This is a genomic window from Stenotrophomonas indicatrix, from assembly GCF_002750975.1.
In the GTDB taxonomy this organism is placed as follows: Bacteria; Pseudomonadota; Gammaproteobacteria; order Xanthomonadales; family Xanthomonadaceae; genus Stenotrophomonas; species Stenotrophomonas indicatrix.
Genome location: NZ_PEJS01000001.1, coordinates 3,583,723 through 3,696,106, shown reverse-complemented (window position 1 = coordinate 3,696,106; position 112,384 = coordinate 3,583,723). Strand labels below are relative to the sequence as shown.

Below are 112,384 nucleotides of genomic sequence, written 5' to 3'. Positions count from 1 at the left end.
GCCCTGCGCGCGATGGAAGCCCCGCTGCGCGAAATCGTTGCCAATGCCGGCGAAGAGCCGTCGGTCATCGTCAACAAGGTCAAGGAAGGCACCGGCAGCTTCGGCTACAACGCCGCTACCGGCGAGTTCGGCGACATGCTGCAGTTCGGCATCCTGGACCCGACCAAGGTGACCCGCTCGGCGCTGCAGAACGCAGCCTCGATCGCTGGCCTGATGATCACCACCGAAGCCATGGTTGCCGACGCTCCGAAGAAGGACGAGCCGGCCATGGGTGGCGCTGGTGGCATGGGCGGCATGGGTGGCATGGGCGGCATGGACTTCTAAGTCCCGCTGCACCGGTAGCTGCCGATCCAGGTCGGCACGCTTCCCTGCTGCAATGAAAAACCCCGCCGCAAGGCGGGGTTTTTTTGTGGGTGGCGTGTTGCCGCCAATGGGCACACGCCAATGGCTCCATACCCATGTGTCCATGCCAATGAATCCATGCCCATGGGTCCACGCCAGTAGATCCACGCCATGCGTGGATGGCGTCAGCGCACGAACACCTTCTCCGCGCCGTACTCCCAGTCCCACGGCACTCCGGTATCGCCCAGCACGAACGCCACCAGTGCCGGAAACGCCGCCTCGGCGCGGACATCGTTGCCCAGCATCACCACGCAGCGCTGGCCCTGCTCGATGCACACCAGGGTGTTGCCCACCGCGTCATCGTGGCCGCCCTTGTAGAAGCCGGGCCCCTGCGGCCCGCGGAAGGTGACCACGCCCAGGCCGGCTGCCAGGTCCCTGCGCCGCTCCGCTACCGGCAGTTCCGCCTGCAGGGTCGGAAACTGGCTGGCCGTGGTGATCGGCAGCTGCGGACGTACCAGCTCCTGCCGCATCGCCGCTGAAAGGCCTTCGCCGCGCACATAGCCCGCTGCGAAGTTGGCCATGTCGGCGATGGTGGTATCCATCGAGCCGGCGGCCCGCACCCGGCTGCGCTCGTCATGCGGCTCGGGCGTGCCATCGGCGGTCCAGCCGTCGGCCAGGTTGGTGGCGAAATCCTCGCGCCACATCATGCTGGTGCGGGGCATGCCGAAGCGGTCGAACACGCGGCGCTGCATCAGCGCGCCGATGTCCTGGCCAAGGCGCCCCCGTTCGAGCACGAACTGCAGCAGGATCAAGCCTTCGCCGGAATAGCCGTAGCGGCTGCCCGGATCGAAATGGAATTGCAGCCTGCCATCCGGTTCCAGAAACGCGAAGTTGGCAAAGCCGCTGCCATGATTGAGCAGCAGGCGCGGGGTGAGCCGGCGCCAGCGTTCGTCGCCGGCCAATACGCTGTAATCGGCGTAGTGCTTCGTATCGACGGGGTAGTCCGGCAATGGCTTGTCCAGATACGTGGCAATGCCGGCGTCCAGCGCGATCACCTGGTCCTGTGCCAGCTGCGCGACCAGGTGGCCAAAGGCCATCTTGGTCAGCGAAGCGGCGTACATCACGGTGTCGGTACGCAGCGGTTCGCCGGCGGCGTTGCGCTCGCCATAGGCGGCCACGTGCACCACCTTGCCAGCGTCGATCACCGCCAGCGCCATGCCACGTGCGTGTGCGGCCTGCATCAGCCGTTGCGCCTGGGCATCAATGCGGGCTGGCGATGGCAGCGGTGGTGGCGCAGCGACTACGGCCATCGGCAACAGCGTCAGCAACAACAGGACGACACGGCACATGCGTGGAACTCCTGGCGGGACGTGGCGCGATGCTACCGCAGCTTTGGCTGCCGGCGCCTGTCGACCCCATCCAGGCCCCGGGGCGGCGCCGCGTCATGCCCTGCGGCAGCCCGGTCCGGACTTGCGCCCTGCGGGATCGACAATATAATAAGGCGCCTAATCATCACGGATATGATGGATGCTTGAAGCAAAACACACGGCTCTCATCCAGGAGGCTGGCCGTCGCGGCGATCCCCACCTGGCCCAGCTGCGCCTGTGCTTCCAGCTGCTTTCGCTGTCCAACGCGATCGACCGTGACTGCGCTTCACGCCTGGCGCCGCACGGCCTCAGCGAAAGCCGCTTCGTGGTGCTGTTCCTGCTGCACGGCGCTGGCGGCACCTTGCCTCCGCACGCGTTGGCCGAGCGCGCTGGCGTCACCCGCGCCACCATCAGCGGGTTGCTCGATGGCCTGCAGCGTGACGGCCTGCTGCAGCGGCGCAACGATGCCGAGGATGGCCGCCGGCTGCAGATCGTGCTGACCGCGCGCGGCAAGCGCCTGGCCGCCGATCTGTTCGACCAGCACACACAATGGATCGGCGGACTGTTCAACGGTCTTGATTCCAGCGAACAGGTGCAGTTGTCGCTGCTGTTGGAAAAAGTCTGGCGACACACCGACGCAGGCCAGGAAACAGGCACATGAGCGGCACCATTGGCACGGCACGCCTGCAGGCACTCAATGCGGGCAGCGTATCCAGCACGCATCTGGCCGAGTGCCTGGCTGTGGACTTCGCTGCGTTGCTGCAGGCGGTGGCACCGACCTTGCCACCGGCCTCGATACAGCGCATGCAGGCCGCCGCAGGCAGGGGAATCACCCAGCGCATGGCATTGGCCGCAGCGGTGCTGCGCGAGGCAGGGCAGGGTGACGTGCACTGCTGGCAGGCGCATCCCTCGGACACCGTGCGCGGATGGGCCTGCTATCTGATCGGTGCCGACGCGCAGGCGACATTGGCCGGCAAGCTGCAGGCGATGCGTCCACTGGCAGATGATCCGCACTTCGGTGTGCGCGAATGGGCATGGTTGGCCTTGCGCAGCGATATCGTCGCCGAGCCGCTGGAAGCGCTTGCCCTGCTGCAACCCTGGACGCTGCAGCGCTCGCCGCATCAGCGCCGCTTCGCCTGTGAGGCGCTTCGCCCCCGCGGTGTATGGGCCACGCACATTGCGCTGTTCAAGCAGCAACCCGAGCACGCGTTGCCCCTGCTGGAGGCCCTCGCTGACGATCCCGAGCGCTATGTGCAGGACTCGGTCGGCAACTGGCTGAACGACGCAGGCAAGAGCCAGCCCGGATGGGTGCGCGATGTATGCGCACGGTGGCAGTCAACGCACGACAGCGCAGCCAATACATACATCCGCAAGCGCGCGCTGCGCTCGCTGTAGCGCCGTACCGTTCACCCGCGTTTCCCGGTAGTGCCGGCCGCTGGCCGGCAACCCCATGACCTTCAAGGGAGACCCCATGCGCCCCCGCCCCATCGGACTGCATTCCGGCACCCTCGTGGCACATGCGCGTGTCATCCATTCCGGGTAAAGATGGCGCTCGGCCGCATCCACCCGCAGGGAAGTCGAGCATGCAGAGCAAGATCCAGGTGACGTTGTACGGAGCGCTGGGCAGCAGTCCAGCGCTGCAGGTGCCCGGCCTGGAAGGGCCGGTGGTGGCCATCCAGGAAGCCACCCTGCGGCAGCTGGTGTCCGATCTGTATACGGCCAGGTCCATGCTCAACCCCGAACAGCTTGATGAGGCCAGGCAGGAACTGGACCGCGTGGTGGAGCGTTGGGTCGACATCCACGAGACGCTGCTGCTGGATGTGGAAGTGCATGGCGGCCGATAGTCCGCTGAACCGCGCCCGCAGTTGCGGATGAAACAGTTGGCACCCGCCAAAACCCTGTGCTATCAATAGATCCCATGAACGCAGCCCACGCCAGCTTTTATTGGTATTACTTTCCGAAGCCCCCGGCGGAGGAAGGATTGCGCTCACCCTGAAGAAAGCTTCAGACGCATTCCCGAAAGCCGCCAGCGAACCTGGCGGCTTTTTTCATGTCGCCACGCTGCGGACCCCCAACGTTCCGTAGAGACCCCTCACCATGCCCCCGCACACCGACGACCTGCGTATCCGCACCATCGAACCGCTGACACCGCCTGCCCAGCTGCTGGCGATGCTGCCCTGTGATGACGAAGCCTCCGACACCGTCAGCGCTTCGCGCGCCGCCCTGCACCAGATCCTGCATGGCCGCGACGACCGCCTGGCGGTGGTGGTCGGGCCGTGCTCAATCCACGATCCGAAAGCCGCCATCGAGTACGCACAGCGCCTGAAGCCGCTGCGCGATGCGCTGGCCGGCGAGCTGGAAATCGTCATGCGCGTGTACTTCGAAAAGCCGCGCACCACGGTGGGCTGGAAGGGCCTGATCAACGATCCGGACCTGGACGGCAGCTTCAAGATCGACAAGGGCCTGCGCATCGCCCGTGGCCTGCTGCGCGACATCAACAAGCTGGGCCTGCCGGCCGGCGTCGAGTTCCTCGACGTGATCTCGCCGCAGTACATCGCCGACCTGGTGGCATGGGGCGCGATCGGCGCACGCACCACCGAAAGCCAGGTGCATCGTGAACTTGCGTCGGGGCTGTCGTGCCCGGTCGGCTTCAAGAACGGCACCGACGGCAACGTCAAGATCGCCGCCGATGCCGTGGGCGCGGCCTCCAATCCGCATCACTTCCTGTCGGTCACCAAGCAGGGCGGCACCGCCATCGTCTCCACCACCGGCAACCCGGACTGCCATGTGATCCTGCGTGGTGGCAAGCAGCCGAACTACGATGCGGCCAGCGTGGCCGATGCCTGCCAGGCGCTGGCCAAGGCCAAGCTGCCGACGCGCCTGATGATCGATGCCAGCCACGCCAACAGCCTGAAGAACCACGAAAACCAGCCGAAGGTGATCGAAGACATCGCCATCCAGCTGGAAGATGGCGAGCAGCGCATCGTCGGCGTGATGGTCGAAAGCCATCTGGTCGGCGGTCGCCAGGAACTGGTGGAAGGCCAGCCGCTGGTCTACGGCCAGAGCATCACCGATGGCTGCATTGATTGGGACACCACCGTGCAGGTGCTGGAGCGGCTTGCCGCTGCCGTGCGCGCCCGCCGTGAGGTAAAGGTGTCCGAAGCCGCTTGAGTGCGGCACGTGTGTGGATGGCGGCCAGCGCCTGCGGGGGTGCGGCCGCGATCAGGGCCGGTCGGAGTTGGAGACCGGCCCGTCTGCACCGGCGATGCGCCTGGCGCTGCGTATGTGCGACAGCGCCAGGTACATCGCCGGGGTGGTGTGAAACCCGCTCCGGCGATGGCCGCAGTAGACCCACGCCATGCGTGGATGAAGCCACCTCGCTCACCGCCCCGCCCGTACTCGCGCCAACGCCAGATACATCGCCGGCGTGGTGTACAGCGTCAACCACTGGCTGACCAGCAACCCGCCGACGATCGCGATGCCCAGCGGCTGCCGCAGCTCCCAACCTTCACCGTTGGCCAGCATCAGCGGCAACGTACCCAGCAGTGCCGCCAGCGAGGTCATCAGGATCGGCCGCAGGCGCAATCGTGCCGCTTCCATCACTGCATCCTGCGCACTCAGCCCGCGGCGTTCGCCGGCCAGGGCGAAGTCGACCAGCAGGATCGTGTTCTTCATCACCACCCCCACCAGCAGGAACAGGCCGAGCAGGGCGATCAGGTTCAGTTCGTTGCCGAACAGCCACAGCGCCAGCAACGCCCCGATGCCGGCCGACGGCAGCGTGGACAGGATCACCAAGGGCTGCAGGAAACTCTCGTAGAGGATGCCCAGCACCAGGTACACCGCCAGCGTCGCACCCAGTACCAGCCACAACTGGCGCGAACGCAGCTGCTCCAGGCCACCGGCCTCGCCGGAAAGCTTGGCCTGCACCGAGCGCGGCAGCATCAGTTTGGCCATCGCCGCATCAATGGCCCGGGTGGCCTGTTCCAGGCCCACGCCCGGCGCCAGCGCGAACTCGATCCAGATCGAGGCGAACTGCTCGCTGTGATACACGCGGTCCGGCGCCATGCCATAGCGCCAGCTGGCGATGCTCGATAGTGGAATGCGCTGGCCGCTGCCATCGATCACCTGCAGCCGTGCCAGCGTGCCCGGGTCCTGGGTGTGCTTCGGGTCCAGCTCCATCACCACCCGGTACTGGTTGAGGCTGTCGTACAACGTGGCGACCTGGCGCTGGCTGAAGGCGTTGTTGAGCATGTTGGCCACAATGCGCAGGTCCACGCCGTGGCGCGCCGCTGCCTCGCGGTCGATGTCCAGCATCACCTGGCGCATGCCGGCCTCGCCCTGCGCTTCCACGTCCACCAGTTCCGGCAGGCCACGCAGCGCAGCAGCGACCTTCGGTGCCCATTGGCGCAAGGGTGCGGTGTCCGCTGACAGCAGCTGGAATTCGTATTTGCCGCTGCTGCCGGCGCCTTCCAAGCGGATGTCCTGGTCCACCCACAGGTACAGATTACCGCCGGGCAGCTTGGGCAGGCGCGCGCGCAGGCGATCGATCACCTGCTGGCTGGAGACACCGCGCTCGGCCAGCGGCTTCATCTTGATCATGATGAAGGCGTTGTTGACCCCGTTGCTGCCACCGATATACCCGATGATGTCCTCGATGGCCGGGTCGGACAGCAGCAGTCTGCGGTAGGCATCGATCTTCGGCTGCATCGCCTTGAAGGACAGGCCGTCATCGCCACGCGCGAAGCCGCGCAGCTGTGCGGTGTCCTGCTGCGGAACGATGCCCTTGGGTACCTGCTGGAACAGCCAGGCATTGAGTGCGATCACTGCCACGAAGGCCAGCAAGGGCCAGCGCAGGTGACGCAGGCTGGCCTGCAGGGTGCGCAGATAGGTGCCGCGCACGTGCTCGAACAGCGCATTGCTGCCGCGCTGCCAGCGTGAGGGTTGTTGCGCGTTATCGACGAACAGGCGCGCACACAGCATCGGCACCAGGCTGAGTGCCACCAGCACCGATACCGTCATCGCCGCTACCAGGGTCAGCGAGAATTCGCGGAACAGGCGCTCGACGAAATCGTCCAGGAACAGGATCGAGACGAACACCACCGCCAGCGCCAGGTTCATCGATAGCAACGTAGCGCCCACTTCCGATGCACCACGCACCGCCGCCTGCCAGCGGTCGGCGCCCAGCTCGCGATGGCGCGCGATGTTCTCCAGCACCACGATGGCGTCGTCCACCACCAGTACCGCCGCCACGATCAGGGCCATCAGCGAGAGCGTATTGAGCGAGAAGCCCATCAGCGCGATCAACGCCAGCGTGCCGAACAGCACCACCGGAATCGCCACGCTTGGCACCAGTGCTGCGCGCCATTGGCCGAGGAAGCCGAGCACCACCAGTACCACCAGCGCGATCGCCAGCAGCAGGGTCACTTCTGCTTCGTGCAGGGTGGCGCGGATCACCGGCGAGCGGTCCATCACCAGGCGCATGTCCACCGTGCTGGGCAGCAGGGCGTGCAGCTGCGGCAACTGCGCCTGGATGGCATCGACGGTGGCGATGATGTTGGCGCCGGGCTGGCGGCTGACGATCAGCAGCACGGCGGGGCGTTCGTTGTGGAAGCCACTGGCATAGCGGTCCTCCACGCCATCGGCGACGGCAGCGACATCGCCCAGCCGCAGCAGGCGGTCATCGCTGGCCTTCAGCGCCAGCTGGCGATACTGCGCGGCCTGGCGCAGCTGCAGCGGCGCTTCCAGTTGCCAGTGCTGCTGCGCGCCTGCGACCGCACCCAGTGGGCGCACTGCATTGGCGCGGCTGATCGCCTGTGCCACGTCTTCCAGTGCCAGGCCTGCGTGATTGAGGGCATTGGGGTCCAGCGACACGCGAACCGCCGGCAGCGCGCTGCCGCCCACCTGCACTTCGCCCACGCCCGGCACCTGCGACAGCTTCTGCGCCAGCACAGTCGAACCCAGGTCGTACAGCTGGCCCGGCGAGAGCGTATCGGAGGTCAGCGCCAGCGCCAGGATCGGCGCCTGCGACGGATTGACCTTGCGGTACTGCGGCATGCCCGGCATGCCGCTGGGCAGCTGGCCGCGGGCGAGGTTGATCGCGGCCTGCACTTCGCGCGCGGCCTCGTCGATGTCGCGGCCGAGCACGAACTTCAGTTCGATCTCGGTCTGCCCCTGGGTGCTGGCCGAATCGATGCGCGAGATGCCGGGCAGGCTGCCCAGCGCACGCTCCAGCGGCGTGGCGACGGTGGCCGCCATCGATTCGGGCGAGGCGCCGGGCAGGCTGGCACTGACTTCAATGGCGGGATAGTCGACCTGGGGCAGCGGTGCCACCGGCAGCAGGCGCAGCGCCAGCAGGCCGGCCAGTACCAGCGCCACCGCCAGCAGGAGGGTCGCCACCGGACGCTGCACGCAGGCCTGTGCCAGGCGTGCCACAGGGGTCATGCGCCGGCCTCGCCAGCGGTTGCCGGTGCTGTCGCGCGGCGACGCTGCAGACGGTCGAAGGCCAGGTAGATCACCGGCGTGGTGAACAGGGTCAATACCTGGCTGACCATCAGGCCACCCACCATCACCCAGCCCAGCGGCTGCCGCAGCTCGGCGCCCGAGCCACTGGCCAGCATCAGCGGTACCGCGCCGAACAGCGCGGCCAGGGTGGTCATCAGGATCGGCCGGAAGCGCAGCAGCGCCGCCTGGTGGATCGCCTCACGCGGGCTCATGCCACGCGTGCGCTGCGCGTCCAGCGCGAAGTCGATCATCATGATCGCGTTCTTCTTCACCAGGCCGATCAGCAGCACGATGCCGATCACTGCGATCAGGTCCAGGCCGCGTCCGCTCACCCACAACGCGGCCAGGGCGCCCACGGTCGCCGAGGGCAGGGTGGAGAGAATGGTGATGGGGTGGATGAAGCTCTCGTAGAGCACGCCCAGCACGATGTACATCACCACCACGGCGGCAAGGATCAGCCACAGCGTGCTCGACAGCGAGCTGCTGAAGGCCGCCGCCGCGCCCTGCAGGCGCAGCTCGATGCTCTGCGGCAATGCCACCTGTGCCTGCGCGGCATGCACGGCATCCACCGCTTCGCCCAGCGATGCGCCGGGCGCAAGGTTGAACGACAGCGTGGCCGCCGGGAACTGACCGACATGGTTGCGCAGCAGCGCCGTTGGCCCCTGCTCGACGCGCGCCACCGCGCCCAGCGGCACGGTCTGGCCGTTGCTGCTGCGCACGCGCAGGCCGCTGATCGCCTCCGGCCCCGGTTGCCGCGCCGGATCGGCCTCCAGCACCACCCGGTACTGGCTGGCCTGGGTGAAGATGGTCGAGATCTGCCGTTGCCCGTAGGCGTCGTACAGTGCGTCGGCCACCGCTTCCACACTCACGCCAAGGCGTGTGGCGGCATCGCGGTCGATGCTCACCCTGGCCTGCCGGCCCTGCATCTGCAGGTCACTGGCCACATCACGCAGCGCCGGCGATTGGCGAAGCGCTTGCAACAGTTTCGGCGTCCAGGTTTCCAGCGTCTGCAGGTCCGGCGTGGTCAGGGTGAACTGGTACTGGTTGCGGCTGATGCGGTCTTCGATGCCCAGCTCCTGCACCGGTTGCAGGTACAGGGTGATACCGGGAATCCTCGCCACGCGCTGCTGCAGCCGCGCCATCACCACGTCGGCGCCCTCGCGCTCGCCGTGTGGCTTCAGTTCGATCAGCAGGCGGCCGGTGTTGAGGGCGGCATTGTTGCCGTCCACGCCGATGTAGGAAGACAGGCTGGCCACGGCTGGGTCCTGTTCAATGGCCGTGGCCAAGGCAAGCTGGCGCTCGCGCATGGCCTGGAACGAGATCGCCTGCGGGGCTTCGCTGATGCCCTGGACCAGGCCGGCATCCTGCACCGGGAAGAAGCCCTTCGGTACGGCGAAATACAGCGCCACCGTCAGCGCAAGCGTGGCCACGGTTGCCAACAGCATCAGTGGCTGGCGCTGCAGTACCCAGCGCAGCTGGCGGTCGTAGAGGGCGATGATGCGATCGAACACGTCGCGCTTCGGGGTCGGAGCCCTGACCGGATCCGACCCGGCCAGGGTCAGATCCCCGTGGGGCGCTGACTCCTTGGCATGTGGTTTCAGGAACCGCGCACACAGCATCGGCGTCAAGGTCAGCGACACCAGCAGCGAAATGCCGATGGCCACCGCCAGCGTCACTGCGAACTCATGGAACAGCGCGCCCACCAGGTCGGCCATGAACAGCAGTGGGATCAGCACGGCGATCAACGAGACCGTCAGCGACACCAGGGTGAAGCCAATCTCGCTGGCACCTTTCAGCGCTGCCTCGCGCGGGCTTTCACCGTCTTCCAAGTGGCGGGCGATGTTCTCCAGCATCACGATCGCATCGTCCACCACGAAGCCGGTGGCGATGGTCAACGCCATCAGCGTGAGGTTGTTGAGCGAATAGCCGGCCAGCAGCATCACCGCGAACGTACCGATCAGCGACAGCGGCACCGCCACGCTGGGAATCAGCGTAGCCGGCAGGTTGCGCAGGAATACCCAGGTGACCAGCACCACCAGCGCGATGGCCAGCACCAGTTCCTTCTGTACGCCGCGCACGGACGCGCGGATCGACTCGGTGCGGTCGCTGAGCACGGTCATCTGCACGCCGGCCGGCAGCGTGGCCTGCAGCTGCGGCAGCAACGCACGCACCTGTCCGACCACGGCGATGACGTTCGCGCCGGGTTGGCGCTGGATGTTCACCAGCACCGCCGGGGTGGTGCCGCTCCATGCCGCCAGCTGGCGGTTCTCGGCGCCGTCGGTGATGGTGGCCACATCGCCCAGCCGCAGCGGTGCGCCCTCACGCCAGGCCAGCACCAGTGCGCGGTATTCGGCAACGCTGCGCATCTGGTCGTTGGCATCGAGCATCACCGCGCGGATCGGGCCATCGAAGCTGCCCTTGGGCAGGTTGACGTTGGCTGCGGCAATCGCTGTGCGGATGTGGTCCATGCCCAGGTTGTTGGCGGCCAGTGCGGCCGGATTGACCTGGATGCGCACGGCGGGACGCTGGCCACCGGCCAAGCTGACCAGGCCCACACCCGGCAACTGCGCCAAGCGCTGGGCGATGCGGGTATCGACCAGGTCATGCACCTGGGGCAGCGACAGGCCCTGCGAGGTCACCGCCAGGGTCAGGATCGGCGTGTCGGCCGGATTGACCTTGCGGTACACCGGCGGCACCGGCAGGTCGCCGGGCAGGAAGCTGCCGGCGGCGTTGATCGCCGCCTGCACGTCCTGTTCGGCCACGCCCAGCGACACCTCCAGGCCGAACTGCAGGGTGATCACCGACGCTCCCCCGGAACTGGTGGACGACAGCTGCTTCAGGCCGGGGATCTGCCCGAGCTGGCGCTCCAGCGGCGCGGTGATGGTGCGCGTGGTCAGCTCGGGGCTGGCGCCGGGGTACAGCGTGGTGATCTGGATGATCGGATAGTCGACCTGCGGCAGCGCCGCCACCGGCAGTAGGCGATAGGCCAGCACGCCGGACAGCAGCAGCGCCACCATCAGCAGGGTGGTGGCGACCGGGCGCAGGATGAAGGCGCGCGAGAGGTTCATGCGCCGGCCCTGGTCGATGCCTCCTCGGTGATGATCTCCACCGCGGTGCCGTCTTCCAGCCCGTCGATGCCTTCGATCACCACCTTGTCACCAGCCACCAGACCGGAACGCACCGCCACGCGTCCGTCGTCGGCCGGACCGAGCACCACCGAGCGACGTTGTGCCTTGTTGTCCTTGTCGACGATGTGCACGTAGTTGCCCTGGCTGCCGAACTGCACGGCGGCATCGGGAATCAGCAGCGCGGGATGCTCACCCAGCTGCAGGCGCACATTGACGAACTGGTTGGGGAACAGCGCCTGGTCGGCGTTGTCGAACTGCGCGCGCAGCTTCAGCGTGCCGGTGGCGGTATCGATGCGGTTGTCGACGCTGGACAGGGTGCCACTGGCGAGCTGCCGTCGTTCTTCGCGGTCCCAGCTTTCCACCGCCAGCGCCGGCTGCGCCTGCACCGCATCGAGCAGGGCGGGAAGCTCCGGCTCGGGCACGGTGAACAGCACGCTGATCGGCGCCGTCTGCGCCAGCGTGGCCAGGCCTTCGGTATCGCTGGCGTGCACCAGGTTGCCTACGTCCAGCCGGCGCAGGCCGACACGGCCGCTGACCGGGGCGATGATGCGCGTGTACTGCAACTGCAGGCGTGCTTCGTCCACCGATGCCTGGTCGCTGAGGCGGCGCCCCTGCAGCTGCCGCACCTTGCTCTGCTGGTCGCTCAGTTCCTGTGCCGACACGTAGTTCTGTCGCTGCAGTTCGCGGTAGCGCTGCAGCTGGCGCTCGGCATTCTCCAGCTCGGCCAGGTTCTGCTGCTGCGTACCCTGCGCGTGCGCGAGCTTCACTTGGTAGGGGCGGGGATCGATCTGTGCGAGCAGGTCGCCGGCGTTGACCTGCTGACCTTCCTGGAAATGCAGGCGCATCAGTTCGCCGTCCACGCGGCTGCGCACCACCACGCTGTGCAGCGGAGTGACCGTACCGACCGCCTTCATCCGCAGCACCAGCGGCTCGGCGCTGGCAAGGGCGATGCGTACAGGCACCGTCTTGCCGCTGCCGGCTTCGCCACTGCCCGCCTCGGCCCGCGGCCACAGCCACCACGCCAGGCCAGCGACAAGGGCAAGACCGGCAACGACCAGCAACAGGCGGGCACGACGTGAGCGGGAATTTTCGGCGACAGACATGGGCATCCTGCGCCCTGCGCGCACGCAGGGTCATGCGGGCCCGTCGGCACCACGAAGGGCCACGGGCAGCGGGGGAGGGGGATTGTCTGGCGGGGCCGCAGGCGCGGCGTGGCTGGATGCCGTCGCGCGTGCGACGGGGCGCCAATGGTAGCGGTTTACGCAGGCCGTCGCCGCGTGACCTTGGTCATGCCACCCCGCCGGTGGTGCCGGCCCGCGCCGCTCAATGCACTTCGTCGTGGTACACGAACTTGGGCATTTCCCAGCGGTAGTGGATGGCCAGCAGACGCACAGCGAAACCACCACCCAGGCAGCACAGGATCGCCGTAGCATCGGCCACGCCCCAGTGCAGCAACAGCAGATACACCGCACCGGTCAGCAGCGAGATGATGGCGTACAGCTCTTTCTGGAAGATCAACGGCACCTCGTTGCAGAGGATGTCGCGCAGCACGCCGCCGAAGGCGCCGGTGAGCATGCCGGCGATCAGCACGATCGGCAGTGCATGGCCGGCCTCGCGCGCGATCGAGCAGCCGATCAGGGTGAAGGCGATCAGGCCCAGGCCATCGAGCACCAGGAAGGTGCGGCGGAAGTGGTGCATCCAGCGCGCCACCCAGGTGGCGATCAGTGCCGCGCACACGGTGAAGCCCAGGTACTCCGGATGTTTCACCCAGCCCAGCGGATAGTGGCCAAGCAGGATGTCGCGCAGCGAGCCGCCACCGAGGGCGGTGACACAGGCGATCATCACCACGCCGAACAGGTCCATGCGGCGGCGGCCGGCAGACAGGGCACCGGTCATGGCTTCGGCGGAAATGGCGATCAGGTAGATGATGGACAGCAGCATGGGACAGGCTCCGGGCGCGGTGGGGCCGGCCATGCGCACATACCGCCACTGCCTGCGCAATGACGGGATGACGATGACCGGTGCCGCTCCCGCTGTCCTTTTGCCTGAGAGTTCAGCGGCGTGAGCCGCGTGCCCCTTCGGCGGATCGTCCCGGGCGTGCCCGGTGACCTCTCTCCAGCTCGGCGAGTCGAATGCATGGTTGGTGGGATTCCAGCCCACCGGCCTGAGCGATCATGGGAGCCTGCGCCTTCGGCGGGCGCCAGCGCGGCGCCTCTCTCCTGCATTCGGTCGCCAGTATATCCGCTGCAGTGCAGCACGGCATAATCCGGCAATGGTTTCGCCCTCCCGCCCGTGGTTCCTGTACCTGCTCGAATGCCGCGACGGCAGCTATTACGCCGGCATCAGCACCGACGTGCAGGCCCGTTTTGCTGCCCACCAGGCCGGCAAGGGGGCCCGCTACACCCGGTCGCGGCCGCCACTGCGGGTCCTGGCGGTGCGTGAGTACCCGGACCGTGCAGCGGCCTCGCGTGCCGAATGGGAGCTCAAGCGGCAGCCGCGCGAACGCAAACTGGCGTGGCTGTTGCAGTAGATCCACGCCATGCGTGGATGGGGCGCATCCGGCCATGCCATGATCGCCCAGCCCTCAGCGCTGGAGACCCGGATGTCCACCGTTGCCCTGTTGTTCGCACTTTCCGCAGCAGCAAGCCCCGCCGCCGACGCCGCCACGATCGCAGCCATCGAAGCCACCTGCCACGACTACGTCGACGGTCAACTGGAAGCCGACCCGCAGCGCGTCGCCCGTTCCCTGCATCCGGATCTGGCCAAACGTGCGGTGCTCGGTGATACACCGGACGAACGCCTGGGCCTGCGCCGGATGTCGAAGGAAGAGCTGGTTGCGTTGACGAAGCAGGGCGCGTTGAAGACCCCGAAAGATCAATGGGATCGCCGCTGCACGGTGCTGGACGTGACCGGCAACGCCGCATCGGTGCGGCTGGAAACCCCGTGGTTCGTCGACTACTTCCATATGGGCCGCTTCGAGCAGCGCTGGGTCATCGTCAACGCGCTGTGGTACCCGAAGCCGAAGGCGAAATGAGCAATGCGCGCCGCCGGTAAAGCGTGGCTCTCGGTCGGCCTGCTGGCAGCCGGTATCGCGCTGCTGCCCGGCCTACTGTACCTGCTGGGGCTGGCGATGGTGGAAGGCTGGCCGCAGCCGGCTGATCGCGCGCCCAGTGGTGTGGCCGCATGCAGCGGTGAGCCGCGCATGGGATTCCAGCCGATGAATCCATGGAGCTTCACGACGCGGTTCTTCGATCCTGGAGCGCTGAAGAAAGCGACTGATATCGAGCGCGAAGCGTTCTGGGTTGCACGTCGCCACCTGATGCGGCAGCCGCAGCACGACATGCTGCGCTGGCACCTGAGCAGCAGCGCACTGACGATCTGGATCACCCGGCATTGGAGTGCGGCGCAGATTGCCGACACCGCGAGGAAGGAGGATTTCTGCCGAGCATGGTCGAAACGGCGTGTGCCCGGCGGCCCGATGAAACGGTGAATCCACGGCATGCGTGGCTACGCTCCCTGCGGCCTGCACAGAAATTCATCCACGCATGGCGTGGATCTACTGTGTCGGTCGAGGGCGCTCGCCGCGCTACCTACCGCGAAGATTTCTGCCGGACATGATCCAGGCCCGATGAAGCAGTAGAGCCACGCCATGCGTGGCTGCGCTCCATGCAGCCTGCGCAGAACTTCATCCACGCATGGCGTGGATCTACTGTGTCGGTCGAGGGCGTTCGCCGCGCTACCTACCGCGAAGAGTTCTGCCGGACATGATCCAGGCCCGATGAAGCAGTAGAGCCACACCATGCGTGGCTGCGCTCCATGCAGCCTGCGCAGAACTTCATCCACGCATGGCGTGGATCTACTGTGCCGGTCGAGGACGTGCCCGCGGCACTACCTACCGCGAAGATTTCTGCCGGACATGATCCAGGTCCGATGAAGCAGTAGAGCCACGCCATGCGTGGCTGCGCTCCATGCAACCTGCACAGAAATTCATCCACGCATGGCGTGGATCTACTGTGTCGGTCGAGAGGTCACCCACGGCAGTACCTACCGCTTCGGTCGCCGGTCTTCGCGGTCATCGCCGAAGATGATCCGCGCGCTGCGCTGGTAGCTCCAGTACGCCACCGCCCAGTTCAACAGCACCACGACGCGGTTGCGGAACCCGATCAGGAAGAACACGTGCGCGGCCAGCCAGAACCACCAGGCCAGCACGCCGGACAACTGCAGCTTGCCCAGGTGCACGATCGCGGCCATGCGGCCGATGGTGGCCAGGTTGCCGAAGTCGGCGTACTTGAACGGCCCGGGTGCTGCCTTGCCATGCAGGCGCGCGCGAATCACGTCCGCCACGTACTTGCCCATCTGCTTGGCGGCAGGCGCAACGCCCGGTACCGGCTTGCCGTTGGCCTGGTTCAGCGCAGCAAGATCGCCGGCCACGAACAGTTCCGGATGACCAGGCAGGGTCAGGTCGGGCTGCACCTGCACGCGACCGGCGCGGTCCAGCGGTACGTCCAGGGTGCGCGCCAGCGGTGAGGCGGCCACGCCGGCGGCCCAGACCACGGTGCGCGCGGGCACGAACTGGTCGCCCAGCTTGAAGCCCTGTCCATCGATGTGGCTCACCGGCGTGCCGGTCATCACTTCCACGCCCAGCTTTTCCAGCTGCCGGCGTGCCTTCAGCGAAAGCACTTCGGGGAAGGTGGACAACACGCGCGGACCGGCCTCGACCAGCCGAACCTTGGCGCTGGCCGGATCGATGTGGCGGAATTCATTGCGCAGCGTATGCCGGGCGATTTCCGCGAGGGTGCCGGCCAGCTCGACGCCGGTCGGTCCACCGCCCACCACGGCAAAGCTCAGCCATGCCGCCTTCTTTTCCGGGTCCGGTTCGGCTTCGGCGCGTTCGAACGCCAGCAGCAGTTTGCGGCGCAGGGCGATGGCATCGTCCAGCGTCTTCAGGCCGGGCGCATCGTCGGCCCATTCGTCGTGGCCGAAGTAGGCGTGGGTGGCGCCTGTGGCCAGCAGCAGGCTGTCGTAGTCCAGCGTGCTGCCATCGGCCATGCGCACCTGGCGGGCCTGCTTGTCGATGGCCACCACTTCGCCCAGCCGCACCTCCACGTTGCGCTGGTGGCCGAGGATGTGGCGCAGCGGTGCGGCGATATCCGGAGCGGACAGCCCAGCGGTGGCGACCTGGTAAAGCAGCGGCTGGAACAGGTGGTGGTTGCGACGGTCGACCAGGGTGATGCGTATGCGTTCGCGGGCCAGCGCACGGGTGGCCCACAGGCCGGCGAAACCGCCGCCGACAACGACCAGGTGGGGGACGCGATCACGACTCATCGACTCACTCCAGGGGGGCATGGGGGAAGTGCCTGGCATCTTCGCACGGCCGCTCCTTGTCACGTCAGCGTGCATCGGGATCGGCGATACTCGGGTTCAGGCAACTGCCCGTGAGGAGTCCATGAGCGAACCGGAAAAGCGCATCGCCCTGTTGATCGACGCCGACAATGCACCGGCCTCGAAGATCGACGAAGTCCTGGCCGAGGTCGCGCGCTACGGTGTGGCCAACGTCCGCCGTGCCTACGGCAACTGGAAGAGCCCTCGGCTGAAAGGCTGGGAGGCGGTGCTGCACGAGTACGCGATCCGCCCGATCCAGCAGTTCGCCTACAGCAAGGGCAAGAACGCGTCGGACATGGCGATGGTGATCGACGCGATGGATCTGCTGTACGCGCGGAACCTCGATGGCTTCGCAATCGTGTCCAGCGATGCCGACTTCACCCCGATGGTGATGCGCCTGCTGACCGATGGCGTGAAGGTGTATGGCTTCGGCGAAAAGAAAACCCCGGAACCCTTCGTCAACGCGTGCTCGAAGTTCACCTACCTCGAAGCGTTGGGCCAGACCCACGCCAGCGTGCAGGATGTGGAGCAGGCAGCGAACGAACAATCATCGAACGGACAGGCGCCCAGCGAGCAGGCCACCAGCGATGATGCGCGCCCACGCAAGAGCGGGGCGGAAATGCGCAGCGACACGCGTCTGGTGAAGATGCTGCGCCGTGCGGTGTCCTCGGCAGAAGGCGAGGATGGCTGGTCGCACCTGGGCCCGGTCGGCAGCCAGATCGGCAACCAGGCCTCGTTCGATCCGCGCAACTACGGTTACGGCAAACTCAGTGACCTGCTGGCGGCGATCGGTTTGTTCGAACTGAAGAAGGACGGTAAGTCCTCCTACGTACGCGCGCTGCCGAAGAAGAACCGGTAGCGCCGGGCGTTGCCCAGCGTGTGCCGGTCGCGCAGCACTGCAGAAGACATGGTGTGGCTACAGCGTACGTGCGCTGGAGCCGGCATGGCCTTCCGCAAATCCGTTGGCGAAGTCTTCAATGCCATTGAAGGCCAGCAGCAGCACGCCGGCGCACAGCAGCATGTTGCGGTTCGAGCGTCGGTACCCGAGCACCAGCATCACCAGTCCTGCTGCCAGAAGCGTGTAGTTCACTGCATCCCATGCGGTCATGTCGTCTCTCCCTGCGGATGGGCGTATCGTAGCGGCTCCGCGCCATCGCGGCGCACTGCTGTACGCAAGGAAACCCGCATGTTGAAGATCTGGGGCCGCCGCAATTCCAGCAACGTCCGCAAGGTGCTGTGGTGCGCCGAGGAAATCGGCCTGCCGTACGAGTCCATCGAAGTGGGTGGCAGCCACGGTGGCACGCAGTCGCCGGAATACGTGGCGATGAACCCGAACGGCCTGGTGCCGGTGATCGAAGACCACGGCCTGCCGCTGTGGGAGTCGAACACCATCGTGCGCTACCTCAGTGCGCGCTATTCGCTGGGCACGCTGTATGCCGAAGATCCGATGGAGCGCGCCCAGGCCGAAAAGTGGATGGACTGGAGCACCTCGCGGATGGCGCCGCTGTACTCCGAACTGATCTGGGGCATCATGCGCACCGCACCGGCCGACCGCGATGAGGCGCGCATCAATGCAGCGATCGTGCGCGCCGGTGATTTCCTGGCGCTGCCCAACGCAACCCTGGCCAAGCAGCCGTGGCTGTCGGGCGAGACGTTCGCCATGGGTGACATCGCGTTGGGCTCGTTGATCTACGCCTGGTTCGAACTGCCGATCCAGCGCCCGGACCTGCCGCACCTGGCCGAGTGGTATGCACGCCTGCGCGAACGCCCGGCGTACCAGCGCGGCGTGATGTCACCGATGACGTAAGCGAAGGCGCGACGTTCGGGGTCAGAGCCCTTTTCTGCGGAAAGGGATCCGACCTCAAGCCATCGGGGTCGGATCCCACCCAGCGGGTGGGCTCTGGCCGCAGCGCGTTGCCCTCAGTACAGATCCGTCGGATCTACATCCAGCGACCAGCGCACCTTGCGTGCCTCCGGCAGCGCGTACGACTGCGGCACCAGCTGTGCCAGTACCCCATGCAGCGGCGGCCGCTGTGCCGCCGACAGCAGCAGCTGCGTTCGCTGATAACCGGCACGGCGTGGCATCGGCGCCGGCATCGGCCCGTAGGCCTCCACCATGTCCTGTTCACCCAGCAGTTTCCGCGCAGCGAGCAGGAACGCGTTGGCATGCTCGACCTGCTGTGCTTCGGCACGCATCAATGCCAGGTGCGCGAATGGTGGAAAACCTGCCGCCTGGCGCTGGTTGAGTTCGGCCTGGGCGAACGGGTGGTAGCCACCGTTCACCAGCGTCTCCAGCAGCGGATGGCCCGGATGATGGGTCTGCAGCCACACTTCACCCGGATCGCGCGCGCGACCGGCGCGGCCGGCTACCTGGATCAGCTGCTGCGCCAGTTTTTCGCTGGCGCGGAAATCGGCCGAGAACAGGCCTTCGTCGATGCCCACCACCACCACCAGCGTCAGCTTGGGCAGGTCGTGGCCCTTGGCCAGGATCTGCGTCCCGACCAGGATGCCGGGCGCGTTGCCGAGCTTGGCCAGCTGCTGCTCCAGCGCATCGCGGCGGGCGGTGGTGCCACGGTCGATGCGCACCACCGGGAAATCGGCGAAGGCACTGACCAGGTGTTCTTCCAGCCGCTCGGTGCCGATGCCCTGTGGCTGCAGGGCCAGGCTGCCGCAGGCGGGGCAGGCCAGTGGTGCCGGCTGCCGCGCACCGCAGTGATGGCATTGCAGGCGACGGCCACCGCCATGCACGGTCATCGGTGCATCGCAGCGGTTGCAGGGTGCGGTCCAGCCGCAGTCGTGGCACAGCAGCACCGGCGCATAGCCGCGGCGGTTCTTGAACACCAGCACCTGCTGGCCACGCTGCAGGTGTTCGCCGATGCCGGCCAGCACGTCGGCAGAAAGGCCATCGCGCAGCGGACGCTTGCGGACGTCGAGGATGCGCACGCGCGGCGGTCGGGCATCACCGGCGCGCTGCTTCAGGCGCAGGTGCGCATAGCGGCCGGCATAGGCGTTGTGCAGGGTTTCCAATGACGGCGTGGCGCTGCCCAGCAGCACCGGAATGCCCTGCGCCTTGGCCCGCACCAGAGCGAAATCACGTGCGTGGTAGCGGATGCCGTCCTGCTGCTTGTAGCTGCCGTCGTGCTCTTCGTCCACGATCAGCAGGCCGGGTTGCGGCAGCGGAATGAACACCGCCGAACGCGTGCCCACGATCACCCGTGCTTCGCCGCGCGAGGCCGCAGCCCAGACCCGCGCGCGTTCGTTGTCGGTCAGCCCCGAGTGCAACGCATGCACGGCGATGCCGAGACGGCCGCGGAAGCGCGCCAGAGTCTGCGGGGTCAGGCCGATCTCGGGCACCAGCACCAGGGCCTGCCTGCCCTGCGCCAGGCAATGGATGATGGCCTGCAGGTAGACCTCGGTCTTGCCGCTGCCGGTCACCCCGTCCAGCAGGAATGCCTGGAAGCTTTCGGCGGCGGTGATCGCGGCCACCGCTTCGGCCTGCTCCGCATTGAGGGTGGGGCCGGGCAGGGGCTGGGCGTGCTGCGGCGCCACGCTCAGGGCGATGCGCTCGGCCAGGTCGCGCTTGCCCAGGCTGCGTGCGGCCACCCGCCAGTCCTGCATGCGCGCGGACAGGACATCTTCGTCCACCACCGCTTCGGCCAGCAGCTCGGCCAATTGCCGCGGTCGGCTGCCGGCGCGCAGCTTCTCGCGCTGGGCATGGCCTTCAGCTGTCAGCTGCCAACCCCAGTGATGGGTGTCGGGCAGCGGTTCGCCATGCCGCAGCGGGCCGGGCAGGGCGGTGCTCAGTACTTCGCCCAAGGGGGCGTGGGTATAGCGGGCCAGCCACTGCAGGCTCTGCCACAACTCGCCCTGCAGCAGCGGTGTGGTGTCACACCAGGCCAGTGCCTGGCGCAGGCCCTGGCTGTCCTCGGTTTGCCCGTGGCCGGCCACCACGCCGATCAGTTCGCGGTTGCCGAACGGCACCTTCAGCCGGCAGCCGACCGCTACCGTCGGGCCTTCGCCCTGCGGTGGCAGGTAGTCGAACAGGCGCGGCAGGGGCACGGGCAGGGCGACCTGCAGGGTCGGGACAGGGCCGGATTCAGGGGCGAGCATCGGGCCAGTGTAACGGCCCATGCGAGGGCGCATGGCAGTGGCAGATGCGACTGGCATGCCCTCCGGCGAATCATAAATGTCACCTAAATATCGGTGTCTATTGGAGATTCAGTCTTATCCACATCTTCTGTGGATAAGTCTGTGCGTTAGCGGCTCATGGCGCCGTATGAGGCCGATGGCGACGGCCTCACGCTTCCGTTGGTCAAAAAATAGCCACACTTTAAATTCAATTGAAATCAACAACTTAAGTGTGAAACATTGCTGAAACAGGGTGAATTCAGCCATTCACGCAGGAATCGCCCGGTTCCCGCGTGGTGCTGTGCACAACCTGCAGCAGAAACCGTCTGCAATCGCAAGTCCTGCCGGGCAGCGATGGGCTGCCGCTATCATGCCGGCAGACCTTTGGAGTGACCGATGACGGCTGTGCCCGCCCCTGTTTCCTCGACCGCGGCCGGCGCGCTGTCGGCATTTCTGCGTGGCGTCGAACGCCGTGCTCTGGTCGTGGCCGAACTGCAGTGCGGTGACCCCGCCCGTGCCGAACAGACGCTGGTGGCGGTGATGCGCGCCTTCGCCGCGGTCGCCAGCGACCTGCCGATGGCGCAGTGGCCCAGCCGCTTCTGGACCCTGCTGGGCCAGCGCCAGGCGCTGCGCGAGCCGGCCACCGGTCAGTGGCCACCGTCGCTGGCCGCGCTGGGCGAGATGGCCCCCTTGCCGCGGCTGGCCTTGCTGCTGCGGGTGGGGGGCAGCCTGGACGAGGGCATCGCCACCCGCGTTCTGGATGTCGACGAAGAAGGCTATCAGCGCCTGTTGGCCACGGCCTGCCCACGCGATGCCGATGGCCAGCCCGACGCCGCTGCATGGCGCGCTCTGGCCGAACAGGTGCAGCTGCGTGTCCGCGACCTGCCGGCCAAGCGCCTGCAGCAGCTGCAGCAACCGTCCGCGCCAGCGGCCAACAACCAGGCGCCTGCGTCCAGCTGGCGTGCACCGCCGCGCGACGAACGCGCATCTGCAAGCGGCAAGCGTCGCCGCCCCAATGCCAAGCCGCGCTGGCGTGGCCCGGTGATCCTGTTGATCACCGTGGCGGTGCTGCTGCTGGCTGCGTTGGGCTGGCGCCATTGGCAGGGCCGTGCGCTGACTGCCGATGGCCCCCTGCCCGAAGGCGTGGTGGGTGAGGCCGGGCCGGTCACCGTCGAGGCGCTGCCAGCCAGCGATGTCCGCCCCGCTGCGGGCAGCGATGCGCAGGCCAGCGAAGATGCTGCGATGCTGGCCGACCGCGATTACCCGCTGCTGGCCGAGGCCGACATGCATGCCTGGAGTGCCGCCGGCGGCCCGTTGCCGGTGGACGAGTCACAACCCAAGCCGACCCACCCGGAACCGGTCGGCGCAGCGCTGGAAACCTCTGCTGCCGATGAATAAGCTCCTCTTCGCCGGCCTGCTGCTGGCCCTGCCGCTGTCGCTGGCGGCCGCTCCGCAATCAGTGAACGTGCCGCTGCCCGCACCGTCGGCAACACCATCGGCCACGCCCACTGCCGCGGCGGCATTCGCGCAACTCGATCCCGCCCAGCAACGCCAGCGTCGCAGCGACTACGCCGCGTGGCGGGCCCTGCCGGAGGGTGAGCGCGAACGCATCCGCCAGGCCGCCGCCCGCTTCGCCGCGTTGCCGGCCGACCAGCAGCAACGCCTGCGCGCGCAGTTCCAGGCACAGGACCAAGCCTTCCGCGAAGGCTGGCGGCTGGGCCCGCAACTGGGCGCAGAATTCCCCAAGCTGCACGGCCTGTTCGGCTTCGTACCGCCGCAACAGCGCGACGCCGTGCTTGCCGTGCTGCGCCAGCTGAGTCCGTCGCAGTTGGCGCAGCTGGCCCTGGTCGCCCAGCGCACGCCGCCGCAGGAACGCGACAGCGTACGCAGCGCATTCCTGACGGTCCCCGCCGCCGAACGCGACACCTGGCTCAAGCGCCAGGCCGGCCAATAAGCGAAAAGGGGACGGAGGGAATTAAGTCGGTTTTGGCTCGACTGTGACGGATACGACTTAATTCCCTCCGTCCCCTTTATGGGGCAGTCATGGGAATGACCGCCCGGCGCGCGTAAGATGGCCGGCCGCAACCCGGTGCCTGTGCCCTTCGCGCGCAACCGTAGTTCGCGTCAAGCACCTTATGTCTACTGCAACCTCCACGCCGCGCTTCAGCAAGGAAGTCGGCGCTACCGGTCTGCTTGCCCTGCCGCTTGTGCTCGGGCACGTCTCCACCGGTCTGATCTCCTTCGTCGACAACGTGATTGCCGGCCACCATGCGACATCCACCCTGGCCGCAGTGACCATCGGCACTGCGCTGCTGTGGCTGCCGATGCTGATCCCGATTGGCACGCTGATCTCGCTCACCGCCTCGGTGTCGCAGCTGCATGGCGCCGGCCGTGAGCGCGAGATCGGCCCGCTGTTCCGGCAGGCGCTGTGGCTGGCGCTGGGCCTGGGCCTGATCATGTTCACCTTCCTCACCGTGGTGCCGCCGCTGCTGCCGGCATTCGGCATCGCCCCGGACATCGTGCCCGGCGCAACGGCCTTCCTGCATGCGGTGCGCTGGGGTGGCCCGGCGCTGACGCTGTACTTCTGCATGCGCTATCTCAGTGAAGGCATGCATTGGACGCTGCCGACCATGCTGCTCGGTTTTGGCGGCCTGCTGGTGCTGGCGCCGATGGGGTACGTGCTGGCCAACGGCAAGCTGGGCTTCCCGGAAATGGGCGCTGAAGGCCTGGGCATCGCCTCGGCGGTGATGATGTGGCTGCAGGCGATCGCCTTCGGTACCTACCTGTGGTTCACCAAGCGCTTTGCCCACCTGCAGCTGTTCTCGCACTTCGAGGGGCCGCGCTGGTCAGCGATCTGGGACCTGCTGCGCACCGGCCTGCCGATCGGCATCACCGTGCTGATGGAAGGTGGCCTGTTCATCGTCACCGCATTGCTGATTGGTCGCCTGGGCGCCAATGAAGCGGCCGCGCACCAGATCGCGATCAACGTGGCGCAGCTGTGCTTCATGATCCCGATGGGCGTGGCCGAGGCGACCACCGTGCGGGTCGGCCATGCGGTTGGCCGTGGCGATGGCTTCGGCGTGCGCCGTGCGGCGTGGGCCGGCTACGCGATCATCATGGGTACGCAGACGCTGTCGGCGGCGGCACTGCTGTTCGGCCACGACGCCATCGTCGGCGTCTACACCAACGACCTGGCCGTGGCCGGGCTGGCCTCGACCCTGCTGCTGTACGCAGCCACCTTCCAGTTCCCCGATGGCATCCAGGTGCTGTCGGCCGGCGCGCTGCGCGGCCTGAAGGACACCCGCGTGCCGATGTTCATCGCCATGTTCGCCTACTGGGGCCTGGGCATGCCGCTGGGTGCCGGGCTCGGCCTGGGCCTGGGCATGGGGCCGCAGGGCATGTGGATCGGCCTGATCGTCGGCCTGACCGCCGCCGCCATCCTGATGGGCTGGCGCCTGAGCCGCAGCAGCAAACGCATTGGCCAGTCCACGCTGGCCTGACATCACGCCGGTCCCGGGCAACCGTGACTGGCGATCCCCTGACTTGTGTCCGATGCTGCCTCACGCGGCACCGGCTATGCTGTTACCACGGCAAGAAGCCATCCGGAGTGCTCCATGAACCAACCCGTGCCGCCGCTGCCCCCGGCGAACCGCAATCCTGTCGCCAGCTTCTTCATCGGGCTGTGGGACGTGATGAATTTCACCCGCCGGTTGATCCTCAACCTGGTGTTCTTCGGCCTGTTGCTGCTGGTGCTGGTGATGTTCATCGTCGCTGCGGGCATGGGCGCAGGTGCCAGCAAGGCGCTGCAGGACCGCACCACCCTGGTGATCGCGCCGGAAGGCCGCCTGGTCGAGCAGTACAGTGCCGATCCGGTCAGCCGCGCGCTGGCCAAGGCCGTCGGTGACAACGGTGCCGAGGAAGTGCAGCTGCGCGATCTGATCCGGGTGATCGAGAGCGCGCGCGATGACAAGAAGATCGAGAGGGTGGTGCTGGAACTGGACAAGCTGCAGCCGTCCGGTTTCGCCTCGCTGCGCGAAGTGTCCGCCGCGCTGCAGGACCTGCGCGCCTCGGGCAAGCAGCTGGTGGCCTTCAGCGAGAGCATGGGGCAGTCGCAGTATCTGCTTGCCGCACAGGCCGACGAGGTCTACCTGGACCCCATGGGGTCGGTGGTGCTGGAAGGCCTGGGTCGCTACCGCCAGTATTTCCGCACCGGCCTGCAGGACAAGCTGGGCGTGGACGTGCACCTGTTCAAGGTAGGCGAGTACAAGTCGGCGGCCGAGCCGTACGTGCTCGACGCGGCGTCGCCGGCGTCCAAGGAAGCCGATCTGTTCTGGATGAACGATGTGTGGCAGCGCTACCTCGGCGATATCGCCAAGGCCCGCCGCCTGGATCCGGCACAGCTGGCGGCCGGTATCGACACCCTGCCTGAAGGCGTCGCTGCCGCCGGCGGCGACCTGGCCAAGTTCGCCCTGCAGCAGAAGCTGGTGACCGCGCTGAAGACCCGCGAGGAATTCGAGGATCTGATGATCGAGCGCGGCGTGGCCGACGAAGACGCCGACGGTGGTTTCCGCAACATCGATTTCGGCACCTACATGGCCCAGCTCGATGCGCGCCGCAACCCGGTTGATTCGCGTCCGCAGGTCGCGGTCATCGTGGCCTCCGGTGAAATCAGCGGCGGCGATCTGCCGGCCGGCCGTATCGGTGGTGAATCGACCTCGGCGCTGCTGCGTGCTGCCCGCGACGATGACGACGTCAAGGCCGTGGTGCTGCGCGTGGATTCGCCGGGCGGCGAAGTCTACGCCTCCGAGCAGATCCGTCGCGAAGTGGTGGCACTGCAGGCTGCCGGAAAGCCGGTGGTTGTGTCCATGGGTGACCTCGCTGCGTCCGGTGGTTACTGGATCAGCATGAACGCCGATCGCATCTATGCCGATCCGTCGACCATCACCGGTTCGATCGGCATCTTCGGCATGATCCCCAACTTCAGCCGTGCGCTGGACAAGTTCGGCGTGCACACCGATGGCGTCGGCACCACCCGTTTCGCCGGTGCCTTCGACGTCACCCGACCGATGGACCCGGCGGTGGGCCAGGTCATCCAGTCGGTGATCAACAAGGGCTATGCCGATTTCACCGGCCGTGTTGCCGAGGCCCGCAAGAAGCCGGTCGAGGCGATTGACGAAGTGGCCCGTGGGCGCGTCTGGAGCGGTGCGCAGGCCAAGGAGCGCGGTCTGGTCGATGCCTTCGGTGGCCTGAAGGACGCCGTGGCTGACGCTGCTGGCCGGGCCAAGCTGGGCGCGACCGACAAGTACCGTGTGCGCTACATCGAGAAGGCGGCCACGCCGTTCGCGCAGTTCGTCAGCGGCTTCGCTGGCAGCCACGTCGGCGCCTGGATGCTGGCCGATTCCGGCGTGGGCCGGATGATGCTGGCGCGAACGATGCCGGAAATCGATACGCAGCTGCGCTTCGTTGAAAATGCGGCCCGCGAGAAGGGCAACGGTGCACCGGTGAAGTCGCTGGCGTATTGCTTCTGCGGGTTCTGATGGCCCATCCACGCATGGCGTGGATCTACTGAACGCACAACGCCCGGCCTTGGCCGGGCGTTGTTGCATGCGGGGTTCTACTGCGCGTCGGCCTCTGCCTTGCGCTCGCGTTCGGCCGCCTCGTCCAGGGTCTTCTGCACGGCCTTTGCGCGGTCCAGCGGCTGATTGAACGCCTTGGCCATCGCCTGCGGTTGCGGTGGTCGTTCGGGATTGGGCGGTGCAGGGCGCTGGCACCCGGCCAGCGCGACGGCCGACAGCAGGACGGGAATCAGGACGCGCATGGCAGCTCTCCACGAGGGACGTGCAGTCAGTGTCGCATCCCGGGCGGCGGACGGTCGTGAGCGCGTATCCTTGCCGCATCGAAACACAGCGGGCGCGGCCCCGGAGGACATATGACCCAGCAACGGTGGCGCCTGGATGGGCAGACGGCCCTGATCACCGGTGCCAGCGCCGGTATCGGCCTGGCGATCGCGCATGAACTGGCCGGTCTCGGCGCCGATCTGATGATCGTCGGCCGCGACCTGGACATGCTGGAGAGTGCCCGCGACGAACTGCTGGATGTGTATCCGCAGCACCAGGTGCATGCCTTGGCCGCCGATGTGTCCGATGACGAAGATCGCCGGCAGATCCTGGACTGGGTCGAGGACCACGCCGACGGCCTGCACATTCTGGTCAACAATGCCGGTGGCAACATCACCAAGCCCGCCACGGAATATTCCGAAGACGAGTGGCGCGGCATTTTCGAGACCAATCTGTTCTCGGCGTTCGAGCTGTCGCGCTATGCGCATCCGTTGCTCGCGCGCCACGCTTCGTCGGCCATCGTCAACGTCGGCAGCGTGTCCGGCCTGACCCATGTGCGCAGCGGCGTGGTCTATGGCATGACCAAGGCGGCGATGCACCAGATGACCCGCAACCTCGCGGTGGAGTGGGCCGAGGACGGCATCCGGGTCAATGCAGTAGCGCCGTGGTACATCCGGACCCGTCGCACGTCCGGCCCGCTGTCCGATACCGACTACTACGAGGAAGTGATCGGACGCACGCCGATGCGGCGCATCGGTGAGCCGGAGGAAGTGGCCTCGGCCGTGGGCTTCCTGTGCCTGCCGGCATCGAGCTATGTCACCGGCGAATGCATCGCGGTGGATGGCGGCTTCCTGCGATACGGGTTCTGACGGGACCGCCCGCTGCGGATGGAGGCATCCACGGCGGGCGTGGATGCTCTACTTCGGTACGGGGCAGTCGCTGGCTTCCAGCACGGCCTGCAGGCGTTCGCGTTCGCCGCGCGCTGCCGGTTGGTTTTCGGGCGCAGCAAAGCGCTCGCGACCGCGTGCATCGCGGAAGCGCTGCTGCCAGCTGCCGCAGCGCTGCGCTTCGGCCACTTCAGTGCAGCGGTCCCGGACCACCTCGCAGCTGGCGGCGTTCACCGGTGTCGCTCCGCCCAGGCCCTGCACGTTCAACAGTTCGCAGCGGCCTGGTGCAGCCTCGTACTCATGCAGGTACGAGCTTCCCTCGCTGCTGAGGCATTGATAGATCGCCGGCAGCGGTGGCTTTGACGGTGTGTTGCCATCCCCCGACGTGGTGTCGCTCGAACGTGGCAGCACCGCGCTGTCGAGTATGGCGTCGCCGCCTTCGCGCTCGACCATGCGTGCTTCCATGATCGTTCGGCCCTCACGTGGCTGCGTCGCGGCAGGCTCGACGGCGACGTCCACGGACGGCATCGCTGCAGGCGGGGGAGCGGGGCTGTTCTGCACCGGTACGATCGGCGCCGTCGGCGAAGGCGCCGGGACACGCTGGATTTCCTGCCGGGTGCCGGCGGGGCAGGGGGTGCGTTGCAACGTAGGAACATCGCTGCTGCCCATGCAGCGGTAGATCACCATGTCGTCGGCCAACGCGTTGCCGGGCAACAGGCCCATGGCCAGCCAGATCAGTCTTCTCATGCGAGCAGCCTACAGCGGTGGTCCATGCCCCGGTAGTTGCCAACCTTGGTTGGCACCGTTGTTTGCCAGTGCCCACCAAGGTGGGCATTTACCAAAGCGGGGGCATGGCCCCCAGCGCAGGGCTCAGATGCCCCGGTAGTTGCCAACCTTGGTTGGCACCGCTGTTTGCCAGTGCCCACCAAGGTGGGCGTCTACCAAAGCGGGGGGATAGCCCCCAGCGCAGGGCTCAGATGCCCCGGTAGTTGCCAACCTTGGTTGGCACCGTTGTTTGCCAGTGCCCACCAAGGTGGGCGTCTACCAAAGCGGGGGCATAGCCCCCAGCGCAGGGCTCAGATGCCCCGGTAGTTGCCAACCTTGGTTGGCACCGCTGTTTGCCAGTGCCCACCAAGGTGGGCATCTACCAAAGAGGGGGTACCGTCCCCAGCACAGGGCTCAGCCGCCGCAGTCCTGCGCCAGCCGCGCGTCGATGCCACGCTGCTCCTTGCTGATCGCGGTGCGCTCGCTCTGCAGCGCGCTGTTGTAACGCCGGTCCAGTTCCCAGCGACGATCACGCAGGCGTGCGCACACTTCCTGCGGGGGCAGGGCGTGGCAGGTATCGCGCACCAGGATGTTGCCGGCAGGCACGTTGACACCGACGCCCACTGACGGCGGGCGATACACCGCAGGCCCGCCGCCGATGGGGGGACCGAGGGTGTTGCCGCTGCCGGCCGGACGCGGCCCCGGATGCGGTCCGGGGTACGCACCGCCAGGATGACCATGCGGGTACCAGACCGTGGTCCACAGCGGCACCCAGCGCGGATTCCCTTCGTTGTTGTCGCTGGTGTAACGGTCGCCGTCTTCACTCACGCATTCGTACATCGGCTGTGGCGGCTGGATGTAGACATGGCGCACCTCGCGCTCGCGCATCGCTGGCGTCTGCACCGGTGCGGGCGGCGCGGCCTCGGTGCTGACCACCCGTGGCGGCGGGTCGCGCGGCCGTTGCAGGTCGCGCACTTGCTGGCGGCCGGTCGTGCAGGGCTTGTCCTGCAGCGCGACGGCACCATTGCTGCCGACGCAGCGGTAGACCCGCACGTCGTCGGCGGCAAGGGCCGGCAACGACAGCAGCAGGGCCAGAGACAGGACAGCGCGCAGCAGGGTCATGGGCGCAGCGTGCGCGATCGGCAACGCCGACGCAATGGACCTGTCAGGAGCGCAGTACGTTGCCACTGAGCGCGTCGCGGATCGGCGTGGGTTGGGCCAGGCCGCCGGTCTGCCCATCGAGGATGCCGTCGAGCAGGCGCAGCAGGCGTGGGTCCAGTTCTTCGCGGCTGCGCGCGGGGGGCTCGCCGGCAAGGTTGGCGCTGGTTGATACCAGGGGGCCACCCCAGGCCTGGCACAGCGCTGCGACCAGCGGGTGCGCGCTGATGCGTACCGCGATGCCGCTGTGTTCGCCGGTGATCCAGCCGGGCGCGCGGGTACCGGCGGGCAGGATCCAGGTGTTGGCGCCGGGCCAGCTGGCGAGCACTGCGCGCTGGCGTGCATCGGGCAGCGCCTGCAGGCGCACCCAGCCCTGCAGCTGCGACAGGTCAGCGGCCACCAGGATCATGCCTTTCTCGATCGGGCGCTGCTTCAGTCGCAGCAGCGTGTGCACCGCTGCCTCGTGCGCAGGATCGCAACCCAGGCCCCAGACCGCTTCGGTCGGGTAGGCAATCACCCCGCCACTGCGGAGCGTGGCGACTGCGGCGTCCAGTGTGAGTTCTTTCATGGCGGCGACCGGGCCCGGCGTGGGCCTTCATTATCCCCCCGCTGCGTGCAGAGCGGGTGGAGCGGTGGGGGCGGACCGTGGGTCCGCTCACCGTGGCAGATCATCCACGCATGGCGTGGATCTACTTGGCCGCCTTCTTGACGGCCTTCTTTGCCGGTGCCTTCTTGGCCACGGCCTTCTTCGCAGCCGCCTTCTTGGCCGGCGCCTTCTTGGCAGCAGCCTTCTTCGGCGCGGCTTCCTTCTTCACTGCCGCCTTCTTTGCCGGTGCCTTCTTGGCGGCGGCCTTCTTGGCGCCGAAGCCCTTGCGCACCGGCTTGCCGGTTTCTTCCATCAACTGCTGCACCTCGGCCAGGGTCAGCGATGCCGGTTCACGATCCTTGGGGATCTTGCCGTTCATCTTGCCGTCGCTGATGTACGGGCCGAAACGACCGTTCAGCACCTGGATGTCGCTGCCCTCGAACTCCTTGATGATCCGGTTGCGCGCGATTTCTTCCTTCTCTTCGATCAGGAACACGGCGCGGGCCAGGTCGATGGTGTACGGGTCGTCTTCCTTCTTCAGCGAAGCGTAGGTGCTGCCGCGCTTGGCGAACGGGCCGAAGCGGCCGATGCCGACGCTGACGTCCTCGCCCTTGTCCTCACCCAGCGCGCGCGGCATCAGGAACAGTTCCAGCGCGTCTTCCAGGGAAATGGTGTGCATCGACTGGCCCGGCCGCAGCGAGGCGAACTTGGGCTTGTCCTCGGCATCCTCGGCGGTGCTGCCGATGGCCGCGTACGGCCCGAACCGGCCCAGGCGCACGCTGACCGGCTTGCCGGTCTTCGGGTCGGTACCCAGCTCGCGCGCACCACTGGCCTCGGCACGGTCGACCGATTCCTTCTTGTCTTCGACCAGTTCCTTGAACGGTCCCCAGAAGCGCGACATCAGCGGAATCCACTCTTCCTCGCCACGCGAGACGGCATCGAGCTCGTCCTCCAGCTTGGCGGTGAAGTCGTAGTCGACGTACTGGGTGAAGTGGCTGGACAGGAACTTGGACACCGCACGGCCGACATCGGACGGGCGGAAGCTGCGGCCTTCCATTTCCACGTACTTGCGGAACAGCAGGGTCTGGATGATCGAGGCGTAGGTCGAAGGACGACCGATGCCGTACTCTTCCAGCGCCTTCACCAGCGCCGCTTCAGTGAAGCGCGGCGGCGGCTGGGTGAAGTGCTGGTCGGCCACGATGCGCTCCAGCGGCACGCGGTCGCCCGGCTTCATCGCCGGCAGCTTGCGGCCTTCATCGTCATCCTCGGCGCTCTTGCTGTCCTTGCCTTCCTCGTACACGGCCAGGAAGCCGGGCACCACCACCGTGGTGCCGCTGGCGCGGAACACATGTTCGCTGCCGGCCGACAGGTCCACGCTGACGGTGTTGAGCGTTGCCGGGATCATCTGGCAGGCCACTGCACGCTTCCAGATCAGCTCGTACAGCTTGCGCTCGTCGTCGGTCAGGAACCGCGCGACCTGGGCCGGGGTGCGCAGTGCCGAGGTCGGGCGCACCGCTTCGTGCGCTTCCTGGGCGTTCTTGGACTTGGTCTGGTAGGTGTTGGGCTGGTCGGGCAGCGAGGCGATGCCGTAATCACGGGCAATCACGTCGCGGATTTCGGCCAGCGCGTCCTGCGACAGGTTCACCGAGTCGGTACGCATGTACGAGATCAGGCCGACCGTGCCTTCGTCGCCGCCGATGTCCACGCCTTCGTACAGCTTCTGCGCGACCTGCATGGTCTTGCGCGTGGTGAAACCGAGCTTGCGCGAAGCTTCCTGCTGCAGCGTGGAAGTGGTGAACGGCGGCGCGGGGCGGCGCTTGCGCTCCTTGCTGGCCACGTCGGTGACATGCAGGGCGCCCTGCGCGGCCTGCTGGATGCGCAGGCGGGCGGCCTCGGCGGTGTCGCCGTCGGTGACGGTGAACTGCTCGAACTTCTGCCCGTCCAGCTTGACCAGCTTGGCGTTGAAGTGCTGCGAGGGATGCGCGCACTCGGCGGCGATCGACCAGTACTCGCGGGCGATGAAGGCTTCGATCTCTTCCTCGCGCTCGACGATCATGCGCAGCGCCGGGCTCTGCACGCGGCCTGCCGACAGGCCGCGCTGGACCTTGCGCCACAGCACCGGCGACAGGTTGAAACCGACCAGGTAGTCCAGCGCGCGGCGCGCCTGCTGGGCATCGACCAGGTCGCTGGCGATCTCGCGCGGCTGGCTGATCGCTTCCTTGATCGCGCGCGGGGTGATCTCGGTGAACACCACGCGCTGCATCGGCTTGTCCTTGACCAGCCCGCGCTCCTTCAGGATCTCGGCGATATGCCAGCTGATCGCTTCACCCTCGCGATCCGGGTCGGTCGCCAGCAGGATGTCGTCGGCGCCCTTTGCGGCCTTGGCGATCGCATCGACATGCTTTTCGTTCTTCTCGATCACGTCGTAATGCATGGCGAACCCGTTGTCCGGGTCAACCGCGCCTTCCTTCGGGATCAGGTCACGCACGTGCCCATACGAGGCCAGGACCGTGTAGTCCTTGCCGAGGTATTTGTTGATCGTCTTGGCTTTGGCCGGCGATTCAACGATGAGCAGGTGCTTGGGCATGGCAGCAGGGTCTGTGGGTAAGCCGCGGGGAAGGGCCGCTAGGGTGGAGCAAACGGCCGCATTAGTGAAGCGGCCACGGGCAAATCAATAAACTGAACGCCCGGGACTGTGCCGGGCGTTCAGGTTTCACCTTATTAGAGGAATCACGCCCGGCCTGCCATTGTCAAGCAGGGGGCGTGAGGATGGCCGTCCGCGACGGCGCATTGGCCCTCGATCCGCGATCACGACGCCATGTTGGCGATGACGCCGACGGCGAAGATGATCGCGGCGAAACCGGCCAGCATCAGCAGGCCGCCCAGCACCAGGATCACGATGGTCACCGTGCCCATCTCGCGGCGCTGCAGCTGCGGCTGGTCGGTATAGGCCCAGCGGTCGACCACCACCGTGTCGCAGATCAGGTCATGCAGGCCCTGCTTGCGCTCGGTGAAGGCGGCCATCAGGTAGCCGATGCACAGTGTCAGGCCACTGAGGATGGTGGCGAAATAGCGGCCGATGCTGCGGCCCAGGGTCAGGCGATCGCCATTGCCGCGCACGACCTTGATGCCGATGGCCATCTTGCCGAGGGTGGCACCGCCGCGGGAGGCATGGAACCAGCCGTAGTAAGCGGCGGCGATGAACAGGCCGGCCAGGCCACTGATCAGCTGGGTGACCACTTCAACCGCTGTTTCGCCGCTGCCGGCAGCGCCCATGCCCGCGCCGAGCACGAAGCCCAGTACGCCACCGACCACGCCGCTGGGAATCAGCAGGACGAAGTAGTCGATCAGGTAGGCGGCAAAGCGCTTCCAGAAGCCGGCGTAGACCACCTCGCCGCCCTGCACCGGCTGCGAATAGTCACTGCCGCCCGCGCCGGGCGCGGTGTACGGCGAACTGCTGAGGGCGCCGGTGCCCGGCAGGGGCGCGGTGCCGTTGTCGATCGCGGCGTAGTCGTTGCGCAGGTCGAAGCCACCGGTGGCGGTGGACGTGCTGGCATCGGCCAGGGTCTGCAGGCCCAGCTCTTCCACCATCTGCCGCAGCGGCGCCCACTGCCCCATGCCTTCGCGCCAGACCAGGGTGTCCAGGTTCAACTGGCCACGCTGGAAGCGCTGGCGGATCTCGGTGACCTCCAGCGGTCCCTGGCGTTGCTGTCCTTCGGCGTAGTACCACTCAGTCATTGCATGTCCCCTGTTGGGTCGTCCTTGGTGGGTTGCCCGATGCGCGGCTCAGCCGCGGCATTGCGTGGGCAGATACTTGTCGTCGCTTTCGCCGCTGCATTCCCAGCGCCCGCTGTCGCGGTCGTATTCGAGCCAGAGCAGGTCGCCATCCTGGCTCTTGCCGGGAACCGCCAGCGTCGCTTCGATGCCGCAGTGGCCATTGTTGAAGCGGCCGATATGCACGGCCGACAGGCCCTGGCCTGCGAATTCGTCCGCCGCCGGGAAGCCGGCGTCGTTGGCGCCCGGGCAGCGGCCCTGGTCATCGGCGAAGTGCTGGACCTTGTCCTTCAGCGGCTGCAGCACGGTGACCGCGCCGGCGACCTTGGCCTTGATGGTGTAGTCGTTGTAGGCCGGCAGGGCGATCGCGGCCAGGATGGCCAGGATCGGCACCACCACCAGCAGTGCGACGCCGCCGATGATGGCGGTCAACGCGCAGCCGGACAGGCCCTTCTTCGCGACCGGGGCAGCGTCCATCGGCGTGGTCGCGTACGGAGAGGCGGGGGGAAGGGTGGGCGGCAGAGGGGCGGCAGGCGGCGGCGGTGGTGCCGTGGCGGCTGCATCAACGGCAGGCACGATCAGGCCCAGTTCGTCGACCACGTTGCGCAACGGCTGCCATTGCGGCAAGCCGTCGCGCCATACGAGGGTGTCCAGGGTGATCTGGTTGCTGCGGAACAGCTCGATCAACTGTTCCGAGGGCAACGGGCCTTGCTGGCGGTTGCCTTCGGCATGGAACCACTCACTCACGGGGACGCTCCTGAATGCGCACGGTCCCCAAGTGTACGGTCAGTGCAGGGGTTCTGGCTCGTCCACGAACATCTGCGTTTCCATCCAGGCGTAGGCCGCCTCGGCGCCGGGCTGGTTGAACAGCACCATCAGCACGACCCATTTCAGGTCGTCCAGGTCCAGTTCGTCCTGGTCCAGGGCCATCGCCCGGTCCAGCACCAGCTCGCGCTGGCCGGCATCGAGGATGCCGTGCTGTTCCAGGTACAGCAGGAAACCACGGCACTCCACGTCAAGCTTGTCCAGCTCCGGGCCGTGATAGATGCGCACCGGGCCATCGACCCGGGCCTGGGCCGCGCTTGGGCGCTGCGCTGCCAGGGCATCGAGCCATTCGAATGCCTTGTTGATCTCAGTGGGGCTGAAACCGGCCTGGATCAGGCCATTCTGCAGTGAGTCGCGGTCACGGATCAGGTCCGCATCTTCGCTGAAATAGTGTTCAAACAGGTACAACAGTACATCCAGGATGCTCTCTTTCATTGCCCCTCGGCCTGCGTCGCGCGACGCTGTGGAGGTGAAGAAACTAGGGACGTCGACAGTAGCGGCCGTGTACGCACACCACGATCCCCGCAAGTTCCATGACCAGCAGCATGGAGGACACCTCCGACGCCGTCAATCCACACTGCGTGATCAGTGAATCCATACTGATTGGGTCGTGCTCCAGCACCCGCCACAAGCGCTGGTAGTCAGCGTCGTTCGCCCAGCATGCCGGCAGGTCCGCCGGCGCTGCCTGTTCAGTGGGGGTGGCAAGCCGGGTTTGCAAGCCCGGAAGCTGGTGACGCAGTGCCGGGGCCAGCAGTTCCAGCACTTCTTCGGGCCGTTCGACCAGGGCAACCCCTTCACGGATGAGCCGGTGGCAGCCGGCGGCGCGCGGATTGAGTACCGAACCGGGTATCGCGCAGACCTCGCGGCCGGCTTCGGCTGCCAGCCGGGCGGTGATCAGGGCGCCCGAGCGTTGTGCGGCCTCGACCACCACCGTGGCCAGGGCCAACCCGGCCACCAGCCGGTTGCGCGCGGGGAAGTGACCCGGCCGTGCGGGCGTACCTGGCAGGTACTCGCTGAGCACCGCGCCGTCGGTGGCGATTCTTGCCTGCAGGCGGGCATGGCTGGTGGGATAGGCGCGGTCCGGGCCAGTGCCTATCACCGCGAGGGTGCAGCCGCCTGCCTCCAGCGCCGCCTGGTGGGCGGCCGCATCGATGCCTGCCGCCAATCCACTGGTCACCGCCAGCCCGGCCTCGACGAAGCAGGTGGCAAACCGGGCGGCCAGGGCACGACCGGCGGGGGTGGGTGAACGGCTGCCGACCAGTGCCACCGCAGGACGCCAGGCGATGGTCGGATCGCCGGCAACGAACAGCGCCAGGGGCGGATTGGGTGCATCAAGCAGGAGGGGCGGGAAGGCTGGATCGTTGCAGGCCAGCAGATGATGATCAGGCTGCTGCAGCCAGCGCTGCGCAAGCGCGAGGGCGCGGGTGTCGGGACGCTCCAGCGCAGCGCATTGTTCCGGTGTGCAGCCGTGGGCCCGCCAGCCTGCAACACCGAGCGCCAACGCTGCATCCGCATTGCCGGTGGTCTGCAGCAGCGCGCGCCTGGGTGCCAGGGAACCAGCCGCGATCAACAGGCGCAGCAGCGCCTCATGTCCATGCTCAGTCATCCCCCGACTATCGGCCTCACGCAACAAAGGCGCCCTAGGGCGCCTTCGCGTATTGCTGTCAGGGTATCCCGGAGGTTGCCGGCCGATGCGGCCGGCACTCCCTGCCGAGGCCGGGCGGGGCCCGGCGCCGGATCATTTCGCGTCCGGATGCAGCGCGCTGTAACCCACACGCACCGGCTTCACACCCTGCATCACCAACGCATAGCTGACGTTGTCGAAGGTGCGGAAGACCATGGCATGCGCGGCGTACTCATCCGGCAGGCTGACCCGGCCGGCGCCGGTGCTGATCGAGTCGTCCATGCGAGAGGAACCCGGGAACTTCATCCGGTGCGCCACGTGGCTGCCATGGCGCCACAGCGAGAACACGGTGCCGTTGTCCACGCCCTGGGCGCGACCAGCGGAAATCGCGATCACATCGCGCGGGCCGCCGGTAGTGAACATATCGGTGACTGCCAGCACGCGTACATCCACGCCTTCCACGCCGGCGGCGGGGACATGCGGGAAGAACTGCAGGTCGTACGGCGTGGCCTCGACCGGCACCAGACGGTCGCCGGCACGCACTTCACGGCCGCCACTGGCGTTGTCCAGGACCAGGGTTGACGCTTCGGTCTTGCCGCCAGCCACCTGGGTGATGGTGCCGGTGCCGACCTGTGCCAGCTCGTAACCCAGCACGCCGCGGCGGTGGTTGGGTGCGCTGAACGCCTTCCAGAGATTGCCGCTGCCCGGGGTGACGTCGCCGTTGGCGGTCAGGTCCTCGGTGGGCTTGGGCTGGGCGTAGCGCACGGTCGGGCGGACCACGGCCCAGCGCTGCCCGACCTGGGCGTCGGCCAGGCGCACATAGGCGGTCTGCCCACCGGTGGCGCGCAGGCGGTTGTCTTCCAGGCCGACCACATAGGGCAGCTGTTCGATGCTGTCGACCACGCTGAGCTGCTTCAGGAACGGCTCGACCTGGGCCAGCGGCACGCCGGTTACCGGGGCTTCCTGGCGCGGGCCGGGCTGGGCCGTCACGCGGTCCAGGTAGGCCAGGCTGAGGACGTCACCGGGATAGATCAGGTGTGGATTGGCGACCTGCGGATTGGCCTGCCATATCTCCGGCCACAGCCATGGTTTCTGCAGGAATCGTCCTGCGATGTCCCACAGGGTGTCCCCTTTGCGGACCACATAGGTGTCCGGGTGCCCGCCATTCACTTCCACGGCGGTAGCATAGGCAGCCACGGTCAGCATCGCCGCGGCGACGACCGTACGAAAACGAAGCAACATAGGTGTGAAGCCCTGATTCCCCAACAGGTTCGCGCACTATAGTCCAGAAACCGGGGCGCAAGGCAAGCGTTGGAGCTAGAATCTGCGACGTATGCCGGCGTACCCCGGCCCCAACCCCGGAAACTGCCATGGCTTTACTCCCCATCCTTGAGTTCCCCGATCCGCGCCTGCGTACCAAGGCTGCGTTGATCGATGCCGCCGAAGTGACCACGCCGGCGTTCCAGGAGCTGCTCGACAACATGTTCGAGACCATGTACGACGCCCCGGGCATCGGCCTGGCTGCCAGCCAGGTAGACGTGCACCAGCGCTTCATGGTCATCGACGTGAGCGAAGAAAAGAACGAGCCGCGCGTCTTCATCAACCCGGAAATCGTCGCCAAGGACGGGGGCCAGGTGTACCAGGAAGGCTGCCTGTCGGTGCCCGGCATCTTCGCCGACGTGACCCGTGCCGACACCATCACCGTCAAGTTCCTGGATCGCCAGGGGCAGCCGCAGGAGTTGACCACCGACGGCCTGCTGGCGGTCTGCGTGCAGCACGAGATGGACCATCTGGACGGCAAGCTGTTCATCGATTACCTGTCGCCGCTGAAGCGCGAGATGGTCCGCAAGAAGCTGGCCAAGCAGCGCAAGCACGTGGCGTGATCGCTGCTCCGGGCCGCCCTTCGGGGTGGCCCGCGCCTGCGCGTGACGCGCGGGCTGCATGGCGCCGGCCGACGGCGCCGTTTTTTTTCCTGCACGATTTCATCCTGCAAGTGGGGTTGCCATGAGGATTGTCTTTGCCGGTACGCCGGAATTCGCGGTGTCGTCGCTGCGCGCGGCCGCGCGTCATCACGAGGTGGTGGCTGTCTATACCCAGCCCGATCGCCCTGCCGGTCGCGGCCGTGGTCTGGCGCCTTCGCCGGTCAAGCTGGAAGCGGTCGCCCGTGGCATCCCCGTGTACCAGCCGGAAACGCTGAAGGACGAAGCGGCCCAGCAGCAGCTGCGTGACCTGCAGCCGGACCTGATGGTGGTGGTGGCCTATGGCCTGATCCTGCCCAAGGCGGTGCTGACCATTCCGACCCACGGTTGCTGGAACGTGCATGGTTCGCTGCTGCCGCGCTGGCGTGGCGCCGCACCGATCCAGCGCGCCATCCAGGCCGGTGACAGCAAGACCGGCATCTGCCTGATGCAGATGGAAGCCGGCCTGGATACGGGCCCGGTGCTGCTGCACCAGGAGCTGCCGATCGCCGCTACCGATACCGGTGGCCAGCTGCACGACAAGCTGGCCGAGCTTGGCGCACAGGTGCTGTCCGATGGGCTGGGCCTGCTGCGCGCCGGCATCAAGCCGATCGCACGGCCGCAGCCGGAGCAGGGCGTGACATACGCGCACAAGCTGGACAAGGCCGAGGCAAAACTTGACTGGGCGCAGGACGCAGAAGCGCTGGCGCGCACGGTGCGTGCATTCAATCCGTGGCCGATTGCCGAGGCACTGCTGGCCGGTGAGCGCGTGCGCATCCATGGCGCGGTGGCGCTGGATGTGGCGCATGGCCAGGCGCCGGGTACGGTGCTGGCCGCTGGCCGCGAGGGCATCGACATCGCCTGCGGGCAGGGCGCGTTGCGCCTGCGCGTGCTGCAGCGCGAAGGCGGCAAGGCAATCACCGCTGCCGACTACCTCAATGCGCGCCGTGATCTGCGCGTGGGGGTTTGACGGGTGAGCAAGGCAAACGATTTTTCCATCGCCAAGGCGGCGCCGGGCGCGGCCACCCGCATGCTGGCTGCGCGCGTGCTTGCGCAGGTGTTTACCCGCGGTCGTTCGCTCAAGGCGGAACTGGCCTGGGCGCTGCCGAAGCTGGCCGACACCCGCGACCGCGCGCTGCTTGAAGCGTTGTGCTTTGCGGTGCTGCGTCGTCGCAGCACCTATGACGCCGCCCTGCAGGGATGGATGCAGAAGCCGCTGTCCGCGCGCGACGCCGACCTGCGCACGCTGCTGATGGTGGGCTTCGCCCAGTTGGATGTGCTGGCCCTGCCGGCCCATGCGGCGCTGTCGGCCACGGTCGACGCTGCGCGCGCACTCGGCCGTGAGCGCCAGGCTGGCCTGGTCAATGCGATCCTGCGCCGCGCCCAGCGCGAGGGTTTCCCCGAACAACCTGCACGCGACGCATTTCCGGCCTGGCTGGCCGAGGCCGTCGAGCGCGACTGGCCGGCACAGGCCGAAGCGATCTTCGCCGCCAGCCTGCAGCCGGCGCCGCTGTGGCTGCGTGCCAACCGCCAGCAGGGCGGGCGCGACAAGATGATGGCGGCCCTGGCCGAGGCGGGCATTGCCGCCGAAGCCAGCGCGCTGAGCGCCGATGCGCTGCGACTGGCCGTGCCGGTTCCGGTGAACCAGCTGCCCGGCTTCGGCGAAGGCCTGCTGTCGGTGCAGGATCTGTCGGCGCAGTGTGCAGCCGACGCGCTGGCGCCGCCGGCCGGCAGCCGCGTGCTTGACGCCTGTGCCGCCCCGGGCGGCAAGTCGGCGCACCTGCTCGAGCGAGACCCCAGCCTGCGATTGCTGGCGCTGGATATCGATGCCCGTCGTCTGGCGCGCGCCAGGGATACGTTCGCCCGCACCGGTGTGGGCGAAGGCGCCCAGGTCCTGGTGGCCGATGCCAGCGATCCGGGGGCATGGTGGGACGGCGTTCCGTTCGACGCGATCCTGCTGGACGCACCGTGCTCGGCCACCGGCGTCATCCGCCGGCAACCGGACGTGATGTTCCATCGCCGTGCGGAAGACATCGATGCGCTGGTCGGCATCCAGGCCCGCCTGCTGGAAGCCTGCTGGTCGATGCTGCGCCCCGGTGGTGTGTTGCTGTATGCCACCTGCTCGATCCTGCGCGCGGAAAACGTCGATCAGGTAAAGGGCTTCCTGAAATGGCACGCGGATGCGGAAGCGGTCGCGCTGGATGACGCATTTGGTCTGGATTGTGACGGTATTGCTCGCCAGCGCCTGCCCGGTGAAAACGATGCTGACGGATTTTTCTACGCGCGTCTGCTAAAAAAGGGCTGACCCAACCGCTGTCCGAGCCCCCATGCTGAAAACCCGTGCGTCACGCCAGACATGGCTGTTCGTTGTGATGGCCCTGTTGGTGTTGGGTGCCGGGCTGGGACTACGCGATCCCTGGCCCTCGGACGAACCGCGCTTCGCCCTGGTCGCCAAGCAGATGGTGGACAGCGGCGACTGGCTGTTCCCGCACCGTGGGCTGGAGCTGTACTCGGACAAGCCGCCGATGCTGATGTGGTGGCAGGCCACGCTGTACAGCGTGATCGGCAACTGGCGCGTAGCGTTCCTGCTGCCTTCGCTGATCGCTGCACTGGGCACGCTGTGGTGCGTGGTCGACCTCGGGCGGCGCCTGTGGACACGCCAGGTCGGCCTGTACGCTGGCTGGGCGCTGCTGTTCGCCCTGCAGTTCACCTTCCAGGCGAAGAAGGCGCAGATCGACCCGCTGGTGGTGTTGTTCATCACCCTGGCCAACTATGGCCTGCTTCGCCACCTGTTGCTGGGGCCTGCCTGGCGCTGGTGGTGGCTGGGCTGGTTCTTTGCCGGCATCGGGGTGATCACCAAGGGCGTGGGCGTGATCGCGCTGCTGATGATCGTGCCAGCGGTGATCGGTTCGGCCCTGCACTGGCCACGGGTGCGACTGCATGCGCGCGACCTGCGCTTCTGGCTGGCGCCGCTGGCATTCGTGCTGGCCGTCGCGCTGTGGCTGGTGCCCATGGTGATGACCGCGCTGGCCACCCGTTCCGGCGAATACCTGGCCTACATGGACGACATCCTGTTTCGGCAGACCGCCAAGCGCTATGCGCAATCGTGGGACCACCACCAGCCATGGTGGTACTTCCTGGGCACCATGCCGTCGATGTGGATTCCGGCCTTCCTGGCGGTGCCGTGGGCGATCCCCGCCTGGCGGCGCCGGCTGCAGCGCCGGGATGCGCGCTATCTGTTGCTGCTGGGCTGGTGGGCGCTGATCGTGCTGTTCTTCTCGATCCCCAATGGCAAGCGCGACGTCTACATCCTGCCGGCGCTGCCGATGTTCTGCCTGGCACTGGCGCCGTTGCTGCCGGGGCTGCTGCGCCGGCGCGATGTGCAATGGCTGCTGGGCGCGTTCACCCTGCTGCTGTCGCTGGGGACGTTGGCCGCGGGGTTGTCTGCCCTGCTGGGCAAGCCCGGCTTCGAAGTGCGGCTGATGCAGACGCGGGGCATCGGCAATGGCGAAATGAACGCCCTGGCTTGGGCGGCGATGGCGATGGGCGGCTGGGGTATGGCCAGCCTGCTGCTGTTCGGGCGCGGCCGCCGTCAACTGGCGCTGGTTTCGACTCTCACTGCGGTGTGGGTGCTGTACAGCCTGATCGGCTATCCGCTGCTGAATGATTCAAGTTCCGCCCGCGGCCTGATGCGGCACACCGGCCAGCGTATCGGCGCCGATGCGGAGCTGGGACTGGTGGCCTGGAAAGAGCAGAATCTGCTGATGGCCGACCGCCCGGCAGCCACCTTCGGTTTCAACGAGCCTTGGGATGCGCAGCTGGCTGCGGCCGTGGAATGGCAGCAGTTGGCGCCCCGGCGCCGCTGGTTGCTGGTCCACGAAGACGCGCTGTTGCCCTGCATCGACCGCAACCACGCCGAGTTGGCCGGGATCGCCAACCGCCGCCGCTGGTGGCTGGTACCGGCTGCTGCCGTGCAGGGCCGCTGCGTGGCCAGCGCGGAGGAACGCGAACGTGAACGACGGCTGCAACGTGAGGAATAACCATCCTGGCCCGTGCTTGTCCAGACTGCCCAAGCGACAGCAAAGGCAGTAAAACGTCAGCGTGGGATTGGCCGTGCCGGTGATCCCGTTCATTCCGCCGGATTGCAGCGAACTTTTTCGACGTGGCAGCTTCACAGCACAACCTGGAATCCACGATCGGCGATCCGCTGGGCGTCCCCGCAGGCAGGCGCCCGCGCGCGGCGCACTGGCTGGCGCAGATCGGCCTGTTCTGCATGCCGGCACTGGTGCTGACGATCCCGATCAACCTGTTGCCCTACGCGCTGCTGCTGCTGGTCAGCACGGCGATGGTGCCCGGCCTGCTGTGGCAGGCCCGGCGTATGGACAAGCAGCCGATCAAGGTCCTCAGCTGGCTGATGCTGGCGGTGCTGGTGATGGCCATCGTGTCGGTCGCGCTGTTCGAACAGGGCTTGCGCGATGTCGACAATCGATCCCGCTTCCTGGTCATCCCGTGGATCGCACTGTGGGTGTGTGCGCTGCGCCCGGACATGCGCTGGCTGTGGCGCGGTGCGTTGGCCGGACTGGTGGGCACCTTCGTGCTTTCGGCGCTGCAGGTGTTCCAGGGTGCGGCACGCGCCGAACTGTTCACCAACGCGATCGTGCTCGCCGACATCGTGATGATGCTGATGGTGCTGCTGGTGTTCTGCCGGCCGTCGCGGCGCTGGTCGTTGGTGATCGTCGGAATGGCCGCCGGCTGCGGAACCATCATCCTGACCGGAAGCCGGGGCGTGTTCGCGGCCCTGCTGGCGCTGCTGGTGGTGCTGGCACTGAGCCTGCGCTGGCGCACCGGCGCGGCGCGTCTTTCAGTGCTTGCCGGCATGCTGGCCATCGGCGCGACCCTGCTGCTGTCGGTGCCCGAGCTGCGCCACCAGGTGCGGTTGTCCGAACTGCACAGCGATGTGCAGCGCATGGAGCAGGGTGACAGCGACTCTTCGGCCGGGGCGCGCGTCGAGCGCCTGCAGGTGGCGTGGGAGACCTTCCTCGACCATCCACTGACCGGGGTGGGCATCGGCCACTTCGACAGGGCCATGAAGCGTGTGCCGGCCTGCCGCGAGAATCCGCAGGAAATCCGCTGCCACCTGCGCCATGCGCACAACGATCTGGCCGAATGGTCGGCCACCCAGGGCCTGCCGGGCATGTTGCTGCTGCTGGCGGTATACGGGGTGCCACTGTGGGTGTTCCTGCGCCTGCACCGGCGCAGTGGACACGCTACCTTCCGTGGCCCTGCCGCCGCCGGCGTGATGGTGGTGGTGTCCTACATCCTGTGCGGCCTGACCCAGTCGATGTTCGCGCACCAGATGACCGCAAGCTTCTACGTCACCATCGTCGGCCTGCTGACCGGCCTGTCGATCGTGGAAGGTGCCCGGCACCGGGCAAAGAACGCCCGGTAGCGTCCAGCCACGCTCGGCTCCGCACTCAGGGGTTGGGCGGATCGGACACGGCCTGACCGTTGCCCAGCATCCACAGCATGATGGTCTTCTGGCGCACGTAGTTGGCGCGCACGTAGGCGTATACCAGGCCATGCCAGCCGTCGCGGAAGCCGCCACGGAACAGGAAGCCGCGCCAGAACCGCCAGGCCGGGGCCAGCACCAGCTTGCCGAGGGTGGCCCGCTTGCCACGCGCGAACTCGTGTTCGGCCATCATCCGCGCGTACTTCTCGGTCTTGGCCAGCTGCTGCTGCAGCGAGCGGTAGGGGAAGTGGATGAGGTCCCCGCGCAGGGTGCCGACCGTGCCATCGACACTGGCCGCCTCATGGATCTCGCGCTTGCCGCGCCAGCCGCCGTGGCGGCGGTCGAACAGGCGCAGCACCCGGTCCGGATAGGCATTGCCGTGGCGCAGGAACCTGCCGAAGTACTCCGACAGGCGGGCGAAGCGGTAACCCGCATGACCTGCAAAGCCGCCGTCGCGGGCCTGCTCGATGGCCGTGCGCAGTTCCGGGCTGATGCGCTCGTCGGCGTCCAGGCACAGTACCCAGTGGTGGGTGGCCTGCTCGACGCAGAACGCCTTCTGGCTGCGGAAGCCATCGAACGGACGCTGCAGCACGCGGGCGCCGGCCGCCTCGGCGATGGCCACCGTGGCGTCGGTGGACTGCGAGTCCACCACCACGATCTCATCGCAGAAGGCCAGCGAGGCCAGGCAGTCGCCGATGCGCCCGGCCTCGTTGAACGCGATAATGCAGGCCGAGATGCGAGGCCGTTCGATGGGAGCGGTCGTGGAGGACATGATGGCCGGGTACCTGTTGTTTGCGACGGAGCGCTATGCGCTGCCTATTCTCGCCCCGTTGGTGCAGGCCTTGCACGCTTCCGGCCAGGAAGTGGCGGCCTGGTTCGAAGATGGCGCGGCTGGCAGCCAGCTTCCCGGCGTGCCCAACATCGGCCTGATGCAGGCCCTGGCGATGCGGCCGCGGGCGGTGTTCAGCGCGGCCAACTGGGTGCCGACCTTCCTGTCGGGGGCCAAGGTGCAGCTGTTCCATGGCTTCAACGTGGAAAAGCGCGACAGTGCGCGTGGCCACTTCCGGGTGCGCGGCATGTTCGACCTGTACTGCACGCAGGGCCCTGCCACCACCGCGCCGTTCCGCGAGATCGCGGCAGTGGAGGGCCATTTCGCCGTGGCGGAAACCGGCTGGCCGAAGCTGGACCCGCTGTTCCGCGACGACGGTGGCGACAGTGCCGCGCTGCGCAGTGCAGCCGGCGGCCGCCCGGTGATCCTGTTCGGTTCAACCTTCACCGAGCGCTTGAGCGCCGCCCCGCACCTGCATGCGCAGATCGCGGCCGACATCGCCGCCGGGCAGCACTACTGGCTGCTGACCCTGCACCCGAAGTGCCCGCCGGAACTGTTCGAACGCTACCGCGCGCTGGCCGGCGCCAATGCGCGTTTCATCGAACCGGAGCAGGTGATGGCAGCCCAGCGCGCCGCCGACGTGCTGGTGTCGGACACCTCATCGATCGTTTCGGAGTTCATCGTCCAGCACAAGCCGGTGGTGACCTTCCGCAACCGCGTGCCGAAGCCGCACATGATCGATTTCGATGATCCGCAGCAGCTGCCGGCCATGCTGGCGCGCGCGCTGCATCCCGACGCGGCGTTGCAGGCGGAGATCGTGCGTTACGCCGATGCCATCCACCCCTATCGCGATGGCCTGTCCAGCGAGCGGGTGATCGCCGCCACCGAGGATTTCCTGTCCGGCGAGATGGGCGTGCTGCGTCGCAAGCCGTTTGGCAGCTGGGTGCGCGACCTGCAGATCCGCAAGGACCTGGGCTACTGGGGTCCGTCGCAGCGGTGATGTGGGTAGTGCCGGCCGCTGGCCGGCAACCACCGGAATGCCTGCGTTTGCCGGCCAGCGGCCGGCACTACCGTAGATCCACGCCACGCGTGGGTGGTGCAGTAGATCCACGCCATGCGTGGGTGGTGCAGTAGATCCACGCCACGCGTGGATGGCGATTCAACGATCGGCCGCGCTACCAGCGCAGCTTGCGCCGTGCCAGCGCCGTGGCCAGTTCTTCCATCAAGGCATGTGCACGCGCCTGCGGCAGGTAGCGCAGTGCCAGTGCCACATCGCCATGCGCACCGGCGGTGTCCAGCTGCAGGCTGGCCGTACCCAGCAGCTTGTCCAGTGGCGAACGCTGCAGGCGCAGGCCCTGCACCTTGTCCAGCTCGGCCCAGCGCCACCAGCGCTTCCACCAGCCGCCGCGCACCGCCGCGAACTGGCCATCCAGGTGCCAGCCCATCCGCGCCATCTGCCGGTGCGCGATCAACAGGCTGACCGGCAGCCAGGCCAGCAGTGCCAGGGCCGGCAGGCCCCAGCGCCAGTACAGCGCGGCGGTCAGCAACGGCACCACCAGCAAGGTGGACAGCGACAATCGCCACCATCCGCGTTGCGGAATCGGTTGCCACTGCTGCGGCGGCCATTGCAGCTGCGGCAGCAGGTGGCGCACCAGCCCATCGCAGGCGCTTGCACCAGCCAGCGGTGCCAGTTCGCGCAGCGCGCGGTCGTCGTCGCGCGAGGGGCCACCGGCAGCGCTGTCGATACGCAGCTGGCGCAGCCCGAACCAGCGTTGCAGGGTGCTCTCGCCTAGCGTCCATGCCTGGATGCGGCGGCGCGCGACGCTGCTGCGGGTGCGGCTTAGCAGGCCGGTGGAGACGGTCAGGCGCCGCTCGCGCTCGCTGAGGGTGAAGCCGTGGTAGCGCAGCAGCGTCAACACCACCGACAACACCCGCAGCAACAGCCAGCCCAGCAGCAACGCGGCCGCCAACAGCACCAGCCCGCCGGTCACCCCGGCATGCAGGTGGCTGGCGTAGCCGAAGGCCTCGCGCCCGCCACGCTGGATGGCATCGTCCATCACCGGGCGCGGTACGGTCTGGAACAGGACGCCGAAGGCGGCGATCGCCAGCGCCCAGCCACGGTTGGACAGCAGGCCCATGCGCAGCACATCCCAGCTCGACAGGCGCAGCAATACCTGCTCGTCGTCGGATGGCACGACATCGGCAGCCGGCGCGCCGCTAGGCGTCGGCTGGGGCGCCTGCCCACGCTGGCGCACCAGTTGTTCCAGGGCCAGCGCCTGGTCCAGCCGCAGCACGCGCATCTCCGCTTCCGGACGCACCCCGCCGGCCGATTCCAGGCGCAGTTCGGCAACCCCGAACAACCGGTGCAACGGGTTCTGCCGCACTTCCACGTTGTGGATGCGGGCGAAGGGAATCTCGCGCCGGTTGCGCGCCAGCAGGCCGCTGCGCACGGTGATCGCATCGTTGCCGATGCGATAGCGGTAGCTGAGGTACTGCAGCACCGACACCAGCACCAGCGCGGCGATGGCGGTCAACGGGATCAACTGTGCCCACATCGGATCGCGGTCGCCGCGCTGGCCGAACACCAGCAACGCGACCAGCGGCAGGAAATAGTGGCGCAGCTGCATCAGCAGCACGAACAGCCACGACCACGGATGCAGGCGATGCTCGTCGCCACCGCTGGGCAGCGAGGGCGGCAGGGGCGGGGGCAGGCTCACAGGGCGTCGGCGTCCTGGTCGAGCTGATGGGCCAGGGTGTCACGCAGGCGCTCGGCATCGGCTTCGTCCAAGCCGCTGACGGTGACCGCACTCAGGCGGGTGCCGGCGGTGTGCACGATCAGCGTGGCCAGGCCTGCACGCCGCTCCAGGGGCCCGCGACGCAGGTCCAGGTGCTGCACGCGCGAAATGGGAATGCGGGTCTCCAGCTGCCACATCAGGTCGCGGCGCAGGCCCAGGCCCTGTGCGTCCAGCCGCCAGCGGGTGCGGGTCAGGCGCCGATGGCCGATCCAGGCGCCGAAGGCGAGGCCGACCAGCAGGCCCAGCATCGCTGCCCACAGGCCACCGGGAAGATCGAAGAACCACCAGAGGGCCGCCAGCGGTGCGCCGGGGATGAACAGTCCGCCGAAGGCGCCCTCCAGCGCCGCCAACCGGGCAGCGCGCCGCGGCAGGGGTTGCCAGTGGTCGAGGGGCATTTCGGCAGCAGCAACAGGCAAGGGCAGTTCGGTCACGCGGGCGTCCGTCGGGCAGCAGGGCGGGCAGGCGCGGTGATGACCGCACCGCGCAGACGTTAGCAGGTCGCCCGCGTTACTGGGCGGCCTGGATCAGCGCATCGACATCCAGCAGATGGCCAGCGCGGTCGGCCTTGGTGCGCAGGTAGTGCTCGTTCTCGGCGGTGATCTCGCCGGTGACCGGAATGCAGTCCAGCACCTCGATGCCGGCATTGCGCAGGCGCTGTGCCTTGGTCGGGTTGTTGCTGAGCAGGGCAACACGGGATACACCCAGCCCGCGCAGCATCGCCACCGCGCTGCCATAGCGGCGCTCGTCGGCGCCGAAGCCCAGCTGCGCATCGGCGTCGATGGTATCCAGGCCGTCATGCTGGTAGCCGTAGGCGCGCATCTTCGCGGCGATGCCGGTACCGCGGCCTTCCTGGTCCAGGTACAGCAGCACGCCGCCGCCCAGTTCCTTCAGTTTGCGCAGGCCGCGCCGCAGCTGGTCACCGCAATCGCACTTGAGCGAACCGAACAGGTCGCCGGTGAGGCAGGACGAATGCACGCGCACCGGCACCACTGCGGACAGATCCGGTTCGCCGACGATGATCGCTACCTGGTCGCGCTGGGCGACGCCACCGCGGAACACCGCGAAGGTGGTCATGCCGACGTCGCGCAGCGGCACCGGCGAACGCGCCACCAGTTCGTAATCATGTGCGGCGTGCGCGGCGCCTTCGGCCAGATCGCACAGGCCAACCTCGGCCGCGCCATCGAACGTGGCGTCGTCTGCATCCAGGCGCACGGCCACCATCGCCGGCAACAGCAGGCCCAGCCGGGCCAGTTCGACAGCGCCGGCATCGAACGCATCGCCTGCGCTCCAGGCCGCGGGCATCGGTCCGGGTTCGCGCAGGTAGCCCAGCGAGGGCAGGGCATCGAAGGCAACGCCGGCCAGCGGCAGGCGCGCGCCCTCGGGTGCCTCCACGCCGAGCACGCGGGCGCGGGTGGCGGTCAGGTACAGGTAATGGCGCTCGCGCGCGGCACTGGCGAAGGCGGCGAAGCTGCTGGCAGTGGCGCTGTCCAGCGCGATCACCGCCAGGCGCTGGCCCTGGCCATCGTGGAGCAGGACCGGGCGACCGGCGCGCAGTTCGGCGACCGCGCGCTCGCAGCGGATCGCTGCCGGATCACCGAACAGGGAGGAAGCAGACATGGCAGGACCGGGGGAGGCGGACATCGGTGTCTCTATGGGGGCGCCAGCGTCGTATTCAACGTGCTGCGGCGGTGTGTCGCAGGCCGGTGCAGCGGCTCTCAGTGCGGATGTTCGTCGGTCGCGTATGGGTCTTCCTCGCCGCTGCCCGGTGGCCGCAGCGTATAGCGCTTGTAGGTCCACTGGTACTGCGCCGGGTCGCGGCGGGCGATGCGCTCGATGCCCGCGTTGAGCGCGGTGGCCGCCACGTGCGGGTCCGGATCGGCCACGGCCGGGTCGGTCGGCTCGATGTGCAGGGCAAATTCCATGTCCGGGCCGATGCGCTCGCACCAGCCATACAGCACGGTCGCGCCGGTGCGCTCGGCCAGGCGGTTGACCAGGGTCATGGTCAGTGCCTGCACGCCGAAGAACGGCACGAACACCCCGTCGCCGGCCTTGGGCTGCTGGTCGGGCAGGATGCCGGTGGCACCGCCGTCCTTGAGCACCTTGAACAGCTGGCGCACGGCCGGGCCTTCGGCGCGCACCTGCTGCACGTTGTCGCCGCCGCGCACGATCTGCAGGAAGGCATCGCTGGCCTCGTCCTCCGGCGGCTTGTAGACGATGGCGATCTGGCCGCGCGAGGCCAGCCACTGGTTCAGCAGCTCCCAGTTGCCGTAGTGCGGGGCCGCCACGATCACGCCCTTGCCGCTGGCAAGGGCCGCGTCGTACAGCGCCTGGCCGTGGCGCTCCTTCAGGTGCAGGCGCAGGTTGTCGGCGGGCTTCCGGCTCCACAGGCGCAGGGTCTCGATGGCCTGCAGGGCGGTGGAGCGCAGCAGTTCGCGCTGCAGGCGGTCGCGTGCCGGTGCGTCCAGCTCGGGGTAGGCCAGCTCCAGGTTGCGGCGGGTGACGCGGCTCTCGCGGGCATCGAGGCGCACCCACGTCCAGGCCAGGGCGCGCGCGAACCCGCGCAGCAATGGCCAGGGCAGGCGGGCGAACAGGGTGGTGGCGCGGTAGACCAGCCGGGCTTTGCGGTGTGGATTCATCGGCCCCAGTTTAGCCAAGGGCGCTGCTATCGTGGCCGGCCCCTTGCCTGGAAGCCCGCCGATGCTCGTCCTGATTCAACGTGTCAGCCAGGCTGCCGTGCATGTGGAAGGTGAGGCGGTGGGGCAGATCGGCCCCGGCCTGCTGGCCCTGGTCGGCATGGAGCCGGGCGATACCGAGGCCCAGTTGCAGCGGATGGCCGAACGCCTGCTCGGCTACCGTGTGTTTGCAGATGAGGCCGGAAAAATGAACCGCTCGCTGCGTGATACCGGCGGCGGCCTGCTGCTGGTCAGCCAGTTCACCCTGGCCGCGGACACCCGTTCCGGCATGCGGCCGAGCTTCACCAGCGCGGCACCGCCGCAGGAGGCTGAACGCGGGTTCAATCGATTTGTCGACATCTGTCGTGAAAATCACGCGCCGGGGGTGGAAACGGGCCGCTTCGGTGCCCATATGGTCGTCAGCCTGGTCAACGACGGTCCCGTGACCTTCCTCCTCAGGCCCTAGGCCGCCGGGACCACCGCCCGGCAGGCCGGGCCCCGGGCTGGTATAATGCTACGTTCCCTATTTCCCCCTAGCCGGTGGCGCGAGCACTACATGGCCAACGAACGTCCTGCCCAATCCGAAATCAAGCAACTGATCAGCAAGGGCCTGGAACAGGGCTACCTGACCTATGCCGAAGTCAATGACCATCTGCCCGACGACATGGTCGACCCGGAACAGATCGAAGACATCATCGGCATGATCAACGGCATGGGCATTGATGTCCATGAAGTTGCTCCGGATGTGGAAACCCTGCTTCTCAACGACGGCAACACGGGCAACCGTGAGGTCGACGACACCGCAGCCGAAGAAGCTGCCGCCGCGCTGAGCGCGCTCGACACCGAAGGTGGCCGTACCACCGACCCGGTGCGCATGTACATGCGCGAAATGGGTACCGTCGAGCTGCTGACCCGCGAAGGCGAAATCGCCATTGCCAAGCGCATCGAAGAAGGCCTGTCCCAGGTCCAGGCCGCACTCGGCCAGTTCCCGGTGTCGGTCGAATCGTTGCTGACCGATTACGAAGCGCACAAGGAAGGCCGCAAGCGCCTTGCCGAAGTGATCGTCGGCTTCAACGACCTGACCGACGACGTGCCGGCCCCGGCCGCTGTGGTGGCCGATGACGCGGACGACGCCGATGCCGACGCCGACGAGGAAGAAGACGACGTCGACGGCGGCGATGAAGAAGCCGCACCGACCGGTCCGGATCCGGAGGAAGTGGCTGCGCGCATGCAGGCGCTGGGCGATGCCCTCAACGCCTTCAAGAAGGCTGCCGCCAAGGGCGACAAGAAGAACCTGCTGAAGCTCCGCGAGGAGATGTCGGCGGTGTTCGTCACCCTGAAGCTGCCGCTGCCGCTGACCGACGTGCTGACCAAGCAGCTGCGCGACACCATGGGCAGCATCAAGGCCCACGAGCGCCGCGTGCTGAACCTGGCCACCGTCACTGCCCGCATGCCGCGCAAGGACTTCATCCGTTCCTGGGAAGGCAACCAGACCAACCTGGAGTGGGTGGAAGACGCACTGAAGCGCAAGCAGAAGTGGTCTTCGGCGCTGCGTGAAGTGAAGGACCAGATCGTGTCCGAGCAGCAGGCCACCATCGACATCGAGAAGGTCACCCTGCTGGACCTGGACGAGCTGAAGGAACTCAGCCGTGCCATGGCCTACGGCGAAGCCAAGGCGCGCAAGGCCAAGAAGGAAATGGTCGAGGCCAACCTGCGCCTGGTGATCTCCATCGCCAAGAAGTACACCAACCGCGGCCTGCAGTTCCTCGACCTGATCCAGGAAGGCAACATCGGCCTGATGAAGGCCGTGGACAAGTTCGAGTACCGCCGCGGCTACAAGTTCTCCACGTATGCGACCTGGTGGATCCGCCAGGCCATCACCCGTTCGATCGCCGACCAGGCGCGCACCATCCGTATTCCGGTGCACATGATCGAAACGATCAACAAGTTGAACCGCATTTCCCGCCAGATGCTCCAGCAGTACGGCCGCGAGGCTACGCCGGAGGAGCTGGCCAAGGAAATGGACATGCCGGAAGACAAGATCCGCAAGGTGATGAAGATCGCCAAGGAGCCGATCTCGATGGAAACCCCGATCGGCGACGACGAGGATTCCCATCTGGGCGACTTCATCGAGGACACCAACGTGGAGTCCCCGATCGAGAACACCACCAACATCAACCTGTCTGAAACCGTGCGCGACGTGCTGGCCGGCCTCACCCCGAGGGAAGCCAAGGTGCTGCGCATGCGCTTCGGCATCGACATGAATACCGACCACACCCTCGAGGAAGTCGGCAAGCAGTTCGACGTAACCCGCGAGCGCATCCGCCAGATCGAAGCGAAGGCCCTGCGCAAGCTGCGTCACCCGAGCCGTTCGGAGCAGCTGCGCAGCTTCCTGGATATCGATTGATCTCCAGGTAGTGCCGAGCGATGCTCGGCAACGGCTTTTGTCTGGAAAAACCCCGCTTCGGCGGGGTTTTTCTTTGGAGGCTTTGCGGGCCGTGTATGTCGGATCCACCCGGTGACGCGTCTGCTCTCTGTAGAGCCGAGCCCATGCTCGGCTGCTTCCCGCGATGACGCGTTGGCCAATTCCCCCGTCGTTTCCGCCCGCCAATACTTGCGCCTTGTGACGCAACCGGCTTGAGCATTGTTGAGCAATAAAGCGCGATTCCGTGCGGCGGGCAGGAGTTGACCAGTTCAATCCTCAATCGCCCCAGTGCGTCGAGCTGTTTGAGCCGCCATGGCTCCCGCAAGCCCTGTCGCAATCAACAATTGAAGGTACTACCTTCTTTTCCACACAGTCCCCCGCAGGTGCTCAACACACCGTCGTGGGAGGGCTGTCTGCCGTAACAGCGGACGATCCAAGGTCAAATCGCATCACTCGCCACCCCGGCGAGCCCAAAGGTTTCTGGCCGGGTGGCGCGCAGCCATGCAAGACCCCGAAAGGGGAAAAGCTGCGGGCGGCCCTACGACCGTGTTGAAGCACCCGGCCGCCTCTCTCAACAGGAGGCGTAGAAGGTTCGACGAATCGTAGGAGATCCAAGATGAGACTGAAGGCGATAACCGGCAAGAGCGCTGGCGATCGGGTTAGTGCAGATACGTGTGACTTCCCGCCCCTCCTAGATTGGAATGAAGTGATGCAGGACGAACGGGAGGATCGGCTGGGGTTTGCCAGGCGCGCGACGTTCGCCCTGCTGACGCAGTCTGGTGCGGGATTGATCGAGGGCTTCGGTAGCGGCAATCAGAAGGGACTGGAGGGAGCCATGAGGGCAGTGGCGCTGTTCCAAGCGCATCTGCAGGAGATGGAGCTGTTCGCTGGGATAGCCGAGAAGCGGTTGCAGCACGTCGCTGAGGCACTCGCTACTGCCGGCTGAGTAGCCGACTACGGCCGTGCTCTACTACACTGTGACGCTGCGCAGGGCCTATAGCTCAACGGTTAGAGCAGGGGACTCATAATCCCTTGGTTCCAGGTTCGAATCCTGGTGGGCCCACCACATTGATGTCCAGCGAAGTCCAGGGATGTCCAAGAGTGCAGGCGGTACAGGGGTTTTACTGCGCTTGACCGTCCATCGGCATCCGTTGGCATCCACTTGCATCCGCAAAAAAAGTGAGTCAGGCTGTGAGTCGAGGGTAGGTAATTCCTGACCCCGACTCACTGGCGGATGACTCACATGCTCACCGACACCAAAGTTCGCACACTGAAGCCCAAGGCGGCGGCCTACCGGATCGCCGACTCGAATGGGCTATGCATTGAGGTGCGTCCAACGGGGTCGAAGGCTTGGCGGTACCGCTATAGGTACGCCGGTAGGGCCAGCATCGTCACCCTCGACGAGTACCCGTCTATGTCCCTGCAGGCCGCCCGCGTCGAGCGTGACCGTCTGCGTTCTCTGCTGCGCGGTGGAGCCAATCCCGCTCAGGTGGCAAGGGTCGAGAAGGCAGTTCAAGGAGAGCGCGCCGCAAACACCTTTGGTGCCATCGGCTTGGAGTTGCTCGCCAAGCGGACAAAGGAAGGCCTTTCCCCTGGATCCGTTGTGCGCGAGCGGCGGCTGATCGAGAAGGATCTGGCTGGGTTGGCGGATCTGCCTGTTGGGGACATCACTGCTCCGGTTCTGCTGGCTGCGCTTAGGAAGCTGGAACAGCGAGGCGTAGTCGAGACCGCCCATCGGGCGAGGGCCCACGCCGGCCGTATCTTCCGCTATGCCATCGCTACGGGCCGTGCTGACCGAAATCCCGCTCAGGACCTCACGGGAGCGCTTGAGCAGCCTCAGACCAAGCACTTCGCTAGCGTGACTGACCCCGCCGTCATTGGTGGCCTCCTTCGCGCGCTGTGGGGCTACCAGGGGGCATTGGTCACTCAGGCCGCGCTAAAGCTGGCCCCAATGCTGTTTGTTCGCCCTGGGGAGCTGAGGCAGGCAAAGTGGGCCGACATCGATCTGGATGCTGCAGAGTGGCGCTACGTGACCAGCAAGACGAAGACGCCGCACATCGTCCCGCTCTCGAGCCAAGCTGTGGAAGTGCTTCGGGACCTGTACCTCTACACCAAGCGTAGCGAGTTCGTCTTCCCCGGTGTCCGTAGTGCCCTGAAGCCAATGAGCGAGAACACGCTCAATGCAGCGCTGCGTAACCTTGGCTTCGACTCGGACACGATGGTCGGCCACGGTTTCCGTGCGATGGCGAGGACCGTCTTGGATGAAGTGCTCGGCTACCGTCCGGACTACATCGAGCATCAGCTGGCTCACGCCGTGAAGGATCCGCTCGGACGGGCCTACAACCGAGCAACCCACCTTCCGGAGCGCCGGAAGATGATGCAAGCCTGGTCTGACTATCTCGACCAGCTGCGAGCACAGGAGCCTAAGGTGCTGGCCTTCAAATCCAAGCGTGCCTAAACCCCAGAGATGCCTTTAAGGATGGCCGGTCGGAGAAGTACAGCTGCATAAACAAAGCGGCCGAGGAAGGGGCGGCAACCCCTGGCTCGGCCTACCACAACCGACTATTGGAGAGTCGATCATGGATAGCGTGAGTATAAGTGCTGCCTCCGGGAGCACGCATAAAGATCCCGTCACGGGTGAGCTGGCCATTCAGGCCAGTGACCCGATTGACGAACTCTTGGCAATGGGGGTGGCGCCCCGCTTGCTCATCTCTCATCAACTCGTTTGCATGGACTGGCTGGCAGTGCACCGTCGAGACAGGTTCTGCCTGTGCTACTACGACAGCACAGGCACAGTCGTGACGGAAATGGTGGGCGCCGACCAGCTCCTCACTCGTGCACAGGAGATCGGTTGGCGGCCCGTCGATGACCCGATGGGACCTGATGCGGGTTGCCACCTATTCGAAGAGGCTTCGTACAATCTTCGGCGAGGCATTCACTGGTATGCGAATGCTTACGACGACACTGACGAAATGCTTCCCCTTGGCTTTCCTGAGGTCGCGCTGGTAGCGGGCCGAGAGCGGCAGCGACGGCGTGATGCGGCAGCGGATAGACGCTTCAAGCGCAGACAGCAGGAGACTGCCAAGCGGGCGCGGGAGAGGGCAAGGCGAAGTCTCGAGAGGCTTGCGGAAGACCTGCTGCGTAATCCACCTGCCGATGGTCCTGAGCTTAGAACAATGGCCCAGGCGAGACGCGCTGCCCGCGATCTAGTGAACGACACTATCGCCCACCTGAGTGGCCCTAGGTAGGATGTCGGAAGCTCGGGAAGCCCCAAGCTTGACACTACATCGGAGCAGCGTATGAGCACGACCCGATATTTCATGAGTCAGGAGGCGGAAGCCGCTTGGCGGAAGCTGACGGCATCTGCAGAGTATGCGCTGTGCCTGGATTCCCTGAAGGGAAAAGATCGGAGGCCCGGGATGTGGGCGGGGACGCTGGAGGACTGGGTTGCCGGTGCAGTGATGCACGGTCTCGCAGAACTGGAGCCATTCGAAAAGATGACATCCAAACAGCGGCAGGAAGCCTCAAAAAGGATGGTCGCCCACTGCGAGGCTCTCCGGGAGCTGCTCATACCGTTCTATGACGAGAAAAGTGGCCTGAATTGGCCCTTTCAGCCCGATCTGGATCTCGCTGCGCTCAATAGCGCGATCAACTACCAGGCTGCCCATCCTAGTGATTTCGAAGATCTTGACGAAGATGAAAGAGAGGACGAGTTCAACCGAATTCGGTTCTCTATCTATCACGGAATCAGGATGGACCTTGGGCTCGTCTTTGACGCGATCCACAATGGCGCGCTTCGCTTGGCCGAATTGGAGACAGAAGTAAAGAGGCCGAATGACTCTAACGTAAGGAGGCTGCGCTTTATCCGGCGAGTGACTAGCAAATTCATGAGGGAGTTTGGTACGCCGCACAGAGCGCTGGTGCTCGCGCTAACCTCGGTTTTCTTTAGCACTGAGGACTTGGACGAGGCTGCTATCTCCAAGCTGGCTCCTGTCTCGAAGAGGGCGTAGGCCGACGACCCTGAATCAGAATCGGAATCCCTGATTCTGATTCAGCTGAGCCAAATTCTTAAATTGCAGATTTGACGGCATGTTCCCTTAGGTCTCGCATCCATAAATTTCGACTCACCCGCCGCGCACAGCGGCCACACGGTGCAGTCAATGGATACGTATGGACATCGGGACTTCCGGCCCTTCATTCCGGAATGCGCGAAGGTAGGAATCGGTCGCTCCAAGGCATATGAGCTGGCAAAGGCCGGTCTTCTTGAGACGGTCAGCATCGGCACACGCCGGTTCGTCTACCTCGATAGCCTTTACACACTCCCCGCACGTCTTGCTGCGGCCTCTATGGAGGTCGCGGCGTGAACGAATTTGATTTCTCAAATCTCAACAGAGATCAGATGGGGCTCTTGGACCTGGGCGGCTGGACCGCTGACTGCGGTCGGGCTGCTCCTTCTCGGCGCGCAGCTACTGAACTGGTGAGCCGGGGACTTCTGGAAGCGTACACAGCCACCCATGAAGACAACCACGGTTCGTACCGGGTAACCGAATACCACGCGCCCCAGCGAGTGCAGACCGCTTGGAGAGCTCTCCAGGCGAGGCAAGAGCAGCAGTGCGAGTCGTTGGAGGAAGAGCCGTGAAGCCCTACGACACGCCAGCACTTGTGCCCCATCTCCCTTCTGGCCTTTTGGCATGCCTAAGTACTGGGCGAATCTTCAATGAGGATGGACAAGAAGTGGGCGTCCAAGCGCCTGATACCTACGTGCGGGTACTCAAGCGGATGAGCGCCACGGATCGCCTTCGCACGTGGTACGCGCATCGCGTGGTCTGGGAGGCTGCCTACGGGCCTATCCCTGAGGGGATGCAAATCGATCACCTTGACGCCGATGCGGGCAACAACGCGCTGTCCAATCTCGACCTTGTCACTCCCCAGCAAAACCGAGCAAGGCAAGCCCAGAGAAATCTGGCGCGCTACGGCTGCCGATCCACCTACTGCAAGCTGACTCCTGAGCAGGCATTGGCAATCCGCGACAGCGTAGAGGCCGTGCCCGTCAGGGTTTGGGCTCAACGTCTAGGGATCAGCCTGCGCACGGTCAGGGATATCCGAGGTGGTCGGACGTGGACGCACCTTCCCGACGCTGTCGGAAGCAAGAAGAAGCGGCCCAAGAAGACCTGACTGGCTTCCCACCTATGCCCTTGGGGGGTGTATGCACAATTTCAGCCAGGACCCAGCCAGCAGGCCGGCTGGGCACGGAGTGGCTCTTTCCGGCCGGCAACAGAACAAGCAGCGCCACCAGAGATTGAAGGGTCGGGGTAAGGGGCCTCCCTTTCTTTCAATCCAGCACCAGATCTCGGACTCCGAAGAGTTTGGCCTTCTTTCGGGAAATGCAGTGAAGCTGCTGCTTGAGCTTGCTCGTCAGTACCGTCCGGGAAGGAACGGAGATCTCAGTATTCCTTGGTCCATGCTTTCCAAGCGAGGTTGGAGGAGCAAGGCAACGGTCCAGGCGGCCAAAAGGGAACTGTTGGATGCTCGGTGGATCCTTGAGACTCGCAAGGGCGGCAAGAACATGTGCAGCCTGTTCGCGCTCACCTACTACGCGATTGACGAATCAGAGAAGCACCTTGAGCCATCGACCGTGACAGCCCCCAATCACTGGAGGCGAAATCACAATGGCTAGTCGCTATGTGGGCCAACTAGGTCGCTATGTAGGCCAACTCTCGAAACAGTTGGCCCACATACAGACCTGTGAGTTCGCTATGTGGGCTAGTCAGGTGGTTATCCACACCTGCCCGAGGTCGCTATGTGTACTCCCTTATAGATATCTACCAAGCGGAGCGCGCTCTTCACCGCTTCAGATCTTCTTGAAGCCTTGGCTTGAGGGGGGCGCCCCTTGAACCAGTCGGCACAGTACCGAGCCCGGTCCAAGCAGGTGCAAGCCCCGGAAGCTCCCGGTCTTGCCAAGCCTTGGACAGAGGGTTCGATCAACGTGGATCGAGCTTCTAGGGCATTGGCTGCTGCATTCGGTTGTGGGCCCTGCATGGCGGTGTCGTGGCAGGCGTCGTGGGTGGAGTCCTTGTCAGATGAGGATGGGGCCTTTGATCCCGATGGGCTCGCTATTCACTCGCGAGGAAGAGTGGTGCAGGACGCTAGGAGATATCTCCCCTCACATGCAGCCTCCAGGGCTATCGCACTGCGCGGCATCCGTGCGGACGCCCGTTCCTTGGCGGAGGACTTTGATCGCAAGGCGAACATGCGTGCCGACGCGTGCGCCACGCGTGTACGACGGGTGCGACGTTGGGATAACCACAAGTTTGCGGGCACCGTAGTCATCCCTGCTGTGAGGCCGGTACGCCCTGTGCTGCTGGCGCTTTCCGAGGCATCACTTGATGGCCCGCTCGAAGCTTGGCTGATGGTCTACGCCACTCAACGGATGGAGTTTTGGCCCAAGGTTGAGATGTACCTGTCTGCCATGGGACACAGGCCGGAAGTAGCTCGAGAGGCTGCGGCCAAGCTTCTGAAGCCTAGGGAGGCTCGAAGCTATAGAGACGGTGCGCGTTCGTTCCGAATGCGAGAGTCCACGTATCGGGATCTGGTGTCCAAGGTGCAGGCCATCCTCTGGGACTGGCTGGAGCGAGCCTGCTACGCGCTACTGGAGGAGCTCGGTGAAAGCAGCGGGTGGGAGGTGGGCGAGGGCAAGCTGCCGAACCTGTCCGGAGACGAGTGACATGCAAGCCACGCCTTGTCCTACCTGGATGCGGACATTATGCGGACAGGCAGGCCACTCGATGCGGGAGCGATTTACACCCGCCAAACGCCTTAAGTAATAGGGGCTCTACTACCCAAGGGCGGGCTCCTTGGCGGCGCCATCGGAAGGTGGCGCCGCCTATCCCTTCCCGGCGTATGAGACGCCTTGAATCGCAGGAAATACATGAATCCTCACATCAAGAACTTCTTCGGCAGAATCACGCCGAGATGGCAAAACATGACTGAGCAGGACCAGGGCGCAATCGCGAGGCAAGGCCTGTTGTCGGCTGGTCTTGCCATGCTTCGCCCGGCAGGAGGCAACTTCGGTGCTGCCCTGGCAAATGGCATTGAGGGAGGGCTGCTGGCTGCAAACCAAGGTGTCACCGCTGCGGAGAACTCTCGCTACAAGGAGGAGATCCTCGGCCGCACCCGTCAGGGTATGGAGCGCAACGCGGCAATCGAGGCGGCACAGCAAGGGGTGCTCAATCCCGACAGATCACTCAATGAGGACTCATGGAGTCGCTGGGCGAATGTTGATCCTGTTGGCGCGTTGGAGTTTCGTCAGAAGGCTCAGCCAGCGCCGAAGTGGGACCCCATGGAGATCCCCTATAGGAATCCGAGCACGAAGGAGCCTGGCTATCTCACGGTATTGCGCAATATCGCTACTCAGGAGATGCGCGATCTCAATGGCAATGTGATCAGCCAAGGCATGCTGTCCCCGAACTTCATGGACAAGCAGATGCCAAAGGCTGGGATGCTCTCACCAGAGTTCTGGCAGGATTCGCAAGCTTCGCCTGGAACGCTGGGAGCTGACGTTCTGCCCAACTTGGAGCAGGCTGTGATGCAGGTCGAGTCGGGCGGTAATCCTGCTGCTGTGTCCAGCAAGGGTGCCATGGGCACCATGCAGACCATGCCCGGTACTCTCCGCGATCCGGGCTATGGCGTGGCGCCTGCCCGCGATCAGTCACCCGCCGAGATGGAGCGCGTGGGCAAGGATTTCCTCGGTGCGATGCATCGCCAGTACGGAGATCCCCGTTTGGCGTTGGCTGCCTACAACTGGGGCCCTGGCAACGTGGATCGCGCCATGCAGAAGCACGGCGGCGATGTAGATGCTGTATTGGCCAATGCCCCCGCCGAGACTCGGGCGTATATCCCGAAGGTTCTGGCCCGGGCTGGTCAGGGAAAGGTGGCAGGGCCGGACATTGGTTTCCGGGCCGAACGTTCGTCTAGCCAGACAGAGCGCCAGCCGCCAGCTGGATATCGCTTCACTGTGGACGGTCGACAGCTTGAGGCCATCCCTGGTGGCCCGGCAGATCGGAAGAACAATCCAGCTCCAGGTGATATGGCAAAAGCAGAGCAAGACCTGCGGAAGGAGTACACGACGCAGATCAAGGGTGCTCAGACAGTCGTTAACTCTTACGGCCAAATTGCACAGGCGGCAAAGAGCCCCTCTGCACAGAATGATCTGGCGCTGATCTTTTCTTACATGCGCATGCTTGATCCCGCGTCTGTGGTTCGGGAGGGTGAGTTCGCCACGGCACAGAACGCCGCAGGCGTACCGGATCAGATCCGAAATGCTTACAACAAAGCCGTCAACGGTGAGCGACTGAATCCCGAGCAGCGAACCGGTTTCGTTAGCTCCGCGAAGGGGTTGCGGGATCAGGCACAGCAGCAGATCGACGGCTACCGGGAGCAGTACTCCGATTTGGCAAAGGAATACAACTACTCGCCAGAGCGGATCGTGGGCAGGGGCTCGTCGTCTCGCAAGGCAGGCCAAGTGCCCCCGGCAGCGGTGGACTTCCTCCGAAAGAACCCGAACATGCGCGCGGCCTTCGAGCAAAAGTATGGCGTCAGCGCTGATGACTACCTGAGGTAACCAATGGCGAACAATCCATTCGATCAGTTCGATGGCCCGGCGCAAGATCTGACTAGCTCTGGTCAGAACGCCTTCGACCAGTTTGACCAACCCGATGACATTGTGACGCTCCCAACAGTGCAGGCGGAGAGACCCGACTTCAGCGATGTGACCTCCAGTTGGGAGAGTACTGCTGACCAGCCGGGCACTGCAGTCGGTCGGTCGCTGGGCCAATACGGAGGGCGGCAGGTACTGCAGGGTGTCGGTGGGCTGCTGGGTGCCATTGGCGGCGATGCGTTCAATCACTACGTCGTAGATCCGATTCGGCGACAGTTCCATGTGCCGACTGAAGGAGACATTGCAGCCGGTCGTGATGGCTTTGTTCCTACGGCATCCTACCGTCAGATCGGCGAACAGATTGCGGATGACCTAGGGATGCAGCGGCCCCAGACCAAGGCTCAGCGGATCGTCTCTGACATCGGCGAAGGTTTGACGGGCACTGCTTTGACGCTGGGAGCGGGCACCGCCGCGAGTGGCGGTCGCGGCCTCACGCAGGCTGCTGGCGAGTTCTTCGCTGCCAACCCGGTCCTACAGACTGCAGCCACCGTATCGGGCACTGGGGCTAGTTCCGCCGTCCGAGAGGCTGGTGGCGGGACCGCCGCCCAAATCGCGGCAGGCGTTGTTGGCGGCTTCGCGCCGGGCACCATCTCGGCACTTCCCGGTATGCGTAGCGGGTTCGTCCCGCAGACGGTTGCAGACGTGACGCGGGGAGCTCTCAGAGGGCGTAACGCTGCGGGTGAACGAGTGACTGCCCAAGACATCGACCGAGCAATCACCGATTTTGCCGCTGCAGGGACCACACCGAGTGTTGGCCAAGCGACTGGCGGCCGGCTCTCCCAGGCTATGGAGACGATGCTTGGTAATGTGCCTGGTGGCGCTGGCCCGATTGCACGGCTGGGGGCCAAGCAGTCCAGCGCTACTGGCCAGGCCATTGAGCGCTATGCGGAACAGCTTTCCCCGCGCGGTCGGCCTATGAGTCCCGAACAGGCCGGTAGAGCTGTCCTGGAGGGTGTTGAGGGCAAGAGTCCGGTGGCGTTCGTTCCAAAGACAGCGAAGAAGGCTGATGAGCTATATGACCGGGTATCCCAGCAAGTTGCGCCGGGTACGCGGGTTCAGGTCGAGAACACCAAGCAGGCACTGTCTGATCTCAATGCTTCCATTGAGGGGGCGCCAAATGTTGCCAAGCTCTTCCAGAATGCGCGAATCCAAGGCATTGAGTCTGCGTTAGCGAAGGACATAGGGGGTGCGGAGGCCGCCCTGCAGCGCCCGGATGTCCGCCAACAGGCTGACACGCTTAGGCAGCAACTCAACGCGCAAGCTGAGAAGGCTCGGGCGGAGAACATGCGTCTCCAGACATTGGGGATGCGTGCCTCGCAACCGGTTGCGAGTCCTCGGCAGATTGACGAGCAGGTCAAGACGGCAATCGCAGGGATGGCGGACAACCAGATTCCGTACGTGGCGTTGACCAAGCTGCGGACGCTTGTGGGCAAGGAATTAGACAACTACTCCTTGGCGGATAGTGTGCCACGGGACAAGTGGAAGGCGCTCTACGGAGCGCTCACGCGGGATATGGAGGCGGCCGCTACGACTCCGGAGGCGCAGCAGGCCTGGAAGCGGGCAAATGCCTACTACGCGGCCAGAAGCAACCGTATCGACTCCATCGCCCATGTAGTGGACAAGAGTGGCGGTCCGGAGGCCGTCTACAAGGCCGCGTTTGGCAACACGAAGGAAGGGGCCACGACGCTACATGCAGTGATGCAGTCCCTTCCGAAAGATGCGCAGCGAGAGATGTCAGCTTCCTTCATTCGCCGAATGGGCCGGGCAACTGGCAGCCAGCAGAACGCCGATAGCGACGTCTTCAGCATGGAAACGTTTCTGACCAATTGGGCGAACATGAGCCCGGAGGCTAAGCGGGTGTTGTTTGACCGCCATGGGATGGGCTTCCGTCAGGATATGGACAAGATCGCTCGCATGACTGACAGAATCCGGCAGGGGAGCGCGGTGTTCCGCAACCCGTCTGGCTCGGGGCGGCTGATTTCGCTCATCACGCAGTCGGCAGGTACAGCGAGTAGTGCAGCGAGTGCACTAGCGGCAGGGAGTCCGCTGCTCGCGGCGGGGATTGTCACCAGTTCCGCCTCGCTGGCCGCAGCCTTCAACGGCCTCGGTCGCTTGATGACCAGCCCGGGATTTGTGCGCTGGGTGGCCCAGAACGGAGAGAAGCCGGTCGGGGAGCTGATCTCTCAGGCTCAAACGCTGCGTCGTATTGCCGAGTCGGAAGGAAACGACGACGTAGCGGAGTTTGCGGAACAGCTCGAAGCTACGAAGCGACGGCGAAGCCCATAAATCCGAGAACTGCTAAGCCAATAAGCAAGACGGGGACCGCGACGAGTAGGGCGCAGAACACCAGGCCATAGCGGCCGCGCTTCCGGTCATCGGCAAGGTGCTTCTCCTCCCAAGGTTTGGGGAGGGGATAGGAAGTCTTCTGCCAAGCGTCCATCGCAGTTCATCCAATCAGGGACCAGCGGAGCATACACCCGCGTTGTCCCTTCGATCCTGAAGCCAAACAAATTGGGCACCGATATGCCCTGGAGGTACAAATGGCACAACGTTCATTCTTGGGGCGTGCAGCTGGCAGAGCCGGTGAACGCATTCTGGCTGGCAGCAACAACTACAACCCAGTGACTGGCCACTACCGAAACGTACAGGCTGGTGCGATTGGCACGGCGGCAAGGTGGCTGATCACTGCTTTTGCAGGGCCCCTGGCCGGTCAGCTCGCTGGGCGTGGAATTAACAAACTCGTGGACCGCTATGGCCCGGACCCTGAATTTCCTCAAATGGAGGCGGTTCCGATCCCTGGCTACACCAGGCCTACCTTCGGGACGAGCCCGGCCGCCGCGCCGGCGCCTCAAGTGGCCTCTAACCTTGGCTTCCCAAGTCAGTCTCCGGGTGGCACATGGAATGGCTACCTGCAGGGGCAGGGATCGGTTAACAACTTCGGCAACTCCCAGTTTGGCAATGGGATGGCGAGCATCCCTGGCAACTGGGCACCGGCCAGCACTTGGGGCCAGAGCATCCAGCAAGGGCAGGGGTCGAACCTTAACTTCGGCAACTACTCGCCGGGGGGCAGTGCAGCAGGTGGCGGAACTGGCAGTGGTGGCAGCGCAGGCGCCAACCGAGCAATGCAGGTGGGCAGTTTCCGTCCAAGCAGCGGTATGGACAACGGCGGCGCTCGGGGCTCGTTCCTGGAAAAGATCAATCGACGCGGCCTCAACCAGAACTGATGGGTGGCAGAACCGAGGAGGTAGCTATGTCGTCGTCTATATCCCCAGCAGCCTTGAAGGGCATCGCTGCAGTGATGCTCCGAGCCAATGCGGGACAACGTGTCTACCTGGGCGGGCTGGACATCACCGAGATGGCCGCGAGCTTCCTCCAGCGACATGTCGAGGAGGTCGGCTTGGATGTTGCGAACAAGGCCTTCCGTAGGCATGGGCTCACATTGGTAACAACTGAAAACAATAGGTGACAGCTATGGCATTCAAGCCAGGACAATCGGGCAACCCGAGCGGCCGGCCCAAGGTGGACTTTGAGGTGCGTCAGTTGGCGCGGGAGTACGGCCAGGAGGCCATTGAGAAGCTGGTAGCCATCATGCGGGGCGACAACCCTGCTCTAGCTAAGGCGGCCAGCGAGGCACTGCTGGACCGTGGCTACGGTAAGCCGGTCCAGTCGGTGGGGGTAGACCCTGATTCGGTGCCCGTCCAGGCCATCACCGTGCAACTGGTGGCTATGACGCCAGACTCCGAGCCGGAGGGCGACCGTGGCTGATGATCAAACGCCAATTTCTACCGTAGAAACAGATAGATCCCAAGAGGCTTGGGACGGCGTGACCTACGTGGTGTATGCCGCTGAGCGGCAGTGTCTGCCGGAGGACTTCGAGGGCAGGGCGGAGGTGGCAAAGGACGCTATCGGCGAACCCTGGAAGGCCTACGACCTGCACGACGGGCGCTGCCCTGCCTGGACGGGCGGACACTGCCAATGTGGCCTGGTTAGCTGTTTTAGCAACGGCCGGTGGCTGGTTGAGATCGACGTGTTTCACTCAGTCATAGATCAGCACTCGCTGCACTAGACCTACTTCCGGGTCTCCTTGCAGACGTACATGTCCCACTCCTTTTCGTACCGACATCCGACGCCACATTCGTAGCTCCCGACGTCGTCGGATTGATGCTGGAAGGCCAATTGCCGCAGAGCGCCAATAGAGGCGTCTTGGCACTGCTCGAAGGACTCGTAGTGGCCGTAGATCGCCTTGGAGGCATCTTCAGCGGCCAAGGACTTCCCGGGCGGATAGACGAAGGCGGTCCATGTGTCGGGCTGCCTGGAGCAGCTCCCAAGCACGACGATGAAGGGCAGGGCGGTGAGCCGCAGTCTACGCATGGCCAGATCCTTGGCATTTAGGGGTAGCCTACCAGCAGCCGCAGCGCGACTAAGCGGGCTTGGAGGGTCCGTCCCATGTATGGGCTCGCCAGCCGTCCGATGGCTGGATTGAGCGCCGGCCTTCTAAGCCGGCGGTTACAGGTTCGATTCCTGTCGGGCGCGCCATTGGAATCAATTAGTTACGGATGTTCAGGCGCCTCAGCACACATATCTCCGGAAATTCCTCCGGAATAAGGCTCCTTGGGGGCTTCCATTCAGCTATGCTCCGCGCAAAGGGGGCACTGAATGAATCTTGCTGCTGAAGTTGTCGGCACACTGGCTAAGGAACAGCCAGACCTTGCAGATGCATTGGTCAAAACAAGGATCCTTGCCAGCCGGCTTGGTAATAAGCAGCTTGCAGATTGGTGCCGGTTTGAGCTGTCGGGCTACCCCAAGGACGTTGAGGTTCCGGGGTATAGAACGATAGATCTCACCTTGGTCGCAACACTTTCAAACGGCCTGTACCGCCAGCCGAATCGACCACTGCCGCTAGTCCATTTGACCCCCGAACAGCGCCAGCATTTTACGAAGTCGAGTGTTCGGCAGGGCGTGAGTGCGATCCAGTCTTGGATTGGAAAAGACGTGGGAGAACATTTCCCCGTCGAAATGGGGCTGCTTTTCAGCTCAATCCTCCCTGACACCTTTCACATCGAAGACCTCGTAGGGAGGCCGCCGTTGGGCGCCTACGAGCAGATCCTTGTGGAGATCAGAGCCAGGCTTCTTGAGTTCTGCTTGGAAGTTCAAGAGACCCTTCCTGCCGACGACAGTGCAGCAAAGCCGATCAGTCCCGAGATGAACGAAAAGATAACAAACCTGCTGAATGGTGCTGTTTTTGGGAACAACAATGTCTTTCAGATCGGCCACGATAACGTGGCAACGGTGAGCTATGGCCTTGCGGCGGGCGATCTGGCCTCGTTGATCGAGGTACTTAAGCAGTCGGGAATTGGTGACGAGGAGACCGGCGCGCTGGCTGAGGCCATCAAGTCGGACGGCGACGAACCGTCCAAGACAAAGCAGCTTGGGCCTCGGGTGCGAGAGTGGTTCGGCACAATGCTGGGGAAGGCCGCTGCTGATACTTGGAAAATCACTGTCACAGCAGCGGTGTCACTGCTGACAGGCGCCCTTGGCTCCTTCTACGGGTTCCCCGTAACCTGATCCGCAGCTGGTGCCTGAACCAGATTCAGGCACTGTGGGCAATGAATGGTCGTAGACGTGCATCATTGCGTCGTCTTGTGACCACTGGCTTCCTTCTTGTCGCCCTTGGTGTCGGTGGCTCCTCGATGCTTCAGGCTGTGTAGGCCGAACCGCTCCTCCTGGCTCAGCATCCGTCCTTCACAGCATTGCGCATCGTGCGCCGGGCGTAGAAGAATCTGGGCTTGCCTTTACGCCAGAGGCTCCAAGATCGATGCAGCACAAGGGTGTTCGAGTCCTATTTTTTGGGCGGGCGACAGGGGCAAAATCCTGAGCTAGGCTGAGAGGCGCCACCTCATTCAAGGGCGCGGTCATGAACGAGAACGGCAGCCTAGTGCCATTTGAACTCAGAGCGATAAATGCGAGCGCCGTGGGAGAACTCCTTGGGCTGACGCCTCGATCCGTTCTTGAGACGGTGGCGTGTCGCCCAGACTTCCCGGTACGCCTGACCATGCGCCCGGCCACATGGGTAGCCGGGGAGGTACTGAAGTGGCGAGACACTAACCGATACGGTCAGCGAGCTCGTCGGCGTCGCAAGCCTTAAGTCAGGTTGCGCAACCGAAACCGTTGGAAAGCGGTTCTCGAGCCCTTCTGGATCGTGACGTAACAGTGACGTAACGGTGACGTCACTCGTGCCGCTGAAAGCGGAAGGCCATCGATGGATCGAGCTACCGCCTCGATCACCTGCTCGACTGGCATCCAATGCGTTCGCCATGCTTGACCGATGCGTTCGCAATGCGTTCGCATCGCCTAAGCAGATGTTGCTCGCTGGTCGGCGTAAGACACAGAAAAAGAGTGGAAGCGTTCATGTTTGTGATGGATCTGTTGGTGCATTGGCTTTGCATAAGTAGCAAGTGATGACCTCTTTAGTAGCAAGTTTTTGCTTTTAGCTATACAATCCTCTGATGGCCAGACCAAACCGCTCCCAAGAAATCCAGACGGCCCTTCTGAGGGCAGCTCCTTTGTTCCCTGAGAAGTTGGTCAAAGTCGTATCGGCCCAGCTTGGTTTTTCCCGGGCCCACATCTCTGCTCAGGTCCGCCAACTAGTTGAGGAAGGCTACCTCCTGAAAAATGGGACTACCCGGCCGCACTACGAGCTGGGGCCCAACCGACGCTTCATCCGCAGCTTTAAGACGAAAGGGCTGTCGGAAGATAGGGTGTGGTCCTTTGAACTCGCACCGCTCCTGGATGGTCTACCCCGCAACATCTTGGATATCGCGAACTATGGGGTTACTGAGATCATCAACAACGCTCTGGACCATTCCGACTCCGAGACTGTGTTCGTCTACATGAACCTGAGCGCTGATCGACTCTCGATTGCGATTGCAGATGAAGGAGTGGGCATCTTCCGGAAGATATCTACTGCCTTGAATCTTCCTGATGATCGGCTTGCATTGTTAGAACTTTCGAAAGGAAAGCTCACGACTGCGCCTTCACTTCATTCTGGAGAGGGGATCTTCTTTACGTCTCGAGTTTTTGATCGCTTCCAGATCCGTTCCCGAGGTCTTTTTTTTGATCACTTGGACGGGAAAGAGCTTGATGTGCTTGATGAGCTTGAAGAACTGGATGAAGCGGAAGTGCGCGATGGAACATTTGTGTACATGGACATCAAGCGAGACAGTACACGGCTAATCAAGGACGTATTCGATGAGTTCTCGAGTGGTCCAGACGACTACAATTTTGCAAAGACGATTGTCCCTGTTCGATTGACAAAAGTTGGTGATGAGAACTTGGTATCAAGATCTCAAGCAAAACGGCTGATGCAGCGCGTGGATCGTTTCCGAAGCGTAGTGTTGGATTTTTCCGGTGTTTCGAGCATCGGCCAAGCATTCGCAGATGAGATTTTCAGGGTGTTCTCCAACTCTCACCCAGAGGTGGAGATCCTGCACATGAATGCATCGTCCGAGGTCCAGCAAATGATTCGGCGGGCTGAAGTCCTTAGGGATGAGCAGGGCGGTCAGTTGCCTTTGCTGAAATAAAGCGGAACTGGCACACCGGCGATGGATCATCGCCGGTGGTCGAGAGCGCTTCTGACTCTGTGGATCGGCCTAATTCAGAGCTTGGTGCTGCTCTACCTTGGCTGATAGGTCTCCTGCATCTGTTGCGGAATCGTGTTGTCTTCCGGCTGAGGTACTAAGGCACCCGGCTCTGCGCCCCGATCTGATCTGTGAGCAGCGCGAGCGCTTGCTGCAGAGCAGCTGTGTAGATGGCGCCACCATCCCCGGAGTGCTTCTCTGCAATCCCAGGAAGCAACTGCGTCCACACGCTGAAAAGCTCTTCCTGTCTGGGATGGGTGATTACCGCTGCACGAAGTCCATACTCGAACGCCTTCAGGTAGCCGCGATGGGCCTCCAAAGACGCCTCGCAGGCTTCAAGGCGCTGCAGTATTTCGATGATTGCTTCTGACATCGGCGTCTCTAGACAGGTGACTGAATAGCGGAGATAGTCGGCATAAGCCTACGGACCCGCCTATGAGCATCCTCAACGTTTTGCTCAATCGTGACCACCTCGTGGTGACGGTAGATACCCTGGCCGAGGATGCCCGCACTGGTGCCCATTCCGCAGGTGCAAAGTTGTTGCTGATCCCTCAGCACAACTTAGTGCTGGCCACGCGCGGCTCAACACAGTTCTTCCTCCGCATCTACGAGTTGGCATTGCAGGCCAGCTTCCGAGCGGAATTCACGATGGAGCAACTCACCGCTGAGCTGGGGCGAGTCGTTGACCAGTTGTGGCCGAACTACGAGAAGGCGGCAGTCGAGGCGGGTCTTCCGCTCGAACAGCTTGGGACCGAGTTGGTGCTTGGGGGCTGGTCGCCGAAGAACGGCAGGATGGTGGCCACGGCGTATGCCAAGAGCGACAGTTCGCGCAAAACATTGGTTCAACCCCTGGAGAGAGGCTTGGCTTCGCCCGGAGAACCGTTGGCTGGTAGGCCGGATAGCTTTGCCGAAGCCGATTTGCTCGCGGCCGGAAAGATCCAAGCCGCTTGGCTCAACAGTCGGGTGGGGCGAGTGGTGGCTGGCGGTCGGTTGCTGGCCGGGCATCTGCAGAATGCGCAGGCAGTGGTGAAGGACCTGGGACCACTCTAATAGTCAGTCCAGTGCTGCGATTCGCTGTCCACGGTGCTTTTCAGGCGCTATGGGGTTGGGAGAGGGGAGTACCCAGTACGTGATCACACTCAACCAGCCGAGCATTGCTCACGGCCTGGCGCCCGCCGCACTGGGCACAAGCGAGAAGGGTCCCTCCCGGCATGGATTCGAGGCTGGGACCGGTCGAGTGAGTGACGTGCTGGCAGCTGTTACAGCGGACGCTGATCGCGATGACGCTTTGGATATTCCCGTGCTGGTCGCGCATGGGGTCGATGTCTAGAACGTAGAAGAGACCTGTGTCTGGCATAGCCGTGTACCGGGAATTCAGTGCATGTTGCATGGCTGGTTGCCTCGATCTTGTGACGAAGGTCCGAATTCGGCAACTCGCGAACCTGAAGCGTTAAAGATCTCGCTCGCTTCTCCACACTTGGTTGAGTCCACCACTGGTAGGGTCGCCGCTCACCAAGGAGGTGCGTCATGCCCATTCGGGCGGTTGTGTATGCCAGTGAAGCCGGACCTGATATCGCCGGAGACAAGCTTGGCTTAGCCAGCGGCAAGTTGGACCAGATCGTGGACGACGCATGCCGATTCAACAGGGGAGCAGGAGTGACCGGTGTCCTGCTCTTCGATGGACACAGGTTTCTCCAGTACTTGGAAGGTCCCGAAGATGGACTATCTGTGGCCTATTCGCGTGTGCTGGGAGCGAGCAGCCACAACGCGCTGGTTGAGTTGCAGCAGGGCAGGGCTGGTCAGCGGCGGTTGCCCTTTTGGCCAATGCGATGGTTACCTGTAGAGCCGGATCAGCTGCGAGCACTGGCCCACGCTGACTGGACGGGCTTCAAGCAGCGTGGAAACGCAGAGGCGTTAAACGCGACTGGCATGGATCTGTTGTGGGCGCTTGTTGAGCCATTCGCAATCGCTGCTTGATTGGCAGACAGCAGCGGGCCGTCGAACGCCTAGGACGAAAGGTTCTTCTGCAAGAAGTCGGCAAACCTGGCCATGCTGATGGCTTGCCGATTTGAGCATTTGGGGCAACTAAGGATTGCGCCACCTGGGATATCGATGAGGCCTTCATCGGGCCGGCCAGTGAAGTGGCATGAACATTCCAGGCAACGGCACACAACGTGGGTTACCTGCAGCAGACGGCCGCTGTCGTCTTTTTGGCCAAATACGTCGCTGAGGAGGAACAAACCCGTATCGGCCATGCCCGAACTCCTAGCGTTCGTTTTTTGTGAAGGCGGAGTCTACAACTTCCGTAAGGGCCGTGGCTTTGCGTTTCCCGTCAGGAGAAGTCGTACCGCCCAGCGCCCATCCCGAGTTCCTCAGCGGATGAACGGCGGTCGCAGCCTCTGCGACCGCCATTCGTATCCTTCCGCCCATGCTCCCCTCGCACGGCTACCAAGGCTTCCGCTCAGCACCATCACCCTCTGGCTGGGTCCAGTTGAGGGACGCCTGGGTGCTGTGGTGGGGCGGTCGGCAGATCGCCCAGATTTCGCCGGCGAAGGAGCGCGGGGTGCGTGTGCACCTCGATGCTCGGAAGATGTGGCAGACCAAAGATGTATGGGCGGCGAGCGTTGACCAGGGCAAGCGCTACGCCGAGCGGTGGTGCGCGGCCAGGCTCTACCCAGAGATGCGGCTGCGCGCCGCTGTGGCACGGATGGTGGATGACTCCCCGAGGGAACCTCTACCGCCGCTGCCCGGCCTGCCGCCGACACCCCAACAGCTGCAGCAGGCCCGGCGTTTGGCCGAGGCGGGGGCGAAGGAACTGGAGCGCGTCAAGGAAGCGCTGGCGCCGCGCAAGCCGCCGGCGGCGACCAAGCGCAGGGCGAAGGACCCGATGAAGGCTTGGGTAAGGGCGGGACGAGGACAGGTGATTCCTCGCTATTGAGACTCGTTGTCTCGAGGCGAGTCAGGTACAACGGAGGCGTGGTTGCTGTCGTAGATCTCACGGCATTGTCGGAACTCCTCGGCGTGCTGCACGACCCAAGTCCACATGGGGATCATCAGAACTAGAAGGTCTTTGCCCAGCGGGGTGATGCTGTACTCAACGCGAGGGGGAACTTCTCGGAAATCGTGTCGGTAGATCAAGCCGTCCCTTTCCAGCTGGCGGAGGGTGCGTGTCAGCATGCGCTGGGTGATTCCCTTCATCCTCCGCGCAACATCGGCGTGACGCAGTGTTCCGTACACGCCCAAGGCATGAATGATGCCAAGCGACCAGCGGCTGCCAGCGTGTGCAAGAACCTCTCGCCGAAGGCCGTCGTCGTCCGCGCTCATGCCGTCGCATATCGATTGGGAATGCCGCAGGAGCTCGTCAGAACTCATGAACGGTACGGTCGGTATCATCGGTGTGCCTTCTTACGTCGCGATGAGGAGGGGGCCAGAATCGCCGCCATCGTACACACACATGGTGGTTTGAATGTCTACCCCGATCCAATCCCGCGCGATCCTGGTCCTGGGTGCCGGTGAGCTCGGAATGCCAGTTATTCGGAATCTCGCCCGTCTAGGCAAGGAGCATGGCGCAAGCATCAGCGTGATGCTCCGATCCGCTTCCATTGATTCGAGCTTGCCTGAGAAGCGCGTCGTGGTTGATGAGATCCGCTCGCTGGGTGTGGCCATTGTTTCTGGCGACTTGGTGGCTGCCGGTGTGGACGAGTTGGCGGTCATGTTCTCCAAGTACGACACTGTGATTGGCTGCACGGGCTACGCGGCTGGCCGCGACACGCCAATGAAGGTTGCGCGTGCTGCAGTGAAGTCGGGTATCCCGAGGTACTTCCCTTGGCAATTCGGTGTGGACTTCGACGCAATCGGGCGCGGTGGTCCGCAGGATCTGTTCGATGCCCAGCTCGATGTGCGCGACTATCTGCGTTCGCAGTCCGCGATGGACTGGGTTGTCATTTCCACCGGGATGTTCACCAGCTATCTCTTCGAGCCGGAATTTGGTGTCATCGATCTTAAGGGTAAAAGTGTGAATGCCCTGGGTTCCCCGACTAACGCTGTGACGCTCACCACGCCCGATGACATTGGCGCAATGACCGCTCAGATCGTCTTCCACACGCCTGCGATTCGCAACGAGATCGTCTATCTGGCGGGTGACACGCTTCGGTATGAAGCGCTGCCGGCCATCTTGGAACAGCATTTTGGCACCCCGTTCGACTTCGCTGTGTGGGACGTTCCCCAATTGATGCAAGAACTGGGCGATGACCCGACCAATATGATCAGGAAGTACCGGGCCGCCTTTGCGCAGGGCAGAGGCGTGTCTTGGGAGTTGGATCAGACGTTCAATGCGAAGACTGGGGTGAAGCTCGAAAGTGTCAGCGACTGGATGAAAGCCAACATCAAGGCTTCATAGCCGTTGCGGGATGCGAACAACGGCACTGGGATCCGGTGCCTGCTCGCAGACTCAAGCTCAACAACTTTCGCCACTACGATGGCCAAGGAGGCGCGCGAGTTGCACCATTTGGCTTCTTCAGCTGATGAGAGGGTGCCGCAACGATCTGCGGCGCAGGACGATCTGGCCCTAGCCGCGAAGGCCTGCAGACGCGCTAGTCCGGTCCCTGGACATTTCCGCCTCACGGACTACTTCCTTTTTCGACGCACAGTCGCCGTCCTGTCAGCGGACTTGGTTCGCTTCGTTGCCAGTAGTTCTGCAATCCGCTCCTCAGCAGATGATGTGAGTGGCTTGGTGAAAGATACTTTCGGGAGGACCGGCATGGGTGGGGGCACGTACCGCGACCGCTGCCACCATGCCTCTAGATCGGCGGCATGAATTCGATCCGATTTCGCGCCCTGCCCCAGACGCATCGCGGTGAGCTGGCCATCGTTGATCGCCCTGCGAAGGGTTCGAGGATGGCATGCACAAAGCTCAGCTGCCTGCGCGAGCGTCATCAGCTTGTCAGCCTGATCCATCAGCCCTTCCTCTTTCGTTGGTCATAGCGCCTAAGGCGGGCAAGAGCCTGCTCCATCTGGGGGGAGGTTGCCACCAAACTAGGAGCGGAAGTTGCGGATGACCGCGACCAAGCCTTGGCGCCGTAGATTGCTTGGTAGAGGGCCGCTTTCTCATAGAGCTTCTTGCCCATGAAATTACGTGGCACGAGCTCGTATTCATGTGCCCTGGCATTGAACTGGCTCGCCGACACGCCGCAATAGCAGGCTGCCTCGTCAACGGTGAGCCAGTCTTTGCCGGAAAGATCTAGCCGCAAAACTGAAAGCTGCTGTCGTAAGGCCGCGATCTCATGTTCCAGTGCAGAAGAGCCCATGGTCCAATCCCTTCTTCAGTTGTAGTCCCGCATCCCACTCACCAGAGAACGCTCCGGCACATGCCAGTGGCTAAGGTGCATTACTTTGTCCGGGCAGAGTCCGCATGCAATTGATAGTACGTCGCGGACTTTTCGTTCCAGTTGCTGCAGATCTTCCCGATGATTGATGACAGAAGCTCGTTCACGTCTGGAGTGGCCGTCTTTCGCTCCGCCGACCTAATCGTTCCACTGCCATCCACGTAGATATAGCCATTCTCAAAGAGTCGATCACAGCCAGCAAGACAGACAGGCATGACGTTAGATTGATCCAGCTTCTGCTCTGCACTGCATTTGCTGCGTTTCTGGATATGTCCAATCACTAGTAGATCCACAGGCAGCATTCGGCCGCAGATCGTGCAGGGTGCAGTGGCCATTCCACCAAGATGGATGCTCCGAAGAAGTTGCTGCTCGACTCTTCTTGCGCCTTTCGATATTGAATCAAGCTCTCTGCCAGCAAGGGCCTTAAGCTTGTCCTGAGCTTCGTTCAGTCGCTCTTTCGTGAGCAATTGGGGGCCCAAATAGTCGCTAGTTGGTAGCCCCGAGAGGACCTGGGAGCTCAAAACTTCAGATAGGACGCTGAACCTCTGCACTCTGTACTTTGGTGCATAGCCAGAAAGGTCATTGAAATCACTGATCGGCAGATCGATAGCCTCGAGGTCGTCGAGGAAGAACACGTATTCCCATGTGGCACCGTCCTTCTTCCTAGCTCCCCAAAGCTCCTCTGCAAGAGCGCGATTGTGGGTCGAATAGGTTACGACGCCTTTCATGAAGAACCCACCATCTCTGTAGAAGAGGCAAATGTCCCCAGGGGCCATTTGCTTCCAGTACCTGACGTTCGCGTTGCCCTCGCCTGGTGTGACGCCCCAGATGGCGATCTCATCACCAAAGGTCTTGGCAACAGCGTCTGCTTCGTCGCTGGGGAGATGGGGGAGGACACGACTCATCAGCACTAGCGTGGAGACGGTCTCCTGATAATGCCTCAACGCCTCAGTATTCCCGCAGGGCTGCAGTACCAGTCTCATTGATCCAACTCCGTGTACTTCTTCGCGTTCCCACGCGCTTTGTCCGCTGGGTACTTCTTACGATTCAGCTCAAGCTTGGCCAGAATCGCCCCTTCCAAGTCAATGCCAATGTCATCAGCCATCTCTATGAGGTAGATCGCGATGTCAGCCATCTCCAGTGCGATCTCGTCCTTTGCCGATTTTGCGTGCGCCATGCTCTCGTCAGGCGTCCTCCACTGGAAGTGTTCTAGGAGTTCTGCAGCCTCCAGTGAAATTGATATCGCCATGTTCTTGGGATTGTGGAACTGCTTCCAGTCCCGTTCATCCCTGAAGTCGCGGATGATCGATTGAATCTTCTCTAAGTCCATCTTCGAGTCCATAGCGAGGCCGTAGGAAGATTAAATGGCTGAGACGACGGGCTCAACGGTTGACTGCTATGTGGCCCGGCCCCAGGCGCAGGGATGAAGCTGAGCTATCGAGGTGACAGTCCAGGGATATAGCGCGCTGCGAAATGGCCGGGTACGGAGGATTGCGGTAGTGGCGCAGAGTTGGCGACCGGACAGCACTGGACCCCTCGGCCTAGGTGCTCGGGAAGTGAGTCGATTAGTGAGTCTAAAGTGGATTGAAGTAGATTTAATATGAATAAAATCAATCGCTTGCCTTGTCGTTGTGGTTGCTGGTGGGCCACCAACGAATCAGGCACTTAGGCATCGGCCCAGGTGCCTTTTTTGTGCCGGCGAAAAAGAAGTCGAAAAATTTCAGCGCTTCTCTTGATGCTTCATGGCCACCAGCTATTGATCGGCAGCTAGCTACATCACCACTTTGAATAGTGGATCGCCGGATCCACAAATATCCGCATATGCCGCGGTAATCGGTTGCGAGTCCTCGGCAGACTGACGAGTATGTCAAGCCGGCATTCGCAGGGATGACGAACAACCCGATTCTGTACGAAGCGCCGCCCAGGCTGCGCATGCTTGTGGCTGAACGTAGGGAATGGCTATGTCGTTGTCTCTATCTCCCGCAGCCGTGAAGGGCCTCGCTGCAGTGATGCTCCGAGCCAACGCAGGGTGGGGGGGCTTGGACATTACCGAGATGGCCGCCAGCTTCCTCCGGCGACATGTCGAGGAGGTGGGCTTGTATGATGCGGACAAGGCTTTCCGAAGGCACGGGCTCACATTGGTAACACCTGAAATAGGTGACAGCTATGGCATTCAAGCCAGGACAATCGGGCAAGCCGAACGGCCGGCCCAAAGTGGATTTTGAGGTGCGTCAGTTGGCGCGAGAGTACGGCCAGGAAGCCATTGAGAAGCTCGTGGCTATCATGGCGAGAGACTAACCGATACGGTCAGCGAACTCGTCGGCGTCGCGAGTCTTGAGTCAGGTTGTGCAGCTGGAACCGTTGGGGGACGGTCTCAAGCCCTTGCGAGCCGTGACGTAACGGTGACGTCACTAGTGCCGCTAAATCACTAGTGCCGCTAAAAGCGTAGGGCGTCCGATGGATCGAGCTACCGCCTCGATTGGCCGTTCGACTGACTTCCAATTCGTTCGTCCTGCTTGCGCGATGCGTTCGCATCGATTTCGGATGCGTTCGCACTGTCTATTAGCCTTGCCACGCCGGGCGCCAGGCGGGCAGCAGTAGGCCTCTGTGATCGAAGACGCAAGTTTTCGTCGCGTAGGCCGATATCGCTCCAGATGTCTAAACAATGGAGCGGAGAACATGGATGATCAGATGACCTGCCCGATGTGCATGGGGCGAGTGCCACGCGGCGCGATAGTCTGCCGAGGATGTAAGGCCCGTATCGAGTACGGCATCCCTGGTTGGGCGGCGACGGTGATTCTGGTCTGCGCGATCACCTTTGGTCTCTGGTCGGGCGCAGTCCTGACTTGGTGGATCGGCCTAATTGGAGGTCTGGTGCTGTTCTGGCTGGGTTCGGTGGGTCTCCAGCACCTGTTCCGGCACCGTGTCGTCTTCCGGCTGAGGTACTAAGGCACCCGGCTCTGCGCCCGGATCTGATTTGTGAGCAGCGCGAGCGCCTGCCGCAAGGCCGCTGTGTAGATGCGGCCACCATCCCCGGAGTGCTTCTCTGCAATCCCAGGAAGCAACTGCGTCCACGCGCGGCAAAGCTCTTCAGGTCAGGAATGGGTGATTATCGCTGCACGAAGTCCGTACTCGAACGCCTTTAGGTAGCCTCGATGGGCGTCCAAGGATGTCTCGCAGGATTCAAGGCAAATTGGCGGGGGATTTAGGCAAGTGTCCCCGCTTGCGCGGGGACTCTTGGCTCTGAAACGGTCAAGCGTCCTGTGTCGGTCTACTGCTGGCAGTAGAACTCGGCTGAGACTTCGTTGACCCGGTCATAATAGTCATTGGGCATGTTTCCGTTACCGGAGTACACAAGCTCTGCGCGTCGCATGTAGCTGATGGCATAGGTCCCAGGCACGTTACATGCTGCCGGAATTGCACCCGTGTACGTTTGACCACCAAACGTGTGCGAGTACTCGGTGCAGGAATATCCTCCGCCAAGATGTTCGGGCTCGGGCCTGCAGTAGCCAACGCTCCCGGCGTAATTTGCTGCCCAGCCGGTGTTTGCGTCGGAGGAGCACGAGCCCAGTCCCTCTGGACCCCAGTCCCCGTAGGTGTAGAAGCCCGAAGGTCCTGCCACTCCGCCTTGGCATGTGTTGGTCCACGACACGATGTAAGGCGCTATACCTTCCGAATCTAACAGTAGCACCCTGCCAGTTTGGACCCACTGGCCCGCGAACGCATTTTGGGCAAGGCCGGCTGACATCAGGCAAAGGGACGCGCCCAGTAGTGAGCGGCGAAGGGTCGATCTGGCGGTTCTGACGTCGTTTCGCTTCGATTTCACTTCCATCTCTCCATGAGTAGGGTGGTAGTGCTGCACTGCCCGCGCACGGTCGCAACACCCCGGCATAGGCGCAATCGGAAAACTGACCGGAACGGCGTAGGTAAAGCCCCACAGCGGCGCGGTATGTGACACCTGTCGAGGTGTGAGCGATTCAGGCCGGTTGCTGGCGCGGTCGCAGGATCTGCGACGCCGGGCCGTATCCTTCCGGCCATGCTTTCTATGCAAGGCTACCAAGGCTTCCGCTCGGCACCACCACCCTCTGGATGGGTCCAGCTGAGGGATATCTGGGTGCTGTGGTGGAGCGGCCGGCAGATCGCCCAGGTTTCCCCTGCCAAGGGGCGCGGCGTGCGTGTGCATCTCGATGCGCGGAAGATGTGGCAGACCAAGGATGTGTGGGCGGCGAGCGTCGACCAGGGCAAGCGCTACGCCGAGCGCTGGTGCGCGGCCAGGCTCTACCAAGAGATACGCCTGCGAGCCGCTGTGGCTCGGATGGTGGTCCGCGCCCATCTTCCAGGTGCGATTCGTGTGGTGGCCGTATTCGAACCGCACCCAGGCCAAGCTGCGCGGTGGCTCCATTGTGCTGTTCTCCGAGCAGCACGTGCAGGATGACTGGGCGCCGATCGTGCTGCACGAGTACGCGCACTTCCTGTCGGCGGGGCAGCCTGCTGCCAACCGGGAGGCGGTGGCGGCAGCGTTCGCGCAGCTGTGCCCCAGTGCGCTGGCCCTGCCCAATCCGCTGAACGCACTGGAAGAGCCGTTGGCCATCTACTGGGGCCAGTATCGGTTCGAACGGGACGTGCGTGGGAAAGCGCTGTCCAGCGATTCGTCATGGTATGCCCAGCCGCACGCTGACCGCGCAGCCAAGGCAATCGCGGCTGCATTCCCGGCCGAGCGCCCGGCGCCAGCGCTTGCCGTGGGGCCGTTGCTGGAGGCAGCGGCTTCCGTCTGCGAATGAGCTCGAGCGATTGCCGCATTCTGCGACTCGATGGCGAAGAGCATCCGAGCCAGCACAGACACGGGGAACCGTGGCGAGTGACGTCGTCCAGGATTGGACCTGCAGATGGGACTTGCCGGCATCGGCTCTGACCAGAGCGCGGCCACTCTTCCCCCGCCCGTGATCCCGGCTTCACGCGCCGCACGCTATCCACAGCGGTCATGGACCTCATACGACTGCTGCGATCGCTGGAAGAATTCCTCTACGAGCTGGTCGGCTGGCTGGTGTTCTATCCGCGGATGTTCTGGCGGGTACTGATTCACCCCGGCGAGGTCGCCCTCTACACCCGCCGCGAGCTCGGCAAGGATTCGGACCAGCGGTTCTCCGATGCGATCAGCCCGGTGCTGATGCTGATCCTGTCGGTGGCCATCGCCCATGCGCTGGAGATGGCGCTGCGCATGTCCTCGCCCCGACTCAGTACACCGGTAGGGCAGCTGCTTTTCAGCAGCGAGCAGGGGCTGCTGCTCACCCGCTCTGCGGTGTTCTGCGTGTACGCGCTCGGCGCGGCACTGGGCACGCTTCGGCGTCAGCGGCTGCCCGTGAACCGCGAGACGCTGCGCGAGCCCTTCTCCATCCAGGCGTTCATCGCATGCCCCTTCGTGGTGGCACTCGCGCTGGCGCAGGCGGCAGCTGCTTCCCCGTCGCAGGCCGGCCCGTTCACCGCGCCAGCCATCGGCGCGCTGGCGGTGGCGTGGTACCTGTGGGCCCGCATGCGGGCCTTCGTGGCCTTGAATGGAGGATCAGCGCTGCGTGCGCTCGGCTCGGTAGTGGTCTCGTTCCTGCTGACGACGATCGGGGTTGTCGGCCTGTTTGCTGCCGTCATTCTCTGATCTTCAACAGGGCGGCGATCACTCGAGAGCGTGATCGGATTTGCGCGGTGGCACTGCCGTGGCCTCACCGCGCTGCAGGAGGTCGAAGAAGTCCACTGCCTCCGCCGCCAGCGCGTCGTGGGCGTCGAAATCCCAGTTCTGCTTGTACTCGCGGGCGAGCAGATCACAGACGGCCTTGGCCTGCTGGTAGGTCTGCGACTTCTCCCCGCGATCGGCCAACTGGTCGCGGTGGATCTGGCACAGCATGAGCTGGTGGGCATCTTCGGCCCGCTCGCGCTCCCAGCCGATGTCGGGCAGGGCGGACAATGCTGAGGCAAGCGCGATGGCAATCAAGGGCATGATCCGGTTCCGGGCAGGGGGCGGAACCTGAGCGTAGGTGATGGTGCAGTGCGCGTGGCGGCACGCGCGATGGCCGTTTTACGGGGTGTTCACCATTCGCAGCAGCATGGTGGCTGCGCTGAAGGTGGTCATGCCGATGGCTCGCCTGCCGCTGGTTTCTGCTCCTGCCACAGCAGCAGCGCGTCCAGTGCCGGGCACAGTGCCTGCCCCCACGCGCTCAGTCGATACTCCACTTTCGGTGGCACCTGCGGATACACCGTGCGCAGCACGATGCCGTCGGCTTCCAGTGCACGCAGCTGCTGCGCCAGCATCTTCTGCGAGATGCCGGGGATGAGCCGCTCCAGGTCGGAATAGCGCTGCACCTTGCCGTCGAACAGGTGGAAGAGGATCAACAGCTTCCAGCGGCCTTCCAGCAGTGCGAGTGCACTGGCCACGTCTGCAGCGGCGGTCTCAGGGGTATAGGCCTTTCTCATGGGGTGGGTCACTTACCTTCAGGTGCGTTCTTGTGGCGGCCAGGGTGCGGTTCGAGAATAGCGCCAGTCCCGCCTGGAGTGCCTGCGATGTCGATCGATCTTCCCGCGCCGTTGTCCCGCTATTTCCTGCTGGCCAATGGCGAGCCCGGAACCCACGTAGAGCAGTGCTTTGCCGCAGGCGCGACGGTGGGCGATGAGCGCCAGCAACACCGGGGACACACGGCGATTGCCGCCTGGGTGGCGCAGACGCGTGCGGCCTACCAGCAACACGTGGTCCCCCTGCAGCTGCACGTGCAGGACGGTCGCCACATCGTGTCTGCGGAGGTCAGTGGCACGTTTCCGGGCAGCCCGGTGGTGCTGACACACGCGTTCACCCTGGAAGGGGATGGCATCGTCGCGCTGGACATCCACTGATCCAGTGGCGGTTGCTTCCGGAGATCGGGTGGCACGCGGATGGCTGCCGATTTGCGCGTTGCAGTACCAATGGATGGCGAACTCCACGCATGGCGTGGAGCTACTGAACGCGGGGTGGAGCTACAGGTTCTGGAACACCGCCAGCTGCGCGGCGAAGGCACGCTGGTAGGCCGGCCGCGCGGTCGCGCGGTCAACGTAGGCAGCAAGGTCTGGATACTCGCCGACGATGCCGCTGCTCTGCAGCCGCAGCAGCACCGACACCATCAGCAGATCGCCGGCGCTGAAGTCTCCGTCCAGCCATGGTGCATCGCCCAGCCGGGCGGACAGCTGGCTCAGCCGCCTGCGCACGCGCTCGTCCAGCATCACCAGTCGTTGCGCGTACCAGGGCTGTTCGCGTTCCAGCACCCACGCCATGGAGCGTTCGACGATCGGCGGCTCCACAGTGTTCAGCGCGGCGAACATCCAGGTGATCGCACGCATGCGCGCACCGGCATCGGCGGGCAGCAACCCGGGGCGCTGTTCGGCCAGGTGCAGCAGGATCGCGCCTGATTCAAACAGCACTACGTTGCCATCCTCATAGGTGGGAATCTGACCGAACGGATGCCGCGCCAGGTGCGCCGGCTGCTTCATCTCCTCGAAGGTGAGCAGATGGACGTCGTAGGCGAGGCCCAGCTCTTCCAACGCCCAGCGCACGCGCATGTCGCGGGCCAGCCCCTGGCCACGGTCCGGGGAATGCTTGAATGCGGTCAGGATCGGCGTCATCAGGATGTCCATCGGCGTTGGCTGCCACGTTGGCCGGCCTTTCTTCTCTTGACGCGCGGACGGGTCGGGAATCGACACGCCTCCGCTGACCGAGGCCCTGGCATCGCCGGCCCGGATGAACGGTTCACGTCGGACGATTCGCCCGGGAGGGTCGGTGCAGCGATACTGCCGTCCTGCACACCCTTGGGGAAGTACGTGAGCACGTCCAGACTGCCGCGCATCGTTGGGTTCGACGTGCCACGGCTTCACCAGCAGGTCGATGCGACTGCCGATGAAGCGATCACCGCGCTGCTCGATCAGGCACCCGATGAACAGTGGACCGGCCGCTTCCTGCAGCACTGCGCGACGTTGGCGTCGCAGCTGTCATTGGCGGAAGTGAGGGTGGAGGGCACCCGCATTGCCTTCCATGGCTCCATCGCCGATGCGCGTGCCTTGGCCGATGCGGTCATCGCGCTGGTGAACCGGTTGAATGATCAGCTGATGCAGGAAGGCAACCAGCTCGCCGGCGAGGAGTGATCTGCCCGCAGCCTGCTGTCTCAGCCCGCTTGCGGGGCCAATGCCGGTCCGGACAGGCGCGCCCAGCAGCCCATCGCCATTTCCGCCGACCCCGGGTGGCCACGCAGGCTGGTGCGCAGCGCAAGCCGTGACTGCAGATCGGTGAGCCACGCCGTGCGCGTGCCATGCGGGTTGCGGACATAGATGTCGCACGCCAGGCGGATGACCGGTGCGACCTCGTGGCGGAAGTTGATGGCGGGCAGATCGCCCGTCTGGAACGCGGCCTGCCAGTGCTGCAGCTCGCGCTCGACGTCAACGAAGTCCTTGTTGGTGATGCGTTCCATGAGACTTCTCCTGTTGGGACGCCAACGTACACCTGTGCATGTCAGGAGCCTGTGTGCGCGCAGCGCTGTTCATGGTGCCCGTTCATTAATCTCCGGCTTTCATGCAGCTGCGTAACCGGCCCACGCCCACAGTGGCGTTGCAGCAGATCGCTGCGGTGGAGCAAGACATGAACAACAATACGCCGCAAGGCCAGACCGACCGCACCAACGCCCCGACCGGAATCAAGCAGGCCGCCCAGCAGGGCCAGGCCGACGGCAACGCAATGGGCGGCGACCGGAAGCAGGACGGCAAGCAGCGCCAGCAGGAGCAGCAGGTCCAGCAGGATGCAAAGCCGGTCGGCCCGCAGAAGTCCGGGCAGGAACAGAAGAGCGAGCCGGGCCGTGACACCCGTCGCTGAGCAATAAGCGAAGAAGAGGCCGCGCGTTGCGCGGCTTTCCTCTGTCCAACGTTCGGGAAGAGCGCTGATGCCATCCCATGCCCGTGCGGTAAGCCTGATGACGAAGATCATGTACCAGTGCCGTCCGGCAAGAACGACGACGATGGCGCGCTGCCGCGCCTGCCAGGCCCCCAGTCCGGGTGGCATGGAGTGCGCGCGTTGCCTTACCGAAGAACTCGGGGGCGTGATCGGCAACCGCGGTGCTGCGGCACGGTGGCTGGATTCGTTCCTGAAGGTGCAGCAGGACGAGGCGTTCGTTTTCGTGTGCGCCAAGCGGGTCGAGGAAATCGCGTCGGCGGGTCGCAGTCTGGAGTGACATTGCGCAGGCGTATGCTCGAACTCCAATGGGAGCGAGCGTCATGTCTTTTCAGATCAACCTCTATGACAGGGATGGACGCGGGCTTCGCCTTCCCGATGGATGGTGGATCGACCTGCACACCGATCCCCCCGCGCTGGTCAACGGCGCTGTCCGCATCGATCTGCCGGCGTCCGCGCGCAACGAGCATCCTGATCTGCAACCGGACGTCCTGAACCATCTCCGCCGCCGTATTGAAGGTGCGCAATGGCTAACCTGACCTACCATCCGCCGCTGGGCGTGCGCTGGCTGACGTTCCGCCTGCGCAACGGTCAATCCATCGGCCCGGAGAAGCTGCGGGCCGTGTGGTCCGATGCCGCGGAAACCAACAACTGTTCGGTCCGCCGCGAGCACGTGGAAGGCGCCGGCTTCGTCTATGCGCTGTACGCACCGAGCGGGCTGTGTGTTCCGCGGCGCGCGGAACTGCGCATGCGGCTGTTGCTGGAAGAAGCGGGCTACGCGTTTTCGATGGGCGTGCTTACCGGCAGCCATCCTGCCTACGGTTGAGCGCAGGGTGATCTGATCGGCCCGGAGGTTGCTAGACTGCGCGCCCCGCGCGTTGCCGCAATCACGGAAGATTCCCCATGCCGAAGCTGTCTGCTCTTGCTGTTTTCCTGGCGCTCGCTGTCTGCGCGCCAACCGCACACGCCGAGGAACAGGACAGCGCCTCGACCATCGCGTTCAAGTCGATCAGCCCGGTGCTGAATGCCCTGATCAATGCCGACGATGCGCAGGACCTGATGGAGCGGGCCGAGGAAGACGACGCCACGCTGCTGCAGTCGCTGGCGCTCTATCTGGCCGCAACCCGCGAAGACCCCACGTTGGCGCAGGCGCCGTACCACGCAGCGGCATTGTTCGCACGCCGCGGTGACGATGCGCTGGCCGAGCGCTATCTGCGCCAAGCCGATGAGCGTGGCATGTGGTTCGCGCCCGCGCTGGCCGACAACGATGACTTCGAGCACCTGCGCGGAACGCCGTTCTTCAAGCAGGTGCTGGCCAATACACAGGCACGCTACGCGAAGGTATCGGTCGGCAAGGTGGGCGCCATCTCGGTGCTGGCCCCTTCGAAGGGGGTTGCGATGCCGGCCTGTGCGCCGGTGCTGGTGTGGCTGCACGGCTACGGCATCAATGGCTACCTGGACAGCAGCGAGCAGCCGCTGGCCGATGCTGGTGTGGTGTTGCTGGGCATCAACGGTACGGAGATGCGCGAGTCGTTCGACAGCTTCAGCTGGACCGGCCCGTATGAGGGCACGCACAAGGTGGTGCAGGCGGGGCTGGAGCAACTGGCCGCGCGCCAGTGCATCGACCGCAAGCAGGTGTACCTGATGGGCTTCTCGCAGGGCTCGCAGCATGCCGGCGCGCTGCTGGCGCAGCATCCGGATGACTATGCCGGCGCATTGCTGGTGTCGCCGGGTGGCTGGCGCCAGCCGGTGCCCACGCAGAGCAGCGCGCACGGCAAGCGGGTGTTCGTCATCAACGGCGAGCAGGAAGGGCCGGCGAACCAGAAGATGAGCGCGGATTTCCGCGCCCTTTTCAGCGATGGCAACGAGCTCCGGTCGCGTACCCATGAGGGTGGCCATTTCTATCCGGACGACTGGAAGACCTCGTTCCCACAGGCCATCCGCTGGCTGATGGGCAAGGGCGGCTGAGCGAAGCCCACCGGGTGGCAGGCGGTGGGCGGGAACCACGTCGCCCACTGCTTCCCAAAAGGCAACGCCGCGAGCCCGCCTGCGGGCCTACTGCGCACCGCCTGCGTTGCCTACGCTGATCCCACACGGCCCTTGCCGTGCTCCGGGGCCACGACAGCTCGTGGATCCCGTCTTCAATCGAACCAGCGGCGCTGTGCTGCAGGGCATTGCTGCCCGGCAACGCCATGCCCTGCGCCGTGCGAAGGCGTACCCCGGAACTGTCCGCCGGCCCTGCTTCACTGCCTGCCAGCCAACCTTCGTGGAGATCGCCTCATGTTCAGCCTGGAAAACACCATTGCCCCTGCCGCGCCCGCGCTCGACGAGCTTGTTCCCTCGCGCTACGCCCTGAAAGTCGGTGATATCGATGTGCTGGTGGTCAGCGACGGCGTGCTGCCGCTGCCGACGCAGATGCTCGGCCACAACGTGCAGGCGTCCGAGCGCGCCGAATGGTTCGACGAGATGTACCTGCCACAGGATGCGTTCGACTGGGCGTTGAACGTGATGGTGGTGCACAGCGGTGAGCGCACCATCCTGATCGACGCCGGCCTGGGCATGGACCCGGACCTGCAGCTGCCGCGCGCCGGCCAGTTGATCCGCCGCCTCGGCGCTGCCGGTATCGACCTGCGCGAGATCACCGACGTGGTGATCACCCACATGCACATGGACCACATCGGTGGCCTGCTGGTGGACGGAGTGAAAGCACAGCTGCGGCCGGACCTGAAGATCCACGTTGCGGCGTCGGAAGTGGCGTTCTGGAAGTCGCCCGACTTCACCCGCACGAACATGCCGCAGGGATTCCCGGACGCGCTTCGCGCAACGGCCACGCATTTCTGGGCCGAGTACGGCAGTTTCGTGCACACCTTCGAGGATGAGCATGAGATCGCACCGGGCGTAGTCGCGCGCCGCACCGGCGGCCACACGCCGGGCCACTGCGTGGTGCGCGTTGCTTCGGGGGGCCAGGCGCTGACCTTTGCTGGCGATGCCGTGTTCGCCGTCGGTTTTGATCAACCGAACTGGCACAACGGTTTCGAGCACGACCCGGAGGAAGCAGCGCGGGTGCGCATCGAACTGCTCAATGCGCTGGCCGGCACCGGCGAGATGCTGGTGGCCACGCACCTGCCGTTCCCGTCGGTGGGCCGGGTGTCCCGCGAGGGCGAGGCGTTCCGCTGGGTGCCGGCGTTCTGGGATTTTTGATCAAGTTTTCTGGACTTCACGTCACCAATGGTCCCGGACAGGGGCGCACAGTAGCCCCTGTCGAAACCCACCCATCCGCTGGAGGTCCCCCATGAACACCGTTACCCGCACCCTCGCTGCAACTGCCCTGGCCCTGTCGATGCAGGCGGGCCTGTCCGCCCAGGCCGCCGCGCCGGCACACCCGTCCGCACCCAGCGCTGTCACGCGCACCGCCAGCACCATCACCACCGCCGATGGCGTGCAGCTGTACTACAAGGACTGGGGCCCGAAGAACGGGCCGGTGGTGACCTTCAGCCATGGCTGGCCGCTGGATTCGGACAGCTGGGAATCGCAGATGATGTTCCTGGCGGACCACGGATACCGGGTGGTCGCGCACGACCGCCGTGGCCACGGTCGTTCCAGCCAGCCCTGGGATGGCAACGACATGGATCACTATGCCGATGATCTGGCCACGGTGATCAATACGCTGGACCTGAAGGACGTCACGCTGGTGGGCTTCTCCACCGGCGGCGGCGAAGTGGCGCGGTACATCGGTCGCCATGGCACGGGACGGGTGAAGAAGGCCGTGCTGATCAGTTCGGTGCCGCCGTTCATGCTGAAAACCGCAGACAACCCGGGTGGCGTTCCGATCGAAGTGTTCGACGGCATCCGCAAGGCGCAGCTGGAGAACCGCTCGCAGCTGTACAAGGACATTCCGTCCGGGCCGTTCTATGGATTCAACCGACCGGGCGCGAAGGTCAACCAGGCGATGGTCGATGCATGGTGGGCGCAGGGCATGCTGGGTGGACAGAAGAACACCTACGACTCGATCGCCGCGTTCTCGGCGACCGACTTCCGCGCTGACCTGCAGAAGTTCGATGTGCCGACCCTGGTGATCCACGGCGACGATGATCAGATCGTGCCGATCGACGTGGCGGGACGGATGTCGGCCAAGCTGATCAAGGGCGCCAGGCTGATCGTCTACCCGGGTGCGCCGCATGGTCTGACCGAGACCCACAAGGACAAGGTCAACCAGGACCTGCTGGCCTTCCTGCAGCAGAAGTAGCCACAAGGGCAGCCGTCAGGCAGCACGGAGACCGGTAGAGCCACGCCATGCGTGGCTTTGCTGTGCATGAGAGCAATCGCATTCACTCATGGCGTGGATCTACTGGATTGACGCAGGGTGGAGAGCCCGCCGGTAGAGCCACGCCATGCGTGGCTTTGCCGTGCATGAAGGCAACCGCATCCACGCATGGCGTGGATCTACTGGATCGACGCAGGGTGGAGAGCCCGCCGGTAGGGCCACGCCATGCGTGGCTTTGCTGTGCATGAAGGCAACCGCATCCGCGCATGGCGTGGATCTACTGGATTGACGCAGGGTGGAAAGCCCACCGGTAGAGCCACGCCATGCGTGGCTTTGCTGTGCATGAAGGCAACCGCATCCACGCATCGCGTGGATCTACTGGATCGACGCAGGGTGGAAAGCCCGCCGAGCCACGCCATGCGTGGCTTTGCTGTGCATGAGAGCAACCGCATCCACGCATGGCGTGGATCTACGGGATTGACGCAGGGTGGAGAGCCCGCCGGTAGGGCCACGCCATGCGTGGCTTTGCCGTGCATGAGAGCAACCGCGTCCACGCATGGCGTGGATCTACTGGATCAAGGTTGGCTGGTTCAGGCCCTGCAGCTTGTGCGGGTTGCGCTGCACCAGGATCTGCACGATCTGCTCGCCGTTGGTATCGAAGGCCATTGCCGATTCCAGCACGTCGTCGAAGTAACGCAGCAGCCCCAGTCGTCCATTGATCATGCTCGGCACCATGCGCAGCTGGTCCTTGCGCCGCAGGTGCGGGGCGTACAGCAGCTGTGCGATGCGTGCGCCGCCGACCATCGGTTTCGGGAAGCTGGTGACGATGCCGCCGCCATCGCCGATCAGCACGGCCGATTCGGCCATCAGGGTTTTCATCGTCCTGAAGTCGCCATTGGCGATGGCCTCTGCGAAACGCCGCATCAGTTTCTGGTGCACGTCCTGCGGCACGTTGTAGCGCGGTCGCTCCTGCCGCAGCTGCAGGCGTGCGCGGTGCACGATCTGCCGGCAGGCGGCTTCGGTCTTGTCCAGCGTGCGTGCCACCACGTCGTAATCCTGGTCGAACACATCGTGCAGCAGGAACGCGGCACGCGCGTCCGGGGCCAGCCGCTCCAGCACGTTGAGGAAGGCCACCGACAGATCACTGGCCGTTTCCAGCATGTACTCGGGTGTGCCGGTGTCTTCGGTGAGCAGCGGCTCGGGCAGCCACATGCCGACATAGTGCTCGCGCGTGCGCCGGGCCAGGCGCAGGCCATCGATGGCGCGGCGGGTGGTGGTGGCCACCAGCCATGCTTCGGCGTTCTCGATGTCCTGCTGGTTGGCGCCATGCCAGCGCAGCCAGACATCCTGCACCACGTCCTCGGCCTCGTGCGAGGAGCCGAGCATGCGGTAGGCCACGCCGAACAGGCGCGGGCGTAGTCGGGTGAACAGTGCGGTGGGGTCGTCCATGCCAGCAGAGACGGGACAGGTCCGCCGATTGTGACACCGGCGGACCTGTGGGAGTGGCGGGAACTGCCCCGGACCGGTGGCGGTCAGCGTGGTGGCAGTACCGCCGGCTTGCCGATGTCCTTGATCAGGAACACGACGAATGTCGCCGGTTCGGTCTGGCTGGCATTGCGGCCGACGGTATGCAGATCGTCCGGGCCCTCATGGAAAGCCTCCCCCGGGCCGAGGGTAACCTCGCGGCCACCGGCCACGCCCATCACGATGCGGCCCTGCAGCACATAGACGAAGCCGTGGGCGTCGTGCCGGTGCACGGGATCGGCGCCGCCGGGTGGGTACTGCACCGTCAGGATCAGTGCTTCCTTGCCCGGCTGTTCCGGCAACGGACGGGTCATGACCTCGCGCACGATGGGCTCGGGCGCGGTGGGCGGCGGCGTGGCGGCGATGCTGGTCAACGGCAGCAGGGCCAGCAGCGCCAGGGAACGGAGAGAACGCATGGCAGGTCTCCAGCAGGAAAGTGTGCAGTCGACGCTCAGGCCAGACCGGCCTTGTCCAGGCCAAAGGCCTGGTCCAGCGAGCCGGGTTGCGTACGGAAGGCGACGTTGGCGCGGTTCCAGGCGTTGATCGCCATCACCGCGTAGGTCAGATCGACGATTTCCTGTTCGGACAGCTGACTACGCACGCGCTCATACACGTCGTCCGCAACCCCCTGCGCAGGCAGGTGGGTAAGTGCGTCGGTCCACGCCAGGCAGGCCCGTTCGCGCGCACTGAACAGGTTCGATTCACGCCACGCCGCGACATGGTGCAGGCGCAGTGCGCGCTCGCCACGGATCGTCGCTTCCTTCACGTGCATGTCCAGGCAGAACCCACAGCCGTTGAGCTGCGAGGCGCGGATGTTGACCAGGTCGATGATGGCCGCTTCGATCGAACTGTTGTGCACGGCATGGGAGAAGGTGCCGAGCTTCCTGAAGAGTTCGGGCGACTGTGCGGCGTAGTCCAGGCGTTGGCTCATGACGGTGTTCCGATGGGAGTTGAGGGACGCAGCGAGGCTAGGCCCGCTGCACGCGGGGCGGTAGGCGAGGGCAGGGCTGCACGGTGTTGCACGAAAAACACCAATGGCCTGTCACAGGAGCGGATGCTCGGCCGTCTGCCGGGCATGGACACCTCATCCGCCCCGAACCGCGCAGCAGCCTGCCCCGCCAGTGAGCGGGTCTGGCAGGCCTTCCTTGCCGCATTGCACGAACTGCCACCGGACATGCGGGCCGTGCTGTTGCTGCATGACGTGCTGGGCGCGGGCTTTGAGGACATCGCGCCACTGCTGGGGCTGGAGCTGCCGGCATGCCGCCAGCGACTGGCCCATGCACGCGCCCACCTGCTTGCCCGACGCGACTTCCAGGAGCCCGGAACACCATGAATGTCATGCCGCAGTCCTGTCTGGCCAGCGACGGCCGCGATTCCCTCACTGCGTCCTTCTCCGCCAGCTATGCCGGGGTTCTGGCATTCATCGCGGTAGCCGCCGAGGGCAGCTTCGCCCGCGCCGGTGATCGCCTCGGCATCGGTCGTTCGGCCGTCAGCCGCAGCGTGCAGAAGCTGGAGGGACAACTGGGCGTGCGCCTGTTCCTGCGCACCACGCGCTCGACAACACTCACCCGCGAAGGCGAGCTGTTCCTGGAGGGCTGCAGCCCTGGCGTTGCCAGCATCCTGCAGGCGCTGGACGAAATGCGCGACCTGCGCGAGGGACCGCCGCGCGGGCATCTGCGGATCAGTGCGACCCATGGCTTCGGACGCCGGGTGATCGCGCCGCTGCTGTCTGCGTTCCGCGCGGAGTATCCAGAGGTCTCTGTGGAGCTGCTGCTGGACGAGCAGGCACCGGACCTGGCCGCCGATCGCATCGATGTGGCGTTCCGCGATGGCGTGCTGGAAGACAGCCAGGTGATCGCCAAGCAGCTGGTGCCGATGCAGCTGGTGGTCTGTGCATCGCCCGCGTATGTGCAGGCACATGGCCTGGCAGACACCATCGAAGCGTTGTCCAGCCATGCCTGCATCGGTCGACGCCTTCCCGGTGGGCGCCTGCAGCGCTGGGACTTCCGTGTGGACGGCCAGGATGTGAATCTGCAGCCGCCGGCGGAGGTGGTGTTCAATGATGCCGATCTTGTACTGCAGGCAGTGATCGACGGATTGGGGATCGCCCAGCTGCCCAGCTACCAGGTAAGTGATGCGTTGCGCGCAGGCGCTGTAGTGACCTGCCTGGACCGCTACGCGCCGCACGATCGTGGCCATTACCTGTGCTATCTAAGCCGACGCCAGCTGCCCAAGCGGATCCGCGCGTTCATCGATTTCAGCACCCAGCGCATACGCGCGCTGGATCTGGATGTGTTCTCGCACTGGGAAGCGCGGCAGCAGGCGGCAGCGCAGCGCGATGCGGCCCCGGCCTGGGCATGACCACATTGGTGCCGATGCGGCAACAGTGCGTGGCCCGCTGCGGATCTACTGCGCCGGCCAATGCGTTTCTAGCATGCAGCCACATCCGAACTTTCCACGTTCCAGGAGACCTGTCATGAAGATCCTCGTCATCGGTGGCACCGGCCGCATCGGCAGCAAGGTGGTCGATCGCCTGCATGCGGCCGGCCACGACGTCGTCGTCGCTGCACCCTCCACCGGTATCGATGTGCTGAGCGGCGAGGGCCTGGCCGCTGCGATGGCGGGCACCGAGGTAGTGGTCGACCTGGCCAACTCGCCCTCGTTCGAAGATGCGGCGGTGCTGTCGTTCTTCGTGACTGCCGGCCACAACATCCTGGCGGCCGCGGCGCAGGCAGGCGTACGCCATCATGTCGCGCTGTCGGTGGTGGGTACCGACAAGCTGGCGGCCAGCGGCTATTTCCGCGGCAAGATCGCCCAGGAACGCCTGATCCGCGATTCGGGCCTGGCGTTCACGATCATCCACTCGACGCAGTTCTTCGAGTTCCTGCCGGGCATCATCCAGGCAGCCGGTGACGGCCAGACCCTGCAGCTGCCGACCGCCGCAGTGCAGCCGATCGCCGCCGAGGATGTGGCCGATGCGGTTGCGCGCATCGCGCAGCAGGCACCAGCCAATGGCGTGGTGGAGATCGCCGGCCCGGAACGCGAATCGATGGCGGTGCTGGCGCAGCGCTTCCTGCAGGCAACCGGTGACGCGCGTGAAGTGGTTGGCGATGCCCAGGCGCGCTACTTCGGTGCGCAGCTGCAGCAGGACACGCTGGTGCCGGTGGGCCAGGCATGGCTCGGCACGATCGGCTTCGAACGCTGGTTGCAGCAGTCCGGGCTGGCACAGGGCCAGCCGGCCTGATCGGCGGTGGACGCTCCCAGCGGGAACCTGCGATGACCGGGCTGAAACCACCTCCGCACACGGTGCTCGACAAGTACCACGGTGATGAGGTGCGCCCGCTGTACACCGGACGGGTGCGGGTCAGTGGTGGCGTGGCACAGCATGGCCGCGCGTCGGGCGTGGTGCGGTCCGATGATGGTGCGCTGTCAGTGGACCTGCGGTTGCCTGCTGAGCTGGGTGGACCCGGTGGCGGTACCAATCCCGAGCAGTTGCTGGCGGCGGGCTACGCCGGCTGCTTCCACGGTGCGATGGTGCTGGTGGCTGCGCGTGCGGGGATGGAACTGGTCGAGCCGAGCATCGAGGTAGCGGTGACGTTCGCGCGAGATCCCGTGGACGGCCTGTACCTGTTGTCGGCCGAGATCGTGGTGTGCCTGCCTGGCATGGACCCGATACGTGCAGCCGAACTGGTGCGCAACACCGAGCGGGTCTGTCCGTACGCGAAGATGTTCCATCGGGGCATCAGCCACGTGGTGCGGGTAGCGGTTGACTAGACATGCGGTGCGGATGGTCGGGCAGGTCATTGCCAGGATTCAGATGCGGTGAAGACACCGCGTCGCCCGCGTGAGTGGGTGGGGCGCCGTTGGGCAGCATGATCACCGCATCAATCGATGCTCACCCGCGAACCACACCCGGTCGGCCAGTCTGGGCTCGCAGGCAACGGATTCCACTGTTGCCCTTTTTCCCCCAGAGGAGACTACACATGAGCACCCAGTCCACCATCGAGCATCGCCTCAACGACCTGATCGAGATCGCACGTGATGGCAAGTCCTTCTACGAGGAAGCCGCAACCAAGGTGAAGGATGCCGAGCTGTCGGCATTGTTCGTCCGCATCGCCGGCGTGAAGGGCCGCATCGTGTCCTCGCTGAGCAGTTCGGTGGCCGCTACCGGCGGCAAGCCGGCCGAGCACGGCACCATGGTCGGTTCCATGCAGCAGTTCTACGGCAAGGTGCGCGCGGCCTTCGGTGACACCAACTACGGTTACGTGGCCGAACTTGAAGAGTCAGAGGATCGCCTGCTTGGCGCGTTCAAGGACGTGCTGAAGGACAACGACCTGCCGCCGGCGGTGCGCCAGGAAGTGACCCAGTGGCTGCCGGAAGTGCAGGAATGCCACTCGGTCATGCGCGACCGCAAGCATGCGATGAAGGCTGCCTGATCGCATCCGGCGATCGTCCCCCCACATCGCCGCGACCAGGGCAGCCCAGTGCTGCCCTGGTCGTTTCTGCGTCTGCCATCTGCGATCAGGCGCGTGGTCTGAGCAGGACAACGGCCAGGCTGGCCAGCGTCGCTGCTGCGGCCGCAGTCCACAGGGACGCGGCAAAGCCCTGGCTGTAGATCGCCCGCGCCAGATCAACCTGGGCTCCTCGGGTCAGTGCACCGGTGGCGATGGTGTCGGCCAGACGCATGACTTCATCTGCAGGAACGCGTGCTGAGAGTCCGGCGCGGATGCCGACGGTCAGGGCGCTGGAGAGGATCGTGAAGCCGAGCAGGATGCCGACGAAGCGGGTCGTCGCACTGATGCCCGAGGCCATGCCTGCGCGGTCGCGGGGCGCCGAACCGATGATCGCCTTGGATGTTTCGCCGTTGAGGATGCCACCGCCTGCGCCGATGATGATCATCGCCAGCAGTGCCACCGTCGGCTGGTTGTGCCATGCACCGATACCGGCCAGCGCATTGCCGGCGGCAGTGATGGACAGGCCGATGGCCAGCACCATCCCGCTCGACAATCGTCTGCCCAGGCGCCTGCCCACGCTGGGGAACAGCAGCATCGCCGCAGCGAACGGCAGCATGCCGGCGCCCGTGGCCAGCGCACTCAGGCCGACGCCGTTCTGCAGGTACTGCGGCAGCATCGAGGCCATCACCTGCGCGCTGACCGCGTAGCCGATCATGGCGATCAGGGCACCGACAAAGCGCGGGCTGGCAAGCAGCCGCAGGTCGACCATCGGATGCCGACGCGTGAGCTCGATGCAGGTGAACAGCGCGGCCATCGCGATGCCCAGGCCCAGGCCGGCCAGGGCCACCGCCGATGTCCATCCCTGCGCGAGTCCTTCCACGAGGAAGAACACGATGCCGAAGATCGCCATGCTGAAGGTGATGATGCCGGGCGGATCGAGCGGGCGTACCACCGTGTCGGCAGTGTCGGGAACCCAGCGGATCGCACCATAGGCCAGGAAGGCGAGGAAGGGCAGGATCGCGATGAACACCGAGCGCCATCCCCACAGCGAGGACAGCAGCCCACCGATAAGCGGCGAGAGCACCATCATCATGCCCATTGCCGTGCCCCAGAAGGCCCAGGCATCGTCGCGTTGCTTGCCCTCGTGGAATTCGTGGCCGATCACCGACAGTGATGGGGCCAGCAGGAAAGCGGCACCCACGCCCTGCAACGCTCGGGCCACATACAGCGCACTGGCCGTGGGGGCCAGCGCGCAGGTCAGCGATGAGAGGGCGAACAGTGCGATGCCGATCAGCAGCACACGCCTGCGGCCATGACGATCGGCGATGGCACCGGCGGGCAGAAGCAACGAGGTGAAGGTCAGGATGTAGCAGCTGATCACCCATTCGATGTCGGCGAAGTCAGCCTGCAGATCCCGCGCGATGGTCGGCAGGGCGACGGCCACGGCGTTGGTTTCCAGCACCGTCATCGTGCAGCCGAGCGAGGCGATGATCAGGATCCAGTTGGGTGGTCTGCGGCGGGGGAAGAGATACACCGGGCACTCGGGTGGGGAAGGAAGAAGGCCCATTCAAGCAACTTCGACTGTTTGTTTCATTGCCGATGTTCTTCAAGTACGTTAGGCAAAAGCTAACGAACCGGCACGCATGGACCGTCGACATCTGCAGTACTACGTCGCACTGGCCGAGGAGCTGCATTTCGGGCGCGCCGCGCTGCGCCTGGGCATCGCCACGCCGACGCTGAGCGTTCAGATCCAGCAGATCGAGCGTCGCCTGGGCACCCCCTTGTTCGATCGCAGTAGGCGCGAGGTCACGCTGACCTCTGCCGGTGCGATCTTCCTGGCCGAAGCACGCAACGTGCTGCGCCAGTTCGAGCAGGCAGAGGCCGTGGGCCGCCGCGCCGGTCGCGGGGAAATCGGCAGGATCGAGATCGGCTACGTAGGTTCGGCGGTCCATGCCGGCGCGCTGCAGGAGCAGTTGCAGCGTTTCCGCAGCGCCTCGCCCGATGTGGAGCTGAAGGTCGGCGAATGGCCGATGGCCGACCTGCCGGACCTGCTGCTGGACGGTCGCATCGATGTGGTGTTCTGCCGGCTTCCGATCGAGGTGCCCGATGCGCTCGGTTCGCACATCCTGATCGAAGATCAGTTCTGCGTGGCGTTGCCGGCATCGCATGCGCTGGCCCACGCGGGGGTGCCGGTGCAGCCGGCGCTGCTGGCGAACGAGGCGTTCATCATGCCGGAGCAGCCCGCCGGCACGCTGGAAGTCGCCCGCCGTGGCGGATTCGTGCCGGACATCCGCTCCCGTCCCGGTCATCTTGTCGCGGTGCTCGCGCAGGTCTCGGTGGGCGATGGCGCCGTGGCGATCGTGCCGTCGGTGCTGCAGCGGACGCTGCTGCTGCCAGGCGTGGTGTATCTGCCGATCGCCGGGCCGGTCATCGCCTCGACCATCGCTGCGCTGTACCGTGAACAGGAAACATCGCCAGCGGTCCGCCGGCTCATCGAGCAGGTGCGGCGTACCCCCTCCCGGCGCATCGACATGCTGCCCTTGTCCTGAGGCCTTGGCGGACGACGTTGCCGGACTGCCCCGCAATGGCCTTGCTACACTGGCCGCACTCGATCTTCCACCGGATCATCAGATGAACGGGAACGGTCCGCAGACAGTCCGCTGAGCCGCAACAACGGTACGCACGTTGTTGCGGTGATCTTGTCCTGCGATCTCCACGCACTGGGTTGATCACCGCCGGATTCCCTCCTGAGCGGATGTTTCCCCATGTCTGATCGAAAAGCCCTTCGCTGGGCCCATTCCCTGCCGGGCGCCATCGTGTTGATGGCTCCCTTTGACCTCCTGGCTTCGCTGGCCATGGATATCTACCTGCCGGTCGTATCGGCCATGCCGCAGGCACTCGGCACGTCGCCCGCCCTCATCCAGTTGACGCTGAGCCTGTACATGCTCGTGCTGGGGCTGGGCCAGCTGATCTTCGGCCCGCTGTCGGACCGGATCGGGCGACGGCCGGTGCTGCTGATGGGCGCGCTGTTGTTCACGCTGGCGTCGTTCGCGCTGGCCGCGTGCAGTGGTGGTGCGGCATTCCTTGCGTGGCGCGGCGTGCAGGCGATTGGGGCGTCGGCCGCACTGGTGGCCACCTTCGCCACGGTGCGCGACGTGTATGCCGATACGGCCGAGGGCGCCACGCTCTATGGCTTGTTTTCCTCGATGTTGGCGTTCGTGCCAGCGCTCGGTCCGATCCTCGGCGCATTGATCGCCTATACGCTGGGCTGGCGGGCCATTTTCATCGCGCTGGGTGTGCTGGGACTGCTGGCGGGTGTACGCGCATGCCGCGGATGGCAGGAGACACGGCCACCGCAGCATGTCCACGCATCGCCAGCCTTCGCGCGCATCCTCGGCAATGCCGGCTTCTGGGTTCATGCATTGGGATTCAGTGCGGCGATGGGCACGTTCTTCGTGTTTTTCTCGATCGCCCCGCGGGTGCTGATGGGGAGGGCCGGCTATTCGGCGATGGGCTTCAGCCTGGCCTTCGCGACGGTGGCACTGGTGATGATCGTCACCTCGCGCTTCGCTGCTCGATTCATCGGGCGATGGGGCATTGGTGGCAGTTTCCAGCGTGGGCTGATGGTGATGATCGGCGGCTCGCTGGTCATGGCGATGACGGCGATGCTGCCGCCATCCTTTGCCAGTGTCGTGTTGCCGATGTGGCTGGTGGCCATCGGCATCGTGATGGTGGCTGCGGTGGCGGCCAACGGTGCGCTGCGCGATTTTGCCGATGCCTCCGGCACGGCAGTGGCGCTGTACTACGCCGTGCAGAGCCTGATCGTGGCAACGCTTGGCACGCTCGCGACGCTGCTGCTGCCGGGCGATACGGTCTGGCCGCTGGTGGCCTTTGGGCTGCTGCTGCCGTCGCTGAGTCTGGGTGGCCTGGTGATGCTGAGGCGGTGAACTGTGCAATCAGCATCAGAAAGACAAACTGCTGGCGTGATACGTTCCCGCGTCGGGCAATTGAACAGTGGCTGCCCGGATCGGTTCCGTCTCCATGCTGTCCTTCCGTTCGGTCACCCAGGTCGCTTCATGACACCAACCTCCCGCAAGTCCTTCCGCAAGCCCCAGATCGCCATCCTGGGGAGTGCCGATCCTGGCTCACCGGCGTTCGACCTCGCTGCACAGGCGGGCAGGTTCCTCGCCGAAAATGGAATCACCCTGGTCAGCGGCTGTGGCAGCCCAGCCACGCGGGTGGCAGCCGAGCATGCAGTCGCAGCCGGCGGCACGGTGCTGAGCGTGATTCCGGAAGGCAGCATGCCCGCAGCAGACTGGCCGGCAACGGTGGTGGTGCCATGCGGCATGGGCGATGCCCGCAACCTGATCATGGCCTTGGCCGGCGATGCCTGCATTGTCATCGGCGGGCGCGCGGGCACGATTTCCGAAGTGTGTCTGGCCTGGCTGCACAAGCGGCCTTTGCTGCCGCTGGTGGGCGCGGGTGGCTGGTCGGAGGGGCTTCCGGGCAACCCTCCCGATGAGCGCGGGAACTCGCCGATACTGCCGTGGCATGACCTCGCGGAGCTGCGCGCGCAGCTGCGTGATCTGCAATTGCTGGCAGGCTGAACCGGCGCCTTCACTTCCTATCCCGCACGCACGGCTACGGTGATGCTGCCTGGAATCACCAGGCCTATCAGGGAGTGATATCGATGCGAACCATCAGGAAAGTGATCGTTGCTGCAGTGTTTGCACTTGCGTGTACCGGTTCGGTGGCGGTGGCCGGTCCGGTCCAGCCGTGCGACTTCCCGTGCTGGAAGGCCTACCAGGCCTGCGTTTCCAGCGGCGGCGATGCCATGGAGTGCCAGTTCGAATACGATCGCTGTGTCATGGACAGGTGCGGCGCCGTCTGAGGCCTGCATACCGTTCGCAATGGGGGGCCCGATCCAGGGGCCCCTTTTCCACCTGGCCGCAGGCACGAAGTCCGCGGTCCTGATCGTCTGGAGCCGCAACATGGCCGTCAAACGTGTCGTCGCCAACATCGCCAGCGCCGATCCTGCGCAGGCGGCCGCGTTCTACGGCGACATCCTCGGCATGGACATCGTGATGGACCACGGCTGGATCGTCACCTACGGTGGGCAGGGCGCTGCGCTGGCACAGCTCAGCGTTGCCAGCGAAGGCGGATCGGGTACGCCGGTGCCGGATCTTTCGATCGAGGTGGATGATCTGGACGCCGTGCTCGAACGCCTGCGACACGCGGACATCGCGCTTGAATATGGCCCAGCCGAAGAGCCATGGGGTGTACGTCGCTTCTACGTGCGCGACCCGTTCGGGCGCCTGTTGAACATCCTCGCCCACACCTAGCCGGCGCGCCTCCGGCTCAGCGGTGCCTTCCACTGTGCTGGCAGTGCTGATCGACGTCGGCCGCACCGCCGGTACGCGGCGCAGTGACCGCAACACGTCAACGTTGTTGACCGCTGTCAGGTTTGTCGGGCATGTCCTGCTGTTGCTGGCGGCTGCTGGCGTGCCGCGCATGGCCGCCTTCACGGCCGATCGTGGCCATGTGTTGGCGGTCCTGGCTGATCGCTTCACCGCCTTTCCGGCCCGCCACCCGGGCCTCGGCCGGGCTGAACTGGTGCGCATTGCCGGATGCGTGGGCGGCACGTCCCCCTTTGGCCGCGATCGCGCGCTGTTTGTCTTCGTCCATCGAGGCAAAGCCACGATTGCTGTTGCCATTGCGTGAGTTGGTCATTACCGGTCTCCGGTGTGAACATGGGGCGCTGCCATCAGTGACGGTCCCATGTTGCACAGTGCAGGCTAAAGACAGGTCGAAGTGGGCTGTACGAGGCTCACATGGCCTGCGCACGCGTTTGACAACCGGTTACCGTGCAGGAAGTGCCGGGATCTGCAACCGGTCGTCACGGCAGTTACCCGTGGCGCCCTGGCAAGGGAGAGTCCGAGCCGTCGGCCGGAGGTGGATGGCATGCAGAATGTCATCGTCTGCTATCGCCGACGCCATCGTGCATGCCTAGAATCAAGCCATCCCGGTAGGTCCCGGGCGCTGTCGAGTGAATGGATTCAATGAAGATTCTGTTGACCGGAAGTTCCGGGCGGATAGGGCGGGCGATCTTCGGTGCGCTGGCCGCTGCCAATGAGGTGGTGGGGCTGGATCGCAGTCCGTTCGCCACCACGCGCGTCATTGCCGATGTCACCGATCGCCGGGCGCTGGAACGTGCCGTGCAGGGGGTCGACGCGGTGATCCATACCGCGGCCCTGCACGCCCCGCACGTGGGCCTGGTACCTGACGCGGTGTTCCAGCAGATCAACGTGGAGGCCACCGCGAACCTGCTGCAGCTGGCGCGCGAGGCCGGCGTGCAGCGCTTCGTGCTGACCAGTACCACGGCGTTGTACGGCCATGCCGTGGTGTCCGGCGGCTGCCGTTGGATCGACGAGGACACCGAGCCGCTGCCGCGCACGATCTACCACCGCACCAAGCTGCAGGCTGAGGCGGCTGCCGAAGCGGCGGCCAGCGCAACGTTCACCGTGCGCGTGCTGCGGATGGCACGTTGCTTCCCCGAGCCGCCTGACCGCATGGCGATGTTCCGCCTGCACCGTGGGATCGACGCGCGCGATGTGGCCAGCGCGCATGCCGCGCTGCTGCACGATGACGGCGCCGCCTTCCAGCGTTACCTCGCCTGTGCACCGACGCCCTTCCGGCGCGAGGACTGCCTGCAGCTGGCGGCCGATCCGCGCCAGGTGCTGGCGCGCCGCGCACCGCAGCTGCTTGCCGAGTTCGAGCGCCGTGGCTGGCCACTGCCGCTCAGCATCGATCGGGTCTATGACAGCAGCCGGATGCGTGCAGCGCTGGGCTGGCAGCCACGTTTCGGTCCGGAGGACGTGCTGCAGCAGTACGCCGCGGGCAGCATCGAGGTCCTGCCCCGTGCGGAGTGGATCCGCGACCGCGTCGCCGAATAGCACAGGCGAGCAGCACAGGCCTGGGTCGACGGCCGCAGCTGAGCGGGTTCAGGTTTTGTGCGTGCGGCGAGCCTCAACCTCGCCCGGCCATGGCCGCTAACCCGGTGCGCGCCTTCCCGCGCCGGGTTCCGATCCGGCGGGCAGGCGGCCCGCGCGACGGATCGCGCATCTGCGCGGTGCCCTGGTGGCACCGGTCGACCTGAACTGCCTGCGGATCCTCCCATGTCTTCTTCCCGTTCCGTCGCTGCCCGTCGCCCCGGCAGCATCGCCCACAAGCTGATGCTGGGCACTGCGGTGATCGCGTTGCTGTGCTTCGGCGCGACCGCGTTCCTGATCTATCACCAGGCCAGTTCGGCGCTGGTGTCGTCCTCGCGGCAGACCATGGCCAGCGAAGCCCGTGCCGAGGCGCGGCAGGTGGCTGCCGACCTGGGCACGGCCTTTGCCAGCAACGATGCGATGGTGGAAACCGTGCTGGCCCAGCGTGCGCGCGGTGATGCCCCTGATCGCGCCAGCCTGGCCAATGTCATCGGCGAGCAGCTGCACGCGCATCCGGAATGGCTGGGCAAGAGCACCATGTGGGAGGCCAATGCCTTCGACGGCAAGGACGCCGAGTTCGTCAACAGCGAGGCGCACGACGCCACCGGCCGCTACATGAGCTACTGGGCCTGGCAGGACGGCAAGCCGCAGCAGTCGACGATGACCGACTACACCGAGACGCCCAGCGGCTCGGGCAACTGGTACATGGTGCCCAGCCGCGACAAGCTGCCGCTGGTCAGCGAACCGTATGCCTACGACATCGGCGGCAAGCAGGTGCTGATGAGCACGCTGAGCACGCCGATCGTCGAGAACGGTACCTTCCTCGGTGTCTTCACCGTCGACTTCTCGCTGGACGCGCTGCAGAAGCACCTGGCCACGCTGACGCCTATGGGCGCTGGCCGCGTCGAACTGCTGTCGCCGAAGGGCGTGGTGCTGGCCTCGGCCGACGCTGCCGAGATCGGCAAGCCGCGTACCGATGCCGCCACCCTCGGCATGCTGGCGCAGATCGCCGCCGACAAGACCTACGAAGCGTTCGAGCCCGACGCTGCCGGCAACGTCCGCCTGTACGTGCCGCTGCAGGTGGGTGACGCGCCGCAGCGTTTCGCGCTGGGTGTGGTGGTGCCGCATGCGGTGATCATCGCGCAGGCCCGCGAGCTGCTGTGGATCATCCTGCTGGTGGGTGTGGTGGCTGCGCTGGTGCTCAGTGGTGGTGTCTACCTGCTGCTGCAGCGCCTGGCCGTGCGACCGCTGGCGCAGGCCGTGCGCATCGCCGGCGACGTGGCTGCGGGCAAGCTGGATACCGCCATGCCGGCGCTGGGCAACGACGAAGTGGGCCGCCTGCTGGACGCCATGCAGGGCATGCGTGGCCAGCTGCAGGCAGTGATGGCCGCACAGGCGGAGATGGCGCGCCGCCATGATGCCGGTGAAATCAGCTACCGCATGGATGCCTCGGTGTTCCCGGGCGAATATGGCCGCATGGTGGCCGACAGCAACCAGCTGGTGGCCGACAGCAATGCGGTCACCCAACGCCTGGTCGAGGTGATGCAGCGCTACGCGGTGGGTGACCTGAGCGTGGACATGGAGGCACTGCCGGGCGAAAAGGCGGTATTCACCGCTGCCATGGCAACCACCAAGACCAACCTGGCGGCGATCAACGAGCAGATCCAGCAGCTGGCCGCTGCGGCGGCGGCAGGTGATTTCGCCGTGCGTGGCGATGCCCAGCGCTTCGAGCATGACTTCCGCCGCATGGTGGAAACGCTCAACACCATGATGCAGGTCAGCGACCAGAACCTGGCTGCGCTGTCGACGCTGCTGCGCGCCATCGCCGCCGGTGACCTGAGTACACGGATGGAGGGTGACTTCCACGGCGTGTTCGCGGTGATGCGCGACGATGCCAACAGCACCGTGCAGCAGTTGACCCAGATCGTCGGCCAGATCCAGCAGTCTGCGGCCAGCATCCGCCTGGCCGCAGGCGAGATCGCGTCGGGCAACAGCGACCTGTCACGCCGTACCGAGCAGCAGGCGGCCAACCTGGAAGAGACTGCCGCGTCGATGGAGGAACTGACCTCCACCGTGCGCCAGAACGCCGATCATGCCCTGCAGGCCAACAAGCTGGCGGCCTCGGCCGCAGGCGTTGCCAGCGAAGGCGGGCAGGTGGTCAGCCAGGTGGTGCAGACCATGGAGCAGATCGAGACCTCTTCGCAGCGCATCGCCGAGATCATCTCGGTGATCGACGGCATCGCATTCCAGACCAACATCCTGGCCCTGAACGCAGCGGTGGAAGCGGCGCGCGCCGGTGAACAGGGCCGTGGCTTTGCGGTGGTCGCCAGCGAAGTGCGCGCGCTGGCACAGCGCTCGGCGGGCGCGGCTAAGGAGATCAAGGAGCTGATCGACGCTTCGGTCGGCCATGTCGGCGCCGGCGCGCAGCTGGTGCACGGTGCGGGCCGCACGATGCAGGAGATCGTCGGCCAGGTCGGCCGGGTCAACGAGATCATGGCCGAGATTTCGGCCGCCTCGCGCGAGCAGTCGGCCGGTATCGAGCAGGTCAACCAGACCGTGGTGCAGATGGACGAGACCACCCAGCAGAATGCTGCGCTGGTGGAAGAAGCCACCGCTGCGGCGCGGGCGATGGAAGAACAGGCCGAGCAGCTGGCGGTGGCGGTGTCCCGCTTCCGCCTGCAGGCCGACACCCGACCGGCTGCTGCGTTGCGCGCCGCCTGAGCCGGGGCTTGAACGACGACGCCCGGCCAAGGCCGGGCGTCGATGTGCCGCTGCGCATGCGGTGCGCTGGGCTTAGAACATGCCTTCGAAGGGGTTCCAGCTGGTGTTGCCCTTCACCTGTTCCAGGTAGTAGCTGTAGTTGGTGCTCGAGGCGACCAGGAAGTTCATTGCGATGAACAGTGCGCGGGCCACGATGTCCGGCAGCACCAGGCTGACCGCGATCAGCACGATGTTGATGCCGATCACCACCAGCGCCTTGCGCCACATGCCCAGGATGAACAGATAGATCGCGCCGAAGAAGAAGGCGAAGAAGTTCAGGTTGATCTTCAGGCGGTCGCCGAAGGACAGCGCCTTCCAGGCCTGCTTGAAGCCGGGCTCCTTGGGAGCGCCGTGCTGCTGGAAGAAGTTGAAGCGGAACTGCCACTTCGGGCTGAAGCGGGTCAGGTCAACGGTGTTCATGTATAGGGACTTCCCTGTTAGGAAAACGTTTTCATGATAAGTGAGTCACATTCAGCAAACCAGCTTGGAGCGTCAAAAATGTGACGTTCCTACGGCAAAGGGCTTGCGTCCCGGTGCCGCACCGTCACCCATCCGCCTTGTTTTTAGGATAGGGTGCGCAGTTCCGCTGCTACCCCGGCTGTTTGCGGGTAGCTGCGGTATGTCCATGGAGGTTGCATGACCACACCTGCTACACCGGAAAACGCACCCGGACCGGTGCTCCTGCCGACACCCGAAGTGGTGCAGGCACAACAACTGCTCGCCCGCCAGCAACTGGCGGTGGCGATGGACCGTGCACGCATCGCGGCCAGCCGCGACGCTGCGCCGGCCGTGCTGGAAAACGACTGAGCCTGGGAAACCAGCGGCGATCGCGCTGGCCTGCTGCCAGCGCGATCGCAGTGCGCATCAGAAGCGCGCGGTCATGCTGAGGAAGTAGCTGCGGCCGGCGACGAAGTAGTCGGTAGAGCCGTCGGCGTACAGCTTCTTGTCGGCCAGGTTGCTGACGCCGCCACGCAGGGTCAGCACCTCATTGACGTTCCAGGCAGCGGTCAGGTCATACAGCGTATAGGCCTTCAGGAAGGTATTGACCACGCCGGTCTGCTTGCCGGTGTACTGCGCCGACAGGCTGCTGGAGAACGTGGTGTTCGGGGTCCAGTCCAGCGACGAATAGCCTGAGAACTCCGGGGTGTCGATCAGGTTGCGGCCGGTGGTCAGGTTCTTGGCTTCCTTCATCCAGGTCGCCGACGTGCGCCAGCGCCAATGATCGCCGAAGCGGAAGTTGAGGTTGCCTTCCATGCCGCTGGTGCGCGCGCGCTGCACGTTGCTCATGCGCGTCCACCAGTAGCCGTTGAAGAAGCCCAGCGCTTCATACTCGATCTTGTTCCTGAAGTCGGTATGGAAGTAGGTCAGGCCGGCGTCGACCAGGTCGTTGTCGAAGCTGATGCCGATCTCGCGGTTGGTGCTGGTTTCCGGGTCCAGGTCCGGGTTGCCGGCCATGTAGCAACCGCCGCGGGTATAGCCCAGCGGGTACAGCGAGGTGCAGCCGCGGCCACCGGACTGGGTCGCCGCGCTGGGCGAATTCTCGGTCAGGCTCGGGGCGCGGAAGCCCTTGGACACGCCGCCACGGATCGTCCACTGCTCGCTCGGGTGCCAGACCAGGTAGGCACGCGGACTGACATGGCTGCCGAACTGTTCATGGTGGTCCAGGCGCGCGCCCAGGGTCAGTGCCAGGGTACGGTGCAGCTTCAGCTCGTCTTCGACGAACAGCGCCCAGGTGTCCACTTCCAGGGTGGAGCCGACCACCGGGTTGCCGGCATAGTCCACCGGCGCCTGGCCGATGGTGTCGGTGTTGGTCAACTCCTGGCGCTTCCACTGGCCGCCCACCGCGAACTGGTGGTCCACGCCCAGGGTGAAGGGCGTGCTCAGGCTGCCTTCGATGATCGTATCGGTTGCCTCGGAGCGACCGGTGGCGCCGATGTCGTTCTTGTACTCGGTCCAGTACGCGCTGAGCTTGGAAGTACCGAAATCCCACTTGCCGTCGTGGTTCAGCGCCAGCGAACTGCGCTTGAGCTCACTGGCACCCCAGGCGCCTTCGTCCTGCTTTTCCAGCGCCTGGGCGATGAAGGCCTGCTGCACACCGTGGCCAGCTTCCAGTGACACTTCCTGTGCCTCGCTCAGCTTCCACTGCAGCAGCGCGTCGATGTTGCGGTCCTTCTCGCCGGCGTAGGCGTTGCCATACACGCCGCCGTTGGAGCGGTCCGAGTCGCGGCGCATGCTGTTGGCACCGATGCGCAGGCCGAAGCGCTCGCCCAGCGGGCCGGAGAAGGTCGCGCCGATCTGCTGGGTATCGCCACGGTCGCCATCCTGCGGCCGGGTGTAGCTGTGGGTGGCGCTGCCGTTCCAGCTGTCACCGATGCGCTTGGTGATGATGTTGATCACCCCGCCCATCGCGTCCGAGCCATACAGCGAGGACATCGGGCCACGCACCACTTCGATGCGTTCGATCTGGTCGGGGGAAATCCAGTTCAGGTCCTGGCGGCCCAGGTCAGGGCGATAGTTCGTCGAGGCCGAGCTGCCCATGCGCTTGCCGTCCACCAGCACCAGCGTGTAGTTGGACGGCATGCCGCGCAGCTTGATCTTGGACTGCTCACCGGCGGCGCTGAGCCCACCGGTCACGCCCGGAATACGGCTGAGCAGGGTAGCCAGGTCGTGCACCGGCTGGCGTTCGATGTCTTCGCGGCTGATCACGCTGATGCTGGCCGGGGCATCCTTGATCCACTGCTGGTTGCCCGAGGCGGTAACCACCACGGTATCCAGGTCCTTCGTCGAGGCATCGGCGCTGGCTTCAGCGGCGGCGAGGGCAGGCAGGGCCAGCAGGCAGGCGGCGGCCAGGGCGCTGGCCAGGCGGGTGCGCGACAGGCGCGCGGAACGGAGAGGGGACATGACGGCTTCCAAGGGAGAGGAGAGACCCGGTGGAAGCAGCAGGCGCACGCAGACAGCAGGCAGCCACCCCTTCCCTGGGTCGTCGGGCGCGCGGAGGGTCCGGCGCAGCTGGGTGGGTCCGGTGCGCGAAGCGCGGTGACCTGCCTGGTTAACGGAATGATAACCGTTCTCGTTTGTTACGATCCAGTACCTCCCGGAATGAATCGACATTCCCCGGCCGCGCGCGACGGTTCGCCTGCTGATTGCTGAATGGGGAGATTTCCCGGCGTAGACCTTCGCACCCGGCTTACATTCGGGGCCATAGACTGGGCCGCATTTTTCGATTCCGCCCCGTTGGAGATCGTGTGGGTTCTGGTAGTGACAGACAGCGACTGCGCGGCATGACGCCGTGGCAGACAGGACAAGTGCGGACGCCGGGAATGCGGGCCAGGAACCTTGGTGCATGCAGCCTGGCCGGGACGGCTGGTCCTGCGGCCTGCAGGGAGTAGGCGGCCATGGGGAGTGAAACCATCGACACGGAACCGGTCACGGCCGGTCCCGACGCGGGCTGGGCCCTGCTGCCGGCCGAAGCACCGCTGGTGATGCCCGAACAGACGCTGCGGCAAGGCTCGCTGAAGGTCCGGCGCCATCGCACCTCGCCACGCATGATCGGCCTGCGTCGCCTGTACATCCTCGGCGGCACCGTGGCGATGACCGCCGTGGCCACCCGGATGATGTGGCGGGTGCTGTCCGGCAATGGCATCAGCGTGCTGGAGGCCTGCCTGCTGGTGCTGTTCGTCGGCCTGTTCGCCTGGATCGCGCTGTCCTTTGCCAGTGCGGTGGCCGGCTTCCTGACGGCCGTGTTCGACCGGGGCTACCGTCTGGGCATCGATCCGGACAAGCCGCTGCCCACCGTGCACAGCCGCACCGCGCTGCTGATGCCCACCTACAACGAAGACCCGCGCCGGCTGCTGGCCGGCCTGCGCGCGATCTACGAATCGGTGGCGGCCACCGGCCAGCTGCAGCGGTTTGATTTCTTCGTGCTCAGCGATACCCGTCGCGAGGACATCGCGCGGGCCGAAGAACAGGTGTTCGCCGAACTGCGCGAGCTGGTGCCCGATGGGCGTGCGCGACTGTTCTATCGCCGCCGTGGCGACAACAGCGCGCGCAAGGCCGGCAACATCGCCGACTGGGTACGCCGTTTCGGCGGTGCCTACCCGCAGATGCTGATCCTGGATGCCGACAGCCTGATGACCGGTGACAGCATCGTGCGCCTGGTCGCCGGCATGGAGCACAACGCCGACGTCGGCCTGATCCAGACCCTGCCGTCGGTGATCGGCGGCCGCACCCTGTTCTCGCGCATGCAGCAGTTCGGCGGGCGCGTGTACGGGCCGGTAATCGCCCGTGGCGTGGCCTGGTGGCACGGTGCCGAAAGCAATTACTGGGGGCACAACGCGATCATCCGCACCCGTGCCTTCGCCGACCACGCTGGCCTGCCGGAGCTGCCGGGGCGCAAGCCGTTCGGCGGCCACGTGCTCAGCCATGATTTCGTGGAAGCGGCGCTGATGCGCCGTGGTGGCTGGGCCGCGCACATGGTGCCCTACCTGGGCGGCAGCTACGAGGAAGGCCCGCCAACGCTGACCGACCTGCTGGTGCGCGACCGCCGCTGGTGCCAGGGCAACCTGCAGCACGGCAAGGTGGTGGGCAGCCGTGGCCTGCACTGGATCAGCCGCGTGCACATGCTGATCGGCATCGGCCATTACTTCACCGCACCGATGTGGGCGATGCTGATGCTGATCGGCATCGCCATCCCGCTGTTCCAGGAAGGCATCGATTTCAACGCCCTGCTGCACCTGTCGCCCAGCGTGTACTGGCGTGCGCAGGATGAAGAACAGGTGGTGCGCCTGTTCGCCGCCACCATGGCGGTGCTGCTGATGCCCAAGGTGCTGGGTTACTTTGCGATGCTGCTCGATCCGGTTGAACGCCGTGGCTGTGGTGGCGCGATCCGGGCGTTCCTGTCGATGCTGGTGGAAACCGTGCTGGCCGCGCTGATGGCGCCGGTGGTGATGTACGTGCAGTCGCGCGGGGTGGCCGAAGTGCTGTCCGGGCGTGACTCGGGTTGGGATGCACAGCAGCGCGATGACGGTGGCATCTCGTGGATTTCGCTGGTGCGCGGCTACGGTGGCCTGGGTGTATTTGGTGCCTTCATGGGCGTGCTGGCGTGGGCGGTGTCGCCGTCGCTGGCGGCCTGGATGGCGCCGGTGGTGATCGGCATGGTGCTGGCGGTGCCGGTGGTGGCACTGACCTCTCTGCGCGGGCCGGGCGCCTTCCTGCATCGCCTGGGCCTGCTCGACATTCCCGAAGAGAACATCCCGCCGCCGGTGCTGGTGCGCGCCGCACAGCTGCGCCGGGAAGCGGCCGAGCAACCGCCGCTGTACTGATCGCACCGTGCCAGCGGCATAATGCGGCTCGAACGTACAGGAGCCGCAACATGCTGCAAACGGTGGAACAGGAAACCGGCGCCTTGCCGCAGTGGTCGGTGATCTGGCTGCACGGCCTCGGTGCCGACGGCCATGATTTCGCGCCGATCGTGCCCGAACTGGTGCGTCCGCACTGGCCGGCGCTGCGCTTCGTGTTCCCGCACGCACCGGTGCGGCCGATCACGATCAATAACGGCGTGCCGATGCGTGGCTGGTACGACATCGTCGGCATGGACTTCCGCTCGCGCGCCGACATGGCCGGCGTGCAGGAGTCGGTGGTGCAGCTGGATGCGCTGATCGCCCGTGAGATCGAACGCGGTGTCGCCGCTGATCACATCTTCCTGGCTGGCTTCTCGCAGGGCGGGGCGGTGATCCTCAGCGCCGCGCTGGCACGCACTGCCCCCTTGGCCGGACTGATCGCACTGTCGACCTACCTGCCGGAGGCCGAAACCGCGTCGCGCGTTGATGGTGCGGTGGATGTGCCGGTGTTCATGGCCCACGGCAGCAGCGATCCGGTGATCCCGCAGGCGGTGGCCGCGCACAGCGCCGAGACGTTGCGCACGCTTGGGCTGGACGTGCAGTGGCACAGCTACCCGATGGCCCACCAGGTCTGCGCCGAGGAAATCGACGCGCTGGGCGACTGGCTGCAGGCACGCCTGGGCGTCGCCTGACCCATGGCCGCGAGCGCTGCCACCCCGTGGATGCCGGAACTGTGCCGTTTGCCGCGGTTGGCAGCGATGCTCGGCCTGGCCGAACTGGTGGTGGTGGTGCTGGCGCTGGCGCCCGATGGCAGCCGCCACTGGACGATGGGGGAACTGGCCTCGGCCAGCGGTTTCGCGCTGTGGCTGGCGCTGGCGGTCACCGCCAGCCTGTGCCTGCTGCGGCAGGCGCTGTCGAAGCTGCCGGAACTGCTGGGCGCCGTCGCCGCCGTCGGCCTGGCCGCGCTGATCGCCATCCTGTGCGCGGGCATCATCCATGCCCTGTATGGCGTGCTGGGCGACAACTTCGCGCGCGGCATCGGCTTCTGGCGCTTCACCCTGGGCAGCGCGGCCACCACGGCGCTGATCACCGCGTTGGCGCTGCGCTACTTTTATGTCAGCGACCGCTGGGCGGCGCAGGTACAGGCCAATGCCCGCGCGCAGGCCGACGCCCTGCAGGCCCGCATCCGCCCGCACTTCCTGTTCAACAGCATGAACCTGATCGCCAGCCTGCTGCATCGCGACCCAGCGGTGGCCGAGCGTGCCGTGCTCGACCTGTCCGATCTGTTCCGCGCCGCACTGGGTGCCGGCGAGGGCGATTCGACCCTGCGCGATGAGTGCGAACTGGCCGAACGCTATCTGTCGATTGAATCACTGCGCCTGGGCGACCGCCTGCGGGTGCATTGGCAGCGCGATGAACCCCTGCCCTGGGACCTGCCGATGCCGCGGCTGGTGCTGCAGCCGCTGGTGGAAAACGCGGTGCTGCACGGCATCTCGCGCCTGCCCGAAGGCGGCACCATCGAGCTGCATCTGGCCTGTGTGGGCAGCGAGCTGCAGATCCGCGTACGCAATCCTGCACCGGATCCGCAGGTGCCCGGGCTGGCCCTGGCCCAGGGAGCGGGCCACGCCCAGCACAGCATCGGCCATCGCCTGAGCTGGCGCTTCGGCCGCGCCGCGCGGATGACGGCTGGCTGGAGCGAGGGCTACTATGCCTGCCAGGTGACAGTGCCGATCCAGTGAGGGGACGATCGTGAGGGTAGTCATCGCCGATGACGAACCGCTGGCGCGCGAGCGCCTGCGCAGCCTGTTGGCCGCGCAGGAAGGGGTGGACGTAGTGGCCGAGGCCGGCAACGGCGAGCAGGCCCTGCACGCGTGCGCCGAACTGCAGCCGGACCTGGTGCTGCTGGATATCGCCATGCCCGGCCTGGACGGGCTGGAAGCGGCCCGCCACCTGGCCAGTTTCGAGCCCAGGCCGGCGGTGGTGTTCTGCACCGCCTACGATGCGCACGCGCTGTCGGCGTTCGAGGCAGCGGCCATCGATTACCTGATGAAGCCGGTGCGCGCCGAGCGGCTGGCAGCGGCGATCGCACGCGCCCGCACCTTCCTGGCCGGCCGTGACGGGCAACCCCAGCACACCGGCAGCCAGGCCCGCAGCATGCTGTGTGCCCGCCTGCGCGGCAGCCTGCGATTGATTCCGCTGGACGATATCCACTATCTGCAGGCCGAAGAAAAGTACGTGGTGGTGCATCACGCGCGTGGCGAGGACCTGATCGAGGAATCGTTGAAGTCGCTGGAGGAGGAGTTCGCCAGCCGCTTCGTGCGCATCCATCGCAACTGCCTGGTGGCGCGCCACGAGCTGGTGGAGCTGCGGCGTGGCAGCGGAGGCCAGGTGCAGGCGGTGCTGCGGCATGGCAAGCAGCCGCTGGAAGTGAGCCGGCGCTGCGTGGCGACGCTGAAGCAGGAATTGCGGCATCTGTAGGTTTTCCGCGCGGCCTGCGGCCGCGACTGCTTCGACATCAACAGCAACAGCAACAGCAACAGCAACAGCGGGTTGTCGGCTCTGTGTTGTTGCGTGTTGGGTGAGGCGGGATGGGCGGGCGGGACACGCCGTAAACCCATCCATGGGGGCTCGATGGCGCCATCCATGGCGCCAACGGTCCCGCCCGCCCATCCCGCCTCACCCTCGCGAATTTCCCGGTGACGGACAGCAAGAGCGTTGGTGTTATCGGTTGGGGAAAGAGGGGTCAGATCCCTTTTCCTGCGGAAAAGGGATCTGACCCCGGAAGTCGCCGGCTGTTGCTTTTGCTTCTGCTCTTTTCTTTTGATCTTCCGTGGCTGGCGCGCACGGAAACTGTCAGAGGCCGGGCGGGGTGGGTGCGCGGGGGTGTCCGCGGCATGGATGCCGCGGCCAAGCCCCCAGGGATGGGTTTACGGCGTCCCCCGCGCACCCACCCCGCCCGGCCAAGCACAGCTGTTGCTCGCACGACCACACCAGCCACGAGGGGCTCCGCCGTTGGCCGTATCCCGCCGATAGGCGCGATAATGCCCGGATGGAAACCGTCCGCATCGCCACCCGCAAGAGCCCGCTCGCCCTCTGGCAGAGCGAACACGTCGCCGACCGCCTGCGCCAGGCGCATCCCGATCTGCACGTGGAACTGGTGCCGATGAGCACCCGCGGCGATGAAGTGCTTGACCGCTCGCTGGCGGCCATCGGTGGCAAGGGCCTGTTCCTCAAGGAACTGGAACTGGCCATGCTGCGTGGCGAGGCCGACTGCGCGGTGCACTCGTTGAAGGATGTGCCGATGGAACTGGATGCGCCGTTCGCGCTGCCGGCAATGCTGACCCGCCACGATCCGGCCGATGGTTTCGTCTCCAACCTGTATGCCTCACTGGATGCACTGCCGATCGGTGCGCGCGTCGGTACCTCGTCACTGCGCCGCCAGGCCCAGCTGCGTGCGCTGCGCCCGGACCTGGAGCTGCTGGACCTGCGCGGCAACGTCAACACCCGTCTGGCCAAGCTCGACAACGGCGGCTACGACGCCATCGTGCTGGCCGTGGCCGGGCTGGAACGGCTGGGCCTGGGCAATCGCATCGTCGCCCGACTGCAGCCGCCGCAGTGGTTGCCGGCGCCGGCGCAGGGCGCGGTGGCGGTGGAGTGCGATGGCGGCAATGCCGCGCTGATGGCGCTGTTTGCAGGCCTGGATGACGCCGCAACGCGCGCCTGTGTGGAAGCGGAGCGGGCCATGAACCGCGCGCTGCACGGCAGCTGTCATGTGCCGGTGGCGGCGATCGCGCAGTGGCAGGGCCAGGACCTGCACCTGCAGGGGCTGGTCGGCAGCGCCAGTGATGGCCGCGCGGTGCGTGCCGACGCCGTGG

The 112,384-nt window shown here is 65.2% G+C and carries 110 protein-coding genes, 2 tRNA genes and 2 riboswitches (2 of these 114 running past the window's edge); of the genes, 71 read left to right on the top strand and 41 right to left on the bottom strand.

Translation table 11 applies throughout. From position 1 onward, the window contains the following. Positions 1-324, top strand: partial view of a chaperonin GroEL gene (groL, locus tag CR918_RS17025; protein ID WP_025878650.1) — the end only. 1,326 nt of this gene lie to the left of the window's left edge; the window shows 324 of its 1,650 coding nt (coding positions 1,327-1,650); the start codon falls outside the window, past its left edge; the stop codon is at positions 322-324. 203 nt (positions 325-527) lie between these two features. Here groL and CR918_RS17020 read toward each other — a convergent pair whose 3' ends face one another. Beyond that, positions 528-1,691: a serine hydrolase domain-containing protein gene (locus tag CR918_RS17020; RefSeq protein WP_099843869.1), complete on the bottom strand. Its 1,164-nt coding sequence runs from the start codon at positions 1,689-1,691 to the stop codon at positions 528-530. A 178-nt stretch (positions 1,692-1,869) separates the two neighbouring features. Between CR918_RS17020 and CR918_RS17015 the strand changes: the two genes are divergently transcribed. The 4 genes from CR918_RS17015 to CR918_RS17000 all read left to right on the top strand — a co-directional run bounded on the left by CR918_RS17015 (position 1,870) and on the right by CR918_RS17000 (position 4,880). Then, the gene (locus CR918_RS17015; protein WP_099843867.1) at positions 1,870-2,370 is read left to right on the top strand and encodes a MarR family winged helix-turn-helix transcriptional regulator; all 501 of its coding nucleotides are present in this window, start codon (positions 1,870-1,872) and stop codon (positions 2,368-2,370) included. Further along, positions 2,367-3,104 carry a DNA alkylation repair protein gene (locus tag CR918_RS17010; protein WP_099843865.1) on the top strand — a complete coding sequence of 246 codons (738 nt, stop codon included), beginning with the start codon at positions 2,367-2,369 and terminating at the stop codon, positions 3,102-3,104. The genes CR918_RS17015 and CR918_RS17010 overlap by 4 nt, the downstream gene beginning before the upstream one ends. 188 nt (positions 3,105-3,292) lie before the next feature. Continuing rightward, a complete protein-coding gene (locus CR918_RS17005) occupies positions 3,293-3,553 on the top strand; it encodes a hypothetical protein (protein ID WP_025878654.1) in 261 nt (86 codons plus the stop codon). A 253-nt stretch (positions 3,554-3,806) separates the two neighbouring features. Continuing rightward, positions 3,807-4,880, top strand: coding sequence for a 3-deoxy-7-phosphoheptulonate synthase (locus CR918_RS17000; protein ID WP_025878655.1), 1,074 nt, complete (start codon positions 3,807-3,809; stop codon positions 4,878-4,880). Positions 4,881-5,090: 210 nt separating this feature from the next. On the opposite strand, the gene CR918_RS16995 is transcribed toward CR918_RS17000, so the two are convergent. The 4 genes from CR918_RS16995 to CR918_RS16980 all read right to left on the bottom strand — a co-directional run bounded on the left by CR918_RS16995 (position 5,091) and on the right by CR918_RS16980 (position 13,279). Continuing rightward, positions 5,091-8,150, bottom strand: coding sequence for an efflux RND transporter permease subunit (locus tag CR918_RS16995; protein ID WP_099843863.1), 3,060 nt, complete (start codon positions 8,148-8,150; stop codon positions 5,091-5,093). Continuing rightward, on the bottom strand, positions 8,147-11,278 hold the full coding sequence (locus CR918_RS16990) for a multidrug efflux RND transporter permease subunit (protein WP_099843861.1): 3,132 nt from the start codon (positions 11,276-11,278) through the stop codon (positions 8,147-8,149). The genes CR918_RS16995 and CR918_RS16990 overlap by 4 nt, the downstream gene beginning before the upstream one ends. Next, positions 11,275-12,441 carry an MdtA/MuxA family multidrug efflux RND transporter periplasmic adaptor subunit gene (locus CR918_RS16985; protein WP_099843859.1) on the bottom strand — a complete coding sequence of 389 codons (1,167 nt, stop codon included), beginning with the start codon at positions 12,439-12,441 and terminating at the stop codon, positions 11,275-11,277. The genes CR918_RS16990 and CR918_RS16985 overlap by 4 nt, the downstream gene beginning before the upstream one ends. Before the next feature lie 220 nt (positions 12,442-12,661). Further along, on the bottom strand, positions 12,662-13,279 hold the full coding sequence (locus CR918_RS16980; protein ID WP_032952083.1) for a trimeric intracellular cation channel family protein: 618 nt from the start codon (positions 13,277-13,279) through the stop codon (positions 12,662-12,664). An 84-nt stretch (positions 13,280-13,363) separates the two neighbouring features. Continuing rightward, positions 13,364-13,467: riboswitch (glycine riboswitch) on the bottom strand. A 13-nt stretch (positions 13,468-13,480) separates the two neighbouring features. Continuing rightward, a riboswitch (glycine riboswitch) is annotated at positions 13,481-13,570 on the bottom strand. 40 nt (positions 13,571-13,610) lie between these two features. Between CR918_RS16980 and CR918_RS16975 the strand changes: the two genes are divergently transcribed. From CR918_RS16975 to CR918_RS16965, 3 genes are all read left to right on the top strand, one after another. Beyond that, positions 13,611-13,868 (top strand): GIY-YIG nuclease family protein, encoded by a 258-nt coding sequence (locus CR918_RS16975; RefSeq protein WP_032952084.1) that lies wholly within the window; start codon positions 13,611-13,613, stop codon positions 13,866-13,868. Positions 13,869-13,940: 72 nt separating this feature from the next. Beyond that, on the top strand, positions 13,941-14,372 hold the full coding sequence (locus CR918_RS16970; RefSeq protein ID WP_088101477.1) for a nuclear transport factor 2 family protein: 432 nt from the start codon (positions 13,941-13,943) through the stop codon (positions 14,370-14,372). Between the two features lie 3 nt (positions 14,373-14,375). Beyond that, complete coding sequence (locus CR918_RS16965) at positions 14,376-14,828, top strand: hypothetical protein (protein ID WP_033832346.1); 453 nt, start codon at positions 14,376-14,378, stop codon at positions 14,826-14,828. Positions 14,829-15,382: 554 nt separating this feature from the next. On the opposite strand, the gene CR918_RS16960 is transcribed toward CR918_RS16965, so the two are convergent. Continuing rightward, the gene (locus CR918_RS16960; RefSeq protein WP_099785558.1) at positions 15,383-16,663 is read right to left on the bottom strand and encodes an NAD(P)/FAD-dependent oxidoreductase; all 1,281 of its coding nucleotides are present in this window, start codon (positions 16,661-16,663) and stop codon (positions 15,383-15,385) included. A gap of 121 nt (positions 16,664-16,784) precedes the next feature. Here CR918_RS16960 and CR918_RS16955 point away from each other — a divergent pair, with 121 nt between their 5' ends. Beyond that, positions 16,785-17,579, top strand: coding sequence for an NYN domain-containing protein (locus CR918_RS16955; RefSeq protein ID WP_025879390.1), 795 nt, complete (start codon positions 16,785-16,787; stop codon positions 17,577-17,579). A gap of 57 nt (positions 17,580-17,636) precedes the next feature. Here the strand turns inward: CR918_RS16955 and CR918_RS16950 are convergent, their stop codons facing one another. Then, positions 17,637-17,828, bottom strand: coding sequence for a hypothetical protein (locus CR918_RS16950; protein ID WP_099843857.1), 192 nt, complete (start codon positions 17,826-17,828; stop codon positions 17,637-17,639). Between the two features lie 78 nt (positions 17,829-17,906). Between CR918_RS16950 and CR918_RS16945 the strand changes: the two genes are divergently transcribed. Further along, complete coding sequence (locus tag CR918_RS16945; protein WP_033832343.1) at positions 17,907-18,527, top strand: glutathione S-transferase family protein; 621 nt, start codon at positions 17,907-17,909, stop codon at positions 18,525-18,527. A 113-nt stretch (positions 18,528-18,640) separates the two neighbouring features. On the opposite strand, the gene CR918_RS16940 is transcribed toward CR918_RS16945, so the two are convergent. Then, entirely contained in the window at positions 18,641-20,830 is a 2,190-nt protein-coding gene (locus tag CR918_RS16940; RefSeq protein ID WP_484600327.1) for a primosomal protein N', read from the bottom strand. A gap of 414 nt (positions 20,831-21,244) precedes the next feature. Between CR918_RS16940 and CR918_RS16935 the strand changes: the two genes are divergently transcribed. The 4 genes from CR918_RS16935 to sppA all read left to right on the top strand — a co-directional run bounded on the left by CR918_RS16935 (position 21,245) and on the right by sppA (position 26,385). Next, positions 21,245-22,246: a hypothetical protein gene (locus CR918_RS16935; protein ID WP_033832342.1), complete on the top strand. Its 1,002-nt coding sequence runs from the start codon at positions 21,245-21,247 to the stop codon at positions 22,244-22,246. Beyond that, complete coding sequence (locus CR918_RS16930; RefSeq protein ID WP_099843853.1) at positions 22,239-22,802, top strand: DUF3106 domain-containing protein; 564 nt, start codon at positions 22,239-22,241, stop codon at positions 22,800-22,802. Before CR918_RS16935 ends, CR918_RS16930 begins: the two co-directional genes overlap by 8 nt. Before the next feature lie 181 nt (positions 22,803-22,983). Beyond that, positions 22,984-24,348, top strand: coding sequence for an MATE family efflux transporter (locus tag CR918_RS16925; protein ID WP_032976478.1), 1,365 nt, complete (start codon positions 22,984-22,986; stop codon positions 24,346-24,348). A gap of 114 nt (positions 24,349-24,462) precedes the next feature. Next, entirely contained in the window at positions 24,463-26,385 is a 1,923-nt protein-coding gene (gene sppA, locus CR918_RS16920; RefSeq protein WP_099843851.1) for a signal peptide peptidase SppA, read from the top strand. 77 nt (positions 26,386-26,462) lie between these two features. Here the strand turns inward: sppA and CR918_RS16915 are convergent, their stop codons facing one another. Then, positions 26,463-26,666: a hypothetical protein gene (locus tag CR918_RS16915; protein ID WP_033832339.1), complete on the bottom strand. Its 204-nt coding sequence runs from the start codon at positions 26,664-26,666 to the stop codon at positions 26,463-26,465. Positions 26,667-26,777: 111 nt separating this feature from the next. On the opposite strand from CR918_RS16915, the gene CR918_RS16910 reads away from it, so the two are divergent. Beyond that, on the top strand, positions 26,778-27,554 hold the full coding sequence (locus CR918_RS16910) for an SDR family oxidoreductase (protein ID WP_025879399.1): 777 nt from the start codon (positions 26,778-26,780) through the stop codon (positions 27,552-27,554). Between the two features lie 48 nt (positions 27,555-27,602). Here the strand turns inward: CR918_RS16910 and CR918_RS16905 are convergent, their stop codons facing one another. The 9 genes from CR918_RS16905 to CR918_RS16865 form a co-directional block, all read right to left on the bottom strand. Then, positions 27,603-28,319: a hypothetical protein gene (locus CR918_RS16905; protein ID WP_099843849.1), complete on the bottom strand. Its 717-nt coding sequence runs from the start codon at positions 28,317-28,319 to the stop codon at positions 27,603-27,605. Positions 28,320-28,751: 432 nt separating this feature from the next. Further along, positions 28,752-29,459: a DUF4124 domain-containing protein gene (locus CR918_RS16900; protein ID WP_099843847.1), complete on the bottom strand. Its 708-nt coding sequence runs from the start codon at positions 29,457-29,459 to the stop codon at positions 28,752-28,754. A gap of 43 nt (positions 29,460-29,502) precedes the next feature. Further along, positions 29,503-30,063, bottom strand: coding sequence for an L-threonylcarbamoyladenylate synthase type 1 TsaC (tsaC, locus tag CR918_RS16895; protein WP_099843845.1), 561 nt, complete (start codon positions 30,061-30,063; stop codon positions 29,503-29,505). A 121-nt stretch (positions 30,064-30,184) separates the two neighbouring features. Beyond that, positions 30,185-32,668, bottom strand: coding sequence for a DNA topoisomerase I (locus CR918_RS16890; protein WP_080149742.1), 2,484 nt, complete (start codon positions 32,666-32,668; stop codon positions 30,185-30,187). 221 nt (positions 32,669-32,889) lie between these two features. Further along, positions 32,890-33,819, bottom strand: a complete 930-nt coding sequence (locus CR918_RS16885) for an RDD family protein (protein WP_059065258.1) — start codon at positions 33,817-33,819, stop codon at positions 32,890-32,892. A 48-nt stretch (positions 33,820-33,867) separates the two neighbouring features. Beyond that, complete coding sequence (locus CR918_RS16880) at positions 33,868-34,602, bottom strand: GYF domain-containing protein (protein WP_032976674.1); 735 nt, start codon at positions 34,600-34,602, stop codon at positions 33,868-33,870. A 39-nt stretch (positions 34,603-34,641) separates the two neighbouring features. Then, the gene (locus tag CR918_RS16875; protein WP_025879062.1) at positions 34,642-35,115 is read right to left on the bottom strand and encodes a DUF494 family protein; all 474 of its coding nucleotides are present in this window, start codon (positions 35,113-35,115) and stop codon (positions 34,642-34,644) included. Between the two features lie 43 nt (positions 35,116-35,158). Beyond that, entirely contained in the window at positions 35,159-36,286 is a 1,128-nt protein-coding gene (dprA, locus tag CR918_RS16870) for a DNA-processing protein DprA (RefSeq protein ID WP_099843843.1), read from the bottom strand. Positions 36,287-36,418: 132 nt separating this feature from the next. After that, a complete protein-coding gene (locus CR918_RS16865) occupies positions 36,419-37,546 on the bottom strand; it encodes a LysM peptidoglycan-binding domain-containing protein (RefSeq protein ID WP_099843841.1) in 1,128 nt (375 codons plus the stop codon). Between the two features lie 128 nt (positions 37,547-37,674). Here CR918_RS16865 and def point away from each other — a divergent pair, with 128 nt between their 5' ends. The 5 genes from def to CR918_RS16840 all read left to right on the top strand — a co-directional run bounded on the left by def (position 37,675) and on the right by CR918_RS16840 (position 43,711). Then, the gene (gene def, locus CR918_RS16860; RefSeq protein ID WP_025879059.1) at positions 37,675-38,187 is read left to right on the top strand and encodes a peptide deformylase; all 513 of its coding nucleotides are present in this window, start codon (positions 37,675-37,677) and stop codon (positions 38,185-38,187) included. Between the two features lie 121 nt (positions 38,188-38,308). Then, positions 38,309-39,232, top strand: coding sequence for a methionyl-tRNA formyltransferase (fmt, locus tag CR918_RS16855; protein ID WP_049468220.1), 924 nt, complete (start codon positions 38,309-38,311; stop codon positions 39,230-39,232). Between the two features lie 3 nt (positions 39,233-39,235). Next, positions 39,236-40,567: a 16S rRNA (cytosine(967)-C(5))-methyltransferase RsmB gene (gene rsmB / locus CR918_RS16850; RefSeq protein WP_099843840.1), complete on the top strand. Its 1,332-nt coding sequence runs from the start codon at positions 39,236-39,238 to the stop codon at positions 40,565-40,567. Between the two features lie 22 nt (positions 40,568-40,589). Continuing rightward, complete coding sequence (locus tag CR918_RS16845) at positions 40,590-42,302, top strand: ArnT family glycosyltransferase (RefSeq protein ID WP_099843839.1); 1,713 nt, start codon at positions 40,590-40,592, stop codon at positions 42,300-42,302. Positions 42,303-42,535: 233 nt separating this feature from the next. Next, positions 42,536-43,711 carry an O-antigen ligase family protein gene (locus CR918_RS16840; RefSeq protein ID WP_263291494.1) on the top strand — a complete coding sequence of 392 codons (1,176 nt, stop codon included), beginning with the start codon at positions 42,536-42,538 and terminating at the stop codon, positions 43,709-43,711. 25 nt (positions 43,712-43,736) lie between these two features. Here CR918_RS16840 and CR918_RS16835 read toward each other — a convergent pair whose 3' ends face one another. After that, positions 43,737-44,543, bottom strand: coding sequence for a glycosyltransferase family 2 protein (locus CR918_RS16835; RefSeq protein WP_032976680.1), 807 nt, complete (start codon positions 44,541-44,543; stop codon positions 43,737-43,739). Between CR918_RS16835 and CR918_RS16830 the strand changes: the two genes are divergently transcribed. Next, on the top strand, positions 44,542-45,600 hold the full coding sequence (locus CR918_RS16830; protein WP_099843837.1) for a CDP-glycerol glycerophosphotransferase family protein: 1,059 nt from the start codon (positions 44,542-44,544) through the stop codon (positions 45,598-45,600). The two genes, CR918_RS16835 and CR918_RS16830, sit on opposite strands and share 2 nt — an antisense overlap. Before the next feature lie 175 nt (positions 45,601-45,775). On the opposite strand, the gene CR918_RS16825 is transcribed toward CR918_RS16830, so the two are convergent. The 4 genes from CR918_RS16825 to CR918_RS16810 all read right to left on the bottom strand — a co-directional run bounded on the left by CR918_RS16825 (position 45,776) and on the right by CR918_RS16810 (position 50,031). After that, on the bottom strand, positions 45,776-47,317 hold the full coding sequence (locus CR918_RS16825) for a PH domain-containing protein (protein ID WP_099843835.1): 1,542 nt from the start codon (positions 47,315-47,317) through the stop codon (positions 45,776-45,778). After that, positions 47,314-47,790 (bottom strand): PH domain-containing protein, encoded by a 477-nt coding sequence (locus CR918_RS16820; RefSeq protein WP_088101515.1) that lies wholly within the window; start codon positions 47,788-47,790, stop codon positions 47,314-47,316. Before CR918_RS16820 ends, CR918_RS16825 begins: the two co-directional genes overlap by 4 nt. A gap of 112 nt (positions 47,791-47,902) precedes the next feature. Further along, positions 47,903-49,036 carry a GTP cyclohydrolase II RibA gene (gene ribA, locus CR918_RS16815; protein ID WP_032976682.1) on the bottom strand — a complete coding sequence of 378 codons (1,134 nt, stop codon included), beginning with the start codon at positions 49,034-49,036 and terminating at the stop codon, positions 47,903-47,905. A gap of 74 nt (positions 49,037-49,110) precedes the next feature. Further along, positions 49,111-50,031 (bottom strand): lauroyl acyltransferase, encoded by a 921-nt coding sequence (locus CR918_RS16810; RefSeq protein ID WP_025879049.1) that lies wholly within the window; start codon positions 50,029-50,031, stop codon positions 49,111-49,113. Positions 50,032-50,092: 61 nt separating this feature from the next. Between CR918_RS16810 and dtd the strand changes: the two genes are divergently transcribed. From dtd to CR918_RS16725, 12 genes are all read left to right on the top strand, one after another. Beyond that, positions 50,093-50,533 (top strand): D-aminoacyl-tRNA deacylase, encoded by a 441-nt coding sequence (gene dtd / locus CR918_RS16805; protein ID WP_032976683.1) that lies wholly within the window; start codon positions 50,093-50,095, stop codon positions 50,531-50,533. A gap of 90 nt (positions 50,534-50,623) precedes the next feature. Beyond that, positions 50,624-52,474, top strand: a complete 1,851-nt coding sequence (rpoD, locus tag CR918_RS16800; protein WP_032976684.1) for an RNA polymerase sigma factor RpoD — start codon at positions 50,624-50,626, stop codon at positions 52,472-52,474. A 634-nt stretch (positions 52,475-53,108) separates the two neighbouring features. Beyond that, positions 53,109-53,438 (top strand): hypothetical protein, encoded by a 330-nt coding sequence (locus CR918_RS16795; protein ID WP_099843834.1) that lies wholly within the window; start codon positions 53,109-53,111, stop codon positions 53,436-53,438. Positions 53,439-53,482: 44 nt separating this feature from the next. After that, positions 53,483-53,558: transfer RNA gene (locus CR918_RS16790), tRNA-Ile, on the top strand. Between the two features lie 177 nt (positions 53,559-53,735). Beyond that, entirely contained in the window at positions 53,736-54,950 is a 1,215-nt protein-coding gene (locus CR918_RS16785; protein ID WP_099843833.1) for a tyrosine-type recombinase/integrase, read from the top strand. A gap of 841 nt (positions 54,951-55,791) precedes the next feature. Then, positions 55,792-56,502 carry a hypothetical protein gene (locus tag CR918_RS16775; RefSeq protein ID WP_099843829.1) on the top strand — a complete coding sequence of 237 codons (711 nt, stop codon included), beginning with the start codon at positions 55,792-55,794 and terminating at the stop codon, positions 56,500-56,502. 625 nt (positions 56,503-57,127) lie between these two features. Continuing rightward, on the top strand, positions 57,128-57,667 hold the full coding sequence (locus CR918_RS16760) for an HNH endonuclease signature motif containing protein (RefSeq protein ID WP_207759527.1): 540 nt from the start codon (positions 57,128-57,130) through the stop codon (positions 57,665-57,667). Between the two features lie 1,390 nt (positions 57,668-59,057). Beyond that, positions 59,058-59,216, top strand: coding sequence for a hypothetical protein (locus CR918_RS21190; protein ID WP_165780908.1), 159 nt, complete (start codon positions 59,058-59,060; stop codon positions 59,214-59,216). Between the two features lie 204 nt (positions 59,217-59,420). Beyond that, positions 59,421-61,112, top strand: a complete 1,692-nt coding sequence (locus tag CR918_RS16745; RefSeq protein ID WP_099843823.1) for a lytic transglycosylase domain-containing protein — start codon at positions 59,421-59,423, stop codon at positions 61,110-61,112. 3 nt (positions 61,113-61,115) lie between these two features. Further along, entirely contained in the window at positions 61,116-63,494 is a 2,379-nt protein-coding gene (locus CR918_RS16740; protein ID WP_099843821.1) for a hypothetical protein, read from the top strand. Positions 63,495-63,748: 254 nt separating this feature from the next. Next, the gene (locus CR918_RS21080) at positions 63,749-64,432 is read left to right on the top strand and encodes a hypothetical protein (RefSeq protein WP_133119697.1); all 684 of its coding nucleotides are present in this window, start codon (positions 63,749-63,751) and stop codon (positions 64,430-64,432) included. 247 nt (positions 64,433-64,679) lie between these two features. Then, entirely contained in the window at positions 64,680-64,973 is a 294-nt protein-coding gene (locus CR918_RS16725; protein WP_099843815.1) for a DUF5681 domain-containing protein, read from the top strand. 303 nt (positions 64,974-65,276) lie between these two features. Here CR918_RS16725 and CR918_RS16715 read toward each other — a convergent pair whose 3' ends face one another. Continuing rightward, positions 65,277-65,579 (bottom strand): hypothetical protein, encoded by a 303-nt coding sequence (locus CR918_RS16715; RefSeq protein WP_099843811.1) that lies wholly within the window; start codon positions 65,577-65,579, stop codon positions 65,277-65,279. A 91-nt stretch (positions 65,580-65,670) separates the two neighbouring features. Here CR918_RS16715 and CR918_RS16710 point away from each other — a divergent pair. The 3 genes from CR918_RS16710 to CR918_RS16695 all read left to right on the top strand — a co-directional run bounded on the left by CR918_RS16710 (position 65,671) and on the right by CR918_RS16695 (position 68,788). Continuing rightward, positions 65,671-65,744 (top strand) — tRNA-Arg (locus tag CR918_RS16710). 120 nt (positions 65,745-65,864) lie between these two features. After that, a complete protein-coding gene (locus CR918_RS16705) occupies positions 65,865-66,773 on the top strand; it encodes an AbiTii domain-containing protein (protein ID WP_133119696.1) in 909 nt (302 codons plus the stop codon). Between the two features lie 941 nt (positions 66,774-67,714). Beyond that, complete coding sequence (locus CR918_RS16695; RefSeq protein ID WP_099843807.1) at positions 67,715-68,788, top strand: STAS-like domain-containing protein; 1,074 nt, start codon at positions 67,715-67,717, stop codon at positions 68,786-68,788. A 154-nt stretch (positions 68,789-68,942) separates the two neighbouring features. Here the strand turns inward: CR918_RS16695 and CR918_RS16690 are convergent, their stop codons facing one another. Then, positions 68,943-69,218 (bottom strand): hypothetical protein, encoded by a 276-nt coding sequence (locus tag CR918_RS16690; protein WP_099843805.1) that lies wholly within the window; start codon positions 69,216-69,218, stop codon positions 68,943-68,945. A gap of 62 nt (positions 69,219-69,280) precedes the next feature. Between CR918_RS16690 and CR918_RS16685 the strand changes: the two genes are divergently transcribed. The 3 genes from CR918_RS16685 to CR918_RS16665 all read left to right on the top strand — a co-directional run bounded on the left by CR918_RS16685 (position 69,281) and on the right by CR918_RS16665 (position 71,783). Further along, positions 69,281-69,895 carry a hypothetical protein gene (locus tag CR918_RS16685; RefSeq protein ID WP_099843803.1) on the top strand — a complete coding sequence of 205 codons (615 nt, stop codon included), beginning with the start codon at positions 69,281-69,283 and terminating at the stop codon, positions 69,893-69,895. A gap of 477 nt (positions 69,896-70,372) precedes the next feature. Next, positions 70,373-70,822 carry a BLUF domain-containing protein gene (locus CR918_RS16675; RefSeq protein ID WP_099843799.1) on the top strand — a complete coding sequence of 150 codons (450 nt, stop codon included), beginning with the start codon at positions 70,373-70,375 and terminating at the stop codon, positions 70,820-70,822. Between the two features lie 451 nt (positions 70,823-71,273). Then, entirely contained in the window at positions 71,274-71,783 is a 510-nt protein-coding gene (locus tag CR918_RS16665) for a hypothetical protein (protein WP_099843796.1), read from the top strand. Here the strand turns inward: CR918_RS16665 and CR918_RS16660 are convergent. Then, complete coding sequence (locus CR918_RS16660; protein ID WP_243379180.1) at positions 71,777-72,169, bottom strand: winged helix-turn-helix transcriptional regulator; 393 nt, start codon at positions 72,167-72,169, stop codon at positions 71,777-71,779. The two genes, CR918_RS16665 and CR918_RS16660, sit on opposite strands and share 7 nt — an antisense overlap. A gap of 142 nt (positions 72,170-72,311) precedes the next feature. On the opposite strand from CR918_RS16660, the gene CR918_RS16655 reads away from it, so the two are divergent. After that, entirely contained in the window at positions 72,312-73,244 is a 933-nt protein-coding gene (locus CR918_RS16655; RefSeq protein ID WP_099843792.1) for an aromatic alcohol reductase, read from the top strand. A 227-nt stretch (positions 73,245-73,471) separates the two neighbouring features. Here CR918_RS16655 and CR918_RS21450 read toward each other — a convergent pair whose 3' ends face one another. From CR918_RS21450 to CR918_RS16635, 4 genes are all read right to left on the bottom strand, one after another. After that, positions 73,472-73,780, bottom strand: a complete 309-nt coding sequence (locus tag CR918_RS21450; protein ID WP_080277666.1) for a helix-turn-helix domain-containing protein — start codon at positions 73,778-73,780, stop codon at positions 73,472-73,474. 20 nt (positions 73,781-73,800) lie between these two features. Continuing rightward, positions 73,801-74,151, bottom strand: a complete 351-nt coding sequence (locus CR918_RS16645) for a hypothetical protein (RefSeq protein ID WP_099843788.1) — start codon at positions 74,149-74,151, stop codon at positions 73,801-73,803. 80 nt (positions 74,152-74,231) lie between these two features. Next, positions 74,232-75,212: a hypothetical protein gene (locus CR918_RS16640; RefSeq protein WP_099843786.1), complete on the bottom strand. Its 981-nt coding sequence runs from the start codon at positions 75,210-75,212 to the stop codon at positions 74,232-74,234. Beyond that, positions 75,209-75,559 (bottom strand): nucleotide pyrophosphohydrolase, encoded by a 351-nt coding sequence (locus tag CR918_RS16635; RefSeq protein WP_099843784.1) that lies wholly within the window; start codon positions 75,557-75,559, stop codon positions 75,209-75,211. The genes CR918_RS16640 and CR918_RS16635 overlap by 4 nt, the downstream gene beginning before the upstream one ends. A gap of 836 nt (positions 75,560-76,395) precedes the next feature. On the opposite strand from CR918_RS16635, the gene CR918_RS21445 reads away from it, so the two are divergent. The 4 genes from CR918_RS21445 to CR918_RS16605 all read left to right on the top strand — a co-directional run bounded on the left by CR918_RS21445 (position 76,396) and on the right by CR918_RS16605 (position 79,879). Then, positions 76,396-76,527 carry a DUF5681 domain-containing protein gene (locus CR918_RS21445; protein WP_415847022.1) on the top strand — a complete coding sequence of 44 codons (132 nt, stop codon included), beginning with the start codon at positions 76,396-76,398 and terminating at the stop codon, positions 76,525-76,527. Positions 76,528-76,908: 381 nt separating this feature from the next. Further along, on the top strand, positions 76,909-77,178 hold the full coding sequence (locus CR918_RS16630) for a hypothetical protein (RefSeq protein ID WP_099843782.1): 270 nt from the start codon (positions 76,909-76,911) through the stop codon (positions 77,176-77,178). A 1,400-nt stretch (positions 77,179-78,578) separates the two neighbouring features. Beyond that, positions 78,579-79,010 carry a hypothetical protein gene (locus CR918_RS16610; protein WP_243379125.1) on the top strand — a complete coding sequence of 144 codons (432 nt, stop codon included), beginning with the start codon at positions 78,579-78,581 and terminating at the stop codon, positions 79,008-79,010. 200 nt (positions 79,011-79,210) lie between these two features. Beyond that, the gene (locus CR918_RS16605; RefSeq protein WP_080149773.1) at positions 79,211-79,879 is read left to right on the top strand and encodes a hypothetical protein; all 669 of its coding nucleotides are present in this window, start codon (positions 79,211-79,213) and stop codon (positions 79,877-79,879) included. 18 nt (positions 79,880-79,897) lie between these two features. Here the strand turns inward: CR918_RS16605 and CR918_RS16600 are convergent, their stop codons facing one another. Both CR918_RS16600 and CR918_RS16595 read right to left on the bottom strand, forming a co-directional pair. Further along, complete coding sequence (locus CR918_RS16600) at positions 79,898-80,218, bottom strand: hypothetical protein (RefSeq protein ID WP_025879041.1); 321 nt, start codon at positions 80,216-80,218, stop codon at positions 79,898-79,900. 128 nt (positions 80,219-80,346) lie between these two features. Further along, positions 80,347-80,691, bottom strand: a complete 345-nt coding sequence (locus tag CR918_RS16595; protein ID WP_025879040.1) for a winged helix-turn-helix transcriptional regulator — start codon at positions 80,689-80,691, stop codon at positions 80,347-80,349. Between the two features lie 87 nt (positions 80,692-80,778). Between CR918_RS16595 and CR918_RS16590 the strand changes: the two genes are divergently transcribed. Beyond that, a complete protein-coding gene (locus CR918_RS16590; protein ID WP_099843778.1) occupies positions 80,779-81,105 on the top strand; it encodes a nuclear transport factor 2 family protein in 327 nt (108 codons plus the stop codon). Between the two features lie 120 nt (positions 81,106-81,225). Here CR918_RS16590 and CR918_RS16585 read toward each other — a convergent pair whose 3' ends face one another. Then, entirely contained in the window at positions 81,226-81,867 is a 642-nt protein-coding gene (locus tag CR918_RS16585) for a glutathione S-transferase family protein (protein WP_099844403.1), read from the bottom strand. Positions 81,868-82,062: 195 nt separating this feature from the next. Here CR918_RS16585 and CR918_RS16580 point away from each other — a divergent pair, with 195 nt between their 5' ends. After that, positions 82,063-82,383, top strand: a complete 321-nt coding sequence (locus CR918_RS16580; RefSeq protein ID WP_080149919.1) for a hypothetical protein — start codon at positions 82,063-82,065, stop codon at positions 82,381-82,383. Between the two features lie 20 nt (positions 82,384-82,403). Here the strand turns inward: CR918_RS16580 and CR918_RS16575 are convergent, their stop codons facing one another. Next, positions 82,404-82,706: a hypothetical protein gene (locus CR918_RS16575; protein ID WP_025879036.1), complete on the bottom strand. Its 303-nt coding sequence runs from the start codon at positions 82,704-82,706 to the stop codon at positions 82,404-82,406. A 167-nt stretch (positions 82,707-82,873) separates the two neighbouring features. Here CR918_RS16575 and CR918_RS16570 point away from each other — a divergent pair, with 167 nt between their 5' ends. From CR918_RS16570 to CR918_RS16540, 7 genes are all read left to right on the top strand, one after another. After that, positions 82,874-83,104, top strand: coding sequence for a hypothetical protein (locus CR918_RS16570; protein WP_033832573.1), 231 nt, complete (start codon positions 82,874-82,876; stop codon positions 83,102-83,104). 97 nt (positions 83,105-83,201) lie between these two features. Next, the gene (locus tag CR918_RS16565) at positions 83,202-83,459 is read left to right on the top strand and encodes a hypothetical protein (protein ID WP_223483464.1); all 258 of its coding nucleotides are present in this window, start codon (positions 83,202-83,204) and stop codon (positions 83,457-83,459) included. A gap of 43 nt (positions 83,460-83,502) precedes the next feature. After that, positions 83,503-83,718: a hypothetical protein gene (locus CR918_RS16560; RefSeq protein WP_025879033.1), complete on the top strand. Its 216-nt coding sequence runs from the start codon at positions 83,503-83,505 to the stop codon at positions 83,716-83,718. Continuing rightward, complete coding sequence (locus CR918_RS16555; RefSeq protein ID WP_025879032.1) at positions 83,706-84,005, top strand: hypothetical protein; 300 nt, start codon at positions 83,706-83,708, stop codon at positions 84,003-84,005. Before CR918_RS16560 ends, CR918_RS16555 begins: the two co-directional genes overlap by 13 nt. Before the next feature lie 77 nt (positions 84,006-84,082). Further along, the gene (locus CR918_RS16550; protein ID WP_099843776.1) at positions 84,083-85,147 is read left to right on the top strand and encodes an alpha/beta hydrolase; all 1,065 of its coding nucleotides are present in this window, start codon (positions 84,083-84,085) and stop codon (positions 85,145-85,147) included. A 312-nt stretch (positions 85,148-85,459) separates the two neighbouring features. Beyond that, positions 85,460-86,380, top strand: a complete 921-nt coding sequence (locus tag CR918_RS16545) for an MBL fold metallo-hydrolase (RefSeq protein WP_099843774.1) — start codon at positions 85,460-85,462, stop codon at positions 86,378-86,380. A gap of 91 nt (positions 86,381-86,471) precedes the next feature. Next, positions 86,472-87,425, top strand: a complete 954-nt coding sequence (locus CR918_RS16540; RefSeq protein WP_032976695.1) for an alpha/beta fold hydrolase — start codon at positions 86,472-86,474, stop codon at positions 87,423-87,425. Between the two features lie 585 nt (positions 87,426-88,010). Here CR918_RS16540 and CR918_RS16535 read toward each other — a convergent pair. From CR918_RS16535 to CR918_RS16525, 3 genes are all read right to left on the bottom strand, one after another. After that, positions 88,011-88,892 (bottom strand): RNA polymerase sigma-70 factor, encoded by an 882-nt coding sequence (locus CR918_RS16535; protein WP_099843772.1) that lies wholly within the window; start codon positions 88,890-88,892, stop codon positions 88,011-88,013. Positions 88,893-88,975: 83 nt separating this feature from the next. Beyond that, entirely contained in the window at positions 88,976-89,383 is a 408-nt protein-coding gene (locus tag CR918_RS16530) for a cupin domain-containing protein (protein WP_025879026.1), read from the bottom strand. A gap of 35 nt (positions 89,384-89,418) precedes the next feature. Further along, positions 89,419-89,898 carry a carboxymuconolactone decarboxylase family protein gene (locus CR918_RS16525; RefSeq protein ID WP_099843770.1) on the bottom strand — a complete coding sequence of 160 codons (480 nt, stop codon included), beginning with the start codon at positions 89,896-89,898 and terminating at the stop codon, positions 89,419-89,421. A gap of 144 nt (positions 89,899-90,042) precedes the next feature. On the opposite strand from CR918_RS16525, the gene CR918_RS16520 reads away from it, so the two are divergent. From CR918_RS16520 to CR918_RS16500, 5 genes are all read left to right on the top strand, one after another. Next, on the top strand, positions 90,043-90,300 hold the full coding sequence (locus CR918_RS16520; RefSeq protein ID WP_223483463.1) for a sigma factor-like helix-turn-helix DNA-binding protein: 258 nt from the start codon (positions 90,043-90,045) through the stop codon (positions 90,298-90,300). Next, positions 90,297-91,328 carry a LysR family transcriptional regulator gene (locus CR918_RS16515; RefSeq protein ID WP_025879023.1) on the top strand — a complete coding sequence of 344 codons (1,032 nt, stop codon included), beginning with the start codon at positions 90,297-90,299 and terminating at the stop codon, positions 91,326-91,328. The genes CR918_RS16520 and CR918_RS16515 overlap by 4 nt, the downstream gene beginning before the upstream one ends. A 115-nt stretch (positions 91,329-91,443) precedes the next feature. Further along, on the top strand, positions 91,444-92,211 hold the full coding sequence (locus CR918_RS16510; protein WP_099785510.1) for an SDR family oxidoreductase: 768 nt from the start codon (positions 91,444-91,446) through the stop codon (positions 92,209-92,211). 32 nt (positions 92,212-92,243) lie between these two features. Next, positions 92,244-92,741, top strand: coding sequence for an Ohr family peroxiredoxin (locus CR918_RS16505; protein ID WP_025879021.1), 498 nt, complete (start codon positions 92,244-92,246; stop codon positions 92,739-92,741). A 209-nt stretch (positions 92,742-92,950) separates the two neighbouring features. Continuing rightward, positions 92,951-93,403 (top strand): PA2169 family four-helix-bundle protein, encoded by a 453-nt coding sequence (locus CR918_RS16500; RefSeq protein ID WP_032952113.1) that lies wholly within the window; start codon positions 92,951-92,953, stop codon positions 93,401-93,403. A gap of 85 nt (positions 93,404-93,488) precedes the next feature. On the opposite strand, the gene CR918_RS16495 is transcribed toward CR918_RS16500, so the two are convergent. Continuing rightward, positions 93,489-94,955: an MFS transporter gene (locus CR918_RS16495; RefSeq protein ID WP_243379123.1), complete on the bottom strand. Its 1,467-nt coding sequence runs from the start codon at positions 94,953-94,955 to the stop codon at positions 93,489-93,491. A gap of 109 nt (positions 94,956-95,064) precedes the next feature. On the opposite strand from CR918_RS16495, the gene CR918_RS16490 reads away from it, so the two are divergent. The 5 genes from CR918_RS16490 to CR918_RS16470 all read left to right on the top strand — a co-directional run bounded on the left by CR918_RS16490 (position 95,065) and on the right by CR918_RS16470 (position 98,763). Then, complete coding sequence (locus tag CR918_RS16490) at positions 95,065-95,970, top strand: LysR substrate-binding domain-containing protein (RefSeq protein WP_099785506.1); 906 nt, start codon at positions 95,065-95,067, stop codon at positions 95,968-95,970. Between the two features lie 216 nt (positions 95,971-96,186). Further along, on the top strand, positions 96,187-97,368 hold the full coding sequence (gene cml, locus CR918_RS16485; protein ID WP_099843764.1) for a CmlA/FloR family chloramphenicol efflux MFS transporter: 1,182 nt from the start codon (positions 96,187-96,189) through the stop codon (positions 97,366-97,368). A gap of 36 nt (positions 97,369-97,404) precedes the next feature. Then, entirely contained in the window at positions 97,405-98,028 is a 624-nt protein-coding gene (locus CR918_RS16480; RefSeq protein WP_223486721.1) for an SLOG cluster 4 domain-containing protein, read from the top strand. 83 nt (positions 98,029-98,111) lie between these two features. Then, positions 98,112-98,312 (top strand): hypothetical protein, encoded by a 201-nt coding sequence (locus tag CR918_RS21395; protein WP_099843762.1) that lies wholly within the window; start codon positions 98,112-98,114, stop codon positions 98,310-98,312. A 100-nt stretch (positions 98,313-98,412) separates the two neighbouring features. After that, positions 98,413-98,763 carry a VOC family protein gene (locus CR918_RS16470; protein ID WP_099844401.1) on the top strand — a complete coding sequence of 117 codons (351 nt, stop codon included), beginning with the start codon at positions 98,413-98,415 and terminating at the stop codon, positions 98,761-98,763. 97 nt (positions 98,764-98,860) lie between these two features. Here CR918_RS16470 and CR918_RS16465 read toward each other — a convergent pair whose 3' ends face one another. Then, positions 98,861-99,151, bottom strand: a complete 291-nt coding sequence (locus CR918_RS16465) for a KGG domain-containing protein (protein WP_099785502.1) — start codon at positions 99,149-99,151, stop codon at positions 98,861-98,863. A gap of 329 nt (positions 99,152-99,480) precedes the next feature. Between CR918_RS16465 and CR918_RS16460 the strand changes: the two genes are divergently transcribed. Beyond that, the gene (locus tag CR918_RS16460) at positions 99,481-100,374 is read left to right on the top strand and encodes an NAD-dependent epimerase/dehydratase family protein (RefSeq protein ID WP_099843760.1); all 894 of its coding nucleotides are present in this window, start codon (positions 99,481-99,483) and stop codon (positions 100,372-100,374) included. Positions 100,375-100,596: 222 nt separating this feature from the next. Then, positions 100,597-103,131 (top strand): methyl-accepting chemotaxis protein, encoded by a 2,535-nt coding sequence (locus CR918_RS21380; protein WP_099843758.1) that lies wholly within the window; start codon positions 100,597-100,599, stop codon positions 103,129-103,131. 72 nt (positions 103,132-103,203) lie between these two features. Here the strand turns inward: CR918_RS21380 and CR918_RS16450 are convergent, their stop codons facing one another. Further along, complete coding sequence (locus CR918_RS16450) at positions 103,204-103,590, bottom strand: DUF2628 domain-containing protein (protein ID WP_025879013.1); 387 nt, start codon at positions 103,588-103,590, stop codon at positions 103,204-103,206. A gap of 216 nt (positions 103,591-103,806) precedes the next feature. Between CR918_RS16450 and CR918_RS21185 the strand changes: the two genes are divergently transcribed. Continuing rightward, on the top strand, positions 103,807-103,977 hold the full coding sequence (locus CR918_RS21185) for a hypothetical protein (protein ID WP_162887695.1): 171 nt from the start codon (positions 103,807-103,809) through the stop codon (positions 103,975-103,977). A gap of 57 nt (positions 103,978-104,034) precedes the next feature. Here CR918_RS21185 and CR918_RS16445 read toward each other — a convergent pair whose 3' ends face one another. Next, positions 104,035-106,071: a TonB-dependent receptor domain-containing protein gene (locus CR918_RS16445; protein ID WP_099843756.1), complete on the bottom strand. Its 2,037-nt coding sequence runs from the start codon at positions 106,069-106,071 to the stop codon at positions 104,035-104,037. 494 nt (positions 106,072-106,565) lie between these two features. Here CR918_RS16445 and mdoH point away from each other — a divergent pair, with 494 nt between their 5' ends. The 5 genes from mdoH to hemC all read left to right on the top strand — a co-directional run. Continuing rightward, the gene (gene mdoH / locus CR918_RS16440) at positions 106,566-108,491 is read left to right on the top strand and encodes a glucans biosynthesis glucosyltransferase MdoH (protein WP_051501661.1); all 1,926 of its coding nucleotides are present in this window, start codon (positions 106,566-106,568) and stop codon (positions 108,489-108,491) included. Between the two features lie 50 nt (positions 108,492-108,541). Then, a complete protein-coding gene (locus tag CR918_RS16435; RefSeq protein WP_099843754.1) occupies positions 108,542-109,201 on the top strand; it encodes an alpha/beta hydrolase in 660 nt (219 codons plus the stop codon). Positions 109,202-109,231: 30 nt separating this feature from the next. Further along, the gene (locus CR918_RS16430) at positions 109,232-110,248 is read left to right on the top strand and encodes a sensor histidine kinase (RefSeq protein ID WP_080277664.1); all 1,017 of its coding nucleotides are present in this window, start codon (positions 109,232-109,234) and stop codon (positions 110,246-110,248) included. A 10-nt stretch (positions 110,249-110,258) separates the two neighbouring features. After that, complete coding sequence (locus CR918_RS16425) at positions 110,259-110,987, top strand: LytR/AlgR family response regulator transcription factor (protein WP_099843752.1); 729 nt, start codon at positions 110,259-110,261, stop codon at positions 110,985-110,987. A gap of 571 nt (positions 110,988-111,558) precedes the next feature. Beyond that, positions 111,559-112,384, top strand: the 5' portion of a protein-coding gene (gene hemC, locus CR918_RS16420; RefSeq protein ID WP_025877394.1) for a hydroxymethylbilane synthase. Its footprint extends 86 nt past the window's final position; 826 of the gene's 912 nt are visible here — the first part of the coding sequence; its start codon is at positions 111,559-111,561; its stop codon lies off the right edge, out of view.

Coding starts and splice junctions, on each gene's coding strand:
- CR918_RS17020 (WP_099843869.1), bottom strand. CDS start 1,691: ATGTGCCGTGTCGTCCTGTTGTTGCTGACGCTGTTGCCGATGGCCGTA.
- CR918_RS17015 (WP_099843867.1), top strand. CDS start 1,870: ATGCTTGAAGCAAAACACACGGCTCTCATCCAGGAGGCTGGCCGTCGC.
- CR918_RS17010 (WP_099843865.1), top strand. CDS start 2,367: ATGAGCGGCACCATTGGCACGGCACGCCTGCAGGCACTCAATGCGGGC.
- CR918_RS17005 (WP_025878654.1), top strand. CDS start 3,293: ATGCAGAGCAAGATCCAGGTGACGTTGTACGGAGCGCTGGGCAGCAGT.
- CR918_RS17000 (WP_025878655.1), top strand. CDS start 3,807: ATGCCCCCGCACACCGACGACCTGCGTATCCGCACCATCGAACCGCTG.
- CR918_RS16995 (WP_099843863.1), bottom strand. CDS start 8,150: ATGACCCCTGTGGCACGCCTGGCACAGGCCTGCGTGCAGCGTCCGGTG.
- CR918_RS16990 (WP_099843861.1), bottom strand. CDS start 11,278: ATGAACCTCTCGCGCGCCTTCATCCTGCGCCCGGTCGCCACCACCCTG.
- CR918_RS16985 (WP_099843859.1), bottom strand. CDS start 12,441: ATGTCTGTCGCCGAAAATTCCCGCTCACGTCGTGCCCGCCTGTTGCTG.
- CR918_RS16980 (WP_032952083.1), bottom strand. CDS start 13,279: ATGCTGCTGTCCATCATCTACCTGATCGCCATTTCCGCCGAAGCCATG.
- CR918_RS16975 (WP_032952084.1), top strand. CDS start 13,611: ATGGTTTCGCCCTCCCGCCCGTGGTTCCTGTACCTGCTCGAATGCCGC.
- CR918_RS16970 (WP_088101477.1), top strand. CDS start 13,941: ATGTCCACCGTTGCCCTGTTGTTCGCACTTTCCGCAGCAGCAAGCCCC.
- CR918_RS16965 (WP_033832346.1), top strand. CDS start 14,376: ATGCGCGCCGCCGGTAAAGCGTGGCTCTCGGTCGGCCTGCTGGCAGCC.
- CR918_RS16960 (WP_099785558.1), bottom strand. CDS start 16,663: ATGAGTCGTGATCGCGTCCCCCACCTGGTCGTTGTCGGCGGCGGTTTC.
- CR918_RS16955 (WP_025879390.1), top strand. CDS start 16,785: ATGAGCGAACCGGAAAAGCGCATCGCCCTGTTGATCGACGCCGACAAT.
- CR918_RS16950 (WP_099843857.1), bottom strand. CDS start 17,828: ATGACCGCATGGGATGCAGTGAACTACACGCTTCTGGCAGCAGGACTG.
- CR918_RS16945 (WP_033832343.1), top strand. CDS start 17,907: ATGTTGAAGATCTGGGGCCGCCGCAATTCCAGCAACGTCCGCAAGGTG.
- CR918_RS16940 (WP_484600327.1), bottom strand. CDS start 20,830: ATGCTCGCCCCTGAATCCGGCCCTGTCCCGACCCTGCAGGTCGCCCTG.
- CR918_RS16935 (WP_033832342.1), top strand. CDS start 21,245: ATGACGGCTGTGCCCGCCCCTGTTTCCTCGACCGCGGCCGGCGCGCTG.
- CR918_RS16930 (WP_099843853.1), top strand. CDS start 22,239: ATGAATAAGCTCCTCTTCGCCGGCCTGCTGCTGGCCCTGCCGCTGTCG.
- CR918_RS16925 (WP_032976478.1), top strand. CDS start 22,984: ATGTCTACTGCAACCTCCACGCCGCGCTTCAGCAAGGAAGTCGGCGCT.
- sppA (WP_099843851.1), top strand. CDS start 24,463: ATGAACCAACCCGTGCCGCCGCTGCCCCCGGCGAACCGCAATCCTGTC.
- CR918_RS16915 (WP_033832339.1), bottom strand. CDS start 26,666: ATGCGCGTCCTGATTCCCGTCCTGCTGTCGGCCGTCGCGCTGGCCGGG.
- CR918_RS16910 (WP_025879399.1), top strand. CDS start 26,778: ATGACCCAGCAACGGTGGCGCCTGGATGGGCAGACGGCCCTGATCACC.
- CR918_RS16905 (WP_099843849.1), bottom strand. CDS start 28,319: ATGAGAAGACTGATCTGGCTGGCCATGGGCCTGTTGCCCGGCAACGCG.
- CR918_RS16900 (WP_099843847.1), bottom strand. CDS start 29,459: ATGACCCTGCTGCGCGCTGTCCTGTCTCTGGCCCTGCTGCTGTCGTTG.
- tsaC (WP_099843845.1), bottom strand. CDS start 30,063: ATGAAAGAACTCACACTGGACGCCGCAGTCGCCACGCTCCGCAGTGGC.
- CR918_RS16890 (WP_080149742.1), bottom strand. CDS start 32,668: ATGCCCAAGCACCTGCTCATCGTTGAATCGCCGGCCAAAGCCAAGACG.
- CR918_RS16885 (WP_059065258.1), bottom strand. CDS start 33,819: ATGACTGAGTGGTACTACGCCGAAGGACAGCAACGCCAGGGACCGCTG.
- CR918_RS16875 (WP_025879062.1), bottom strand. CDS start 35,115: ATGAAAGAGAGCATCCTGGATGTACTGTTGTACCTGTTTGAACACTAT.
- dprA (WP_099843843.1), bottom strand. CDS start 36,286: ATGACTGAGCATGGACATGAGGCGCTGCTGCGCCTGTTGATCGCGGCT.
- CR918_RS16865 (WP_099843841.1), bottom strand. CDS start 37,546: ATGTTGCTTCGTTTTCGTACGGTCGTCGCCGCGGCGATGCTGACCGTG.
- def (WP_025879059.1), top strand. CDS start 37,675: ATGGCTTTACTCCCCATCCTTGAGTTCCCCGATCCGCGCCTGCGTACC.
- fmt (WP_049468220.1), top strand. CDS start 38,309: ATGAGGATTGTCTTTGCCGGTACGCCGGAATTCGCGGTGTCGTCGCTG.
- CR918_RS16845 (WP_099843839.1), top strand. CDS start 40,590: ATGCTGAAAACCCGTGCGTCACGCCAGACATGGCTGTTCGTTGTGATG.
- CR918_RS16840 (WP_263291494.1), top strand. CDS start 42,536: ATGCCGGCACTGGTGCTGACGATCCCGATCAACCTGTTGCCCTACGCG.
- CR918_RS16830 (WP_099843837.1), top strand. CDS start 44,542: ATGATGGCCGGGTACCTGTTGTTTGCGACGGAGCGCTATGCGCTGCCT.
- CR918_RS16835 (WP_032976680.1), bottom strand. CDS start 44,543: ATGTCCTCCACGACCGCTCCCATCGAACGGCCTCGCATCTCGGCCTGC.
- CR918_RS16820 (WP_088101515.1), bottom strand. CDS start 47,790: ATGCCCCTCGACCACTGGCAACCCCTGCCGCGGCGCGCTGCCCGGTTG.
- ribA (WP_032976682.1), bottom strand. CDS start 49,036: ATGTCCGCCTCCCCCGGTCCTGCCATGTCTGCTTCCTCCCTGTTCGGT.
- CR918_RS16810 (WP_025879049.1), bottom strand. CDS start 50,031: ATGAATCCACACCGCAAAGCCCGGCTGGTCTACCGCGCCACCACCCTG.
- dtd (WP_032976683.1), top strand. CDS start 50,093: ATGCTCGTCCTGATTCAACGTGTCAGCCAGGCTGCCGTGCATGTGGAA.
- rpoD (WP_032976684.1), top strand. CDS start 50,624: ATGGCCAACGAACGTCCTGCCCAATCCGAAATCAAGCAACTGATCAGC.
- CR918_RS16795 (WP_099843834.1), top strand. CDS start 53,109: ATGAGACTGAAGGCGATAACCGGCAAGAGCGCTGGCGATCGGGTTAGT.
- CR918_RS16785 (WP_099843833.1), top strand. CDS start 53,736: ATGCTCACCGACACCAAAGTTCGCACACTGAAGCCCAAGGCGGCGGCC.
- CR918_RS16775 (WP_099843829.1), top strand. CDS start 55,792: ATGAGCACGACCCGATATTTCATGAGTCAGGAGGCGGAAGCCGCTTGG.
- CR918_RS21190 (WP_165780908.1), top strand. CDS start 59,058: ATGCGAGAGTCCACGTATCGGGATCTGGTGTCCAAGGTGCAGGCCATC.
- CR918_RS16745 (WP_099843823.1), top strand. CDS start 59,421: ATGAATCCTCACATCAAGAACTTCTTCGGCAGAATCACGCCGAGATGG.
- CR918_RS16740 (WP_099843821.1), top strand. CDS start 61,116: ATGGCGAACAATCCATTCGATCAGTTCGATGGCCCGGCGCAAGATCTG.
- CR918_RS21080 (WP_133119697.1), top strand. CDS start 63,749: ATGGCACAACGTTCATTCTTGGGGCGTGCAGCTGGCAGAGCCGGTGAA.
- CR918_RS16725 (WP_099843815.1), top strand. CDS start 64,680: ATGGCATTCAAGCCAGGACAATCGGGCAACCCGAGCGGCCGGCCCAAG.
- CR918_RS16715 (WP_099843811.1), bottom strand. CDS start 65,579: ATGCGTAGACTGCGGCTCACCGCCCTGCCCTTCATCGTCGTGCTTGGG.
- CR918_RS16705 (WP_133119696.1), top strand. CDS start 65,865: ATGAATCTTGCTGCTGAAGTTGTCGGCACACTGGCTAAGGAACAGCCA.
- CR918_RS16695 (WP_099843807.1), top strand. CDS start 67,715: ATGGCCAGACCAAACCGCTCCCAAGAAATCCAGACGGCCCTTCTGAGG.
- CR918_RS16690 (WP_099843805.1), bottom strand. CDS start 69,218: ATGTCAGAAGCAATCATCGAAATACTGCAGCGCCTTGAAGCCTGCGAG.
- CR918_RS16685 (WP_099843803.1), top strand. CDS start 69,281: ATGAGCATCCTCAACGTTTTGCTCAATCGTGACCACCTCGTGGTGACG.
- CR918_RS16675 (WP_099843799.1), top strand. CDS start 70,373: ATGCCCATTCGGGCGGTTGTGTATGCCAGTGAAGCCGGACCTGATATC.
- CR918_RS16665 (WP_099843796.1), top strand. CDS start 71,274: ATGCTCCCCTCGCACGGCTACCAAGGCTTCCGCTCAGCACCATCACCC.
- CR918_RS16660 (WP_243379180.1), bottom strand. CDS start 72,169: ATGAGCGCGGACGACGACGGCCTTCGGCGAGAGGTTCTTGCACACGCT.
- CR918_RS16655 (WP_099843792.1), top strand. CDS start 72,312: ATGTCTACCCCGATCCAATCCCGCGCGATCCTGGTCCTGGGTGCCGGT.
- CR918_RS21450 (WP_080277666.1), bottom strand. CDS start 73,780: ATGACGCTCGCGCAGGCAGCTGAGCTTTGTGCATGCCATCCTCGAACC.
- CR918_RS16645 (WP_099843788.1), bottom strand. CDS start 74,151: ATGGGCTCTTCTGCACTGGAACATGAGATCGCGGCCTTACGACAGCAG.
- CR918_RS16640 (WP_099843786.1), bottom strand. CDS start 75,212: ATGAGACTGGTACTGCAGCCCTGCGGGAATACTGAGGCGTTGAGGCAT.
- CR918_RS16635 (WP_099843784.1), bottom strand. CDS start 75,559: ATGGACTTAGAGAAGATTCAATCGATCATCCGCGACTTCAGGGATGAA.
- CR918_RS21445 (WP_415847022.1), top strand. CDS start 76,396: ATGGCATTCAAGCCAGGACAATCGGGCAAGCCGAACGGCCGGCCCAAA.
- CR918_RS16630 (WP_099843782.1), top strand. CDS start 76,909: ATGGATGATCAGATGACCTGCCCGATGTGCATGGGGCGAGTGCCACGC.
- CR918_RS16605 (WP_080149773.1), top strand. CDS start 79,211: ATGGACCTCATACGACTGCTGCGATCGCTGGAAGAATTCCTCTACGAG.
- CR918_RS16600 (WP_025879041.1), bottom strand. CDS start 80,218: ATGCCCTTGATTGCCATCGCGCTTGCCTCAGCATTGTCCGCCCTGCCC.
- CR918_RS16595 (WP_025879040.1), bottom strand. CDS start 80,691: ATGAGAAAGGCCTATACCCCTGAGACCGCCGCTGCAGACGTGGCCAGT.
- CR918_RS16590 (WP_099843778.1), top strand. CDS start 80,779: ATGTCGATCGATCTTCCCGCGCCGTTGTCCCGCTATTTCCTGCTGGCC.
- CR918_RS16585 (WP_099844403.1), bottom strand. CDS start 81,867: ATGACGCCGATCCTGACCGCATTCAAGCATTCCCCGGACCGTGGCCAG.
- CR918_RS16575 (WP_025879036.1), bottom strand. CDS start 82,706: ATGGAACGCATCACCAACAAGGACTTCGTTGACGTCGAGCGCGAGCTG.
- CR918_RS16570 (WP_033832573.1), top strand. CDS start 82,874: ATGAACAACAATACGCCGCAAGGCCAGACCGACCGCACCAACGCCCCG.
- CR918_RS16565 (WP_223483464.1), top strand. CDS start 83,202: ATGACGAAGATCATGTACCAGTGCCGTCCGGCAAGAACGACGACGATG.
- CR918_RS16560 (WP_025879033.1), top strand. CDS start 83,503: ATGTCTTTTCAGATCAACCTCTATGACAGGGATGGACGCGGGCTTCGC.
- CR918_RS16555 (WP_025879032.1), top strand. CDS start 83,706: ATGGCTAACCTGACCTACCATCCGCCGCTGGGCGTGCGCTGGCTGACG.
- CR918_RS16550 (WP_099843776.1), top strand. CDS start 84,083: ATGCCGAAGCTGTCTGCTCTTGCTGTTTTCCTGGCGCTCGCTGTCTGC.
- CR918_RS16545 (WP_099843774.1), top strand. CDS start 85,460: ATGTTCAGCCTGGAAAACACCATTGCCCCTGCCGCGCCCGCGCTCGAC.
- CR918_RS16540 (WP_032976695.1), top strand. CDS start 86,472: ATGAACACCGTTACCCGCACCCTCGCTGCAACTGCCCTGGCCCTGTCG.
- CR918_RS16535 (WP_099843772.1), bottom strand. CDS start 88,892: ATGGACGACCCCACCGCACTGTTCACCCGACTACGCCCGCGCCTGTTC.
- CR918_RS16530 (WP_025879026.1), bottom strand. CDS start 89,383: ATGCGTTCTCTCCGTTCCCTGGCGCTGCTGGCCCTGCTGCCGTTGACC.
- CR918_RS16525 (WP_099843770.1), bottom strand. CDS start 89,898: ATGAGCCAACGCCTGGACTACGCCGCACAGTCGCCCGAACTCTTCAGG.
- CR918_RS16520 (WP_223483463.1), top strand. CDS start 90,043: ATGGACACCTCATCCGCCCCGAACCGCGCAGCAGCCTGCCCCGCCAGT.
- CR918_RS16515 (WP_025879023.1), top strand. CDS start 90,297: ATGAATGTCATGCCGCAGTCCTGTCTGGCCAGCGACGGCCGCGATTCC.
- CR918_RS16510 (WP_099785510.1), top strand. CDS start 91,444: ATGAAGATCCTCGTCATCGGTGGCACCGGCCGCATCGGCAGCAAGGTG.
- CR918_RS16505 (WP_025879021.1), top strand. CDS start 92,244: ATGACCGGGCTGAAACCACCTCCGCACACGGTGCTCGACAAGTACCAC.
- CR918_RS16500 (WP_032952113.1), top strand. CDS start 92,951: ATGAGCACCCAGTCCACCATCGAGCATCGCCTCAACGACCTGATCGAG.
- CR918_RS16490 (WP_099785506.1), top strand. CDS start 95,065: ATGGACCGTCGACATCTGCAGTACTACGTCGCACTGGCCGAGGAGCTG.
- cml (WP_099843764.1), top strand. CDS start 96,187: ATGTCTGATCGAAAAGCCCTTCGCTGGGCCCATTCCCTGCCGGGCGCC.
- CR918_RS21395 (WP_099843762.1), top strand. CDS start 98,112: ATGCGAACCATCAGGAAAGTGATCGTTGCTGCAGTGTTTGCACTTGCG.
- CR918_RS16470 (WP_099844401.1), top strand. CDS start 98,413: ATGGCCGTCAAACGTGTCGTCGCCAACATCGCCAGCGCCGATCCTGCG.
- CR918_RS16465 (WP_099785502.1), bottom strand. CDS start 99,151: ATGACCAACTCACGCAATGGCAACAGCAATCGTGGCTTTGCCTCGATG.
- CR918_RS16460 (WP_099843760.1), top strand. CDS start 99,481: ATGAAGATTCTGTTGACCGGAAGTTCCGGGCGGATAGGGCGGGCGATC.
- CR918_RS21380 (WP_099843758.1), top strand. CDS start 100,597: ATGTCTTCTTCCCGTTCCGTCGCTGCCCGTCGCCCCGGCAGCATCGCC.
- CR918_RS16450 (WP_025879013.1), bottom strand. CDS start 103,590: ATGAACACCGTTGACCTGACCCGCTTCAGCCCGAAGTGGCAGTTCCGC.
- CR918_RS21185 (WP_162887695.1), top strand. CDS start 103,807: ATGACCACACCTGCTACACCGGAAAACGCACCCGGACCGGTGCTCCTG.
- CR918_RS16445 (WP_099843756.1), bottom strand. CDS start 106,071: ATGTCCCCTCTCCGTTCCGCGCGCCTGTCGCGCACCCGCCTGGCCAGC.
- mdoH (WP_051501661.1), top strand. CDS start 106,566: ATGGGGAGTGAAACCATCGACACGGAACCGGTCACGGCCGGTCCCGAC.
- CR918_RS16435 (WP_099843754.1), top strand. CDS start 108,542: ATGCTGCAAACGGTGGAACAGGAAACCGGCGCCTTGCCGCAGTGGTCG.
- CR918_RS16430 (WP_080277664.1), top strand. CDS start 109,232: ATGCCGGAACTGTGCCGTTTGCCGCGGTTGGCAGCGATGCTCGGCCTG.